118 protein-coding genes and 2 pseudogenes (1 of these 120 running past the window's edge) are annotated in these 110205 nt (G+C 63.9%); 83 read left to right on the plus strand and 37 right to left on the minus strand.

Annotated features, from left to right (window positions below):
* Window positions 1–7 precede the first annotated feature (7 nt).
* Complete coding sequence (locus D0Y60_RS24845; protein WP_199564133.1) at window positions 8–184, minus strand: hypothetical protein; 177 nt, start codon at window positions 182–184, stop codon at window positions 8–10.
* Window positions 185–234: 50 nt separating this feature from the next.
* Here D0Y60_RS24845 and D0Y60_RS09020 point away from each other — a divergent pair, with 50 nt between their 5' ends.
* A complete protein-coding gene (locus D0Y60_RS09020) occupies window positions 235–1860 on the plus strand; it encodes a cisplatin damage response ATP-dependent DNA ligase (protein WP_117368965.1) in 1626 nt (541 codons plus the stop codon).
* A gap of 3 nt (window positions 1861–1863) precedes the next feature.
* Here D0Y60_RS09020 and D0Y60_RS09025 read toward each other — a convergent pair whose 3' ends face one another.
* The 3 genes from D0Y60_RS09025 to D0Y60_RS09035 all read right to left on the minus strand — a co-directional run bounded on the left by D0Y60_RS09025 (window position 1864) and on the right by D0Y60_RS09035 (window position 3529).
* Window positions 1864–2109: a hypothetical protein gene (locus tag D0Y60_RS09025; protein WP_117368967.1), complete on the minus strand. Its 246-nt coding sequence runs from the start codon at window positions 2107–2109 to the stop codon at window positions 1864–1866.
* 90 nt (window positions 2110–2199) lie between these two features.
* Complete coding sequence (locus tag D0Y60_RS09030) at window positions 2200–2568, minus strand: hypothetical protein (RefSeq protein WP_117368969.1); 369 nt, start codon at window positions 2566–2568, stop codon at window positions 2200–2202.
* Window position 2569: 1 nt separating this feature from the next.
* The gene (locus D0Y60_RS09035) at window positions 2570–3529 is read right to left on the minus strand and encodes a glutathione S-transferase family protein (RefSeq protein ID WP_117368971.1); all 960 of its coding nucleotides are present in this window, start codon (window positions 3527–3529) and stop codon (window positions 2570–2572) included.
* Between the two features lie 280 nt (window positions 3530–3809).
* Between D0Y60_RS09035 and D0Y60_RS09040 the strand changes: the two genes are divergently transcribed.
* From D0Y60_RS09040 to D0Y60_RS09050, 3 genes and pseudogenes are all read left to right on the plus strand, one after another.
* Window positions 3810–4589 (plus strand): L,D-transpeptidase, encoded by a 780-nt coding sequence (locus D0Y60_RS09040; protein ID WP_117368973.1) that lies wholly within the window; start codon window positions 3810–3812, stop codon window positions 4587–4589.
* Between the two features lie 239 nt (window positions 4590–4828).
* Window positions 4829–5284 (plus strand): annotated as a pseudogene (locus D0Y60_RS09045) (MCP four helix bundle domain-containing protein); the annotation flags it as partial.
* A 156-nt stretch (window positions 5285–5440) separates the two neighbouring features.
* Window positions 5441–6712: pseudogene (locus D0Y60_RS09050) on the plus strand (methyl-accepting chemotaxis protein); the annotation flags it as partial.
* Window positions 6713–6781: 69 nt separating this feature from the next.
* Here the strand turns inward: D0Y60_RS09050 and D0Y60_RS09055 are convergent.
* Entirely contained in the window at window positions 6782–7204 is a 423-nt protein-coding gene (locus D0Y60_RS09055; RefSeq protein WP_117368979.1) for an organic hydroperoxide resistance protein, read from the minus strand.
* Window positions 7205–7317: 113 nt separating this feature from the next.
* Between D0Y60_RS09055 and D0Y60_RS09060 the strand changes: the two genes are divergently transcribed.
* The 5 genes from D0Y60_RS09060 (at window position 7318) to D0Y60_RS09080 (ending at window position 11372) form a co-directional block, all read left to right on the plus strand.
* Complete coding sequence (locus tag D0Y60_RS09060) at window positions 7318–7806, plus strand: MarR family transcriptional regulator (RefSeq protein WP_117368981.1); 489 nt, start codon at window positions 7318–7320, stop codon at window positions 7804–7806.
* A gap of 105 nt (window positions 7807–7911) precedes the next feature.
* Complete coding sequence (locus D0Y60_RS09065) at window positions 7912–9831, plus strand: PAS domain-containing sensor histidine kinase (protein ID WP_147324513.1); 1920 nt, start codon at window positions 7912–7914, stop codon at window positions 9829–9831.
* Window position 9832: 1 nt separating this feature from the next.
* Window positions 9833–10222, plus strand: a complete 390-nt coding sequence (locus D0Y60_RS09070; protein ID WP_117368988.1) for a response regulator — start codon at window positions 9833–9835, stop codon at window positions 10220–10222.
* 54 nt (window positions 10223–10276) lie between these two features.
* Complete coding sequence (locus tag D0Y60_RS09075; protein ID WP_117368991.1) at window positions 10277–10654, plus strand: MbcA/ParS/Xre antitoxin family protein; 378 nt, start codon at window positions 10277–10279, stop codon at window positions 10652–10654.
* Window positions 10614–11372, plus strand: coding sequence for an RES family NAD+ phosphorylase (locus D0Y60_RS09080; RefSeq protein WP_117368993.1), 759 nt, complete (start codon window positions 10614–10616; stop codon window positions 11370–11372). Before D0Y60_RS09075 ends, D0Y60_RS09080 begins: the two co-directional genes overlap by 41 nt.
* On the opposite strand, the gene D0Y60_RS09085 is transcribed toward D0Y60_RS09080, so the two are convergent.
* On the minus strand, window positions 11361–12881 hold the full coding sequence (locus tag D0Y60_RS09085) for an ABC-F family ATP-binding cassette domain-containing protein (RefSeq protein WP_117368995.1): 1521 nt from the start codon (window positions 12879–12881) through the stop codon (window positions 11361–11363). The genes D0Y60_RS09080 and D0Y60_RS09085 overlap by 12 nt on opposite strands.
* 289 nt (window positions 12882–13170) lie before the next feature.
* A complete protein-coding gene (locus D0Y60_RS09090; RefSeq protein WP_117369002.1) occupies window positions 13171–14064 on the minus strand; it encodes a LysR family transcriptional regulator in 894 nt (297 codons plus the stop codon).
* A 134-nt stretch (window positions 14065–14198) separates the two neighbouring features.
* Between D0Y60_RS09090 and D0Y60_RS09095 the strand changes: the two genes are divergently transcribed.
* The 3 genes from D0Y60_RS09095 to D0Y60_RS09105 all read left to right on the plus strand — a co-directional run bounded on the left by D0Y60_RS09095 (window position 14199) and on the right by D0Y60_RS09105 (window position 17525).
* Window positions 14199–15386, plus strand: coding sequence for an MFS transporter (locus D0Y60_RS09095; RefSeq protein ID WP_117369006.1), 1188 nt, complete (start codon window positions 14199–14201; stop codon window positions 15384–15386).
* Window positions 15387–15414: 28 nt separating this feature from the next.
* Complete coding sequence (locus tag D0Y60_RS09100; RefSeq protein ID WP_117369008.1) at window positions 15415–16248, plus strand: aldo/keto reductase; 834 nt, start codon at window positions 15415–15417, stop codon at window positions 16246–16248.
* Window positions 16249–16370: 122 nt separating this feature from the next.
* Window positions 16371–17525, plus strand: coding sequence for an MFS transporter (locus D0Y60_RS09105; protein WP_117369010.1), 1155 nt, complete (start codon window positions 16371–16373; stop codon window positions 17523–17525).
* A 176-nt stretch (window positions 17526–17701) separates the two neighbouring features.
* Here D0Y60_RS09105 and D0Y60_RS09115 read toward each other — a convergent pair whose 3' ends face one another.
* Window positions 17702–18094, minus strand: a complete 393-nt coding sequence (locus D0Y60_RS09115) for a hypothetical protein (RefSeq protein WP_117369012.1) — start codon at window positions 18092–18094, stop codon at window positions 17702–17704.
* Between the two features lie 232 nt (window positions 18095–18326).
* On the opposite strand from D0Y60_RS09115, the gene D0Y60_RS09120 reads away from it, so the two are divergent.
* A complete protein-coding gene (locus tag D0Y60_RS09120; protein ID WP_117369699.1) occupies window positions 18327–19886 on the plus strand; it encodes a helicase HerA-like C-terminal domain-containing protein in 1560 nt (519 codons plus the stop codon).
* A gap of 63 nt (window positions 19887–19949) precedes the next feature.
* Here the strand turns inward: D0Y60_RS09120 and tam are convergent, their stop codons facing one another.
* Complete coding sequence (gene tam / locus D0Y60_RS09125; RefSeq protein WP_117369014.1) at window positions 19950–20723, minus strand: trans-aconitate 2-methyltransferase; 774 nt, start codon at window positions 20721–20723, stop codon at window positions 19950–19952.
* A 1-nt stretch (window position 20724) separates the two neighbouring features.
* Window positions 20725–21375, minus strand: a complete 651-nt coding sequence (locus tag D0Y60_RS09130; RefSeq protein WP_117369016.1) for a haloacid dehalogenase type II — start codon at window positions 21373–21375, stop codon at window positions 20725–20727.
* Between the two features lie 129 nt (window positions 21376–21504).
* Between D0Y60_RS09130 and D0Y60_RS24605 the strand changes: the two genes are divergently transcribed.
* Together D0Y60_RS24605 and D0Y60_RS09140 are read left to right on the plus strand one after the other, a co-directional pair.
* Window positions 21505–22374 (plus strand): DUF5343 domain-containing protein, encoded by an 870-nt coding sequence (locus D0Y60_RS24605; RefSeq protein WP_147324514.1) that lies wholly within the window; start codon window positions 21505–21507, stop codon window positions 22372–22374.
* Window positions 22367–22951 carry a Swt1 family HEPN domain-containing protein gene (locus D0Y60_RS09140; RefSeq protein ID WP_117369018.1) on the plus strand — a complete coding sequence of 195 codons (585 nt, stop codon included), beginning with the start codon at window positions 22367–22369 and terminating at the stop codon, window positions 22949–22951. Before D0Y60_RS24605 ends, D0Y60_RS09140 begins: the two co-directional genes overlap by 8 nt.
* 300 nt (window positions 22952–23251) lie before the next feature.
* On the opposite strand, the gene D0Y60_RS09145 is transcribed toward D0Y60_RS09140, so the two are convergent.
* A complete protein-coding gene (locus tag D0Y60_RS09145; RefSeq protein WP_117369020.1) occupies window positions 23252–24292 on the minus strand; it encodes a zinc-dependent alcohol dehydrogenase family protein in 1041 nt (346 codons plus the stop codon).
* Between the two features lie 185 nt (window positions 24293–24477).
* Here D0Y60_RS09145 and D0Y60_RS09150 point away from each other — a divergent pair, with 185 nt between their 5' ends.
* Window positions 24478–25362, plus strand: a complete 885-nt coding sequence (locus D0Y60_RS09150) for a branched-chain amino acid aminotransferase (RefSeq protein WP_117369021.1) — start codon at window positions 24478–24480, stop codon at window positions 25360–25362.
* 59 nt (window positions 25363–25421) lie between these two features.
* On the opposite strand, the gene D0Y60_RS09155 is transcribed toward D0Y60_RS09150, so the two are convergent.
* A complete protein-coding gene (locus tag D0Y60_RS09155) occupies window positions 25422–25814 on the minus strand; it encodes a hypothetical protein (RefSeq protein WP_117369023.1) in 393 nt (130 codons plus the stop codon).
* Between the two features lie 206 nt (window positions 25815–26020).
* Between D0Y60_RS09155 and D0Y60_RS09160 the strand changes: the two genes are divergently transcribed.
* From D0Y60_RS09160 to D0Y60_RS09170, 3 genes are read left to right on the plus strand one after another with little or no spacing between them, the layout of a single operon-like run.
* A complete protein-coding gene (locus D0Y60_RS09160) occupies window positions 26021–26623 on the plus strand; it encodes a superoxide dismutase (protein WP_117369024.1) in 603 nt (200 codons plus the stop codon).
* A 55-nt stretch (window positions 26624–26678) separates the two neighbouring features.
* Entirely contained in the window at window positions 26679–27002 is a 324-nt protein-coding gene (locus D0Y60_RS09165) for a DUF6516 family protein (protein ID WP_245409134.1), read from the plus strand.
* Window positions 26999–27367 (plus strand): transcriptional regulator, encoded by a 369-nt coding sequence (locus tag D0Y60_RS09170; protein WP_117369025.1) that lies wholly within the window; start codon window positions 26999–27001, stop codon window positions 27365–27367. The genes D0Y60_RS09165 and D0Y60_RS09170 overlap by 4 nt, the downstream gene beginning before the upstream one ends.
* Here D0Y60_RS09170 and D0Y60_RS09175 read toward each other — a convergent pair.
* Window positions 27364–28053 carry a YafY family protein gene (locus D0Y60_RS09175; RefSeq protein WP_117369027.1) on the minus strand — a complete coding sequence of 230 codons (690 nt, stop codon included), beginning with the start codon at window positions 28051–28053 and terminating at the stop codon, window positions 27364–27366. The genes D0Y60_RS09170 and D0Y60_RS09175 overlap by 4 nt on opposite strands.
* A 121-nt stretch (window positions 28054–28174) precedes the next feature.
* Between D0Y60_RS09175 and D0Y60_RS09180 the strand changes: the two genes are divergently transcribed.
* The 4 genes from D0Y60_RS09180 to D0Y60_RS09195 all read left to right on the plus strand — a co-directional run bounded on the left by D0Y60_RS09180 (window position 28175) and on the right by D0Y60_RS09195 (window position 30991).
* The gene (locus D0Y60_RS09180) at window positions 28175–28810 is read left to right on the plus strand and encodes a LysE family translocator (protein ID WP_117369029.1); all 636 of its coding nucleotides are present in this window, start codon (window positions 28175–28177) and stop codon (window positions 28808–28810) included.
* 123 nt (window positions 28811–28933) lie between these two features.
* A complete protein-coding gene (locus D0Y60_RS09185; protein WP_117369701.1) occupies window positions 28934–29377 on the plus strand; it encodes a cytochrome c in 444 nt (147 codons plus the stop codon).
* A gap of 121 nt (window positions 29378–29498) precedes the next feature.
* Window positions 29499–30407, plus strand: a complete 909-nt coding sequence (locus tag D0Y60_RS09190) for a cytochrome c (protein ID WP_117369031.1) — start codon at window positions 29499–29501, stop codon at window positions 30405–30407.
* Between the two features lie 110 nt (window positions 30408–30517).
* Window positions 30518–30991 (plus strand): VOC family protein, encoded by a 474-nt coding sequence (locus D0Y60_RS09195; protein ID WP_117369033.1) that lies wholly within the window; start codon window positions 30518–30520, stop codon window positions 30989–30991.
* A gap of 80 nt (window positions 30992–31071) precedes the next feature.
* Here the strand turns inward: D0Y60_RS09195 and D0Y60_RS09200 are convergent, their stop codons facing one another.
* The 6 genes from D0Y60_RS09200 to D0Y60_RS09225 form a co-directional block, all read right to left on the minus strand.
* On the minus strand, window positions 31072–31656 hold the full coding sequence (locus tag D0Y60_RS09200; protein ID WP_117369035.1) for a DJ-1/PfpI family protein: 585 nt from the start codon (window positions 31654–31656) through the stop codon (window positions 31072–31074).
* Between the two features lie 26 nt (window positions 31657–31682).
* On the minus strand, window positions 31683–32183 hold the full coding sequence (locus tag D0Y60_RS09205; protein ID WP_117369037.1) for a GNAT family N-acetyltransferase: 501 nt from the start codon (window positions 32181–32183) through the stop codon (window positions 31683–31685).
* Between the two features lie 227 nt (window positions 32184–32410).
* Window positions 32411–32857 (minus strand): hypothetical protein, encoded by a 447-nt coding sequence (locus tag D0Y60_RS09210; RefSeq protein ID WP_117369039.1) that lies wholly within the window; start codon window positions 32855–32857, stop codon window positions 32411–32413.
* 70 nt (window positions 32858–32927) lie between these two features.
* Window positions 32928–35261: a glucose/quinate/shikimate family membrane-bound PQQ-dependent dehydrogenase gene (locus tag D0Y60_RS09215; protein ID WP_117369703.1), complete on the minus strand. Its 2334-nt coding sequence runs from the start codon at window positions 35259–35261 to the stop codon at window positions 32928–32930.
* A 147-nt stretch (window positions 35262–35408) separates the two neighbouring features.
* Window positions 35409–36890, minus strand: coding sequence for a protein adenylyltransferase SelO (locus D0Y60_RS09220; protein ID WP_117369041.1), 1482 nt, complete (start codon window positions 36888–36890; stop codon window positions 35409–35411).
* A 93-nt stretch (window positions 36891–36983) separates the two neighbouring features.
* On the minus strand, window positions 36984–38126 hold the full coding sequence (locus D0Y60_RS09225; RefSeq protein WP_117369043.1) for a GNAT family N-acetyltransferase: 1143 nt from the start codon (window positions 38124–38126) through the stop codon (window positions 36984–36986).
* Window positions 38127–38370: 244 nt separating this feature from the next.
* Here D0Y60_RS09225 and D0Y60_RS09230 point away from each other — a divergent pair, with 244 nt between their 5' ends.
* Entirely contained in the window at window positions 38371–40410 is a 2040-nt protein-coding gene (locus D0Y60_RS09230) for a caspase family protein (protein ID WP_158565438.1), read from the plus strand.
* Window positions 40411–40502: 92 nt separating this feature from the next.
* Here D0Y60_RS09230 and betI read toward each other — a convergent pair whose 3' ends face one another.
* The gene (betI, locus tag D0Y60_RS09235) at window positions 40503–41099 is read right to left on the minus strand and encodes a transcriptional regulator BetI (RefSeq protein ID WP_117369048.1); all 597 of its coding nucleotides are present in this window, start codon (window positions 41097–41099) and stop codon (window positions 40503–40505) included.
* 112 nt (window positions 41100–41211) lie between these two features.
* Between betI and choX the strand changes: the two genes are divergently transcribed.
* Both choX and D0Y60_RS09245 read left to right on the plus strand, forming a co-directional pair.
* Window positions 41212–42141, plus strand: a complete 930-nt coding sequence (gene choX, locus D0Y60_RS09240) for a choline ABC transporter substrate-binding protein (protein ID WP_117369050.1) — start codon at window positions 41212–41214, stop codon at window positions 42139–42141.
* Complete coding sequence (locus tag D0Y60_RS09245) at window positions 42138–42959, plus strand: alpha/beta hydrolase (RefSeq protein ID WP_117369052.1); 822 nt, start codon at window positions 42138–42140, stop codon at window positions 42957–42959. The genes choX and D0Y60_RS09245 overlap by 4 nt, the downstream gene beginning before the upstream one ends.
* 13 nt (window positions 42960–42972) lie before the next feature.
* On the opposite strand, the gene D0Y60_RS09250 is transcribed toward D0Y60_RS09245, so the two are convergent.
* The 5 genes from D0Y60_RS09250 to D0Y60_RS09270 all read right to left on the minus strand — a co-directional run bounded on the left by D0Y60_RS09250 (window position 42973) and on the right by D0Y60_RS09270 (window position 47500).
* Entirely contained in the window at window positions 42973–45066 is a 2094-nt protein-coding gene (locus D0Y60_RS09250; RefSeq protein ID WP_117369705.1) for a S9 family peptidase, read from the minus strand.
* A gap of 60 nt (window positions 45067–45126) precedes the next feature.
* Window positions 45127–45582, minus strand: coding sequence for a DUF6691 family protein (locus D0Y60_RS09255; protein ID WP_117369054.1), 456 nt, complete (start codon window positions 45580–45582; stop codon window positions 45127–45129).
* Window positions 45579–45986, minus strand: a complete 408-nt coding sequence (locus D0Y60_RS09260) for a YeeE/YedE family protein (protein WP_117369055.1) — start codon at window positions 45984–45986, stop codon at window positions 45579–45581. The genes D0Y60_RS09255 and D0Y60_RS09260 overlap by 4 nt, the downstream gene beginning before the upstream one ends.
* Window positions 45983–46276, minus strand: coding sequence for a sulfite-sensing transcriptional repressor BigR (gene bigR / locus D0Y60_RS09265; protein WP_245409148.1), 294 nt, complete (start codon window positions 46274–46276; stop codon window positions 45983–45985). The genes D0Y60_RS09260 and bigR overlap by 4 nt, the downstream gene beginning before the upstream one ends.
* A gap of 96 nt (window positions 46277–46372) precedes the next feature.
* The gene (locus tag D0Y60_RS09270; RefSeq protein ID WP_158565440.1) at window positions 46373–47500 is read right to left on the minus strand and encodes an AI-2E family transporter; all 1128 of its coding nucleotides are present in this window, start codon (window positions 47498–47500) and stop codon (window positions 46373–46375) included.
* A gap of 139 nt (window positions 47501–47639) precedes the next feature.
* Between D0Y60_RS09270 and D0Y60_RS09275 the strand changes: the two genes are divergently transcribed.
* Window positions 47640–48065, plus strand: coding sequence for a DUF930 domain-containing protein (locus D0Y60_RS09275; protein ID WP_117369061.1), 426 nt, complete (start codon window positions 47640–47642; stop codon window positions 48063–48065).
* A 182-nt stretch (window positions 48066–48247) separates the two neighbouring features.
* Here D0Y60_RS09275 and D0Y60_RS09280 read toward each other — a convergent pair whose 3' ends face one another.
* Both D0Y60_RS09280 and D0Y60_RS09285 read right to left on the minus strand, forming a co-directional pair.
* Window positions 48248–48532, minus strand: coding sequence for a GIY-YIG nuclease family protein (locus tag D0Y60_RS09280; RefSeq protein WP_117369063.1), 285 nt, complete (start codon window positions 48530–48532; stop codon window positions 48248–48250).
* Between the two features lie 129 nt (window positions 48533–48661).
* Window positions 48662–49528: a VOC family protein gene (locus D0Y60_RS09285; RefSeq protein ID WP_245409149.1), complete on the minus strand. Its 867-nt coding sequence runs from the start codon at window positions 49526–49528 to the stop codon at window positions 48662–48664.
* Window positions 49529–49822: 294 nt separating this feature from the next.
* Here D0Y60_RS09285 and D0Y60_RS09290 point away from each other — a divergent pair, with 294 nt between their 5' ends.
* Both D0Y60_RS09290 and D0Y60_RS09295 read left to right on the plus strand, forming a co-directional pair.
* Window positions 49823–50155, plus strand: a complete 333-nt coding sequence (locus D0Y60_RS09290; RefSeq protein ID WP_117369709.1) for a TraR/DksA C4-type zinc finger protein — start codon at window positions 49823–49825, stop codon at window positions 50153–50155.
* 101 nt (window positions 50156–50256) lie between these two features.
* On the plus strand, window positions 50257–50922 hold the full coding sequence (locus D0Y60_RS09295; protein ID WP_117369065.1) for a hemolysin III family protein: 666 nt from the start codon (window positions 50257–50259) through the stop codon (window positions 50920–50922).
* A 4-nt stretch (window positions 50923–50926) separates the two neighbouring features.
* Here D0Y60_RS09295 and D0Y60_RS09300 read toward each other — a convergent pair whose 3' ends face one another.
* A complete protein-coding gene (locus D0Y60_RS09300) occupies window positions 50927–51427 on the minus strand; it encodes a hypothetical protein (protein ID WP_147324515.1) in 501 nt (166 codons plus the stop codon).
* A 130-nt stretch (window positions 51428–51557) separates the two neighbouring features.
* Between D0Y60_RS09300 and D0Y60_RS09305 the strand changes: the two genes are divergently transcribed.
* A complete protein-coding gene (locus D0Y60_RS09305) occupies window positions 51558–52058 on the plus strand; it encodes a GNAT family N-acetyltransferase (RefSeq protein ID WP_117369068.1) in 501 nt (166 codons plus the stop codon).
* A 12-nt stretch (window positions 52059–52070) separates the two neighbouring features.
* Here the strand turns inward: D0Y60_RS09305 and msrB are convergent, their stop codons facing one another.
* Window positions 52071–52478 carry a peptide-methionine (R)-S-oxide reductase MsrB gene (gene msrB, locus D0Y60_RS09310; protein WP_117369070.1) on the minus strand — a complete coding sequence of 136 codons (408 nt, stop codon included), beginning with the start codon at window positions 52476–52478 and terminating at the stop codon, window positions 52071–52073.
* Between the two features lie 120 nt (window positions 52479–52598).
* On the opposite strand from msrB, the gene D0Y60_RS09315 reads away from it, so the two are divergent.
* From D0Y60_RS09315 to D0Y60_RS09380, 14 genes are all read left to right on the plus strand, one after another.
* Window positions 52599–52850, plus strand: coding sequence for a type II toxin-antitoxin system VapB family antitoxin (locus D0Y60_RS09315; RefSeq protein WP_117369711.1), 252 nt, complete (start codon window positions 52599–52601; stop codon window positions 52848–52850).
* Window positions 52847–53242, plus strand: a complete 396-nt coding sequence (locus D0Y60_RS09320; protein WP_245409135.1) for a type II toxin-antitoxin system VapC family toxin — start codon at window positions 52847–52849, stop codon at window positions 53240–53242. The genes D0Y60_RS09315 and D0Y60_RS09320 overlap by 4 nt, the downstream gene beginning before the upstream one ends.
* 48 nt (window positions 53243–53290) lie before the next feature.
* Window positions 53291–55621, plus strand: a complete 2331-nt coding sequence (locus D0Y60_RS09325) for a putative monovalent cation/H+ antiporter subunit A (RefSeq protein ID WP_199564134.1) — start codon at window positions 53291–53293, stop codon at window positions 55619–55621.
* A complete protein-coding gene (locus D0Y60_RS09330) occupies window positions 55618–56037 on the plus strand; it encodes a Na(+)/H(+) antiporter subunit B (protein ID WP_117369071.1) in 420 nt (139 codons plus the stop codon). The genes D0Y60_RS09325 and D0Y60_RS09330 overlap by 4 nt, the downstream gene beginning before the upstream one ends.
* Window positions 56037–56414: a Na+/H+ antiporter subunit C gene (locus D0Y60_RS09335; RefSeq protein ID WP_117369073.1), complete on the plus strand. Its 378-nt coding sequence runs from the start codon at window positions 56037–56039 to the stop codon at window positions 56412–56414. The genes D0Y60_RS09330 and D0Y60_RS09335 overlap by 1 nt, the downstream gene beginning before the upstream one ends.
* A gap of 17 nt (window positions 56415–56431) precedes the next feature.
* Complete coding sequence (locus D0Y60_RS09340; RefSeq protein ID WP_117369074.1) at window positions 56432–57973, plus strand: Na+/H+ antiporter subunit D; 1542 nt, start codon at window positions 56432–56434, stop codon at window positions 57971–57973.
* A gap of 1 nt (window position 57974) precedes the next feature.
* Window positions 57975–58448, plus strand: a complete 474-nt coding sequence (locus D0Y60_RS09345; protein WP_117369076.1) for a Na+/H+ antiporter subunit E — start codon at window positions 57975–57977, stop codon at window positions 58446–58448.
* Window positions 58448–58810 (plus strand): cation:proton antiporter, encoded by a 363-nt coding sequence (locus D0Y60_RS09350; protein WP_117369077.1) that lies wholly within the window; start codon window positions 58448–58450, stop codon window positions 58808–58810. The genes D0Y60_RS09345 and D0Y60_RS09350 overlap by 1 nt, the downstream gene beginning before the upstream one ends.
* Window positions 58810–59166 (plus strand): monovalent cation/H(+) antiporter subunit G, encoded by a 357-nt coding sequence (gene mnhG, locus D0Y60_RS09355; protein ID WP_117369079.1) that lies wholly within the window; start codon window positions 58810–58812, stop codon window positions 59164–59166. The genes D0Y60_RS09350 and mnhG overlap by 1 nt, the downstream gene beginning before the upstream one ends.
* Window positions 59167–59590: 424 nt before the next feature.
* Window positions 59591–60025, plus strand: coding sequence for a MucR family transcriptional regulator (locus D0Y60_RS09360; protein ID WP_117369080.1), 435 nt, complete (start codon window positions 59591–59593; stop codon window positions 60023–60025).
* A 256-nt stretch (window positions 60026–60281) separates the two neighbouring features.
* Complete coding sequence (locus tag D0Y60_RS25020; RefSeq protein WP_245409136.1) at window positions 60282–60743, plus strand: helix-turn-helix domain-containing protein; 462 nt, start codon at window positions 60282–60284, stop codon at window positions 60741–60743.
* Window positions 60736–61524: a DUF6456 domain-containing protein gene (locus tag D0Y60_RS09370; RefSeq protein ID WP_117369082.1), complete on the plus strand. Its 789-nt coding sequence runs from the start codon at window positions 60736–60738 to the stop codon at window positions 61522–61524. The genes D0Y60_RS25020 and D0Y60_RS09370 overlap by 8 nt, the downstream gene beginning before the upstream one ends.
* A 154-nt stretch (window positions 61525–61678) precedes the next feature.
* Window positions 61679–62815, plus strand: a complete 1137-nt coding sequence (locus D0Y60_RS09375) for a cache domain-containing protein (RefSeq protein WP_117369083.1) — start codon at window positions 61679–61681, stop codon at window positions 62813–62815.
* 1 nt (window position 62816) lies between these two features.
* Window positions 62817–63899 (plus strand): hypothetical protein, encoded by a 1083-nt coding sequence (locus D0Y60_RS09380; RefSeq protein ID WP_158565442.1) that lies wholly within the window; start codon window positions 62817–62819, stop codon window positions 63897–63899.
* On the opposite strand, the gene D0Y60_RS09385 is transcribed toward D0Y60_RS09380, so the two are convergent.
* Both D0Y60_RS09385 and D0Y60_RS09390 read right to left on the minus strand, forming a co-directional pair.
* The gene (locus D0Y60_RS09385; protein ID WP_117369087.1) at window positions 63896–64315 is read right to left on the minus strand and encodes a SufE family protein; all 420 of its coding nucleotides are present in this window, start codon (window positions 64313–64315) and stop codon (window positions 63896–63898) included. The two genes, D0Y60_RS09380 and D0Y60_RS09385, sit on opposite strands and share 4 nt — an antisense overlap.
* A 132-nt stretch (window positions 64316–64447) precedes the next feature.
* Entirely contained in the window at window positions 64448–64876 is a 429-nt protein-coding gene (locus tag D0Y60_RS09390; protein WP_117369089.1) for a DUF5330 domain-containing protein, read from the minus strand.
* A gap of 543 nt (window positions 64877–65419) precedes the next feature.
* Here D0Y60_RS09390 and D0Y60_RS09395 point away from each other — a divergent pair.
* From D0Y60_RS09395 to D0Y60_RS25215, 5 genes are all read left to right on the plus strand, one after another.
* Complete coding sequence (locus tag D0Y60_RS09395) at window positions 65420–66907, plus strand: HAMP domain-containing sensor histidine kinase (protein WP_245409150.1); 1488 nt, start codon at window positions 65420–65422, stop codon at window positions 66905–66907.
* The gene (locus D0Y60_RS09400) at window positions 66879–67610 is read left to right on the plus strand and encodes a peptidoglycan-binding domain-containing protein (protein WP_117369091.1); all 732 of its coding nucleotides are present in this window, start codon (window positions 66879–66881) and stop codon (window positions 67608–67610) included. The genes D0Y60_RS09395 and D0Y60_RS09400 overlap by 29 nt, the downstream gene beginning before the upstream one ends.
* A 115-nt stretch (window positions 67611–67725) precedes the next feature.
* Complete coding sequence (locus D0Y60_RS09405) at window positions 67726–68100, plus strand: DUF1491 family protein (protein WP_117369093.1); 375 nt, start codon at window positions 67726–67728, stop codon at window positions 68098–68100.
* 99 nt (window positions 68101–68199) lie between these two features.
* Entirely contained in the window at window positions 68200–69852 is a 1653-nt protein-coding gene (locus D0Y60_RS09410; RefSeq protein WP_117369095.1) for a calcium-binding protein, read from the plus strand.
* A 90-nt stretch (window positions 69853–69942) separates the two neighbouring features.
* Window positions 69943–70074, plus strand: a complete 132-nt coding sequence (locus tag D0Y60_RS25215; protein ID WP_281048136.1) for a hypothetical protein — start codon at window positions 69943–69945, stop codon at window positions 70072–70074.
* Between the two features lie 53 nt (window positions 70075–70127).
* Here the strand turns inward: D0Y60_RS25215 and D0Y60_RS09415 are convergent, their stop codons facing one another.
* Together D0Y60_RS09415 and D0Y60_RS09420 are read right to left on the minus strand one after the other, a co-directional pair.
* Window positions 70128–71105: a hypothetical protein gene (locus tag D0Y60_RS09415; RefSeq protein WP_147324516.1), complete on the minus strand. Its 978-nt coding sequence runs from the start codon at window positions 71103–71105 to the stop codon at window positions 70128–70130.
* Window positions 71106–71317: 212 nt separating this feature from the next.
* Window positions 71318–72130, minus strand: coding sequence for a hypothetical protein (locus D0Y60_RS09420; RefSeq protein ID WP_117369099.1), 813 nt, complete (start codon window positions 72128–72130; stop codon window positions 71318–71320).
* A 477-nt stretch (window positions 72131–72607) separates the two neighbouring features.
* Here D0Y60_RS09420 and D0Y60_RS09425 point away from each other — a divergent pair, with 477 nt between their 5' ends.
* From D0Y60_RS09425 to D0Y60_RS09435, 3 genes are all read left to right on the plus strand, one after another.
* A complete protein-coding gene (locus D0Y60_RS09425; RefSeq protein ID WP_117369101.1) occupies window positions 72608–72796 on the plus strand; it encodes a hypothetical protein in 189 nt (62 codons plus the stop codon).
* A gap of 161 nt (window positions 72797–72957) precedes the next feature.
* Complete coding sequence (locus D0Y60_RS09430; RefSeq protein ID WP_117369103.1) at window positions 72958–75894, plus strand: calcium-binding protein; 2937 nt, start codon at window positions 72958–72960, stop codon at window positions 75892–75894.
* Between the two features lie 490 nt (window positions 75895–76384).
* Window positions 76385–78889, plus strand: coding sequence for a calcium-binding protein (locus D0Y60_RS09435; protein WP_158565444.1), 2505 nt, complete (start codon window positions 76385–76387; stop codon window positions 78887–78889).
* A gap of 46 nt (window positions 78890–78935) precedes the next feature.
* Here the strand turns inward: D0Y60_RS09435 and D0Y60_RS09440 are convergent, their stop codons facing one another.
* The 3 genes from D0Y60_RS09440 to D0Y60_RS09450 all read right to left on the minus strand — a co-directional run bounded on the left by D0Y60_RS09440 (window position 78936) and on the right by D0Y60_RS09450 (window position 82439).
* The gene (locus D0Y60_RS09440) at window positions 78936–79484 is read right to left on the minus strand and encodes a DUF1254 domain-containing protein (protein WP_117369107.1); all 549 of its coding nucleotides are present in this window, start codon (window positions 79482–79484) and stop codon (window positions 78936–78938) included.
* On the minus strand, window positions 79477–80070 hold the full coding sequence (locus D0Y60_RS09445; protein WP_117369109.1) for a DUF1214 domain-containing protein: 594 nt from the start codon (window positions 80068–80070) through the stop codon (window positions 79477–79479). Before D0Y60_RS09445 ends, D0Y60_RS09440 begins: the two co-directional genes overlap by 8 nt.
* Before the next feature lie 194 nt (window positions 80071–80264).
* Window positions 80265–82439 (minus strand): transglycosylase domain-containing protein, encoded by a 2175-nt coding sequence (locus tag D0Y60_RS09450; protein ID WP_245409137.1) that lies wholly within the window; start codon window positions 82437–82439, stop codon window positions 80265–80267.
* 177 nt (window positions 82440–82616) lie between these two features.
* On the opposite strand from D0Y60_RS09450, the gene D0Y60_RS09455 reads away from it, so the two are divergent.
* Window positions 82617–83102, plus strand: a complete 486-nt coding sequence (locus D0Y60_RS09455) for a YcgN family cysteine cluster protein (protein ID WP_117369113.1) — start codon at window positions 82617–82619, stop codon at window positions 83100–83102.
* Window position 83103: 1 nt separating this feature from the next.
* Here the strand turns inward: D0Y60_RS09455 and D0Y60_RS09460 are convergent, their stop codons facing one another.
* Complete coding sequence (locus tag D0Y60_RS09460) at window positions 83104–83436, minus strand: MmcQ/YjbR family DNA-binding protein (RefSeq protein WP_117369115.1); 333 nt, start codon at window positions 83434–83436, stop codon at window positions 83104–83106.
* Between the two features lie 243 nt (window positions 83437–83679).
* Here D0Y60_RS09460 and D0Y60_RS09465 point away from each other — a divergent pair, with 243 nt between their 5' ends.
* The 30 genes from D0Y60_RS09465 to D0Y60_RS09610 form a co-directional block, all read left to right on the plus strand.
* Complete coding sequence (locus D0Y60_RS09465) at window positions 83680–84225, plus strand: hypothetical protein (RefSeq protein WP_117369117.1); 546 nt, start codon at window positions 83680–83682, stop codon at window positions 84223–84225.
* A gap of 370 nt (window positions 84226–84595) precedes the next feature.
* A complete protein-coding gene (locus D0Y60_RS09470; protein ID WP_348627854.1) occupies window positions 84596–85798 on the plus strand; it encodes a terminase family protein in 1203 nt (400 codons plus the stop codon).
* 2 nt (window positions 85799–85800) lie between these two features.
* Window positions 85801–86412: a glycoside hydrolase family 19 protein gene (locus D0Y60_RS09475; protein ID WP_117369119.1), complete on the plus strand. Its 612-nt coding sequence runs from the start codon at window positions 85801–85803 to the stop codon at window positions 86410–86412.
* 209 nt (window positions 86413–86621) lie between these two features.
* Window positions 86622–87761 carry a phage portal protein gene (locus D0Y60_RS09480; RefSeq protein ID WP_117369121.1) on the plus strand — a complete coding sequence of 380 codons (1140 nt, stop codon included), beginning with the start codon at window positions 86622–86624 and terminating at the stop codon, window positions 87759–87761.
* A gap of 381 nt (window positions 87762–88142) precedes the next feature.
* Window positions 88143–88451 carry a DUF6107 family protein gene (locus D0Y60_RS09485; RefSeq protein WP_117369123.1) on the plus strand — a complete coding sequence of 103 codons (309 nt, stop codon included), beginning with the start codon at window positions 88143–88145 and terminating at the stop codon, window positions 88449–88451.
* An 88-nt stretch (window positions 88452–88539) separates the two neighbouring features.
* A complete protein-coding gene (locus tag D0Y60_RS09490) occupies window positions 88540–89100 on the plus strand; it encodes an HK97 family phage prohead protease (RefSeq protein WP_117369127.1) in 561 nt (186 codons plus the stop codon).
* 14 nt (window positions 89101–89114) lie between these two features.
* On the plus strand, window positions 89115–90365 hold the full coding sequence (locus tag D0Y60_RS09495; RefSeq protein ID WP_117369129.1) for a phage major capsid protein: 1251 nt from the start codon (window positions 89115–89117) through the stop codon (window positions 90363–90365).
* A gap of 110 nt (window positions 90366–90475) precedes the next feature.
* Window positions 90476–91045 carry a head-tail connector protein gene (locus D0Y60_RS09500; protein WP_117369131.1) on the plus strand — a complete coding sequence of 190 codons (570 nt, stop codon included), beginning with the start codon at window positions 90476–90478 and terminating at the stop codon, window positions 91043–91045.
* Entirely contained in the window at window positions 91045–91383 is a 339-nt protein-coding gene (locus tag D0Y60_RS09505) for a phage head closure protein (RefSeq protein WP_117369133.1), read from the plus strand. Before D0Y60_RS09500 ends, D0Y60_RS09505 begins: the two co-directional genes overlap by 1 nt.
* Window positions 91380–91781: a DUF3168 domain-containing protein gene (locus D0Y60_RS09510; RefSeq protein ID WP_117369136.1), complete on the plus strand. Its 402-nt coding sequence runs from the start codon at window positions 91380–91382 to the stop codon at window positions 91779–91781. The genes D0Y60_RS09505 and D0Y60_RS09510 overlap by 4 nt, the downstream gene beginning before the upstream one ends.
* Window positions 91782–91806: 25 nt before the next feature.
* Window positions 91807–92214: a phage major tail protein, TP901-1 family gene (locus tag D0Y60_RS09515; protein WP_117369138.1), complete on the plus strand. Its 408-nt coding sequence runs from the start codon at window positions 91807–91809 to the stop codon at window positions 92212–92214.
* Window positions 92214–92570, plus strand: a complete 357-nt coding sequence (locus D0Y60_RS09520) for a gene transfer agent family protein (protein ID WP_117369140.1) — start codon at window positions 92214–92216, stop codon at window positions 92568–92570. The genes D0Y60_RS09515 and D0Y60_RS09520 overlap by 1 nt, the downstream gene beginning before the upstream one ends.
* Complete coding sequence (locus D0Y60_RS09525) at window positions 92567–92770, plus strand: rcc01693 family protein (protein WP_281048137.1); 204 nt, start codon at window positions 92567–92569, stop codon at window positions 92768–92770. Before D0Y60_RS09520 ends, D0Y60_RS09525 begins: the two co-directional genes overlap by 4 nt.
* Before the next feature lie 3 nt (window positions 92771–92773).
* Window positions 92774–93322 carry a phage tail tape measure protein gene (locus tag D0Y60_RS09530; RefSeq protein WP_117369144.1) on the plus strand — a complete coding sequence of 183 codons (549 nt, stop codon included), beginning with the start codon at window positions 92774–92776 and terminating at the stop codon, window positions 93320–93322.
* Window positions 93323–93349: 27 nt separating this feature from the next.
* A complete protein-coding gene (locus D0Y60_RS09535) occupies window positions 93350–93985 on the plus strand; it encodes a DUF2460 domain-containing protein (RefSeq protein ID WP_117369146.1) in 636 nt (211 codons plus the stop codon).
* Window positions 93982–94872, plus strand: coding sequence for a DUF2163 domain-containing protein (locus tag D0Y60_RS09540; RefSeq protein WP_117369148.1), 891 nt, complete (start codon window positions 93982–93984; stop codon window positions 94870–94872). Before D0Y60_RS09535 ends, D0Y60_RS09540 begins: the two co-directional genes overlap by 4 nt.
* Window positions 94865–95308, plus strand: a complete 444-nt coding sequence (locus tag D0Y60_RS09545) for an NlpC/P60 family protein (protein ID WP_117369150.1) — start codon at window positions 94865–94867, stop codon at window positions 95306–95308. Before D0Y60_RS09540 ends, D0Y60_RS09545 begins: the two co-directional genes overlap by 8 nt.
* Before the next feature lie 3 nt (window positions 95309–95311).
* Window positions 95312–99148, plus strand: coding sequence for a glycoside hydrolase/phage tail family protein (locus tag D0Y60_RS09550; RefSeq protein WP_117369152.1), 3837 nt, complete (start codon window positions 95312–95314; stop codon window positions 99146–99148).
* Between the two features lie 15 nt (window positions 99149–99163).
* Window positions 99164–99373: a hypothetical protein gene (locus D0Y60_RS09555; protein WP_117369154.1), complete on the plus strand. Its 210-nt coding sequence runs from the start codon at window positions 99164–99166 to the stop codon at window positions 99371–99373.
* A 93-nt stretch (window positions 99374–99466) separates the two neighbouring features.
* Window positions 99467–99718, plus strand: coding sequence for a hypothetical protein (locus D0Y60_RS09560; protein ID WP_117369723.1), 252 nt, complete (start codon window positions 99467–99469; stop codon window positions 99716–99718).
* 54 nt (window positions 99719–99772) lie between these two features.
* A complete protein-coding gene (locus D0Y60_RS09565; RefSeq protein WP_117369156.1) occupies window positions 99773–100444 on the plus strand; it encodes a response regulator transcription factor in 672 nt (223 codons plus the stop codon).
* A complete protein-coding gene (locus D0Y60_RS09570; RefSeq protein ID WP_117369158.1) occupies window positions 100434–101852 on the plus strand; it encodes a HAMP domain-containing sensor histidine kinase in 1419 nt (472 codons plus the stop codon). Before D0Y60_RS09565 ends, D0Y60_RS09570 begins: the two co-directional genes overlap by 11 nt.
* A 106-nt stretch (window positions 101853–101958) precedes the next feature.
* Entirely contained in the window at window positions 101959–102387 is a 429-nt protein-coding gene (locus tag D0Y60_RS09575; protein WP_117369161.1) for a hypothetical protein, read from the plus strand.
* Window positions 102388–102489: 102 nt separating this feature from the next.
* A complete protein-coding gene (gene ccmI / locus D0Y60_RS09580) occupies window positions 102490–103617 on the plus strand; it encodes a c-type cytochrome biogenesis protein CcmI (RefSeq protein WP_117369163.1) in 1128 nt (375 codons plus the stop codon).
* Window positions 103614–104063 carry a cytochrome c maturation protein CcmE gene (gene ccmE, locus D0Y60_RS09585; protein WP_117369165.1) on the plus strand — a complete coding sequence of 150 codons (450 nt, stop codon included), beginning with the start codon at window positions 103614–103616 and terminating at the stop codon, window positions 104061–104063. The genes ccmI and ccmE overlap by 4 nt, the downstream gene beginning before the upstream one ends.
* Window positions 104060–106045, plus strand: a complete 1986-nt coding sequence (locus D0Y60_RS09590) for a heme lyase CcmF/NrfE family subunit (RefSeq protein ID WP_117369166.1) — start codon at window positions 104060–104062, stop codon at window positions 106043–106045. The genes ccmE and D0Y60_RS09590 overlap by 4 nt, the downstream gene beginning before the upstream one ends.
* On the plus strand, window positions 106042–106500 hold the full coding sequence (locus tag D0Y60_RS09595; RefSeq protein ID WP_117369168.1) for a cytochrome c-type biogenesis protein: 459 nt from the start codon (window positions 106042–106044) through the stop codon (window positions 106498–106500). The genes D0Y60_RS09590 and D0Y60_RS09595 overlap by 4 nt, the downstream gene beginning before the upstream one ends.
* Before the next feature lie 133 nt (window positions 106501–106633).
* Window positions 106634–108211: a Do family serine endopeptidase gene (locus D0Y60_RS09600; RefSeq protein WP_117369170.1), complete on the plus strand. Its 1578-nt coding sequence runs from the start codon at window positions 106634–106636 to the stop codon at window positions 108209–108211.
* 116 nt (window positions 108212–108327) lie between these two features.
* Window positions 108328–109011 carry a response regulator transcription factor gene (locus D0Y60_RS09605; RefSeq protein WP_117369172.1) on the plus strand — a complete coding sequence of 228 codons (684 nt, stop codon included), beginning with the start codon at window positions 108328–108330 and terminating at the stop codon, window positions 109009–109011.
* 4 nt (window positions 109012–109015) lie between these two features.
* On the plus strand, window positions 109016–110205 hold the 5' portion of the coding sequence (locus D0Y60_RS09610) for an ATP-binding protein (RefSeq protein ID WP_117369174.1). It continues 235 nt past the right edge of the window; the window shows 1190 of its 1425 coding nt (coding positions 1–1190); its start codon is at window positions 109016–109018; the stop codon falls past the right edge of the window.

Raw genomic sequence — 110205 nt, forward strand, 5'->3', positions numbered from 1 at the left:
CCCGACATCAGGGGAACGTCAGGAGCCTGATATGCAGCATGCCGATGGTGAGGCCGGCGAATGCGCCCATGGGAGCAAAGGTGATTGCGCCGAGGATCCCCGCAATGTCGTAGCCGCCCCAAAGGCCAACAAAGAGACCCACCGTGCTGAGAATGGTGGTGATGGCATTGTGTATTTTTCCCATGAAGGGGCACGTGGGGGGCCGCGCTCGAAACCGCAAGAAGTCGCCTCCCCATGAGAGCCTTCGCCACCCTCCTGGACCGCCTCGTCCTTACCCCCTCGCGCAATGGCAAGCTGAAACTGCTCGCCGACTATTTTCGTGACACGCCCGATCCTGATCGTGGCTACGGTCTTGCCGCCATCGCCGGCACCCTGGACCTGAAGAGCGTCAAGCCCGCGCTGCTGCGCGAATTGGTGCTGGAGCGCATGGACGAGGTGCTGTTTCGTTATTCCTACGACTATGTCGGCGATCTCGCCGAAACCATCGCGCTCGTCTGGGATCAGGAACGCAAGGAGCGCGTGCCGGATGAGGCCCAGCCGCGGCTCGGCGCCGTCGTTGCCCGCATGAATGCACTCGGCCGCACGGAGGTGCGCGGCGCGGTCCGCGATCTGCTCGACCGGCTCGATCCCTCCGCTCGCTTCGCCTTCCTGAAACTCGCGACCGGCGGCCTGCGCATCGGCGTTTCGGCGCGGCTCGCCAAGCAGGCGCTCGCCGAATTCTCCGGCATGGACGTGACGGAGATCGAGACCCTGTGGCACGGCCTGCAGCCGCCCTATGAATCGCTCTTCGCCTGGCTGGAGGGTACCGCCGACCGGCCGGTCCTGGCCACGCCTGCCATCTTCCACTCCGTCATGCTCGCCAATCCAGTGGGCGAGGGCGATCTCGACAATCTCGACCCCGCCGATTTCGCCGCCGAATGGAAATGGGACGGCATTCGCGTGCAGATGTCGTCGTCGGGCACGACGCGAAAACTCTATTCCCGCTCCGGCGATGATATTTCCGCCGCCTTTCCGGATGTGCTCGACGCCATGAATTTCGAGGGTGTGGTGGATGGCGAGCTTCTGGTCGGCGGCACGGCGCGCACCAACAGCCCGACCCGCACCTTCTCCGATCTCCAGCAGCGGCTGAACCGCAAGACGGTCAATACAAAAATGCTGGAGGATTTCCCGGCCTTCGTGCGCGCCTATGATCTGCTCTTCGAAGGGGAGGTGGATGTGCGCCCCGCCGCCTTCACCGAGCGCCGCGAGCGCTTGGCCCACCTCATCGAAAAGGCCCCGCACGACCGCTTCGACCTCTCGCCGCTCGTGCCCTTCGAAAGCTGGGAGGCACTCGAAAAGATCCGCCGTGACCCGCCCGATCCGGTCATCGAGGGCGTGATGATCAAGCGGCTCGACAGCGCCTACCAGGCCGGTCGCATGAAGGGGCCGTGGTTCAAGTGGAAGCGCGATCCGTTCAATGTCGATGCCGTGATGATGTATGCCCAGCGCGGCCACGGCAAACGTTCGAGCTACTATTCCGATTTCACCTTCGGCGTCTGGACGGAAGGCCCTGACGGCGACGTGCTGGTGCCCGTTGGAAAAGCCTATTTCGGCTTCACCGATGCCGAACTCGAAGTGCTCGACCGCTTCGTGCGCAACAACACGACAGACCGTTTCGGCCCCGTCCGCGCGGTGCGCGCCGAGCCCGCCTTCGGCTTCGTGCTGGAGGTCGCCTTCGAAGGTATCAACCGCTCCACCCGCCACAAATCCGGCGTCGCCATGCGCTTCCCCCGCATCGCGCGCCTCAGGCAGGACAAATTACCCGCCGATGCCGACCGGCTGGAGACGCTGATGGCGATGGTGGAAGCGAAGGAGGCGTGAGCATCAACGGGCGCGAAACCACACGATGAGCCGCCATATGGCGACTGCTGCCGAGGCCGCGAGCACGACAAGAGACGTAACGGTGGCGATCAGCAGCATGTCGCCATACCCGGCAAAGGGACTATTGCACTGGAAGCCGCCGAAGCCGAAGGCGCAATGGCGCTCGGTGATGCCGCTGGACAGGGTAAGAATTGCTGCCGACGTTACCGTCAGAGCGATGCTTGCAATGGGAAATGGCCGTGTGTTCATCGATGCCGACCATTCCGCGTCAGATCTTCTCGGTCAAGGTTTTGTGGAATGCGCTGCACCCGAGAAGTGGCGGAGGTGAGGGTAGGGAGGCTAGCTGCCATACGCCGCGGCGCTTGTGCCGTATCCGAAGAGCATCGAAACCCAGAAAGAGAATGTGCACGCCAGCACGATGCCGCCCCCGACGACGCCGGCGGAAACATTATATTTTCGTGCGAGAATGACGGTGACGGCTACCGGAGCCACCACAATCATCACGCCGTGCCAAGCATGGAAATAGGGAGGAACAGGTGACGTCTGGTCGTTCACCGTCGCGGCGAATATCCAGGCCGCGACGATAGCCGAGAGCACTGGCCAGATCAGTCCGGCCAGTAGAATTCCATGGCGGCGATAGAGCCGCCGCGCTTCGGGAAATGTGGCCAGAAGGCCGGTCACCAGTCCGGTGAGCGCTACAATCGGCATATCACAGCCCCAGCGGCGACAGATCCGGGCCGAGCGGCACGATGCGGTTCGGGTTGAGCGACTTGATCGAATAGTAGCCGTGCTTGATGTGGTCGATATTGACCGTTTCGCGCACGCCCGGAAGATCCAGCACCCGCTTCGTGTAGGCCGAGAGCGCCGTATAGTCGGCGAGGCGCTGGCGGTTGCATTTGAAGAGGCCGAAATAGGCGGCGTCGAAGCGGATGAGGGTGACGAAGAGGCGGATGTCGGCTTCGGTGAAGCTGTTGCCCGTCAGGAAGGGGCGGCCGTCGGACAGGCGGGTTTCCAGCTCGTCCAGCATGGCGAAGACGCCCTGATAGGCTTCCTCATAGGCGACCTGTGTGGTGGCGAAGCCGGTGCGGTAGACGCCGTTGTTGAGCGCGGGATAGATGCGCTCGTTGAGGGCATCGATTTCGCCGCGAAGGGCTTCCGGGTAGAGATCGACGCTCTCATCCGCCAGCGCGCCGAAACCGCTGTTCAGCATGCGCACGATATCGGCGGATTCGTTGTTGACGATGGTCTTCTTCTCCTTGTCCCACAGCACGGGCACGGTGGCGCGGCCGGTGAAGGTCGGGGCCGCCCGCGTGTAGAGCTCGTGCATATAGGTCGCGCCGTTCAGGTCGTCGCGGTTGGAGCCCGGGAAGGTGCCGAATTGCCAGCCCTGGTCGGAAAGCGCGGGCTCGACGACGGAAACGGAGATCGCGTCGTCCAGCTTCTTCAGCTTGCGGGTGATCAGCGTGCGCGAGGCCCAGGGGCAGATGAGCGCGACGTAGAGGTGGTAGCGGCCTTTCGCGGCGGCAAAGCCACCTTCGCCGGTCGGGCCGGCGCTGCCATCGGGCGTCACCCAGTTACGGAAGCTCGAAACCTGGCGCACGAAGCCGCCCTTGGCGTCCGTCGCCTGCACCGGCTGCCAGTCTTCCGTCCACTTGCCGTTGACGAGCATCGCATCACCTCATGTCGTTGATTGTGGCTCCGAAGTACCGCCCGCGCGGGAAAACGGCAATTCGCGCGGCGATTGACACAGCGTTCACAAACCTGTGCCGGATGTCGAACGCAGCGTGGACATGGTGCCACAGTCGCGCGGAAACGCCATGCGTAAGCCTCGGGCCAGCCGCAATTGCCACAATTAGGGCAGGGTTATGGACCTAGTTTGCGCTTGTTAGCTAGTGATTCAGCCTCCTCGTTCATTCTGCCTTTCCGTCAAACGGATATTGATCCCTTCCATGACCGATACCGCGCTTTCCCGCCGCCGCTTTCTCCAGTTTTCCGGCCTCGCCATGGCGACCGGCCTGGCGGGCTGCACCTCGTCGATGAACACGGACCGTTTCCGCGAGGAGACGCGCCCCTATTTCCGCAATCCCGCGCTGGAAGGCCGGCCCGAGATCATTGCTGACGGGCGCGGCCCCATCAGCATCTACGGCCAGACGCCGCCCTCGGGCCTGCTGCCCGAATCGTCAGCCTATGCTGCCATGTACGGCCCAGTGAACGATGGTGGCTTTCAGGTGCCGGCGATCCCTTACCAGCAGATCGACGCGCGCTTCTATCGCCATGAGGTCGACAGCCCGTTTGCCGAGCAGCCGGGCACGATCATCGTCGATACCGGCAACCGCTTCCTCTATCTGATCCTGCCGAACGGCCGGGCCATGCGCTACGGCGTGGGCATTGGCCGGCAGGGTTTCGCCTGGTCGGGCCGCGGCGTGATCCAATGGAAGCAGGCCTGGCCGAAATGGACCCCGCCGGACGAGATGGTCAAGCGCCAACCGGAACTGACGAAATACTCCGGCGCCAATGGCGGCATGCCCGGCGGCCTTAACAACCCGCTCGGCGCCCGCGCGCTCTATATCTTCCAGAATGGCCAGGACACGCTCTACCGCCTGCACGGCTCGCCGGAATGGAAATCGATCGGCAAGGCCGTCTCGTCGGGCTGCGTGCGCATGCTCAACCAGGACGTCATCGATCTCTACGATCGCGTCAAGGGCAAGGCGCCGATCCTCGTTATTTGACGCTATTTTTCCGAATACCAAAGGCCCGGATGTCACACATCCGGGCTTTTTGCGTTTCGGCGCGCTATCGTTCCGTGAGGCGGGGGAGTGGCCGAATAGGCGAAGAGCCTTGATATTACAGTTTTTGCGCGAGATTGGTATCGCTACTCAATCTTCAGGTATTGCTAATTTTAAGCATTGCTAAATGAACTTTGTTTACCATTAGGGCAACCAAAACTCCCGAACGGCAAGGCATTCCCATGCAGATCTCGACCAAACTCGGTGCGGTAACGCTCTTCCTGACGCTGCTGCTCGCCGGCGCCATTTTTTCCACCTATCTCGTCCTCAATACCATGTCGGCCAAGATGGGCACCATCGTCGTCGACCGGCTGGTTCCCGCCGCCAGCCTCAAGAAGGTCGGCGACCTCTATGCCGTCAATATCGTCGATACCGCTCACAAGGTGCGCAGCGGCGCGCTCTCGTGGGAGGAGGGGCACCGTCTGAATACCCAGGCCGTCGCCGAGATCCAGACGATCTGGGATGCCTATGCCGCGACATACCTCACCGACGAGGAGCGCGGTCTCGCCAAGCAGATGACCGAGGAGATGCACAAGCAGGCCGGCAGCATCAACGACCTGCTTGCCATCATGCAGTCGAAGGATCAGGCGGCGCTCGATACCTATGTGACGACCCGGCTTTATCCGACCATCGATCCGATCGGCACCTATGTGGCCGCGCTGATCGATCTGCAGATCCGGGTCGGCCAGGAGGAGTTCAGCGCCGCCAATGAGACGAAGCACCTGAACCTCATCCTGCTCGCTTTGTTCGGCGCCGTTGCGCTCACCGTGGCCGGCCTGTCCTTCTGGATCATCGTCGCCGGTGTTTCGCGCCCGCTGCGCACCATCACCAAGGTGATGTAGACGCTGGCGCAGGGTGTGACGGATTTCGAAGTGCCGTTCCGCAGCCGCAAGGACGAGATCGGCCAGATTTCGGGCGCGGTTGAAGTTTTCCGCCAGTCTGAGATCGCCAAAGTCCGCTTGCAGGCGGAGGCGGAAGCCGCGCGCCTCCAGGCCGAGCAGGACCGCGTGCGCTTGCAGGAGGAAGCCGAGGCGGCCGCGCAGAAGCGTCTGCAGCAGGCAACATCAGGCCTTGCCGCCGGCCTGCGCCGTCTTGCCAGTGGCGATCTCAGCTTCCAGCTCGACGAACCTTTCGCGTCCGATTTCGAGCAGCTGCGCAGCGACCTCAATTCCGCCGTGGCGGAGCTCGGCGAAACGCTGCGCGCCGTCTCGCAGGCCGTCGACGAGATGGACACCGGCACCCGTGAAATCAGCACCGGTGCGGATTCGCTCTCCAAGCGCACGGAGCAGCAGGCTGCCTCGCTGGAGGAGACTGCCGCGGCACTCGACGAGATCACCGCCAACGTCACCAATTCGACGCGCCGGGCCGAGGAAGCGCGCGCTGTTGCCGCCGAGGCGAATGGTAATGCCGCCCGGTCGGGTAACGTGGTCGCCAATGCCGTCAACGCCATGCAGCGCATCGAGCAGTCGTCGGGTCAGATCTCGTCGATTATCGGCGTCATCGACGAGATCGCCTTCCAGACCAACCTTCTTGCGCTGAATGCCGGTGTTGAAGCGGCGCGGGCCGGTGAAGCCGGCAAGGGTTTTGCGGTCGTCGCGCAGGAGGTGCGGGAACTGGCGCAGCGTTCGGCACAGGCGGCCCGCGAGATCAAGGACCTCATCCGAAATTCCGAAGCCGAGGTGAAGAACGGCGTCAAGCTGGTCAGCGAGACCGGCGAGGCCTTGCAGGCGATCGGCGGCAATGTCGCGACCATCAACCAGCACATGGAGGCAATTGCCGTCTCCGCCCGCGAACAATCCGTCGGCCTTTCTGAAATCAACACCGCCGTCAACCAGATGGACCAGACGACGCAGCAGAACGCCGCGATGGTGGAGGAAACCAACGCCGCATCTGCGACGCTCGTCACCCAGGCCGACCGCCTGCGCACCCTGATCGAGCGCTTCTCGCTCGGCCAGCCGGCACGCCAGCCGCAAGCCGCGCACGCGACGCCGCAGCGCACAGTCCCGTCCCGTCCGCGCGCTTCCGGCAACACCGCCCTGAAGGCGGAAAGCTGGGAAGAATTCTGATCTCCAGAATTCATCGACAAAAAAGCCGCCCGGATCGCTCCGGGCGGCTTTTCATTTGGGACGGGCCAATCAGGCGACGGTCGTTTTGACGTCCAGATTGCCGCGCGTGGCGTGGCTATAGGGGCAGACGACGTGGGCCTTCTTGATGAGGTCCTCGAGAACGGCCTTGTCGACGCCGGGCGCGGACACTTCGAGCGAGGCTTCGATGCCGAAACCGCCGCCATCCTCACGCGGGCCGATGCCGACCGTTGCGGTGACCTTGGCGTCTTCGCCGATCTTGACCTTCTCCTTGCCGGCGACGAACTTCAGCGCGCCGAGGAAGCAGGCCGAATAGCCGACCGCGAAGAGTTTTTCCGGGTTGGCGCCCGTTGCGCCGTCGCCGCCAAGTTCCTTGGGAACAGTCAGCGTGACGTCGACGGTGCCGTCTTCGGTTGCGCCATGCCCGGCGCGGCCACCGGTTGCGGAAGCCTTGGTCCTGTAGAGAATGGGCATGAGTGTCTCCTTCCTTGCTGTCGTTGTTGATGACAATTGAATAGCGCAAAATTAAATTGCGCGCAATATGATTTTGCAAATTGCAATTTTAGCCCTTTGTGCGACAATGAAGCATGATCGAGAAACGTGACGAAGCTGAGACGGACACCATCCCCGAAGGCGTGCTGGCGCTCGACCAGCAGCTCTGCTTTGCCGTCTATTCCGCCGCGCACGCGCTCAACCGCACCTACAAGCCGCTGCTCGATCCCTACGGCCTGACCTATCCGCAATATATCGCGCTGATGACGCTCTGGCAGCAGGACGGCCGCACGGTGAAGGCGCTGGGCGCCACGCTCGGGCTCGATTCCGGCACGCTCTCTCCGCTCCTGAAGCGGCTGGAGGCATCGGGATATATCACGCGCGCCCGCGACAAGGCGGACGAGCGTCAGGTCCTCGTTACGCTCACCGAAAAGGGCAGGGCGATGCAGCGTGATGCGGTGGCCATTCGCATGGAGATCGGCAAAGCCACGGGCTGCACGCTGGAGGCACTTCAGGCGCTGACCCGAGACCTCCAGGCCATGACCGAGCGACTTGAAAGCGGCGTGCACCACGACGCCGCCTGAAAAGTACGATTTTACCGTAAAGCCGGCCCTGCCGCACCTGTTCGCGATTCAACCTTCGCGCTAGACTGCGCGTGAAGACGAAGAAACCGTCGATTGGGGGCGCGGTTGACTTTCACATGGTCCTGGGAGAGGGCGAACGTCGCGGCGAGCCTGTGGTGCATCGCCGTGGGTCTCGTCATGTTGGCGCTTTGGCTGGCGGAACCGGCGGCCCTGGCTGCTGCGCATCCCGGCCTGTTCAACATGAAGTTCAATGCGGCGCTCACCTTCGTCGTGCTCGGCGTGTCGCTCTGGCTTGTCGCCGCCGGCCGCAGAAAGCTGCCGGCACTGATGATGGTTCCCGTCTTCATCTACGGCGCGCTTGCGCTTGCCCAGCATGTCCTGACCATCGATGCCGGCATCGATACGCTGCTCAACACACCCTTCGTCGATATCGGCACCAGTCAGCCCGGGCGCATAGCGCCGAACACGGCGCTCTGTTTCATTCTGATGAGCATCGCCATCGCCCGCCGCGCGCTCCGTGGCAAAAACGATATCGTGCAGGTGGCGCTCGGCTTTGCGACCTTCATCATCGCCGCGGCCGCCCTTGTCGGCTACGCGATCTCGCTCGACTTCGCGCATGACTGGATTCGCTTCACGCGCATGTCGGTTCAAAGTGCCAGCTGCTTCGTGGCGCTTGCCGTCGCCATCGTCTTCGTCGGCACAGAGAAGACCGGCTACAACCGGCTGACCATAGCCGCCATTCTGGGCCTGCTGACCTATCTCATCCTGCTGGCGATGGCCTATTACGAACTGGCGCGCTACGAGAATACGTTCGGGATCACCTTTACCATTAACGGCATCAATGCACGCAGCACGCTCTCTTCACTCGTCCTGATTTCGGGCGCGCTTTATGGCGCACTCATCGTTCATCTCTATTTCTCCTCCCGCCAAGCCCGCGCCATGGCGGCGGATCTTGCCGAGAGCCGGGGGCGCCTTGCCGCCATTATCGACAACGCGGTTGACGGCATCATCACCATCGACCAACACGGCATCATCCAGTCCGTCAACGACGCCTGCACGCGCATCTTCGGTTACGAACCGGAGGAAATGATCGGCTGCAACGTCAAGATGCTGATGCCGGAGCCTTATCACAGCGCCCATGACGGCTATCTCGGTAATTACCATCGCACCAGCGAAGCCAAGATAATCGGCATCGGCCGCGAGGTGGAGGGACGGCGCAAGGACGGCGTGATCTTCCCGCTCGACCTTGCGGTGGCGAAAGTGGAACTGAACGGCGCCACCATCTATAGCGGCATCGTGCGTGATATTTCCGAGCGCAAGGCGAACGAGCGGGCGCTGATCGAGGCGAATGCCGAGCTGGAGGAATTCGCCTACCGCACCTCGCACGATCTGCGCTCGCCGATCGCCTCCTCGCTGGGTTTGCTCGGTATTTCCAAGGACATGCTGGCGGAGGGGAATACGCCGGCGCTCGGCCAGATGCTGCAACGCATGGAGGTGAATTTCCGCCGGCTCGATCATCTCATCCAAAACATCATCACGGTGACGCGTACGCGGCTGATGGAGGAGGACGAAGGACCGATCAAGCTGCGCGTGCTTGTCGCCGAGGCAATCGATGCGCTCTCGCATCTCGATGATTTCAAGCGGATCCGCATCGAAAATCATGTGCCTGCAGAATTGACAATTGTCAGCAAGCCATCGAAATTCCAGGTCATCGTCGGCAACATGCTGTCCAACGCGGTCAAGTATCACGATCCCAAGGAGGCCGAGCCGGCGATCGATGTGCGCGCTTTCCGCTACGGCGGCCGGCTCAGGCTGTCGGTGGAGGACAACGGCCTGGGCGTTCCGCCCGCAAGCCGTCATTTGTTGTTCAAAATGTTCAAACGGCTGCACCCCAACCGATCCTTCGGCAGTGGGCTCGGCCTCTACATATTGAGAAAGAGCGCCGAAGCCCTGGGCGGCACGGCGCTCTATGAAGCAAGAGATAAGGGCAGTCGCTTTATGATCGACCTGCCCGACGGGGACTGACATGAAGATCCATTCGATCCTGGTCGTCGACGACGACGAGAACGACCAGTTCATTTGTGAATATACGATCCGCAAGTTCGATCCGTCGATTCGCATCCTCAAGGCGTTCGACGGCACCGAGGCGCTCGATATCCTGCGACAGGAAGAAACACCCGACGCCATCATCCTCGATATCAACATGCCCGTGATGAACGGTTTCGAATTCCTCGACCGCTATGCCGAGGAGTTTGAACAGCACGCCCCCGTCGTTGCCATGCTGACCAGTTCGCATCTCGGCAAGGATCGCGAGCGGGCGATGCAATACAGCTTCGTGAAGAGCTATTTCGAGAAGCCGCTGCAGTCCGATCACCTGCATATCATGGCCGAACTTCTCGGCCACAAAGGGCCGTAAACTTGTCTTTGGAAAAATAGATGCTATATTCTTTCCAAGGAAAGGATTAAGCCCATGCAGCGGAAACCCATACAACAGGCCAATGCGGAAGGCGTCGTGCTCACCAAGGCGGCCGTCAATGCGGCGGACCGGCTGGGATTGACGGCGCGCATCCTCTCGGCGGTCATCGGCGTGTCGGAGGCGACGGTGTCGCGGCTGAAGCGGCAGGACGTGCTGCTGGAGCGCGGCACGAAGCCCTTCGAGCTCGCCGTGCTGCTCGTGCGGCTGTTCCGCTCGCTCGACGCCATCGTTGGCGGCGACGAGAGTGTTGCGCGCAACTGGATGACGGCCGAAAACACCGCGCTCGGCGCCCGCCCCGTCGATTGTATCGTCTCCGTTACCGGCCTTGTCGATGTCCTTGCCTATCTGGACGCCCGCCGCGCTCTCGTCTGAGGCGCGGCCCTTCGTGGGCAGCGTCTGGCGGTTCGTCGAGGCGCAGCATCGCGTCTCGACGCTGAAGCTCGTCGATACCTTGGACGAGCAGGCCTTGCTGGAAGACATTCTCGAAGAGAGCAAGCCGGTGCTGCCGCCTGAATGCGCCGGCCTCGATTATCTGCTCGCCACACCCTTCCGCTACGGCGCGATCTATCCGCACGGCTCGCGCTTCCGCCGGGCAGGGCGCACGCTCGGCGTCTACTACGCGGCGCTGACGGTGGAGACGGCGCTGGCCGAGATGGCCTTCTACCGTCTTCTGTTCTTCGCGGAATCGCCTGCCACGCCGCTGCCGGCGAATGCGGCCGACTACACCGCCTTTTCTGCCGCCGTTGCGACCGGCGAGGCCATCGACCTCACCGTGCCGCCGCTCGACCGGGATGCGGCCTTATGGACGCACCCGACCGACTACGCCGCCTGCCAGTCGCTTGCCGACGGCGCGCGGGAAGGCGGGCTTGCCGCCATCCTCTATCGCTCGGTGCGCGATCCCGCTGCCGGCATGAACCTCGCACTCCTCACGGCAAAAGCCTTCGCCGCGCCAAAACCGGTGGAGCGCCAGACCTGGCGCATCCGGTTGTCAGGGCTCGGCGTGCAGGCCTTGTGCGACCACCCGCCGCGGCGCATCGGCTTTTCCCGCGAGGATTTTTCCGCCGATCCGCGCATCGCCTCACGCCGATAGGGCGGCCTCCTCGAAGAAATCCTCCGGGCTATCCACCTCGATCAGCCGCCGCTTCTCGATCAGCCAGAACCGGTTGGCCACCGCGCGTACGAAGGCGCGGTCATGCGAGACGAAGAGGCAGCTCGCCTGCTGCGCTGTGAGCTCTCGTTCCAGCGCTTCCTGCCCCTCGATGTCGAGATGGTTGGTCGGTTCGTCGAGCAGGTAGAAGTTCGGATTGGTCAGCCTGAGCACCAGCATGCCGAGCCGCGCCTTCTGCCCGCCCGAAAGCAGACCGACCGGCCGTCCCTGCATCTCCACGGAAAAGCCGGCACCGGCAAGCAGGCTGCGCGCCCGCTGGTCGCCGACATCGAAGCGGTGGATGATCGTGCCATGCGGCGTCTCCGTGTCGGAAAGATCCGACAGCGCCTGGTCGCCATAGCCGAGCACCAGCGATGGCGTCGGCTTGATGCCCTCCCGTGCCGTGCCCTCGATTGCTTCGCGCAGCCGCAGCACGAACCGCGTCTTGCCGGTGCCGTTCAACCCGAGCAGCACGATGCGGTCGCCCTGGCAGATGAATTTCTGGCCGGTGCGGAAGAGGAGGGTGCCATCGGGCGTCTCGACCGGGCAATCCTCCAGAGTCACCAGAACCTTGGCATGGGTGCCGCGATTGGCGAGCCGGATGGCGCCGGCGGAATTCTCCTGATGGGCGGGGCGCGCCGCATCCTCGATGCGCTCGGCGCGGGCTTTCAGCTGCTTGGTCTTTACCACCAGCAGATCGCTGCCCGAATTGATGCCGATATTGTTGAGCTTCGCCGCCTGCTGACGCAATTGCGCGGCCGCCTTCATGTCCTTCTCGAAGCGCCGCTCCTCGGCCGCATCCGCCTCGTCCAATGCCGCGCGGGCGCGAGAATAGGGCAGCGCAAAGAGCTGCGAGCGCTCGGGCCTCAAGAACAGCGTGCGGTTCGTCACCGCGTCTAGGAAGGCGCGGTCGTGGCTGGAGAGGACGACCGGCATGTCGCGCGGCAACGTGCCGAGCCAGCTTTCCAGCCGGGCGATCTTCTCGAGGTCGAGATGGTTGGTCGGCTCGTCGAGCAGCAGCACATCGGGTTCCGCGACACGCACGCGGGCAATCAGCGCGATGCGCTGCCAGCCACCGCTCAATGCACCCAGCGGCCGCTCGCGCAGCGCCTCGGGCACCTCGAGCTCTTCGAGCGTCACATCCGCCCGCCAGCTTTCGCTCTCCTGCTGTTCGGGCGAAAGCGCACTCAGCACTGCCTGACGAAACGTCAGTTTTTCCAGCCCCGGGGCAAGGTTCTGTTCCATATGGCCGACGGTGAGGCCACGGGCGCGGGTGATCTCGCCGCTGGTCGGCTCGAAATCACCGGTGATGCAGCGCAGCAGGGTGGATTTGCCGCGCCCGTTGGCGGCGACGAGACCGATGCGGTCGCCGCTCGCGATGGCGAGGTTGAGATTGGCGAAGAGGGGAGCGGAAAGCGTGACGCCGAGCGCACGGATATTGATGAGCGACATGAAAAATCTCTGGTCTTCAAGGCCCCGCGGCGCGGCATCAGCCGTCGATCACGCGAAAAGGCACAAGGAAATTGGATGCGGGGGAACCGCATCGCCGGACAGGCGGACCAGAAGAGAAGTGTGTTCGTTCCGATCAGCCCTGCAAACGCATCTGCAGGGCAAGATTGGGACCATGCGTGCGGTGTGGCAGAAATTCGTATTTCACGCGCAGTCCTCTCTTACGTGTTGCGAACGGGCAAGCGATACCATCGGCGAGTGGGCTTGGCAACCGGGAGCGGGGAAGCGCGGCTCAGATCTTCTCCGCGAGAAAGTCGATAAAGGCTCGGATGCGGGCCGCCAGATGCTCGTGGCCGACATAGACCGCATGGACCTGTTCCGGCTGCTCCGGATTGTAGTCCGCAAGCACCTCGACCAAGATACCCGCCGCAATGTCGCCTTCGACATGGAACTTGCCGATGCGCGCGATGCCGAGGCCCTGAAGGCAGAGCAGCCGCGCGACGGAGCCGCTGGCGGCCATCAGGTTGCCGGCGGCCGGCGCCGGATAGACCGTGCTTTCGCCGGGATCGCGGAACGGCCATTCGCCCGGTGTGCGGCCGAAGGTGAAGGTGATGCAATTGTGCGCGGCGAGATCCGCCGGTGTGCGCGGCGTGCCGCGCCGGGCGAGATAGCCGGGCGTGGCGACGGTCACGCGATGGCTGACGAGCAGCTTTCGCGCCTTGAGCGCGGAATCGGCCATCGGCGCGGTGCGAAAGGCGATGTCAGTGCGCTCCTCGACGAGATCGATCAAGCCGTCGCTCAGCGAAAGTTCCAGCTTCACATCCGGATAGAGCGCGAGGAACTCGCCGACGAGCGGGATGATGTAGCACTCGCCGAAGCCGATCGTGGCGTTGATGCGCAGCAGGCCGCGCGGTTTCGCCTGCGCGCCGCGCGCGACCAGCCGCTCCATCTCGTCGATTTCCGCCAGCACGCGCCGCGCCCGCGCCAGATAGGTCTCGCCTTCCGGCGTCAGCAGGAGCGAGCGGGTGGTGCGCACCAGCAGGCGCGTGCCCAGGCGATCCTCGATACGGGTCACCAGCTTGCTCACCGCCGAGGGCGTCAGCTTCAGCAACCGGGCGGCGGCGGAAAAGCTTCCGGTCTCGGCGGCAGCGACGAAGACATCCATTTCACCGGTGCGATTGTCCATGGCTCTTCCTGTGAATTTGTTTCACAGTCCTTTATCCATTGCGCATTCTTATCATTCAAGTGGCTGCACCGCATATTCCCGCCATCACTCCCGCACGGCGTCCGCGAGGCGCCGCCCAAGCCTTTAGGTGCTCCATGCCACTTGCTCTCTTTGCGCTTACCGTCGCGGCCTACGCGATCGGCACCACGGAATTCGTGATCGTCGGCCTGTTGCCGACCGTCGCCTCCGATCTTCACATCACCCTGCCGCTCGCCGGTCTCATCGTCTCCGTCTATGCGCTCGGCGTCACCTTTGGCGCACCGGTGCTCACGGCGCTCACAGGAAAACTCGGCCGCAAGCCGTTGCTGCTCGGGCTGATGGCGCTGTTCATCGCCGGCAATGCGATTGCTGCCCTCTCGCCAAGCTATGAAATGCTGCTGGTCGGCCGCGTGCTCTCGGCCTTCGCGCATGGCGTCTTCTTCTCCGTCGGCGCCACCATCGCAGCCGATCTCGTGGCACCCGATCGCCGCGCCTCGGCCATCGCCATGATGTTCATGGGCCTGACCGTCGCCATCGTCACCGGTGTGCCGCTCGGCACATTCATCGGCCAGACGCTCGGCTGGCGCGCCACCTTCTGGGCCGTCGCCGGCCTCGGACTCGTCGCCTTCGCGGCCATTGCGCTTTTGCTGCCGAACAATCTCAAGCGCGAAAAGCCGGCAGGCCTGATGGACCAGGTGCGCGTGCTCGGCTCCGGCCGCCTGCTCATCGTCTTCGCCATGACGGCGCTCGGCTATGGCGGCACCTTCGTGACCTTCACCTTCCTCTCGCCGCTGCTTCAGGAGATCACCGGCTTCTCCGCCAACACGGTGAGCCTCGTTCTGGTCCTCTATGGCGCGGCCATCGCGCTCGGAAATCTCTTCGGCGGCAAGGTGGCGGACAAGGATCCCGTGAAGGCGCTCGTCGTGCTCTTCGCCCTGCAAGCCGTCGTCCTTGTCGTGCTCACCTTCACCGCTCCGTCGCCGGTCTTCGCGCTGATTACCCTCGCCGCGCTCGGCTTCCTGTCCTTCGCCAATGTACCCGGCCTCCAGCTCTATGTCGTCGACATGGCCAAGCGCCATCGCCCGGCCGGTGTCGACGTCGCCTCGGCCCTCAATATCGCCGCCTTCAATCTCGGCATCGCGGCCGGCGCCTGGATCGGCGGACTGGTCGTCGCCTCGCCGCTCGGACTGGGTGCCACGCCCTGGGTCGGTGCCATCCTCGTCGCCGGTGCCCTCGGCCTGACGCTCGTCAGCGGTGCGCTCGACCGCCGCGAGCGCAGCCAGCCCATCTGTCAGCCCGCCTGAACCCTTTAAAGCCCATCAGGAAAATCCCATGAAAACCATCAACGCCAATGACGCCCGCATTCCCCAGCTCGGTTTCGGCACCTTCCGCATGCCGGAAGCCGATGTCCTCTCCATCCTGCCGAAGGCGCTCCAGCGCGGCTTCACCCATGTCGATACCGCCCAGATCTACGGGAACGAGGCGGCCGTCGGCGACGCCATCCAAAACTCCGGCGTGGCGCGTGAAAACATCTTCCTGACCACAAAGGTCTGGGTCGCGAATTACGCGAAGGATGCCTTCGCATCGTCCGTTGAAGAGAGCCTGCGCAAGCTGAAGACCGACCATGTCGATCTTCTCCTGCTGCATTGGCCGAACAAGGCGGTGCCGCTTGATGTGCAGATCGCGGAACTCAACGCCGTGCGTGAAAAGGGTTTTGCGAAACATATCGGCGTCAGCAATTTCAACACGGCGCTGATGGCCGAGGCCGTGCGCCTGAGTGCAGCACCGCTCGCCACCAACCAGGTCGAATACCATCCCTTCCTCGACCAGACGGCGGTGCGGGACGCGGCCAAGCGCCACGGCATGGCGCTCACCGCCTATTTCGCCATGGCCGATGGCAAGGTGCCGGCCGATCCTCATCTCCAGGAGATCGCCGCCGCGCACGGCAAATCCGCCGCGCAGGTCGCGCTGCGCTGGCTGATCCAGCAGCCGGATGTGGTGGCTCTGACCAAGACGGTGACGGAAGCGCGGCTTGCCGAGAACCTCGCGATCTTCGACTTCGCGCTGACGCCGGACGAGATGGCGCGCATCCATGCGCTCGCCCGTCCCGACGGTCGCATCGTCAGCCCGGATGGCCTGGCACCCGTCTGGGACCGCGCGGCCTGATAAATTTTGGCGGGGCTGGTCGTGCCCCGCCGATTACGCCCCAGGGCGAGGCCGGCTTCCCAAAAGGGCGCCGGACCTGTATGGGAGTGACGCGCCGCCCCGTATGCGGCAGGGAGCCCCTCATGCAGTCCTCGTCTTCAACGGTCCTTTCACCGGACTGGCCGGCCATTATCGCCGTCGTGCTTGGCGCGACCGCGTTTTCCGTGGCGCAGGGGCTCACCTATCCGCTCGTCTCGCTGACGCTGGAAGCGCGCGGCTACTCGTCCTCGATGATCGGCGTCAACGCCATCGCCTATGCTGCCGGCATGGGCGCCTCGACGCTGCTCGTCGGCAGCCTCACCGCGCGCTGGCGGCCGGACCGGCTGATCATCTTCAGCCTCGTCATCTGCTCGCTGTGCCTTGCCACCTTTGCGGCCACGTCGTCCTTCGTCGTCTGGGGCCTTGCCCGCTTCCTGCTCGGCTTCTTCGCCAGCATGATCTTCATGCTCGGGGAAGCCTGGCTGAATGCCGCCTGTCCGGATCGCCTGCGCGGACGCGTCTCCGGCCTCTACGGCATGGGCATCTGCGGCGGCTTTGCCGCCGGACCGCTGGCCATTCCGCTGTTCGGCAGCGCAGGCGGCCTCGGTTTTGCGCTGACGGCCGTCTATCTGGCCATCGTCGCCTTCGCGACCGCCATGCTGATGTTCTCGACCAAAACGGCGCCCGCGCCGTCGTCCACGGTTGATGTCTTCCGCTTCTTCAAGGCCGCGCCCATTCTCGTCGGCATGGTCTATGTCTTCGGCTTTGCCGATATCGCGGCGATATCCGCCATGCCGGTCTATTTCGTGAAGACGGGCTACAGCGAGGCTTTCGCCGCCGTCACGGTGACGGTGATGGCCTTGCCAACAGCCCTTGCACAGCCCTTCATCGGCATGCTGCTCGACAAGCTGCCGCGCGAACGCGTGGCGCTCGCCACCGTTATCGTCGCCGCCGCGAGCTATCTCGTCCTGCCGCTGGTGACGTCGGAGATCGGGATCCTGGCGCTTCTGGCCACAATGGGTACGGCGATTTTTTCGCTCTATACCTGTGCGCTCACCATGCTCGGCGAACGCTATAGCGGCTCCATGCTGGTTGCCGGTTCAGCTGCCTTCGCGCTCGTCTACGCAGCGGGCAGCGCCACGGGTTCGGGGCTAACCGGCGCGATCATGGAAGCCGGCGGCCCACAGGCCGGCCCGCTCTCGGTCGGCCTCGGCCTCACCGCCTTCACCGCGCTGCTGGTCCTGACCCGGAAGCGCTAAACTCGGAAAGTTTTCTAGGAAAATTCTACGGCGACCATGCGGATATCCGGCCGGATGATCCGGTTCAACACGTCGTCACCCTATGCCAATGCGCGCGGTCGGTGCGCAAATGGCTGAAGTACAAGCCGGCGTATAAACGGGCCATCCCGCGCTGGCACGGGATGGCAAAGGTTGCATCAAGCGAACTGGCTGAGGCCCGGCACGGAGGCGACGACTTCGTCGACCACGTCGCTGCCGGCATGTTCGCGGGCGACCGCGATGGTTTCCTTGGCGAGGCCGGAGATTTCGCCCATGCCGAGGCCCTGGCTCATCAGCTGCTGGCCGAGACCCATGATGCCGCCGCCGCCGATCGCGCTCATCAGGCCGCCGAGCAGACCGCCGCCGCCGGTGCCTTCGCCATTGTATTGGGCGACCAGCTCGGAGGCGCCGGGAATGGCTTCGATCATCCTGGCGACCGGGCCGTCGGCTGCTTCGCGCTGCAGGAAGCCCAGCATCATGCCGATAGCCTTTTCGGCGACGGCCGGTTCGATGCCGACGGCATCGGCAACGCGGGTGACGAGATCGTTCATGGAAAATCCTCCGAAGGAATTGACGTTAACGTCAAGGTAAATGAACTCTCCGGCAAATTCAAGCCGGCTTCGTATTCCGGGGCGGGGGCACGAAGGCCTTGAAATCGTGTTGTTCCCGTGCCGGACTATCCTTATAACTTGCCTGAGACGATTCAATGAAAACCGTTTTGACGCGGCAGTCCGCTTCTGACGGGAAACCGGCAGTCAGGGAGTTTTCAGCGTGACGGATTCCATTCTTCAGGACGGCAAGCTTTATATCGGCACCAGCCGCAAGCCTGACGACACCAACAACAAGCCGGAATATCTGGAGCTGAAATTCGGCAACCGCCACGGCCTCGTGACGGGCGCGACCGGCACCGGCAAGACCGTGACGCTGCAGATCCTCGCCGAGGGTTTTTCCAATGCCGGCGTGCCGGTGTTCTGCGCCGACGTGAAGGGCGACCTTTCCGGCATCGGCGCGATGGGCGAGCCGAAGGATTTTCTCCAGAAGCGCGCCGACCAGATCGGGCTCACGCCCTACGATTTCCAGGAATTCCCGGTCATTTTCTGGGATCTCTACGGCGAAAAAGGCCACCGCGTCCGCACCACCATGTCGGAAATGGGCCCGCTCTTGCTCTCGCGCCTGATGAACGCGACGGATGCGCAGGAAGGCGTCATCAACATTGCCTTCAAGATCGCCGATCAGGGCGGCCTGCCGCTGCTCGATCTCAAGGATTTCCAGGCGCTGCTCAATTATATGGGCGAGAACGCCACGGCGCTGTCCAACCAGTTCGGCTTTATTTCCAAGGCCTCCGTCGGCTCGATTCAGCGCGAATTGCTGATCCTCGAGCAGCAGGGGGCCGAGCAGTTCTTCGGCGAGCCGGCGCTGAAGATTTCCGACATCATGCGCACCACCAATGACGGCCGCGGCGCGATCTCGGTGCTCGCCGCCGACAAGCTGATGATGAACCCGCGCCTTTACGGCACCTTCCTGCTCTGGATGCTCTCCGAGCTGTTCGAGGTGCTGCCGGAAGTCGGCGATCCGGAAAAGCCGAAGCTGGTCTTCTTCTTCGACGAGGCGCATCTTCTCTTCAACGATGCGCCGAAAGTGCTGCTGGAGCGCATCGAGCAGGTCGTGCGCCTCATCCGCTCTAAGGGCGTGGGCGTCTATTTCGTCACGCAGAACCCGCTCGACGTGCCGGAAACGGTGCTCGCCCAGCTTGGCAACCGCGTGCAGCATGCGCTGCGCGCCTATACGCCGCGCGAGCAGAAGGCGGTGAAGACGGCGGCCGATACGTTCCGCCCGAACCCGGATTTCGACTGCGCCACCGTCATCACCAATCTTGGCACCGGCGAGGCGCTGGTCTCGACGCTGGAAGGCAAGGGCGCGCCCTCCATGGTGGAGCGCACGCTGATCCGCCCGCCCGCCTCGCGGCTCGGGCCGATCACCGAGGCCGAACGCAAGCAGATCATGGGCGTCAGCCCGGTCGCCGGCCTCTATGACGAGGATTTCGACCGCGAATCCGCCTACGAGATCCTCATGGCGCGCGCCAAGAAGGCAGCCGATGCCGCCGCCGCGCAGGAACAGGCCGAACAGCCCGCCGAGCAACCCTCCGGCGGCAGCCGCTGGACCTTGCCCGGCTTCGGCGACGACGAGCAGGCGGCACCTTCCGCGCCCAAGCAGGCAAAACCCCGCGCCGGCTATCAGCGCGAGACGGTAGCGGAAGCCGCGATGAAATCGGTGGCGCGCACCGTTGCGTCCTCGCTCGGCCGCGCGCTGGTACGCGGCATTCTGGGCAGTCTGCGGCGCTAAAACGGCGCAGGCTCTGAACGGGAAAAACCGAGGCGAGGGGACATCATTCCCTCGCCTTTTTCGTCAGCCCTTCACCGCCACGATGAACAACCGGGGAAACCGCAACAGCCGTCTTCCATCCGCCATCGGCGTATAGGCCTTGGCGATCCGGCTCTCGTAATCGGCGAGGAAGCCGTCGCGCTGTTCGGCCGGAACGCGGTCCAGATAGGGCCTCAGCCCCGTGCCCTTCACCCATTCGACGATCGCGGCGGCATCCGCCATCGGATGATTGTAGGCGGTGTGCCAGACATCCACCCGCGCCGCTTTCGGCCCGAGCGCATCCATATAGGCGGCGGGCGCGGGCAGGGGCTTACGGCGCGGCGTGCCGCTCTCGAAGGCGCTCTGCCACGGGCCGGCCAGCGCGCTTTCCTCCATCACCAGGTGCGAGGGTTCGGAAAGATTGTCCGGCATCTGCACGGCAAGCACGCCGCCGCGGCGAAGCCCGTCCATCAGGTTGGCCAACAGCGTCATGTGATCCGGTAGCCACTGGAAGACGGCGTTGGCATAAAGCAGTGCCGCGGGCTCCGGCGGGCGCCATTTTGCCAGATCGCATTCGACGAAATCGACGCCGGGCAGGCGCTGACGCGCGGCCTTCAGCATGTCGCTGGCATTATCGACGCCCTTGACGCCGCGGCCGGGGAAACGGTCGACCAGCAGCTCCGTGGAATTGCCCGGCCCGCAGCCGAGATCATAGACCGTGCCGGCCACGAGATCAGCCGGTACTTGGGCGAGCAGGTCGCGGGCCGGGCGCGTGCGTTCGTCCTCGAACTTCAGATACTGGGCGGCGGACCAAGCCATGTCAAAGGCTTTCAAGCGAGGGCAGGATCAGTGAGGGGCCGAGATCGAAATATTCGTCCGGCATGTTGGCGCGGTTGATCCAGACGGTGCGGAAGCCGAATTTCGTGGCGCCGGCAATATCCCAGCGGTTGGAAGACTGGAAGGAGACGACATTGGGATAGAGCCGGTAATGCGTCGTCACGAGATCGTAGACGCTGGGTGCGGTCTTGTAGGTCTTCAGCGCATCGACGGAAAAAATGTCGTCGATGACGGTGTCGAGTGCGGCATTCTTCACCGCCGAAGCGAGCATGGAGGGCGAGCCGTTCGACAGGATGGCGATATGCGCCCCGCGGCTCCTTAGCGCCTTGAGCACGGCAGGCACTTCCGGATAGCAGTCGAGCTTCCAATAGGCATCGAGCAGTTTTTGCCGGAGCGCCGGATCGACGCCGCCCACGCGCTTGAACGTATAGTCGAGCGCCTGTTCGGTCAGCTGCCAGAAATCGGCATAAGCGCCCATCAAGGCCCGCGTCCAGGAGTATTCGAGCTGCTTGGCGCGCCACATTTCCGAAAATGCCTGATAATTCGGCCCCACATCCCCCGCATGCCGCCGCACCGCCGCATGCACATCGAACAGCGTGCCATAGGCATCGAACACATAGGCGGCATGGGACATGAACGGCGATTCCTCCAGCATTTATGGGGGATTGGGTGATATCGGAGGGGGAATGTCAATTGTGGAGTTGAGGGGGGGCGGTTCTCGGCGCTGTTGGTGTTTTATCCGTAAGAGCAGAGAAGTTTGCGCATGTCGCTTCTGTTGAACGCCGCACCTCAACGAAGGTTCAATAACTGGCAGCAGATGTCGCAACAGCGGCTATCGGCCCGCAGAAGACAAAGAGGGGTTCGGTGGTGGATGACCGCTTTGCGCGGCCGCTCAGACTGGAATAAGCGGGAATCAAGTAGCGACAGCATTCGTAAAACTATTGAGTTTGCACTGGACGACTCTGTCTACTCGGCACTAATCTATACAAGCGAGGGTAGAGAGGGACGACGCATGGCACCGCCTTTCATAAATTCGACAGGTCTAATTGGAAAGATTTTTGAGAAGATACAACAGGCAAAGGTACCGCCTCGTTATACACAAGATTTCCAAGCAACCGTTCTAGGTTATGGCTCCGGCAGCGCTAAGCCATTCATTCCGTTCTTGAAGCGACTTGGCTTTATAAATAGCGATGGAACACCAACGGAAATCTACACTCGTTTTCGTAACGCTGATAGCAGCGGCGCGGCAATGGCCGAGGCCATGCGGCATGGTTTTTCCGACATATTTCAGAAAAATGAGTTCGCGCATGCACTGACGGACGACAAACTAAAAAACCTAGTCGTTGAAGTCACTGGCAAAGAACCTAGCGACGGAACCGTTGGCGCAATCGTAGGAAGCTTCAAAGCGTGTAAACAGCTTGCCGATTTTGAGGCTGCGGATGAACCCTCGAAAGAAAAAGTAGCGCCCATAGACGTCTCCCGATCATTAGTGAGGCATGAAGCAAAATCGACATCGCGGACTGAGCTGCGTCTTGCGTATACTATTAATGTCAATTTGCCCGAGACCACGGATGTAAACGTCTATAACGCCATTTTTTCAGCCATCAGAGCGAACCTTCTGACCGATGAGTAGCCAATCTGACCGTATTCGCCTATTCGCTTTGAATAATTTAGCAATTGAGGCTGCAATTCAACGCGTTGAGCGTGACTATGAGGTAGACTTGGGGCATGTGCCGCCAACGGAAGAAAAGATCGATGAAACGTACTACCCGCAATTTGAAGAAAAGATTCGCCGCGAAGCAGCTGACATGAGTGCGCACTACCGCGTCTTCTATTGCTTGGAAAATTCGATTCGCTCGCTGGTTATTGATGTTCTGTTCGAAAAATACGGCGAACAATGGTGGGATTTGACAGTCCCCGAAAATGTGAGAAATCATGTCGCTTCAACGCGGAAGAAGGAAAAGGAATTCGGCGTTTCTGTTCGATCTCAGGAGGCTATCGACTACACGACTTTTGGCGAACTGTCGGAAATAATAAAATCAAACTGGGGCGACTTCAGTGATATATTTCAGGATGTTAAGGCCCTTGAAAGAGTGACCGCAACATTAAACGTGCTTCGCGGCCCGATAGCACATTGCAAACCGCTCGCTGAGGACGAGGTAGTCCGTTTGCATCTCTCTATCCGGGATTGGTTTCGAGCGATGGGATAAGTTTCGTGTCCCGAACAAATCTGCCAAACTTGAGAAGGAACACTGACTAGCCGGAGCGTTAGCAAAAGATGTTGGGAAGCAATGAGGCGTACTGCAGTCACTCATAACGAGAAAGGTGCAGTTTGCTGCTGGACGGGCATACCATCACGCCGCCAGATTCGGACGTCTGCTATTTGGCGCAAAGCGGCCGTCACAGCCCGCATTTTCTTTTGAGCAAACCGAATTAATCCTCTGCGAAATTTCCTTGATTGCGGGAATATCCGGCTAAACAGAGATGCGCCCCGAAGCCAACCCGCCCCCTCAAAACCGCGTAATCACGCTGATCCCCAGATCGGTCGCCTTGTCCATCGCCATCAGCGCCGGCACGGCCTCTTCCAGGCTGATATGCCGCCCGATCAGCTTTTGCGGCGCGAGCTTGCCGCTTTCGATCATCGCCAGCATGGCGTCGTAGCGCCAGGCCTGCATGCCGTGGCTGCCGTAGATTTCCAGTTCGTGGCCGATGACCTGGGCCATGGGGATCTGCGGCGCCGCATGGTCGGCGAGCATCAGGCCGACCTGCACGTGCCGGCCACGGCGGCGCAGGTTCTTGATGGAGTTGAAGCAGGTGACGGGCGAGCCGAGCGCGTCGACCGAAGCATGTGCGCCGCCGCCGGTGAGGTCTCGTACGGCCTCAGCAACGTCGGCGACCGCGCGGGCATCGATGGTGGCGACGGCGCCCATCTTGCGGGCGAAATCCAGTTTCTCGGCGGAGATGTCGATGGCGATGGGATTGGCGCCGAGCGCTGCCGCAATCATGATGGCGGAGAGGCCCACACCGCCGCAGCCGTGCACGGCTACCCATTCGCCGCCCGTCACGCGGGCCTGATCGACCACCGCGCGGAAGGAGGTGGCGAAGCGGCAGCCGAGGCTTGCGGCGGTGGCGTAGTCCACGGTTTCCGGCAGATGCACGAGATTGTGGTCGGCGTAGTCGATCGCGACATATTCGGCAAACGAGCCCCAATGGGTGAAGCCCGGCTGGAACTGCTCTTCGCAAACCTGCTGGTTGCCCGAGCGGCACTCGCCGCAATGGCCGCAGCCGGAGACGAAGGGCACCGTCACGCGCTGGCCCTCGCGGAACCGGCGCACGCCCTTGCCGACCGCGACGACCTTGCCCGCCAGCTCGTGGCCGGGCACATGCGGCAGCTTGATATCGGCGTCGTGGCCCATCCAGCCGTGCCAGTCGCTGCGGCAAAGCCCCGTCGCCTCCACCTGGATCACCACGCCGCCCTCGGTCGATGTCGGATCGGGCAGGGTGCGGATTTCGGGCGTGGTCTCGAAGGCCTCGTAATACATCGCGCGCATGGCTTTTCTCCCTTTGCTTCCTGTATTGCATGGGTCCCGAGGGGCCTCAATCGCAGCATCCATGATAAGACCTGATACACCCATTCAACATCTTGAATGGACAAGCGGCGTGCGCTGTCGGAAGGCAAGTGCAGCTTGACCGGCCCTGCCGGCCGGGCGTTTGATGGGCGAAAAGGAGTAGAAAAATGCCAGTCGATACATCACCACGCTCGACGACCTGGACCTTCGTGGATGGCGAATGGATTTCGGGCAACCCGCCGCTGATCGGCCCCACCTCGCATGCCATGTGGCTCGGCTCGACCGTATTCGACGGTGGCCGCTGGTTCGATGGCATCGCGCCGGACCTCGACCTGCACTGCCAGCGCGTCAACCGCTCGGCCGAGGCGCTCGGCATGACGGCGACCGTTGCGGCCGAGGAGATTGAGGCGCTCGCCTGGGAAGGCGTGAAGAAATTCGACGGCAGGACGGCCATCTATATCAAGCCGATGTACTGGGCCGAACACGGCTCGCCGATGAGCGTCGTGGCGCCCGATCCGGACTCGACCCGCTTTGCGCTCTGCCTCTTCGAAGCCTCGATGGGCGACCCGAAGGCCGCCTCGTCGCTCACCGTCTCGCCCTTCCGCCGCCCGACTGTGGAATGCATGCCGACGGATGCCAAAGCCGGCTGCCTCTACCCCAACAATGCCCGCATGCTGGTGGAAGCGCGCAAGCGCGGCTTCGACAATGCGCTGGTGCGCGACATGCTCGGCAATGTCGCCGAAACCGCGTCCTCCAATATCTTCATGGTGCGTGACGGCGTCGTCTTCACGCCTGCCGCCAACCGCACCTTCCTCGCCGGCATTACGCGCACCCGCGTCATCGGCCTCTTGCGGGAAGCCGGCTTCGAGGTGGTCGAGACCACCTTGAGCGTTGCCGATTTCGAGGCCGCGGACGAGATCTTCACCTCAGGCAACTACTCCAAGGTGGTGCCGGTAACGCGTCTCGACGGCCGCGACCTGCAACCCGGCCCGATCACCGCCAAGGCCCGCGACCTCTATTTCGACTGGGCGCATTCAAACGGGGATGCGTGAATGACGAGAGCCGGTCGAAGGGCCGGCTCTCATGCTTTCAAAGGCTCGTTTTGCAGCACCTATTCCTGCCCCGCCGCATCCTCGGTCTTGTTGTCGCCGGTCGCGGCCTTCTTTTCCGCCACCGCCGCGCGCTCGCTTTCGCGCACCACATGCAGGAAATCGGCGGCGATTGGCGGCGAAACCTCTACCGTCTTCTTCTGCTTGTCGTAGATGCAGACATAGGTGATCTGGCTCTTGGCCTCGGGCGAAAGCCCCTCCACGGCGGCGATGCCGAAGGACTCCGTGCCGGTCGGCTCCACGAAAACGGTCGGTGTTCCCAACGCCTCGGGCAGGCTTGCCAGGCAGCTCTTTTCCACGTCGGCGCGGAATTCTTCCCAAGCTTCGGATGAGGAGGCGTGGGCCAGCGGGGCAGCAAGCGAAAGGGTGAGGACAGCAAGGGGGATGGCGCGCATGGAAAACTCCGGTTGGCGGGAACGGACAAAATGTTTCGAATCGCTATTCGTTCCAATTCGTCCTTGATCTCTCACGCAAAACGGCAAGGATTTTGTCCAAGGGTCGGAAAAATTGGAATGCTGGCGGTTGCCTCTTCCGGTTGCCGCTCCTATGTTCCGGTCACGGATTTCCTTGAAAAATTCCGTCGCCAAGAGGAGACACCATAATGGCTTTCGAACTTCCGCCGCTTCCCTATGATTACGATGCACTCGCGCCCTTCATGTCGCGCGAAACGCTCGAATATCACCACGACAAGCACCACAAGGCCTATGTCGACAACGGTAACAAGCTGGCGGAAGAAGCCGGTCTCGCCAACCTCTCGCTCGAAGAGATCGTCAAGAAGTCCTACGGCACCAACCAGGGCCTCTTCAACAATGCCGGCCAGCACTACAACCACATCCATTTCTGGAAGTGGCTGAAGAAGGACGGCGGCGGCAAGAGCCTGCCGGGCGCTCTGCAGAAGGCCATCGACAGCGACCTCGGCGGCTACGACAAGTTCAAGGCCGATTTTATCGCTGCCGGCACCACGCAGTTTGGCTCGGGCTGGGCCTGGCTCTCCGTCAAGGACGGCAAGCTCGCCATCTCCAAGACCCCGAATGGCGAAAACCCGCTGGTTCACGGCGCAGAGCCGATCCTCGGCGTCGACGTCTGGGAACACTCCTACTACATCGACTACCGCAACGCCCGCCCGAAGTACCTCGAAGCCTTCGTCGACAGCCTGATCAACTGGGACTACGTCCTGGAACGCTACGAAGCCGCCACGAAGTAATTTTCGCGCGCAGTGGCATTTCGCAAACCCCGGTCGGAAACGGCCGGGGTTTTGTTTGTCGACATTTCTCTCTATTGATGGCATAAATGCCAACATGGATGCGGTGCTGCTCGAGCGTTCGAAGACGGTCCTGCCGGATGGTTCGATCGTCGAGATCGTGCTGTGGCAGGTTCCCGAACCCGTTGCGGGAAGCGAGCATTGCTACAAGTACCGCCTGTTTTACGGGCGGGATGGCCGGCGCATCGTCGGCTTCGACAATGAGCGCGGCAAGGGCGATCATTGCCATCTCGACGGGCGGAATTCCGCTATGCTTTCACGACCGTCGCGGCCCTGCTCGATGATTTTCGAGCCGAAATTGCCAAAAGGAGGCCCTGAATGAGACGCGCACGCATCCAGATCCGCAGCGACGCCGAAGATGCACTGGCCGAGAGCCTGGCCCGCGCAACCGAGGCCGCGCGCACGGGAAAACCCTCCGATCCGGTCGCGACCTTCACCTTCAGCTCGCCCGCACAGCTCTTTTCGGTAATCAGCCCGAAACGCTGGGAGTTGATCGAGCATCTGCAAAAAATCGGCCCGAGCAGCATCCGGGCGCTCGCCCGCTCGCTAGGTCGGGACGTGAAGCGGGTGCACGAGGATGTCGTCGCTCTGGCGGATTGGGGCATTGTTGATCGGACGGAGGAGGGGAAGGTCGAAGTGCCGTTCGATGTCATCCACGCCGATTTCGATTTGCGGGCGGTCGCCTAACGCTGGTTCTCCACCCAGCCGGCAATCCACAGCTGCCTCAGCCCATCCCCTTCGCCGCGAAAATGCGCCTCCGTCCTCTCGCAGGCCTCCACCCGGTCGGCGCGGAAGTTGCGGATGGCCTGGCGCAGCTCGCACCAGGCGACAATGTTGGCCGTCTCCGAATAGTAGATGAGGGCGATGGGGCGGATGGTGCGTTCGGTGGCGCGGGCATATTCGTCGCGGTAGTCGATCAGCAATTTCTCTTCGTCGCGGATGGCGCGCCGCACGGTGGCGAGGTCGATGCCTTCGGGCTGGCGCGGCATGCTGCCCCAGGCGTGCAGCGCGCGGGCCGACAGCGTCTGGCGCAGTGGCGGCGGCACGGCACCGGCAATCTTTTCCGCGACGCGGCCAGCGGCGGCTTTCAGTTCGGTGTCGCCGGTGCGCTCCAGCAGCGCCAGCGCCAGAACGATCGCCTCCGTCTCCTCGATGGAAAACATCAGCGGCGGCAGGTCGAAACCGGGGCGCAGGATATAGCCGATGCCGCGCTCGCCCTCGACGGGCACGCGCATCGCCTGAAGGGCCGCGATATCGCGATAGATCGAGCGCACCGTCACCTCCAGCCGCGCGGCGATCTCGGCCGCGGTAACGGGCAAGCGGGCCAGCCGCAATATCTGGATGATCTCGAACAGCCGCGAGGCCTTGCGCATCGGTTTCTCCATCACAACTGACACATCCCTGTCAGTTGGCCTCGGTTATAGCACGCACCAAGCGCTTGAAACAAAAGGCAGCATAGGGCGGCCGCGCAGAAAACGGCAATGGACAACTGACATGACCTACAGCGAAAACCTCTGGCTCTTCTTCCTGCTCGTGTCCGGCATCATCATCGTGCCGGGCATGGACATGGTCTTCGTCATGGCGAGCTCCCTCTCAGGCGGGCGCAAGGCCGGGCTGTCGGCCACCTTCGGCATCATGGCGGGCGGGCTGGTGCACACGCTCTACGCCGCGCTCGGCGTCGGCGTGCTGCTGCATTTCGCGCCGCAGCTCTTCAATATCCTGCTGGTCGCCGGCGCGCTCTATGTCGCCTGGATCGGCTGGCAGCTGTTTCGAAGCTCCATCGTCATCGATTCCGTCGATGGCATCGACCGGCGCGGTCTCGTCACCCGCTTCCGCCAGGGCGCGCTGACGAGCCTGATGAACCCGAAAGCCTATCTCTTCATGCTCGCCGTCTTCCCGCAGTTCCTGCGCCCGGAATTCGGCCCCGTCTGGCGGCAGGCGACGATCATGCTGCTGGTGATCTGGGTGACGCAGCTTGCCGTTTATGGCGGGCTTGCGCTGGCGGCGGCCCGCAGCCGCGATGCGTTGACCGGCAACCCGGCGGTCACGCGCTTCATCGGCCGGGCGGCGGGCGTGCTCCTGGTCGTCATCGCCATCGTTACGCTGTGGCGGGGATGGGGCAGCGTCTGATCCAAAAGGATTTCGGCCGTCAAAAAGATTTTACTTTCATCGAGTTCCCAAAATGCAATCATGGCGACGCATCGTCAAACCGGCGGCGCGGAGACAACCGCCCGCCAGAATCGGGAGCAATCGATGAAGTTCAAAACCTTGGCGGCTGCGGCCGCGCTTGCCGTCATCGGCGCAGGCGCCGTCGTGGCGGCGGATGAACCCCAGGTCGTCCGCCAGGAGATGATGAAGAAGGTCGGCGGCGCCATGGGCGCGCTCGCCGGCATCGCCAAAGGCGAAAAGCCCTATGACGCAGAGATCGTCAAGGCATCGCTGACCACGATGGGCGAAGTTGCCAAGGCTTTCCCGGAACAGTTCCCGCCCGGCTCCGAAACGGGCCACGAGACGGAAGCAAGCCCCAAGATCTGGGAGCAGATGGACGACTTCAAGGCCCATGCCGCCAAGCTCGGCACGGATGCCGAAGCGGTGCTGGCAAGCCTGCCGGCCGACCAGGCGGGCGTGGCGGCCGCGCTCGGCACGATCGGCAAGAATTGCGGCGGCTGTCATGAGGTCTACCGCGTCAAGAAATAAGCGGTAGACCGGACCATCCCTCACCAAGACGCACACTGTCCCGACGCCGGCCGCCGGGGCGGTGTCTTTCCGTTCCGGCGCTGCCGGAGCCGGATTTCGGATCAGCGAGAGGAAACGGCGCATGGCTCTCAAGAAACTCATCGGCGGCATCGTCGTGCTGGGCGCGATCGGCGCCGGCGCGTTCCTGTTCATCACCAAGCCTGAGCGCCTGCCGGCGGAAACCTGGCTTGCTGCCGGCGAACCGGATCTGGCGAATGGCGAGCGCATCTTCCATGCCGGCGGCTGTTCCAGCTGTCACGCCGCACCGGGCGCGGCCGACGACCAGAAAACCGTGCTGACCGGCGGCCTGGCGCTGAAGAGCCCCTTCGGCACCTTCTACGCTCCCAATATCTCTCCCGACGAGACCGCCGGCATCGGCGCCTGGACGCTCGCCCAATTCGGCGACGCCATGAAGCGCGGCACGGGTAAAAACGGCGAGCATCTCTACCCGTCCTTTCCCTACGCCTCCTATGCGCGCATGACGGTGAAGGATGTCGGCGATCTCTACGGTTACCTGAAGACCCTGCCGAAGAGCGCGAATGTCGCACCCGAACACGACCTGCCGTTCCCCTTCAACATCCGGCTGTCGCTCGGCGGTTGGAAGTTCCTCTATCTCAACGACGCCCCGCGCGTGACGCTCGCCAGTGCCGATGAGGTGGTCAGACATGGCCAGTATCTCGTCGAAGGTCCCGGCCATTGCGGCGAATGCCACACGCCGCGTGACGTGCTGGGCGGCCTGAAGGTCGACCAATGGCTCGCCGGCGGGCCGAACCCGGAAGGCGAGGGGCGCATCCCCAACATCACGCCGGCCGAGGGCGGCTTCGGCGGCTGGAGTGCGGGCGATATCGTCAACTATCTCGAGACCGGCTTCACCCCCGATTTCGACAGCGTCGGCGGCGCGATGGTCTCGGTGCAGAAGAACATGGCCCAGCTGCCCAAGGAGGACCGTGAGGCGATCGCGGCCTATCTGAAGGCCATTCCCGCGCATTGACCGCACGCGCAGAATTTTTTCGACCTGATGTCGGATCGGCGTCGGCGCCTGCGTCTTCAAGGCACGGGATCGTCGCCGACGATCTGAAACCGGAACGAAAGGATGTTGCAATGGCCAAGAACACGATTTGCCTGTGGTTCGACAAGGATGCCGAGGAGGCCGCCCGCTTTTATGCCAAAACCTTTCCGGACAGTGCTATTGGCGCCATCGTGCGCGCCCCCGGCGATTACCCTGATGGTAAGCAGGGCGAGGTCCTCGTCGTCGAATTCACGGTCGCCGGCGTTGCCTGCGTCGGCCTGAACGGCGGCCCGATGTTCAAGCACAACGAATCGTTCTCCTTCCAGATCTCGACCGAAGACCAGGCCGAGACCGATCGCTATTGGGATGCGATCGTCGGCAATGGCGGCCAGGAAAGCGAATGCGGCTGGTGCAAGGACAAGTGGGGCCTCTCCTGGCAGATCACCCCGCGCGTCCTCATGGACGCCATGAAGGCCGGCGGCGGCGAGGCCAAGCGCGCTTTCGACGCCATGATGAAGATGAAGAAGATCGACGTCGCCGCAATCGAGGCCGCGCGCCGCGGCTGAGCGGGCTTGATCCGTGCCGCCGGCTCCGCCCTGCCTTGGGGGCGGAGATGCCGGGTCTTAAATACTGCTTGCGGGGTGCCTCAGCCAGTCGCCCCGCGATGCTCGTCGCCATACATGCCGAGATAGTCGAAAAGTTCTGCCGAGCCGAGCCCGATGGCATCGAGGATTTCCCGCGCGAATGTCACCGGTGCGGCACCCGAAGCGGTGATGACACCACCGTCGCGCACGGCCTGCGGCTGATCGCGGTAGAGGGCGGCGCCCCGATACGCCGGCACGACGTCCTTGAGCTGGCTGGCATAGTTGCCGGTATGGGCGCGTGTATCGAGCAGGCCGAGGCGGCCGAGTGCCAGTGTGGCGTCGCAGATGCCGGCAACGGGTTTGCCCGCCGCGATGAAGCGCCCGACCGGAGCCGAGAGGTCGGGCACGTCATCACTCTGCCAGATCGTGCCGCCGCACAAAACCAGCACGTCAAAGAGGGCGGGATCGGCATCCTCCGCCGCACCGGCAGATTTGACCTGTACGCCGCCGAGCGAGGTGACGTCCCTGCCGCCGGGGGTGAGGATGACCGTTTCGGCGCCGCATTCGTTGCGCGCAGTCGCCATCAGGAGCCCGCATTCCCAGTCGGCATACCCCGCGGTCAGCACGATAGCCAGTCGCTTCGTCATGTCGGTATCCTCCTCGCGTGCCGCCTTTAACCCAAGGCCTGTACGTAACGCATGCCGGTGACGGGACCGGCGCGGAAATTCATTTGCTCGTAGAAACGGTGCGCGCCGAAATTGCCCGTGGCGGCGCTGACGGTGAGATAGCCGCAGCCGGCGATGCGGGCATGTTCGCGGGCGCGGGACACGAGATGGCGGCCGATGCCGTGGCCGCGATGGTCCTTGCGCACGAAGAGCTGGTGCAGCTCCATGCCGCGCATGCCCTCGGCGGCGCGGTACATCGGCACAAGCAGCGCATAGCCGATCAGCCGGCCGCCGGCTTCAGCCACGAGCGCAGTGATCCAGGGATTGGCGCCGAACAGGTCGCGGTCCAGATCGACGGCGGAAACTTTTGCGGTGTTGCCATGGCATTCGGCGTGCAGCGCGATCATGTCGAGGATCTGCTGGAGATCGCCTTGACGCGCCGCGCGGATGGTCAGCATCGGTGGCCGGTCGAGGGCGGCGGGTTCAAGCTTGATGGCTGTATTGTGCATTTCGGGCTCCTTGGTTTTCTGCCATCAGGTGCCCTTAAAACAACAAAGCCGCCTGATGGCGGCTTGTTGACATGATCAAACAGCCGCTCCTATCGGAACAGCCAAAAATACGTTGCGGCGATGTGCGAGCTCTCGATCATGGTCGCGATATTCTCCGTTTCGCGGCGATTGTCAATCGGTTTAATCGCGACCGCAGAAATGAGGAGGGGAGATGAAGCGGAGGGCGGTCAGACCTCCGCTTCCTCCGGTCCGGCGGTGGCTTGCCCTTCCACGGCGCCGGCATGTTGGGTTTCGTCGATGCCGAGCTGTTCCTTGATGGCGCGGCGGATATCCTCCTCGATCGCCTCGCGCTGCTCGTCGGGCAAGGCGGCGAGGCTCGTTTCGTCGAGGCCCATGCGGTCGAGGATTTCCTTCCGCAGGCGCTCGGCCGGCGTCATCTTGGACAGTTCCATGAATTCGGCGATCAGGCTGTCGCTCTCCTCCTGCGCTTTGTCGAGCTTGGCATTGGTGAGCCACAGCGCATTGGCGAGGCCGGACGGCATGGTGCCGGCGGCGCTGACGGTCGGGATGTTGCGGGAGGCCGCGCCGGCTTCCGCGCCAGCATAGGCTCCGCTGTCGCTGGTCGTGCGCTTGGTCGTCGCGTAGGCTGAAATAAGGCTGCCATCGATCTTCATGGAAAAGGTCTCCCTGAAAAATGTTCAGGGAGACCTTTAGCGGTTGCAGCTTTTGCGAGACTTGTCGTCGCTACGGCAGCGTATAGGCGATCACGTAGTCGCCGGGCTTGGTACCGACGGAGCCATGGCCCCCGGCGACGATCAGCACATACTGCTTGTCGCCGGCCGTGTAAGTCATCGGGGTGGCCTGTCCGCCGGCGGGAAGGCGGCCTTCCCAAAGCTGGCGGCCGGTCGTCACGTCATAGGCGCGGATATAGTTATCCACGGCAGCTCCCAGGAAAGCGACGCCGCCCTTGGTGAGCATCGGGCCGCCGATGCCGGGCACGCCGACCTTGAAGGGCAACGGCAGTGGCGTCATGTCCATGACCGTGCCGTTCTTGTGCTTCCAGGCGGTCTTGCCGGTGGCGAGATCGGCACCTGCGACATAGCCCCATGGCGGCGCCTGACAGGGAATGCCGAGCGGGCCGAGGAACGGACCCATGAAGACGCCATAGGGCGCGCCGTCATTGCGGTTGAGGCCCTGTTCGGAACCCTTCTCGTCCTGACCCTTCGGCGGCACCTGATCGCGCGGCACCAGCCGCGAGGTGAAGGCGAGATAGGTCGGCATGCCGAACATGATCTGCCGTTCCGGATCGACCGCCACGGAACCCCAGTTGAAGGTGCCGAAATTGCCGGGATAGACGATCGTGCCTTCCAGCGACGGCGGCGTATAGCGGCCCTCGTATTTCATCGACAGGAAATCGATGCGGCAGGCGAGCTGATCGAACATGGTGACGCCCCACATGTTCTTTTCCGTCAGCGGCGGCGGCGAGAAGGTGAGGTCGGAGATCGGCTGGGTGGGCGCGGTGAAGTCTTCCGGGATTGCCCCGGTCGGTGCCGGTATCTCCTTGACGGGGATGATCGGCTCGCCGGTGCGCCGGTCGAGCACGTAGATATCACCTTGCTTGGTCGGCCCGACGAGAGCCGGAATGGTCGTGCCATCCTTCGTGATGTCGATCAAGGCTGGCTGGGCCGGCACGTCCATGTCCCAGAGGTCATGGTGCACGGTCTGACGCACCCAGCGCAGGGCGCCGGTCTTGATGTCGAGCGCGACGATCGAGGAGGAGAACTTCTCGACATGCTCGCTGCGGCCCATGCCGAGCTGGTCCGGCACCTGGTTGCCGAGCGGGATGAAGACCAGGCCAAGCGCTTCGTCATAGCTGAAGACCGACCAGGAATTCGGCGAGTTGACAGTATAGACCTGGCCTTCCGGCAGCGGCGTGGTGCTGTCCGGATTGCCGGAATCCCAGTTCCAGATCAGCTGGCCGGAATTGACGTCGAAGGCGCGGATGACGCCGGACTGCTCCTGCGTCGAATAGTTGTCGTTGACCGCGCCGCCGATGATGATCTTTCCGTCGGTGATGACGGGCGGCGAGGTGGAGTAATAGTAGCCTGCCGGATTGTAGGGCATGCCCTTTTCCAGATGCAGCACGCCGTTTTCGGCGAAGGTCGTGCAGACGTCGCCGGTGGCGGCGTCGAGCGCGATCAGCCGGGCATCGGAGGTCGGCAGGTAGAGGCGGGCGGCGCAGGCCGTGCCGGCAGCGGCAGCCGGGTCGGCGTAATAGGTCACGCCGCGGCAGGTCTGGTGCTGGCGATCCGGGTTCATGCCGGAGTTGGAATCGTATTTCCATTTCTCCTTGCCGGTCGCCGCATCGAGCGCGATGGCCCAATTGTGCGGCGTGCACATGTAGAGTGTGTCGCCCACCTTGAGCGGCGTCACCTGATAGGTGGTTTCGCCGACATCGTCGGGCTTCTTCACGTCGCCGGTCTGGTATTGCCAGGCGACCTTCAGGGTAGAAACGTTGTCCGTGTTGATCTGGTCGAGCGGCGAATAGCGCTGGCCGTATTGCGTGCGGCCGTACTGGTGCCATTCGCCAGCCGGCACGTTGCCGCCGAGCACGGGCGTGGCGTTTACGACATCCGTCGGCAGCGCGCCGGAGAGGTCGTGCGGGTCTTGCGTCATCGAGTAACCGGCGACGACGATCGCGACGAGCGAGGCGACCGCGAGCGGCAGGGCCGATGCCGGGTAGCGCGTGCCGGTGGGGCTGGCAAAGCCGAGCGGCCGGCGAATGGCCGGCAGCATCAGCCACAGGCCGATGAGCACAATGACGCCGCCGCGCGGGCCGAGCTGCCACCAGTCGAAGCCGACTTCCCAGACCGCCCAGCCGAGCGAACCGAGCACGATGAGGGCATAAAGCCAGAGCGCCGCGCTGGAGCGGCGGAACAGCAGGATGGCCGTGACCAGGAAGGCAAGGCCCGTAACGAGATAATAAGGGCTGCCGCCGAGCGACAACAGCCATCCGCCCCCGCCCGTCAGCACCAGACCGATAAGGGCGACGAGCGTGGCAGTGAGTGAAAGTAACATGATGGTCTCCGTGGCAATGTCGGCGCGGAGAGGGGCCGACATGACGTCCGGCTCAAGGAGGGACGAAGGAGAAATTAGGGCGGAACCGTGACGCTTCAATGCGCGGAGCTCCGCGATTTTGCATGGCTGCGATGCTATGAATGCGTTTCAGGTGCCGCAGAATGTGGCCGTGATTTCCTCGCCGGGTTTGGGCGGTTCGGCATAGGCGGCAAAGGCCGGCTGGTCCTCGTAAGGCCTTGAAAGCACGTCGTTCAGCGCCGCAAAAAGCGAGAAATCACCATCGTCGATCGCCGCCCCCAGCGCTTCCTCGACCTTGTGGTTGCGCGGAATGAAGGCGGGATTGACCCTGCGCATCGCCGCCGCGCGGGCCTGAGGCGTCGCCGTATCCTGCGACAGCCTTTCGCGCCACGCCGCAAGCCAAGGGCCGAGCGCTGTCGGGTCTTCCAGCAAGGCACCGAGCGCGGCATCTGCGCTCTCATCCTCGGTTGCATCGGCAAGCCGGCGGAAGGCTAGCGTATAGTCGGCCTTCTGTTCGTAAAGCGTGACGAGCAGGTCGCGGATCAGGTCCTGATCGCTGTCGCGCTCCGCATCAGCAAGGCCCAGCTTGGCGCGGATCACGGTCTTCCAATGCGCCTGGAAGCGATCCATGAAGCGACCGACGGCCGCATTCGCCGCTTCCAGCGCCTTGTCCTCGTCGTCATCGAGGATCGGCAGCAGCGCCTCGGCGAGGCGCGCAATGTTCCACTGCCCGATGCCGGGCTGGTTGCCGAAGGCATAGCGTCCGTGCTGGTCGATGGAGGAAAAGACGGTGCGCGGGTCGTAGCGGTCCATGAAGGCGCAGGGGCCGAAATCGATCGTCTCGCCAGAGATCGTCATATTGTCGGTGTTCATCACGCCATGGATGAAGCCGACGCCGAGCCAGCGTGCGATCAGCGACGCCTGCCGGTCCGCCACGGCGTCGAGCAGCGCGAGATAAGGCCGTTCGGCGCCCTTCAGTTCCGGATAGTGACGCTCGATGACATGGTCGGCGAGGATGCTTAGGTTCTCGACTTCACCGCGGGCGGCAAAGAACTGGAAGGTGCCGACGCGGATGTGACTGGCGGCGACGCGCGTGAAGACGGCGCCCGGCAGCACGCGGTCGCGATAGACCGGCTGGCCGGTGGTAACGGCGGCCAGCGCCCGCGTCGTCGGAATGCCGAGCGCATGCATCGCCTCGCTGATGATATATTCGCGCAGCACCGGCCCGAGTGCGGCGCGCCCATCGCCGCGGCGCGAATAGGGCGTCGGCCCCGCACCTTTCAGCTGGATGTCGCGGCGTTTGCCGGCGCGGTCGACGACCTCGCCGATCAGGATCGCCCGCCCGTCGCCGAGCCGCGGCACGAACTGGCCGAACTGGTGGCCGGCATAGGCCATGGCGAGCGGCAGCGAGCCGGGCAGCGCCACATTGCCGGAGAAATAGCCGGCGCCATGCCGTTCAAGCATTTCCGCATCGAGGCCAAGCTGCTCGGCCAGCACCCGGTTGAACGCGATCAGCTGAGGCGCCTCCACGGGCGTTGGGTCGACCGGAGCAAAGAAGGCGTCCGGCAGGCGCGCATAGCTGTTGTCGAAAGGTATCGTCGCGGCGCTCATGATCGTCGGCTCCTGCTGGTGTGCCCCTAGAGATAGGGTCTTGCCGGCCGAAACGAAAGGCTCGTCACGCGATCATAAGGAACGGCCGAGGCTTTAGCCGGCCTTGGCGAGCCGGCGCAGCCGGAAGGGCAGGCCGTAATAGAGCCGCTTGAGACCGGGGCGCAGCCGCGCGGTCCAGAGGCCGGCATAGGCCCGTCCGGCAAGGCTGGCGGGCAGGGCGTAGGTCTGGAGGCCGAGCGTGCGGTTGCTCCAGTTTTCCTTGTAATCTGCGGGGTTGCCGAGCAGGTCGTAGGTTTTCACGCCGTTTTCGATCAGCCAGCAGACCGTCATGTCCATCTGCACCTTGCCGGGCGACGCTTCGCGCAGCGCCCAGTCGAAGGCGCCGAGATAGGCGTGGTAGTGGCCATGGTGCAGGAAGCCGATTTCACCGGCGATCAGCCGGTCGCCGGCCTTCAGAATGGAAAGACAGGCACCGGACAGTGTTTTGCGATCGCCGGAAAGCGAGGCGAGGAAGCGGTCGAAGCCTTCAAAAGCAAGCCCGGTGCCGCGCCGGCCGGTCTCGTGCAGCCATTGGCGCTTGTGCGCCAGGCAGGTCGCGACACCCTCGGCAAAACCGGCATCGTCGGGAAACAACATGACGAAGGAAAGCGCGCCTTCGCGGGCAAGCGCGTTGCGCCGCCGGTTTCGGTTGCGGCGCTGCGTCTTGCTGAGTTCGGCGGCATAGGCCTCCGGCGTGGCGAAGGCCGAGAGATCCAGCATGGCGGCGCTGTTGGCAAGCGAGGGCAGCGGCGGCGTTTCGCCAAGCAGTGCAGCGAGCGCGGAACCATCCGGCACGCCGTCGAGCACCATCAGGTCGTGACCGGCAAGACCGGCGAGCAGCCAGCGCGTCGCGGTCTCGCCATGGACCGGATCGACCAGCAGATTGGCATATTGGCCGTGCGGCGCGCCGAGCGGCTCCAGCCGCTTGATGAGACCGCCGGAGAGCATCAGCGGCCAGACGGCGACGAGCCGCCCGTCCTGCCAGAACGTGTGCACCTGCGGCCGGCATTTCGGGCTGCCAAAGACCGCGATCCATTTCAGACACCAGTCGGCACTCTGGAAATAGGTGAGGGGATCGCCGGTGCGGGCCTCAAGATCGCGCCAGGCCGCCGCCGCACCGGCCATGGCGGTGCTGTCGCGGAGCACGCGGTGCTCAATGCCGGCCTCGCGGGGCTCGGGGCGCGTCAGAAGGGTCATGGCGCTTCCATTCGGTTCTGCGCGCGACGCTATCAGCGCCGCCTCAACAAAACCTTTCCCGGCACAGCCTTCCCGCTTTTGTCCTCGCACCTGGCCTTGCCCGTCGGCGAAAGATGGAATTTCATGAAGCGCTCAATAAGCAGCTGAATAAGCGGGCGGTTTCGTCCGTTCCCTTCTTCAGCATGCCATGCGTGTGTCCGGTCGGCAGGGCTGGATATGGGTCGTTTCCCGGAGGGAGGATAACGTGCAGCGCAGTGTTTATCGCATGATTTCGGCGCTCGCCGGCTGTCTTCTTCTCCTCGCTGCCCCGGCAGCCTTCGCCGCAGAGCGCTATGCGCTCCTCATCGGCAATGCCGAATATGAGGACGCCGAGCCGCTGGAAAACCCGCTGAACGATATCGACCTCGTCGGCGAGGCGCTGGAGCGGGCGGATTTCGACGTCACCCGCGTCACCGATGCCGACAACCTCGCCATGCTCTCGGCGCTGAACAATTTCACGCGCCGGGCCGAAAAGGCCGAGGATCCGGTGCTCTTCGTCTATTTCTCCGGCTATGCGGTGCAGCTCGACGGTGACAATTTCCTGCTGCCGACCGATGCCTCCGGCCGCACCCTGACGGGGCTTCGGAACCGCTCGCTGCCCGTCTCGCAGGTCAGCGATGCGCTTCGCGAGATCGGCAAGGGCCTGAAGGTCGTGCTGTTCGACGCCGCCCATGAAAACCCGTTCCTGACGCTGCGCGACATCCCCGACGGCCTTGCCGAGCCGAAGGGCGGCACCGGCATCCACTATGCCTATGCGTCGGCCCCCGGCACGAGCTACGACTACGAGGGCACGCCGATCAGCCCTTTCGCCTCGGCCTTCGTCGATGCGATCAGCATTCCCGGCATCGCGCTGGAGGATGCCTTCCGCAAGGTCGGCGAGATCGTCAAGGAGCGCAGCAAGGGCAAGCAGGAAATCTGGCAGAGCGATGCCGATTACGGCAAGTTCGCGCTGAGCCCCAAGGACGAGAAAGTCGACGAGGCCGAGATCGCCTTCTACGAATTCGCCTCGCTTTCCGACAGCCGCGAGGCCTATGACCGCTATCTCAGCCGCTATCCGCAGGGCATTTTCTCTTATATCGCCCAGCGCAAGATCGACCTGCTGGGAAAACGCTTCGAGAACACGCACGAGGACACGGGCAATCTGCCCTACCTGACCTTCTCCAACGATCAGCATGATCCCTGCGGCCGCTTCTCTTTCAACGACAGCGACCGGCGGCTCGGCGATCTCTATAAGGACGGCCAGCTCCTTCTCGTCGATTTCCGCTTCTGGGCACCGCCGGAAAGCTGCGAGTACATCTCCTATTTCACGACGGTCTATTCGCATGAGCGGTTGCGCAACATCATCACCTCGGCGAGCATTCCCGAGCGCCGGATCCATGTCGCGACGCAGGATGACCTGAGCCCGAGTGAGGAGCGGTCGATCTACGATTATTTCGATGAGGATCGCCACGGTTACGCGCAATCGCTGATGTTCCGCGCGATCAACGACGAGCGCCGCCACGGCTTCGGCGTGGCGGTGAAAACACCCGACGACAATGCCCGCGAATATGTCGACGAGATCGATTGCGGCGACGGCTGCCTGCGCTTCCGCGGCCTCGTGCGCTTCCGCGACAACAGCGTGCGCTCGCTGGAGGATTACGAGCTGGAATTTGTCGACGTGCGCCGCCTCGGCTATTACGACCGCTACCGCGACCTGCTGCGCGATTTCCCGGTCGACGAACATGCGTCGAACGATCATTCGAGCAGCCAGGCGAGCCACGAGACCAAGACCGACGCCTATGCCGACAACGGCAACGGCACGAGCCACGACGACGGTTATGGTTCGGATGCCGATCCGTACCGCGCCTCGCGCTCGGTCGGCGGCTGGGACATCGTCGCCGATTTCGGCAGCGACCGCCGCTTCCTGAACTGCCGCGCCATCCGCCGCGGCGATGGCGACCGCACGGCCGCCTTCCGCTGGTACGACGACGGCCACGTGACCTTCGGCTTCCAGGACGCGGCCTACGACTATGCCGACAGCTATGCGAGCGATGCGAAATACTGGATCGACGACGGCAAGGGCTACGATGTCAGGGGCAAGGCCTATGGCCGCCAGGAGATCGCCTACGATCTCGGCAGCGACCGCTCCGTCATCGAGGCCTTGAAACACGGCAGCCGCCTGCGCATCGGCGACATCAGCACCAGCCTGAAGGGCTCCACCGCCATGCTGAACGACCTGCAGGCCTGCGCCGGGGCCTTCCGCTGATCCCGGTCAGAAACGACCCCTGATCGGAAACTCGAAGGCCGGCGCGAACGTGGCGCCGGCCTTTCTTTATCCACGGGCGGTTATGTCTGGAGTCAGCCACCCGTCTCGGCCGGTAGGCGCCGGTCGATGAAATCGCGCATCAGGGCAAGTGCCTCGTCGCGCAGGATGCCGCCGGAATGCAGACCGAGGCGCAGCCACAGGCCGTCGATCAGCGCGCTGATCAGATGGGCCGTCTGTCGGGCCTCTTCATCCGATAGCATCGGCTTGAGGGCGGACAGAAGGTTGGAGTGCATACGGGCGTGGATGACGGCCTGGATGCGGGCAAGCTGCGGCTCGCGCGGCACCTCGCCGCACAGCGATAGCCAGGCATGGGCGATGGATGGCTGGTAGAAACGTTCGTCGAAGTTCCCCTCGATGATGGCGGCGAGCCGCTCGCGCGGCGTCTTCGCCTGGCGCAGCCGCTCTGCGACGGCGTCGCGCAGATTGGCGTTCGCCTCGCGCATCGCCTGCTCGAACAGCTCCTGCTTGTTTCGGAAATAGTGCAGCACGATGCCCTTGGAGGCGCCGGCATGAGTCGCGACCTTTTCCAGCGTCGCACCGGCCATGCCCTCGCGTTGCAGCACTTCGAAGGCTGCCTGCCGCAATTCCTTGCGCCTGATATCGACCAGCTTGGTGAGCTTTCCCGCCATGATGATTCCCGTTGGTGTTTCGGGAGATTGACATTTTTCCCGACAAGTTCAAGAATTGTCCCATTGGTCAATTTACAAACTGAATGGACAAGGTTCAAAAAGGGGAACGTCGATGAAACGCGCCATTGCCTGCGCCACAGCCTGTTTTCTGATGATCGGGGCCGCCGAGGCGGCGGAACAGGAGAGCTGCCGCAAGGTTCGGCTCGCCGAGCCGGGCTGGAACGATCTCGCCTTCACCACGGGCGTGGCGCAATCGCTGCTGCATGCGCTCGGCTACGAGACGCAGAGCGACCTGCTCGGCATCGACGTCATCTATCTCAGCCTCAAGAACAAGGATCTCGACGTCTTCCTCGGTTACTGGGACCCGGCGATGAAGACCTATTTTGCGCCCTATGAGACGGACGGCTCCGTCGAGACGGTGAAGCAGAACCTGGCGGGTGCGAAATACACCTTCGCGGTTCCCGCCTATGTCTGGGAGGCCGGGGTCAAGGACTTTGCCGATCTCAAGAGCCATGCCGACCAATTCGAGAAGAAGATGTACGGTATCGAACCCGGCTCCAACCAACTCATGCTGGACGCCATCGCCGATGCCTCGCTCGGTCTCGACGGCTGGGAGGTCGTGGAATCGAGCGAGCAGGGCATGCTGGCCGAACTGGCGCGCCATATAGACATGAAAACCTTCTTCGTCTTCCAGGGCTGGGCGCCGCACCCGATGAATACGGCCTTCGACATCCGCTACCTGACGGGGGGCGACAAGTTCTACGGGCCGGATTTCGGCGCCGCGACCGTCTCCACGCAGGTTCGCAAGGGTTATCTCGAGGAATGCCCGAATGTCGGTCAGCTGCTGAAGAACCTCGCCTTCGACATTGACTTCGAGAACAAGGGCATGGGCTACCTGATGAACGATGGCCTGGCACCCGAGGATGCCGGCCGCAAGGCCATCGGCGAGGATCCGAAGCGGCTCGACGCCTGGCTGGCCGGCGTGACGACCGTCGATGGCGAACCGGGGCTTGCGGCCGTCCGCAAGGCGCTTGGCCTGTGACGGAAAGGGTTGATCAGAACGGCTGGAACGGTCGGAAGCGCTTCCTGACGACCGGTGACAGCCGGCGCCTTGCCTATATCGACAATGGCGAGGGGAGGATGCCGCTGTTCCTGCTGCACGGTTATACCGACAGCAGCCGGAGCTGGTCGCTGATCGAGCCATTCCTTGCGGGGCACCGGCTGGTAATGCCGGACCTGCCGGGGCACGGCCTTTCCACTGCCTTGCCGCGGGCCACGCTCGAAGCGTTCGTCGACGACATCATCCGGCTGGTGGATGCTTTGGGCATCGAGCGCTTCGCCGTCATCGGCCATTCGATGGGGGCCATGACGGCGCTCGTGCTGGCGGCCCGGCACGGCGCGCGCGTCACCGCGTTCGCCAGCCTTTGCGGCAGTCTTCAATCGGGTCTGCTCGCGGCAACGACGCTCGGTGCGGAGATCCGGGCGCTTGTCGATCCCATCGACCCGCAGAGCCCGTTCCTGCGCGAGTGGCACCAATGCGCGCAGCCGGTCGATGCGGGCTTCATGGCGTGGATCGCTCAGGAGGCGGCGGCCATTCCGGCCGCCGTCTGGCAGGCGCTCTACGCGATGATCGAAATCGCCGATTTGCGGCAGGCGGCAGAGCGGGTCGATGCGCCGGTCCTGCTTCTGGCGGGTGATGAGGACGCACTTTTTGACGAGCCGCACCGGGCAGCCCTGCGGGCGGCTTTCCCCAAGGCCGCGACGGAAATCCTCGCCGGCCACAGCCACAATCCGCATTGGGAGGCGCCCGCCCGTGTGGCGGACGCCTTGCTCGCTTTTCTAAAGAAGAGCGCCGGCTAAAGGCCGGCCTCGCTTACATCTTCCCCGCCACCTTGATCGCGAAGGCGTATTCGAAGGCGATTTCCTCGAGGCGCTGGAAGCGGCCGGAGGCGCCGCCGTGGCCGGCGCCCATATTGGTCTTGAGGAGGATCGGCTCGGTGCTCGTGGTCTTCTCGCGCAGCTTGGCCACCCACTTGGTCGGTTCCCAATAGGTGACGCGCGGGTCGGTCAGGCCCGACAGCGCAAGGATGGCGGGATAGGGTTTTGCCTCGACATTGTCATAGGGCGAGTAGCTCGCCATCAGCTGATAAAAATCCTTGCTGTCGATGGGGTTGCCCCATTCCGGCCATTCCGGCGGCGTCAGCGGCAGCGTGTCGTCGAGCATGGTGTTCAGCACATCGACGAAGGGCACGGCGGCGATGATGCCGCCGAACTTTTCCGGCGCCATATTGGCGATCGCCCCCATCAGCATGCCGCCGGCTGAGCCGCCCTCGGCTACGATGTTCGCGTAGGACGTGAACTTTTCTTGATTCAGATAATCGGCCGCGGCGATGAAGTCCTTGAAGGTGTTGGTCTTCTTTTCCATCTTGCCGTTTTCGTACCAGGCGAAACCCTTGTCCTTGCCGCCGCGGATATGGGCGATGGCATAGACGAAGCCGCGGTCGACCAGCGACAGGCAATTGGTGTTGAAGGACGCCGGGATGGTGATGCCATAGGCACCGTAGCCGTAGAGCAGGCAGGGCGCGGAGCCGTCGAGCGGCGTGTCTTTGCGATAGAGCAGGGTGACGGGTACCTTTTCGCCATCCCAGGCCGGCGCGAAGACGCGGCGGGTGACGTAGTCGTCGGGGTTATGGCCCGAGGGCACTTCCTGCGTCTTCAGGAGGGTGCGCTCGCGCGTCGCCATGTTGTAGTCGAAGAGCTGCGAGGGCGTCGTCATTGAGGAATAGGAGAAGCGGATGACGTCGGTGTCGTATTCCGCAGCCCCCGACAGGCCGAGCGAATAGGCCTCCTCGGCAAAGGCGATGGCGTGTTCCTCGCCGCTCTCGCGGTCGCGTACGATGATGCGCGGCAGGCCCTCGTGACGCTCCAGCCAGACGAGATGGCGGGCAAAGGCCATGTGGTTGAGGATGAGGGTGCCGGCGCGGTGCAGCACGACATCCACCCAGTTCTCGCGGCCCGGCGCCGTGACCGGCGTCTGCATGATCTTGAAGTCCTTGGCGCCGTCGGCATTGGTCAGGATGTAGAAGACGTCGCCGCCCTCCGTCATCGAATATTCGAGGCCCGTCTGGCGCGGTGCGACGAGGATTGGATTGGCCAAAAGATCCTTGGTCGAGAGCAGGCGGTATTCGCTCGTCTCGTGGTCATGGATGTCGATGTAGATGAAGTCGTCGATCAGCGAGCCGCCGACCGACATGAAGAAACCCGCATCCTTCTCCTCATAGACCAGCCGGTCGTTTTCCTGCCGCTCGCCGAGGATGTGGTGAAAAATCTTCGAGGGTCGGTGGTTCTCGTCGAGCGCGGTATAGAAGAAGCTCTTTGCATCCGGCGCCCAGACGCCGTCGCCGCCCGTGTTGACGAGCGTGTCGTGGCGGTCCTCGCCGGTAGCGAGATCACGCACCTTCAATGTGAAATATTCGGAACCCTTGTCGTCATAGCCCCAGATGCCGACGGAATGATCGGTGGAATGGTCGATGCCGGCGAGGCGGAAATAGTCCTTGCCTGCCGCTTCCTTGTCGCCGTCGAGCAGGACGACGCGCTCGCCGCCGTCGCGCGGCTCGCGGAAATAGCGCGGCTGCTCGCCGCCGGTGACATAGGCTGTGCCGTAAGCGTACGCGCCGTCCTTGACAGGCACGGAGCTGTCATCCTCCTTGATGCGGCCACGCATCTCGGCAAACAACGTCTTCTGCAAGGCCTCCGTATCGGCCATCGCCGCGCTCATATAGGCGTTTTCCGCCTCCAGATGCGTGCGGATTTCCGGCTGGAGGATCGAGGGATCCTTGAACATCGCCTGCCAGTTCTCGTCGCGGAACCAGGCATAGTCGTCGGTGCGGGTGATGCCGTGACGGGTGTCTTCCACCGGCTTCTTGGCGGCGACGGGGGCGGCGGGCAGGTTCTTGAAGACGGGCAACATGTCACTCCGGGAAATCGCTAGGCGGGATAGCAGAGATAGAGAGCCCGGCCGTCCGCATCAAGCCGTAAGGTTGTCTCCTCTGCCGGCGCGGCGAAGGAAGACCTGGTCATGCAGGATCATACCGGCGAGCATGAAGACGACGAAGAGCAGCGGTTCGATGCGGCCGAGCGACAGGCCGGCAATGCCCGGACCGGGGCAGAAGCCGCCGATGCCCCAGCCGATGCCGAAAAGCGCCGAGCCGAGCACCAGCCGCCGGTCGATCACGCGGTTATCCGGCAGATGGAACCTGTCGTCGAAAGCCGGGCGTTTGAAGCGGGCGATCAGCCGCAGTCCGAGAAACATCACGCCGACAGCGCCGCCGAGCACGAAGGCAAGGCTCGGATCCCACGCGCCCGTGATGTCCAGAAAGCCTTGCACGCGGGCGGGATCGAGCATGCCGGAGAGGGCAAGGCCGAGGCCGAAGACGGCGCCGGAGACCAACGCGGCGAGCATTTGCGGGGCGGAACGGGTCACAGGCCGAAACCTCTCAAAATGGTCACGACGAGAATGCCGGCGATGAGAAAACTCGCGACGGCGGCGAAGGCGCGGGGCGACAGCCGGGCGAGGCCGACGACGCCGTGGCCGCTGGTACAGCCCGAGCCCATGCGCGTGCCAAAGCCCACGAGCAGGCCGGCAACGGCGATGAGCGGCAACGGCGTGGTAACGATCATCGCCGGCCAGCCACCGGCAAACAGGCGATAGAGCAGGGGGCCGGCGAGCAGGCCGGCGACGAAGCTTGCATTGATCGCGATATTCGCGCCCTGCGCCAGGCGGCCGACGATGCCGCTGATTCCGGCGACGCGGCCGTTGAGGGCGAGCAGCAGAAAGGCAGAGAGGCCTATCAACATGCCGCCGATGAGTGAGGGAAGATAGGTCATGCCGTGGCAGGCTCCGCGCAGAAAATGCCATGCAGGGCGGCAACGAGCTGGGCGGCCTTCTCCCCGGTCAGGCGGTAAAAGATCTGTTTGCCGTCACGCCGCGTCTCCACGATGCGGGCTTCGCGCAGCACGTTGAGCTGCTGCGACAGGCTGGGCTGGCGCAGGCCGAGCGCCGCCTCCAGCGCGCCGACGGAATGTTCCCCTTCGATGAGCGTGCAGACCAGCATGAGCCGGGCCGGATGAGCGAGCGTCTTCAAAAGGCCCGCGACCTCGGCCGCCTGAGCGGCCATCGCTTCCGCGGTTCCGGATTGAGGAGAGGTCAAGATCGGCTCCGGTATGAACATTATACATTTTCATAGAATGTATAATGTTCACATGCAAGCCGTTTAGCCTGGCAAGGTGCGCTTCGCCTTGCGCTTGGCGGGCCGCAGTTCGTCGGCGATGGTCATGCCGATGATCGTGAGCGGAAGCGCCAGCATGGCGCCGGCGGCCCCCCACATCCAGGTCCAGAAGATGATGGCGGTGAAGATGATGAAGGCATTGACCTCCATCCGTTTGCCCATCACGGCCGGCATGACGAGGTTTTCCATGGCGAGGTGCACCACGAAGAAGGCAAGCGCCGGCAACAGGCCCATCATGATCGTTTCGTGCGTGAGCAGGCCGGCGGTGGCGAGCGCGATCGTCATCAGCGTCACGCCGAGGAAGGGCACGAAGCTGGAGATAAAGGCAAACAGCCCCCACAGCGCCGGCATGGCGAGCCCGCCGCCCCAGGTGATGAGCGTGGTGACGACGCCGAGACCGCAATAGACCAGGGCTGCGGTCGCGAAATAATAGCCGAGCGCGCTGTCGATAGCGTTCATGATGCGGATGGTGGTGAGGCGCTGGCTGCGGCGCGGAAAACCCATGATGATCATCTGTCGCAGCTTCAGCCGCGCGGACAGGAAAAGCACGAGTGCGGCAAAGAAGATCATGCCCTGCAGCAGCGCCGGCGTCAGGCTTGCCGAGACGATGCTCAGGATGCTGCCGGTATTTTCCAGCACCTTGTCCATGGACATTTGGCCGGACTGGAAAGTTTCGGGGCGGATGCTGAGCCAGCCGAGGCGCGAGAATATCGGCGTGATACGGTCATAGGCACCGCGCACCAAGTCCGGCGCATTGGAGGCGAGCTGGGTGATGGGATCGGCCAAGACGCCCGCGACAAGGAAGAGGCCTGTGCCGAAGGCCCCGGCCAGAAGCAGGGCGGTGGGTAGGGGCGGAATACCGAACTCGTTCAACTTCTCTGCAGCGACGCCGAAGATAAGGCCGGTAACGACGGCGAGACACAATGGAATGAGGATCGGCGCCATCAGATAGACGACGCCCATGGCCATGATGAAGAAGATGCCGATGACCGCCCAACTGCTCGCCAGATCGAGCCCACGACGGCGTGGCGCGTCTTCCACAAGATCCTTTTCGAGGTCGAGGCCAGCGCGCAGGAGACGCCGTTCGGCCGGCTTTGCCGACATGTCATGCATGGTGTGTTCCCCAATTCCCAGCATGAACGCGCGGAAAGTTATGAAGTTCCATCAGCATCTGCCGTTGAAACCGCAGGTGGGTTGCGGGGTGTCTTCAAATCGACATATTGCGCGTTAACCCCGAATTAAGACGTCGCAAATGACGGCACGAAGAGGAGCCACACCTTTGAAACGGCAGCTAACCGGGCTTTTGACCGCCTTCTGCGCCTTGACGCTGGCAACACCCGCCTTCTCCATCGACGCCCGTATCCGCGGCCAGCTGGAGAAACTGGCCCCGGACGAGCGGCTGGAGCAGCGCTGCGACATGGAGGCGATGGACAAGATCGGCGCAGCCAGGGATGGCTTCCGCCCCGACAAGGTGATCGCCTACGCCTTCGGCGATCCGAAGCTCGACGGCACCACCTTCAAGACCAAGGGCGCCGTCTTCCGCAGCAAGGGCGAATGGTACCGCCTGTCCTACAAATGCGAAGCCAGCCCCGACCGCCTGGAGGTCAACGCCTTCAAATACAAGATCGGCGACCAGGTGCCGCACGAGGACTGGGCGGCGCATTATTTGTATGATTGAGCGTGATTTGTGCGACTGAGCGAATGGGCGCAGTGCGCCGGTAGATGGAGCGTTCTAAGCTCCCGCCTCTTGTCAGCCTCAGCCTTCTGTGAGCCTCTGCTATAGACGGATGGCCGTGCGCGCCTCCCTTTCCTTCGTCATCCTCGGGCTTGACCCGAGGATCCACGCGACACGGCACACCCTCACCAAAGCTCCGGATACAGGTCCCGCCACTCGGGATTGATCGTCTCGATGAGATCGATCTTCCACTGCCGATACCAGCGCTTCAACGACTTCTCCCGCTGGATGGCGGTGCCAATGCTGTCGTGCTCCTCGTACCAGACGAGGCGCGTGCAGCCATAGGCCGAGGTAAAGCCCTTCGTCACGCCTTCCCGATGCTCGTAGATACGCCGCTCCAGATCGGAGGTTACCCCGATGTAGAGCGTGCCGTGCTTTTGGTTGGTGACGATATAGACGTATCCCGCCATGCGCGCAGAGTGCGTGGCGTGGATCCTCGGGTCAAGCCCGAGGATGACGGAGGAGGGGTGGGTGCCTCAGCTTGCGGAAACACCATCGCCAAATAAAAACGGCGCGTCTTCACGCGCCGTTTCTGAACGTCACGCCGAAAGCTTCAGCCCGATCCCCCAGGGATCGACCAGCGAGACCGTGTCGCCCGAGCGGGTGGTGGGCAGCGCAAGCTCGTCCAGCTTGGCGACGGCTGCGTCCAGCTTGGCCTTGTCGTTGAAGCGGATCGTGTAGTCGGCAAGGCCGGTCATGCCGGTCTGGCGCTTCGGCTGGCCGCGAGAATTCCAGACATTGGCCGCGACGTGGTGGTGATACTTGCCGGTGGCGAAGAAGCTGGCGCCCGGATAGGTCGTCATGATGTCCAGGCCCAGCACGCCGTTGAAGAAGGCGTTGGCTTCCGGAATGTCGGAGACCTGCAGGTGGATATGGCCGATGACCGTGCCGTTTTCCTGATGCGTCCAGCCGTCCTTCGGGGCCTCGTCGTAAAGCGCCTGCAAATCGAGCCGGTTAGTCGCCATCTTCACGGTGCCGTCGGGCACATAGGTCCATTCGGACCGGTCGCGGTCACGGTAGATCTCGATGCCGTTGCCCTCGGGGTCGTCGAGATAGATCGCCTCGCTGACGAGGTGATCGGACGCGCCGGTGAGCTGGACATTGTTGTGTGCGGCATGCGCCAGCCAGCGGCCGAGTTCCTTACGATTGGGCACGAGGAAGGCGGTGTGGAAGAGGCCGGGCGCATTGCGCGGCGCGCGGGCGGCATTGCTGCCCGTCGTCAGCGTCAGGAGCGGCCGGCCGGCGACGCCGAGCGTCTCGCCGGAGGCGGAGGTGTCGAGCACGCTGAGACCCATGACCTTCTGGTAGAAGGCCGAGGTCATGGGCAGGTCGACGACCGTGAGGTGCGAGTGATCGACGAAAGCCGGCATGTCGACGGCGTGGGTCTTGGTGGTTGCATCAGTCATGGGGGCGGTCTCCGCGTGCGTGGGGCCGGCCTTGGCGACGGCGATGCCGGCGGCGGCTGCGCCGAGGAACGTGCGTCTGTCGAGGTCCGTCATGATATCCATCCTGTGATCGGTTTCCCTCGGAAACCGCTGTGTTGGGGTGAATATGGCGGAAGCACAGCGTTCACGAAAGACGACGTTTCGGCGATTTACTGTCAATGTAGTGTTGACGATGCGCGCCGGCAAGCTTGATTCCGATCAATGCCGTTTGACAATGCCGGTGCCATTTTCGTCTCAGGCTTTCCAACAAGGGAGATGGCAATCGTGACGGATCTGGCTGGCTACAAGGACATTCTTCTCACCCGCAAGCGCGAGCTCTACCGTCGCCTGAACAGGATCGAGACCGATCTCGACACGCTGAAGAGTGGTGACAGCGCCGACCGGGCCATCGAGCGCGAGAATGACGAGGTGCTGGAGGAGTTCGGCTCGACCGGTCTCAAGGAGTTGAAGGCCATCGAGGCGGCTCTGGATCGTGTCGCGGCCGGCACCTTCGGCACCTGCGCCAAGTGCGGCAACCCCATCGCGCCGGCGCGTCTCGCCGCTGTGCCGCATGCCGCCCTGTGCGAGGACTGCATCGCGCAGGCGTAAGAAACGGCAACCTTTCGTGATCCGCCGATGGCACCGAAGGCCTTGTTTCAGAATGGCAAACGCGCCACCTTAGCCTGACGGACAAAACAGGGCAGGCCAACGTGGAAATCAAGGGCGTCAAGTGGACCTATGACCGGTCGGAAGTGATCGCCGATGGCATCGTGCACGGTGTCGGCGTGGTCTTCGCGCTGATCGGCGTCACGGCGCTGATCTTCTACGCGACGGTCTGGGCGACGAGCGGGCAGTTGGCGGCCGCGTGGGTCTATGGCGTCGGCCTCGTCGTGGCGCTCGCCACGTCCTTCGCCTACAATCTGTGGCCGGTGTCGCGGGTGAAGTGGCATCTGCGCCGCTTCGACCATTCGGCGATCTTCGTCCTGATCGCCGCCACCTACACGCCCTTCCTGCAACGGGGCATGGACGATCCGCTGCTCGCCGGCATGCTGGTCTTCATCTGGGTAATGGCGGCGGCGGGCGTGGCGCTGAAATTTCTGTTTCCCGGCCGTTATGACCGGCTGGCGATCCTCATCTATCTCGCCATGGGCTGGAGCGGCGTCTTTGCCGCCGGCCCGCTCGCCACGCATCTGCCGATCGCCACGCTGGTGCTGATCGTCGCCGGCGGCGTGCTCTATTCCGTCGGCGTTATCTTCCATGTCTGGGAAAAGCTGCGCTTCCAGAACGCCATCTGGCACGGCTTCGTCGTGGCCGCCGCCGCCGTTCATTATTCCGCCGTCGTCACCAGCGTGGTGATGGCCGGTCCTGGCGCCTGAACAATTATTGCGCGGCGGGGGCGGCGCCCTGCGCGGTCGTGCAGCCTTCCGCCGGATGCAGGGATTTTACCAGCTTGCCGACGAAAGGCGAGATTTCCGCTTTCATCGATACCGGATATTCCAGCACGAAGGACGCCACGGCATCGTCGCAGAGCCGGATGGTGCGGTGATAGAGGATGCGGTCGCCGCGCGTGCCGGACAGGCTCGCCCAGCCGGCCTTCTGCCGGTCGTAGCTCAAATCCCAGCCCTCCTGCTTGTAGGTCGCGCGCCGGTTGGCGACGTCGAGCTCGAAGGGGCCGGCCGCGAGATAGTGGCCCCAGACGGCCAGCGTCGCGCCACTATTCGCATAGGTGCGGCCATCGCCGTTGTCGGCCTCGCTGGACAGCGCAAAACCCGGCGGGATCTCTACGGCATAGCCGAAGCGGCCGTTGACATAGGGCTCCCAGCCGGCCGCGAAGGCGAGGGTCGGGAGGAGAAGGAAAAAGCAAAAAATCAAACGCTGCACGAAAAACCCCTTAAATGCCTGTGCTTTCATGACGGTCCAGCATCGCGGTTTCATCGGCCATGACAACACATGACTGGACAGGTTTCCCGCTCCTCCTGTAAGCGAAGGCAAACAAGTGGGGGGAACCACCATGGACATAACGATACGCGACGCCGTGGAAGCGGATCTCCCCGGCATTCTCGACATCTACAACGATGCCGTCGCCAACACCACGGCGATCTGGAACGAGGCGGTGGTCGATCTCGACAATCGCAAGGCCTGGTTTGCCGCCCGCCGCGAGCGCGGTTTTCCCATCCTCGTCGCGGTGCGCGGCAAGCAGGTGATCGGCTATGCCTCCTATGGCGACTGGCGCGCTTTCGACGGTTTTCGCCACACGGTGGAGCATTCCGTCTATGTGCGCGGTGACGTGCGCCGCACCGGAAGCGGCCGCAAGCTGATGAAGGCGCTTATCGAGCGCGCCACCTTCAACGGCGTTCATGTCATGGTCGGCTGTATCGAGGCGGAGAACGCCGCCTCGATCAAACTGCATGAGCAGATGGGCTTCCGCATGGTCGGCCGCTTCAGCGAGGTCGGCATCAAGTTCGGCCGCTGGCTGGATCTGGCCTGCATGGAGCTGAAGCTCTCCAAGTAACGAGCCGGACGGTCAGTCCGGATCGAAGCTCAGCGCAACGCCGTTCATGCAATAGCGCAGGCCCGTCGGCGGCGGGCCATCGGGAAAGACGTGGCCGAGATGGGCATCGCAATCCGTACAGCGGATTTCAGTGCGCGTCATGCCGTAGGAATAATCCGAATGGTTCGTGACGGCATCCGGCGCTATGGGCTGGTAGAAACTCGGCCAGCCGGTCCCGGAATTGAACTTCGTCTCCGACCGATAAAGCGGCGCGTTGCAACAGATGCAACGGTAGGTGCCTTTTTTGGAAAGATCGAAATCCGGGCTGGAGAAAGCGCGCTCCGTGCCGTGTTCGCGCGTGATGCGGAACTGCTCCGGCGTCAGTATTGCCCGCCACTCTTCCTTGGTCTTGTTGACCTTCAACGTCGTCGTATCGCTCATGACGTCCTCCTGTTGGAACCATAAATAGGATGTGGGGCGGGGGAAGACAATCGGCTCTGCGTGGCTTGAAAGCGCCTCGGTTTCCTCCTATCCTCCATATTGATGCAGAAGGAGGAAGCCATGCCTTTGAACATCAAGGACAATGAAGCGCACATCCTTGCCCGCAAGCTCGCGGAGGCGACGGGCGAGAGCCTGACCCAGGCCGTCAAGGTCTCCCTTGAAGAGCGGCTGGCGCGCATTCAGGTTGCCAATGCGCCACGCCTTGCCGACCTGCTGGACCGGATCGCCCTCGACTGCGCGAGTCTGCCCGTACTCGATCCGCGCTCGCCGGAAGACATCATCGGCTATGACGAAAACGGCTTGCCGCGATGATCGCGCTGGACACGTCGGCGCTCGTCGCCATCCTCACGGACGAACCGGAGCGGCGTGCCTTCAATGAAGCCATCGAAAGCACCGCCGAACGGATCATGAGCGCGGCGAGCTTGCTGGAAACCAAGATGGTGCTGTTCGCCCGTTACGGCAGCGGCGGCGTGAACGCGCTCGATGCTTTTCTGCTGCGGGCAAATATCCGGATCGAGGCTGTTACGGCGGCGCAGGTTGAGATCGCCTTCGATGCTTTCCGCCGTTTCGGGCGTGGCACCGGTCATGCCGCACATTTGAACTATGGTGATTGCTTTTCCTATGCATTGGCGCGTGAAAACGCCGCGCCCTTGCTGTTCAAGGGTGGTGATTTCGGTTTGACCGACGTAGAAAAGGCGCTCTGATTTCTTTTAAGACAACGACGGGCGAAGCCCGCGCATGAGGGGAGGGGCATGACAGCGGACACGATGGGCCTGACCTTCCTCGCCTTCTGCCTGCCGTTCCTCGGCGCGCTGATCGCGCCCGCGCTGACGCGGCTTCTCGGCCATCGCGCCGCCTGGCCGCTGGCGCTCGTCCCCTTCGCCGTCTTCCTGCATTTCCTCGGCTTCAACGGAAAAATCGCCGGCGGCGAGATCGTCACCGGCGGTTATGTCTGGGTTCCCTCCTACAATGTCAGCTTCTCCTGGCTGATCGATGGCCTGTCGCTCGCCTTCCTGCTGCTGATCTCCGGCATCGGCACGCTGATCGTGCTTTATGCCGGCGGCTATCTGAAGGGGCATGTTCATCAGGGGCGGTTCTTCTCCTTCATCCTGATGTTCATGGGCTCGATGCTCGGCCTTGTCGCATCCGACAGCTTTTTGATGCTCTTCGTCTTCTGGGAGCTGACCTCGATCACCTCCTTCCTGCTGATCGGCTTCGACCATGCGCGCGAGGCCTCGCGTCGCGCCGCGCTGCAAGCGCTGATCGTCACAGGCGGCGGCGGGCTGTTCCTGCTGGCGGGCCTGCTTCTGCTGTGGGATGTCACCGATGTCACCCAGTTCTCGCTCCTGATGTCCTTCGGGCCGGAACTGCGCACGAGCCCCTATTATCTCGCCATCCTCTTCCTCGTGCTCGGCGGCGCTTTCACCAAGTCTGCGCAATTCCCGTTCCATTTCTGGCTGCCGAACGCCATGGAGGCGCCGACACCGGTCTCGGCCTATCTTCATTCCGCGACCATGGTGAAGGCCGGCGTCTATTTGCTGATGCGGCTCAATCCCGTGATGGGCGAGACGCCCGCCTGGGAAACCATTCTGCCGGCTGTCGGCGGGCTGACGCTGCTCGTCGGCGCCGTGCTCGCCATCCGCCAGACCGATCTCAAGCTGATGCTCGCTTACACGACGGTGGCGTCGCTCGGCCTGCTCGTCATGCTGACGGGCTTCGGCTCGGAGCATGCGCTGGCCGCCGCCGCGCTCTATCTCGTCGCCCATTCGCTGTTCAAGGGCGCACTCTTCATGGTCGCTGGCCTGATCGATCACGAGACAGGCACGCGCGACATCACGAAGCTCGGCGGCCTCCGGCGGGCCATGCCCGTCACCTTCCTCGCCGCCCTTCTCGCAGCACTCTCGATGGGGGGCCTGCCGCCGTTCTTCGGCTTCCTCGCCAAGGAGGAGGTCTATACAGCTCTGGCGGGCGGGAGCCTGCGCCAGATCGCCTTCACGGCCGCCGCCGTCATCGGCAACGGCCTGATGTTTGCGGTCGCCTTCGCCGTGGCGCTGAAACCCTTCCTCGGCGCGCCCGTGCAGACGCCGAAACACGCTCATGAAGGTCCCGCTCTTCTCTGGATCGGTCCGACGCTGCTGGCGGTGAAGGGCCTCGTCATCGGCCTGTTCTCCGCCGTGACCCATGCCATGCTGACCTCGCCGCTCGCCTCCGCCATCTCCGGCGCACCGCAGACCATTACGATTTCCGCCATGCCGCATCTCAGCCTCGCCTTCGGCCTGTCGATCGCGACGGTCGCCTTCGGCATCGGCGTCTTCCTGATGCTGGACCGCGCGCGGGAGGCGGCGAACCGGCTGATCGAGGATATCGGCTGGGGGCCGGATCGCGGCTTCGATCAGGCGATGACCGGCCTTGTGCGCGCCGCCTCCGCCATCAGCCGGCTCCTCCAGCCCGGCCGCATGGAAATCTACATGACCGCCACCTTCGCGGTGATCGCGCTGGCGCTGCTGGTGCCGCCGGTGATTTATGGCGAATGGCCGCGCCTGCCGGTCTGGCCGGCCGGCATGCCGTTCCATGAACTGGCGGTGATGCTGCTCGCCGTGCTCGGCATCGGCGCGGTGCTGACCGCCAGCAACCGCCTGACGGCCATCGTCGCGCTCGGCATCCAGGGTTTCTGCGTCGCCTTGCTTTTCCTGCTGTTCGGCGCGCCGGATCTCGCCTTCACCCAGTTCATGATCGAGACGCTCTCCGTCGTCATCCTCGCTCTGGTGATGACACGCCTGGAACTCACGCCGCGCGACCACCGGCCGCTGCGGGAAAAGATTCCCGATGCGGTGATCGCCATCGCCTGCGGCCTCGGCTTCGCGCTCTATCTCCTGAAGGTCACGCAGGGTCGCTTCGATACCGCGCTGACGGATTTCTTCAATCTCTATTCGAAGGCCATCGCGCATGGCGCCAATGTGGTGAACGTCATCATCGTCGATTTCCGCGGCACCGACACGCTCGGCGAAATCGCCGTGGTGATGGTCACGGGGCTCGCGATCCTCTCGATCATCCGCATCCGCAAGGGGAGGGTCGGCGCGTGAACACCCTCATCTTCCGCACCGTCGCGCCCTTCCTCACCGCCCTGATGGCGCTGTTTTCCATCTTCGTGCTGCTGCGCGGCCATAACGAGCCGGGCGGGGGCTTTATCGGCGGGCTGATCGCCGTCTCGGCGCTGGCGATCTTCGGCATAGCCAATGGCATTGCCGCCGTGCGCCGGGCGCTGTGGTTTCATCCGATGGCGATCTCGGCCTTCGGGTTGTTCATTGCTTGCCTTGCTGGCCTGCTCTCGGCGGCCTTCGGCGTGCCGTTCATGACGGGGCTATGGGTCTACCCTGTCGTTCTCGGCGTCGAGATCCCACTCTCCTCCGTGATGCTGTTCGATACCGGCGTTTATCTCGTCGTCGTCGGCGCGATCACCTCGATTGCGCTGGCACTGGAAGCGGGGGACGACGTCTGATGGAGTTTCCCTTCGTCCTGTTGATTGGCCTGTTCTTCGCCGCCGCTGTCTATCTGATGCTGTCGAAATTCCTGGTGCGCGTGCTGCTCGGCGTCGTGCTGCTCGGCAACGGCGTGAACCTCCTGCTCTTCACCAATGGCCGCATCCTGCGCGAGGTGCCGCCGATCATTCCCCAAGGCCATGACGTGCCGGCGACGCTGACGGCCAATCCGCTGCCGCAGGCGCTGATCCTCACCGCCATCGTCATTTCCTTCTCCTTCTTCGCCTTCCTGCTGGTGCTGGTCTACCGCGCCTATCAGGACCTCGGCACCGACAATGGCAACGAGATGCGTCTGGCGGAGCCGGAAGACGATCCGCTGCCGCCGACCGGCTACTGACAGGAACCGCCCCGCCAATGGCCGCAAATCCCGCCGACCTTTCCGCAGCCCTCGTCCTGACGCCGGTTCCCGCCGCCGACTGGCTGGTCGTGCTGCCGCCCGCCTGGTGCATCCTTGCCGGCGCGGTTCTGTTGATGCTGCGCAAATCGGTGCGGCTGCAGGCGCTGATCGCCATTCCAGCACTCGCCGGGCTCGTGGTGATCGATGCGCTGCTGCTCGCCCATGTCGCTGCAAACGGCCCGGTGACGATGGTGATGGGCCGCTGGCTGCCGCCCTTCGGCATTGCCTTCACGGCCGACCTGACGGGCGTGCTCTTCGCGCTGGCCGGCGCGGTCGTCGCCCTTGCCGGCGGCGTGCATGCGCTGGCCGATATCGATGCGAGCGGCCGGCGCTACGGCTTCTATCCGTTCCTGCTCCTGTTGATGGCCGGCGTCTCCGGCGCCTTCCTGACGGGCGACATTTTCAACCTCTATGTCTGGTTCGAGGTGCTGCTGATCGCGTCCTTCGGCCTGATCACGCTGGGCTCCGAGCCGCGCCAGATCGACGGCGCGATCAAATACGCCTTCCTCAACCTCATCGCGACGACGCTCTTCCTCGTCACGACCGGTTATCTCTACGGTATCTTCGGCACGCTCAACATGGCCGATATCGCGGCAAAGGCGGCGGCCGGCCGCGCCGAACTGCCGCTGATGACGCTGGCCACGCTGTATTTCGTGGCCTTCGGCATGAAGGCGGCGGCGTTCCCGGTGAATTTCTGGCTGCCGGCCTCCTATCACACGCCGCGCGTGGTCGTGTCGGCGCTGTTTGCCGGCCTGCTCACCAAGGTCGGCATCTATGCGCTGCTGCGCACGCTGGTCATGCTGTTTCCCGTCGAGCGGGAGGAGTTGAGCTTCCTCATCGTGCTGGTCGGCGTCGCCACCATGCTGCTCGGTGCGCTGGGCGCGCTCGGCCAGAGCGATATTCGCCGGCTCATCGGCTATGTCGTCATTTCCGGCATCGGCGTGATGCTGGCCGGCCTGTCGCTCGGCAGTCCCGGCGGCATCGGCGGGGCGATCTTCTACGCGCTGCATTCCATGGTGGTGATGACCGCGCTCTATATGGCGGCGGGACTGGCGGGGCGGCTTGCCGGCTCCTTCGATCTCAATTCCCTCGGCGGGCTCTATGGCCGCTCGGCGCTGTTTTCCGCGCTGTCGCTGGTGCTGTTCTTCGCCGCCGCCGGGCTGCCGCCGTTTTCCGGCTTCTGGCCGAAGGTCATGGTGGCCAAGGCGGCGATCGATATCGGCGCCTGGTGGCTGGCGGCGGCGGTGCTTGCCACCGGCTTCCTCACCACCATTGCGCTCGGCCGCGTCTTCGCGCTCGCCTATTGGCGCCCCGCACCGATGGCGCTGCCGGTGCAGACCATGCCCGCCGGCGCGCTGCTGCCGCTTGTCCTCCTGACTGCGCTGACGGTCGGTTTCGGCCTCTTTCCCGAGCGGCTGATGGCGCTTGTCCAGCATGCCGCACAAGGTCTTGCCGATCCGCGAGCCTATATCGGTTCCGTCTTTCCGGAGGGGAAGTGATATGCGGCCCGTCGTCATCATCGCCGTCTTCACGCTGATCTGGCTTGCCGTCTCCGGCAGTTTCACCGTTCCCAACCTGCTGCTCGGCATCGTGGCGAGCGCGCTGTCGCTCTTCCTCATCCGGGGGCATATCCAGCCGGACGGCCGGCGCTTCCGGCCGCTGAAGGCGCTGTCGCTGCTCCTTCTCTTTTTCAAGGAACTGGCGCTTTCGGCCTGGAAGGTCGCGGTTCTCGTGGCCAGCCCGAAAATGGTCCTGAAACCGGGTATCTTCGCCTTTCCGCTGACGGTCGACCGGGATTTCGAGATTACGCTGCTTGCCAATCTCATCACGCTGACGCCGGGCACGCTTTCGGTCGATGTCTCGGAGGATCGCAAGCTGCTCTATGTGCATGCCATCGATTGTTCCGATCCGGCCGGCACGCGGCGCGATATCGCCAACGGTTTCGAGAGGAAGATATTGGAGGCCTTCCGCTGATGGCTGCTGAAACGATCATCTCCGGCGCCTGCGCCATAGCGCTCTTCCTGATGTGCGCCGCCTTCTTCCTGACGGCCTGGCGGGTTATCAAGGGGCCGACCCTGCCGGACCGCATCGTCGCGCTCGACATGTTGACCGCCATCGCCATCGGCTTCATCGCCGTCGTCGCGATCCGGACGGGCTTCAACCTCTATATCGACATCGCCATCGCGCTCGGCCTTGTCGGTTTTCTCGCCACCGTCGCCTTCGCGCGTTTCGTGCTGAGCCGCGGTATGCAGCCGGGCGAGGAGGGCGCGCCGGACGAGGCACCGGCCGGCAACAGGACGCGCCGCAGCGGCGGCCATGCCCGGAGGCTGCACTGATGCCGGATCTTCTCCTCGCGCTCGTCGTCGCCATTATGCTGATAGGGGGTGGTGTCTTCACCTTCCTCGCTGCGCTCGGTATCGTGCGGCTGCCGGATGTCTATACCCGAATGCATGCGGCCTCGAAGGCCGGCACGGTCGGTTCGGGGCTCATGCTGCTGGCGGCCGGCATCCATTCGCTCGACGCGGCGATTTTCACCCGTGCGCTCGCCGGCTTCGTCTTCTTCGTGCTGACGGCGCCCGTGGCGGCGCATCTCGTCGCAAAAGCCGCACATGCAGCCGGTTATCGCCTGACGCGCCTGACTGTGATGGACGATATGCGTGAGCTGCGCGAACGCGCAGCCAAGAAGCGTTGAAAATTCGTTGAGACGCGTACCCTTAAAATTTGTAGTATCCTCGGCTTTCCCGTGGATCGTTTTCCTTGGTTGAAGCTCTCTGGTTTCTTTTCCAAAATATTTCTGGACTTTGATTTGCGGAATGATATTCCAAGTGAAGTAAAGCATTCGGGTTGATTTAGCTTGTATGCGATTTTCCTGTTTAAGTTGAGTTGGTAGCGTATTCGCGCTCACCCGGTATATAGCCGGGGTCTGGCTTAACTGGCGCGGCGGTCGCGATGCAGAAAAGTTATATTGACGCAAAAAGTCCGTATTTCGTGGCGAAGCGTGTCTGTTGATGTGATCTGCTCGCCCGATCTCCCGGAATCGTTGCTTTGCGCGAAATTTAATGCCCCGGCTGACGGAGAGAGACGTCAGCCCCCCGTTCGTCCGACAGGAGAGACATATGACTGAAACAAACCTTGGCACCAACTCCAATCTGCTTGTGGAGCTGACGGCCGACATCGTCGCCGCCTATGTTGGCAATCATGTCGTCCCGGTTGCCGAACTGCCGGGCCTGATCGCCGACGTGCATGCCGCGCTGAACAACACGACGCAGCCCTCGGCCGCCGTCGAAGCGCCCGTCGTTGCCGAAAAGCCGAAGCCGCCGGTTCCGGTCAAGAAGTCGGTCCAGAACGATTACATCATCTGCCTCGAGGACGGCCAGAAGTTCAAGTCGCTGAAGCGCCACCTGATGACCCACTATGGCATGACGCCGGAAGAATACCGCGAGAAGTGGGATCTGCCGGCAGATTACCCGATGGTCGCTCCGGCCTATGCCGAAGCCCGCTCGCGCCTCGCCAAGGAAATGGGCCTGGGCCAGCGCCGCAAGGGCAAATAAGCCTTCAAGGCGGAACATGCATGATTGAAGGCCGGAGCGGCGCCGCTCCGGCCTTTTTGCGTTGTGCTGCATGTCGCTGCGCTGACGACTCGGTGCTCCCTGCTTGATGTGGCTATAAGGAATATATGCCTAAATAGGGGATGTTTGCCCCAAAATTTTGAACGTATTCAATGGCTGATTGCGGATTGACGCTTCATTCGTCCCCGCTTGTCCTCTAAGGTGTATGAATAAATTCCTATCAATGGAGTGGCCAGTCATGCATCAGTTCATCGTATCCCAGAGGCGGGCATCCCGAAACAGCCGTCCGGCGGTGCTGGAAACCAAGGGCGAGGAGACCGGGACGGCGGGCCGCGGGTTGCGGCGGGTGATCACCGGCCTGGACACGCCGACCGTGGCGTCGGCCACCGCCTGCCGCATCGTGCGCCAGCTGGTGCTGGAAATGACGGCGCTTGCGAGCGAGCGGCCGCTCTGGCGCCGAGACAGTCGCCGTTCGACCTGCCACGTGCGCCAGATTTCCATGTATGTCTGCCATGTCGTGCTGCAGCTGTCCCTCTCGGATATTGGCGCGGCTTTCGGGCGGGACCGCACGACGGTCGGCCATGCCTGCAATGTCGTCGAGGACCGGCGCGACGATGCCGCCTTCGATGCCTTCGTCTCGGCGATCGAGCGCGTCGTGCTCTCGGTTTTCGGTCCCGCGGGGATCGGCAGCCATGGTTGACGCAAACGAGGATGCCGCGCTGGCAAAGCTTTTGCGTTTTCTGCTGACGGCCGGCGATGCGTCGCTCGACGGGGAGGGGCTTTTGGTCCTGAATGGCCGGAAGCAACCATTGTGCCGCGCGCTGCTTGAGGATGCCGTGCGGCGCGGCCTCGTCAGCCTCGCGGATGGCCGATTGCGGGCGACGACGGAGGCGAAGGCCCATCTCAGGCGCCGTTTGTGCGAGGCCGAAACGCCGTTCGCTGCACAGCATCGCGATCTGGCGCCCGTCGTCGTGGTTAGGGACGGCACCCGGCGGACGGCGATGGCCAACCGGCTGGAATCGCCGCTCGCCGCGCTTGCTCGGCTGAAGGAAAAGACTGGGGAGGCTTGGCTGCCGGAAGACGCGCTTGCCGCAGGCGAGCGGCTGCATGCCGATTTTACCCGCGGTGGTCTGCAGCCGAGAATGACCATGTCCTGGGAGCCGCGCATCGCGACGCGCCAGAAGGGCGAGGCGGGGACTGCGCGAGACCTCACCGACACCGCGCTTGCCGCCCGCGCGAGGGTGGCGAAGGCCATCGAGGCGATAGGGCCGGAATTGTCTGGCATCGCGCTCGATGTCTGCTGCTTCCTCAAGGGGCTGGAGACGGTGGAGCGCGAGCGGCAATGGCCCGCCCGCTCGGCAAAGCTCATGTTGCGCGCCGCCCTGATGGCGCTCGCCCGCCATTATGCGCCGCCTGCCGCGTCACCGCGCCGGACCCATGCCTGGGGCGGCGAGGGGTATCGCCCGGACCTGCCGCGCTGACGGCCGTCATTCGGGCGAGGGCCCGGTGCGAACCGGGGCTGTCGCCCGGGTCGGCAGTCAAAAATGGTCGTCGAAAATGCCGCTATCCCTTGTTTAGAAAATGCTGTTAACTTTGCACTAACCATACCGGTTTCTCCAATATCGCAGGCCTTTCATGATCTTCCGGCGCAGCGCTCCCGTTGCACTCATCCTGGCTGTCGTCATTGTCGTGTCCGGCGCCGCTCTGGTAACGAGCCGCCTGTTTTCCGGCATGACCGATGCCGTCGAAAGCAGCCAGTTCCAGACCATGCAGGCGATCGTCGAAACGGCGATCCGCGATTCGGAAAACAAGGCTCTGGCCCGCGCCGAACTCGTCGCCGAATTGCCGACCGTGCGCCGCCTCTTCGCCGCCGGTGACCGAGCTGGGCTGAATGCGGAGCTTTCGGCGATGTTTGCTGGCCAGAAGGCCCGACACGGCGTCGATCAGGCGCAGTTCCACACGGCGGACGCCGTCTCGTTCCTGCGCCTGCATGACCCAGATAAATTCGGCGACGACCTCAGTCGCACCCGTCCGCTCGTTGTGGCGGCCAATAGGGAACGGGTGCCGATGAAGGGCGCGGCGGTTGCGCGCAACGGGCCGGGCATCTTCGGCGTCTCGCCGGTGCTGGACCCGGCCGGAAACCATATCGGCACCTTCGAGTTCGGCATCGATTACGGGAGCGTGCTCGCCAACCTCAAGACCGCCTACGGCCTCGATCTCGCGCTGTTCATCGACGAAAGCATCCTGAAGGAGTATGGCCAGGGCGTCGATCCCGAGCGCATGGGCGAGCAGGCCCGCGTCGGCAAATATATCCGCATCGAGGCGACCAACGCGCAGCTGATGGCCGAGCTTGCCGGTCCCGGCGACATCGCCGTTGTCAACGAGCCATCGCATTATGTGCGCGAGGCCCAGGGCCTTGCCCGCGGCGTCGTGCTTTTGCCGGTCACCAGCGGCTCCGGCACGCCGCTCGGCGTCGTTGCCGCCACACAGGATTTCAGCGCGTCGCGCGCTGCCGTCAGTCGGTTGCTGATCTGGCAGGGGGTCGTCACCCTCATCGCCATCGTGCTGCTCGCCGCCTTCATCCTCATCGTGCTGCGCGGCTTCCTGTTGCGTCCGCTGGTCGTGCTCGGCGAGCGGTTCGATGCGGTGGGCAATGGCGGAACGCTGACGCCCATCGAGGGAGCGGAAACCTTCCCGGCGGAAATGCAGCCCATGCTGCGGCTCTATGAGCGCATCCGCAGCCGCCGCGCCGAGCCGGAAAAGGCATCGTGACATGGCGCGCTTCCCTTTCGTGTCCGCCGGCCTTGCGGCGCTGATGACGCTCCTCGCCGCCTTCTCAGCCCCGGCACTCGCCGATCCCACCCTGCCGCGTGACAAGGGCCTGCCGATTGCCGTGCAGGCGGCGGCGACGGTGCTGTCGATTGCGAGTTTCGACGAGAATGCGGGGAAATTCCGCGCCACGGTGGACCTGCGCCTGCGCTGGGCCGATTCGCGCCTCGCGAGCAGTCAGGATGGCAGCGGCACGCCGGAAACGCTGCGGGGTAGCGCCGCCGAGGCGCGCATGAAGGAGATCTGGACCCCGCCGGTGCGCATCGCCAATCAGGTCGGCGCGGCGGAGCGTTCGGAATACGGCCTGAAGGTCTACCCGACCGGCCAGGCGGAACTGCTGCATCGGGTGACGGCCGACTTCACCGTCGATGTCAATGTCGAACGGTTTCCCTTCGACCGCCAGAAGCTCGCCATAGAGATCGCAGCCGATGGCCTGACGACGGCGGAGATGATCCTACGCTTCGACCAGTCCGACATCGATTTCAGCCGCCCCTCGGTCCATGCGGAACTCGGCGGCTGGACCATCGGCCTCATCGACCTGAAGAGCGCGCCGCAGCCGGGCTGGTACAATGGCACCCACGCGCAGGTCGTCGCCTCGCTCGATATCGAGCGCAAGCTCGGCCTCGTCGTCGCCTCGATCTTCATTCCGCTGCTCGCGTCGCTGCTCATCCCGCAGCTGGCGATCTGGCTCAACACCATGGAGGACGGCGTGTTTCAGGTGGATACCTATGAGATGGTCAACATCATCATCGGCGGGCTCTTCGCCATCATCGCGCTGAATTTCACGGTCTACAGCAGCTATACGGTGCTGTCGGTCGGCGACAACACGGTGAACCGGCTGTTTGCGCTGAATTACATCGGGCTTGCCTCGGCGCTCTTCGTGAACGTCGTCTTCTCGCGCTTCAACGTGGTGGCGCGGCTGTTCGGCCCCTATGCGCAGGAACAGGCCTATACGGCGATCATGTGGGCGATCCCGACGCTGATCTTCGTGCTGGCCGTATCGTTTCTCTTCGCCGCCTACGTTTAGGCGGCGACCTTGATCGCCGCTTCCTCGCGGATGCGCTTGATCATCGAGCGCAGGCCGTTGGCGCGTTGCGAGGAGAGGTGCTCGACGAGGCCGATCGTGTTGAACGTGTCGATGGCATCGAGCGCGGCGATCTCGGAGGCGCGCTTGCCGGAATAGATAGCGAGCACGATGGCGACGAGGCCGCGCACGATATGGGCATCCGAATCGCCCTCGAAGGTCATGACCGGATCAGCACCGTCGCCGGTATGGCTGACGAGCCAGACCTGGCTCGCGCAGCCCTGCACCTTGTTGGCCGCCGTGCGCTTGTCCTCGGGCAGATCGGGCAGCGCCTTGCCCAGTTCGATGACGAAGCGGTAGCGGTCCTCCCATTCTTCCAGGAAGGCGAAGTCGTCGATGATCTCTTGCAGCGTGGCCATGGCGGTCTCTCGAGGTTTGCCCTGATATAGGCGAGGCGCGCACAAAAAGAAACGCCGTAGGGACAGGGTCCATACGGCGGTTGCAGGGCAACGAGTCAGGCAGGCAGTAAACGTTGAAACTCGGATCCGGCGTTAGCCCTTGTGATCGGGGCGGCGGGTCGGGATGGCGATGGTGCCGGTGATCACCTCGGCGTCGGCATCGACATTGGCCGCCATCTTCGGCAGCGGCTGGTCGAGGGCTTCCCCTTCCGCCGGCTCGGCCCTGGCGACGGCGGCGTCGTCTTCGGCAAACTGGGTATCGAGGAACTTGTAGGCGATATGCGCGCCTTCCCGTGCCCGGTGGCCGAGCGCCACGAAGGTTTCGGTACCCTTCTGGCAGACGTCAGGCTTTTCCAGGCACATGGCCGTCACATAATTAAGCGCTTCGGTGGCGGCGCTGAACGTATCGCCGAGCTCGACGCTCGGACCCTTTTCCAGTTTCGCGGACGATGCCGGATCCAGGAAGGGCAGCAGCACCAGTACAAGTGAGAACCAGAACGTTCCCTTGATCAGAAACCACATCGCTTGCCATCCTCATTATATGCCTTGGCTCTTGACGGCCTTCGGCTCGATTGGTCCTTGGCGAACCGTTGATGCGAGAATAGGGGCCGGAAGGAAATTCCCCTTTGCAGGAATCAGTCAGGTTTTGCCCAGTTTTAAGTAAAATTCGAACGATCGGCAGCCTGACGGGCATTTGAGGCAGATTTTAGCGATCGCCGTTAAGGATGAAGGCGGCCCCGCTGACCCCGAGGTGCCGGAATGCCGGGAGACCGCTTTCTCCCTCCTTGCCCCAGAAGTTAATACGAACAGAAAAATGCCGCAAAATGAGGCGCTTACGCCCCGTTAACCACGCCGGACGAATGGCCGTTGGATTGCGCCGAAATGGGACTTTTGGGGCTTTTTGCCCCCCTTTCCGACCCCTCCTGTTTATCCTTTCCTAAGTCGCCGGTGCGATTTTGGGCTCACAGAAAAGAACATGAACGACAGGGTTTTGCGTTGCGCCAATTGACCATCATCGCTGACAGAATGGCGGCCCGCCTGGGCGCCGTTGCTGGCGTTGCTGGCATGGACGCCGACACGCGCCCGTCTGCTTCCCTTCGCGCGACGACGCTCGCACTTCTCGCTGCCGTTCCTGGCCTGCCGCTTGCCCTTTCCGCCGTTATGCCCGCCTCCGCCGCCCTTCCGGCCGGTGTGGCGCTCGCCGGCGCCGGTGCGCTTCTGGCCGCCGCCGTATCCTCCGTGCGCGCGCCGAAGCGCGCGCCGGTGAAGAGCTTTGCCGATGAGCTGGCCGCAACCGCGCCACCTGCGGTCTCTCCTTATGATCTCTTCGCCGGACTGGTGACGCTGCATGATGCGCGCGGTTTCGTCACCGCCGTGCACGGCCGCGACCGCGCCGACATGCTAACCTGGATGCGCGACCCGATGGGCCGCGGTTATCTAGACCAGATCCATGTGTCCGACCGCATCGGCTTCGTGGCGGCGATCGATCGCCTGCGCCAGGGCGGCGCGCGCGAGACCGTCGATATCCGCATCGACCGGCCGCGCATCGAGGCGCATGCCGAACAGTTCATGCATATGCGCGTGGAAATGACGGCGATGACGGCGCTGGACGGCTCGCTCGTCGCCGTCGTCGCCCAGTCGCGCGACATTTCCGAAGAGGCGCTGCTGCGCAGCGAGACGGCCCGCAAGGCGGCCGAAGCGGAATCGGCCAACGACGCCAAGACGCGGTTCCTGGCGGCCGTCAGCCATGAGCTGCGCACGCCGCTCAATGCCATTCTCGGCTTCTCCGACATCCTGTCGGGCGAATATTTCGGCAAGCTGGAAAACGACCGCCAGCGCGAATATGTAGCGCTGATCCACCAGTCGGGCTCGCACCTGCTGTCGGTGGTCAACACCATGCTGGACGTTTCGAAGATCGAGGCCGGCCGCTACGAACTGCTGACCGAGCCCTTCGCCATTGCCGACAGCATGCGCGCCTGCGAGCAGATGCTGGGTCTCCAGGCCCGCGACAAGGGCATCAAGCTGACGAGCCGCGTGCCGCGCGCGATCGGCGAGGTGGTGGCCGACCAGCGGGCGATCCAGCAGATCCTCATCAATCTTGTCGGCAATGCTATCAAGTTCACCGACCGTGGCGGCATCGTCACCATGGATGCGGCGCGCGAGGGGCGCGACCTGCTCTTGACCGTCAGCGATACCGGCATCGGCATTCCCGCCGAAAAGCTGGTGCTGATCGGCCAGCCCTTCATGCAGGTGCAGAACGAATATACCCGCAAGTATGAAGGCACCGGCCTTGGCCTGTCGCTGGTCAAGGGGCTCGTGGCGCTGCATGGCGGCTCGTTCATGATCCAGAGCAAGCCGGGCGAGGGCACCGTCATCACCGTCCGTGTGCCCGCCGATGGCGCAGGCATCGCGCACGAAAACGACTTGCATGCCGCCGGCGCATCCACCGTCGATTTCCCGCCGCGCCTTGCGCCTGATATGGAGACCGTTTACCAGCCTTCGCTCGATGGCAAGGACAGGAAAGATGAACGCGCACGTCAGAAAACAGCCTGAGCGGCGGCCGCAAGGCCAGGCCCGCAAGGGCCGTTCCAGCGCGCGTGCGCCCGCACCGCCGCCGCGCCGGACGAACATCGTCATCACCGGGCTTCTCGCGCTCGGCCGGCTTGCCGCGCGCAATCCCGCCCTGATCGGCGGCACCTGCGCCTTTATCGTCGTCTTCTCCTTCGTCGCAGCCAATGCGCTGTGGTATCAGCCGGGCGGCCATCCATCGCCCTTTCTGAAGACCCGCTCGGCCGACAATTCCCTCGGCTTCACCGCCACCAAGCCCGAGCCCCACGACGTGACGACCTTCGTCATCGAGCGGCAGGAAGAGGGTGAGGAACTGCCCGAGATCACCGACGTCACGCCGGGCGAGCGCCCGTTCGACGAGGTGGCAAAGGTCATCGAGCATAAGCCGGTGACGACGGCAAAGCCCGTCGCCGAGGAAGAGTCTGATCCGATCGCCGCGGCGATCATGGAGGCGGAAGCCGATCCTGCTGTTACCTCCGCCGTGGCCAAACCCGTGCCGAGCGACATGGTGATGAAGATCCAGAAGGGTCTGAGCAACATCGCCTATACGGATATTGCCGTCGACGGCCTGATCGGCGAGAAGACCCGCGTGGCAATCCGCCATTTCGAAAAGCACTATCGCCTGCCGGTGACGGGAGAACCCAACCCGCAGGTTCTCGCCAAGCTCAAGGATATTGGCGCGCTGTAACGCCGCCGTTTACTGCCTTTTTCGAGGCCGAAGCGATCCCGCTCGGGCTGCAATGCGCCCATGACCCCAGACCTCGCGATTGCCCTTGCGGCCTGCGCCGTGTAGGACGCCGGCCATGCGTCTTCGTACCGATATCTTCGTCTCCGCCCTGATGCGCCGCGTGTTCGCCCGCGGCGATTTCGCGGCCGTCGAGGCGAAGGGGGCGGAGGAGGCGGGTGCGGTCTTCGTGCGGCAGGTTTTTCGCGACGGGACGGAGAGCCTCTATGCCCCGGCGCCGCAGAGCTTCTTCGGCGAGAACGACAGCAATCGGCAGCGGCTGTTCGAGACCCGGCTCGAGCGCACAGAGACGACGGCGGTGGCTGAGGCAATTACGCGGGAGCGGCGTTTCGACAGCGATCTCTGGGTCGTGTCGATCGAGACGGATGATCTCGGCGACCTCTTGGAGTTTGCCGGGGCGGAACCGGAGGACGACGGCTTCTTCCGACGTTAACCTTGTAGCAAGGCTTTGCCGGTGTCGCCGCAATGGAAACGAATTCTTTGCCAATAAGGCGCTAGGACGTGGCTACGTCAATGATGGACGCCCGATAGAATGACCAAATATGTAATCAAGATCGACATGACGTCGACGCTTGTTGCCCGCAAGGCCAGCAGCCAGTGGATCCTCGATCCCGGCGTCAAGATCACCACAAAGGCAACAGCCGTGGATGCCGGCGGTGTCTACACCAGCCGCTCGCTGGCCATCGATGGCAGGATCACCTCCACCGCCGGCAATGGCATCGTCTTCGGCGATGCCGCGATCACCGCCAAGCCGGGCGATGTGACGATCAAGGCCGATGGCGTGGTTTCCGCCAAGCTGGTCGGGCTGACGGCGTCGGGAACCGGGCTCATCCTCACCAATCTCGGCACACTCTCGGGCGGCACGGCGGCGGGCATCTTTGCCGGCGCCAGCATCAATTTCACCAATCGTGGTTCGACGCTGTCCACCGCCGGCCTCGGCATCAAGGCAACGGGCGACAATGCGCTCGTCACCAATCACGGCACGATCAAGAGCGGCGGCGATGCCGTGACCGTTTCCGGCACCGCCGCGATCATCACCAATTACGGCATGATCAATTCGACCGCCGATGACGGTATCCGCAGCGCCGGCACGAAGGCGATCGTCACCAACAGCGGCACGGTCGACAGCAAGCTGGATGCTGTCCTCGTGACCGGCAAGAGCGCTGTTATCACCAACAACGGCAAGCTTTTGTCGCGCGGCGACGAGGGGCTTGTGGTGACCGGCGCCAGCGCCGTCATTTCCAACAACGGTACGATCAGCGCCGCCAAGGATGCGGTGCGGCTCGATGGAAGTTCGGTCAATTTCGCCAACCACAAGACGCTGACCTCGACCTCCGGCGAGGGCATCGATGTCGGCGGCGCGAGTGCTGAGGTTACCAACAACGGCACGATCAAGGGGGCCGCCGGCATCCTGATGGACGGCGCTTCCGCGACGCTGACCAACAATGGCACCGTGACGGCGACGAGCGGCATTGCCGTGGCGCTTCTCGGCAGCGGCAAGAACATCCTTTCCAACAATGGCTCGATCAACGCCACAGGCATCGCGCTCAAGGGCGGCAGCGGCGTCGAGATCATCACCAACAACGGCACGATACGCGGCAATGTCGATCTCGGCGCTGGCAACGACAGTTTTGACACGCGCGGGGGCAAGGTCGTCGGCACCGTGGCCGGTGGTGCTGGCAACGATACCTATCTCGTCGGCGATGCGGCGCTGAAGCTGATCGAGAAGGTCAATGGCGGCACGGACACGGTGCAATCCACGGTGAGCTATACGCTTGGCGCCAATATCGAAAAGCTCGTTCTGCTTGGCACGGCCGGCATGAGCGGGACGGGCAATGCGCTCGCCAACGTGCTGATCGGCAACAGCGGTGGCAACAAGCTGTCGGGCCTGGGCGGCAATGACATCATCGACGGGCGCGCGGGCAACGACACGCTGACCGGCGGCACCGGCGCCGATGTCTTCATCTTCTCCAAGGGCTCGGGCAAGGATACGGTGACGGATTTCGTGGCCGGCACTGACCGGATCGATTTCTCCAATCTCGCCGCCATTACGAGCTTTACGGATCTCATGAAGAACCATGCGGTGCAGAGCGGCGATGACGTGCTGATCAAGGCGGGCACCGATGTGCTGACGCTGAAGCATGTCGATCTCTCGGATCTGTCGAAGGCGGATTTCCTGTTCTGACCACCTGTTCCGGCGGGAACAGCGGTGAAAGCGGGCCCATGGGAAAAGGGAGGCACAGGCAACGGCCTGTGAACCCTTGGAGAAACGCCCATGTTTATCGTGCTGCCCGCCCTTGCACTGCTGATTTCGGGAATGTTCGTCGTGACCATGCTGGCCGCGCTCTCCGCCGAGCGCAACGAAGGTGTCGCACTTCGCGCGCCGGCCAAGCGCCCAGTCTTCTGAAAACAATTTGCGAAATCGATCGGTTCCGCCCGGCGGAACCTTGAGAAAGCCGATCAGCCGGCGGCGCGGTGCCGCCCGTCCCTGGAGGACCTGTCGTGGTGATCCTGCCCGTCCGCATTCGTGCTTTCACTGTTGGCCGCCTTCGGCAAGCCATCGCCGTTCGTGTAGCTATCCGCCCGTTGCCAGCTTTCGACCCGGAGGGTTGCTTCGGCCGGATCTAGCGACGCGATCAGCGCTTCGGCGCCACCCTCGGCCAGGTGCGGGTAGATTTTCCCCAGCACGAACAGGCAGTCTTCCGCCGGCACGGCCAGCGCCACCAGCGTTTCGGCCAGTTGCCGGCCGGAGACGTCGAGCAGGATACGCTCCGACAGCCATTGGCTTGAGGCGAGCGCGTCGGCGAGCGTGACAGCGATCATGCCGATCTCGCCGGCGCGCGCAAAACGCACGAACAGCGCCTGATGCACCTCGGTCGCGGCATCGAGCCTGACCGGTATCTCGGCGGCAGGCGTCGCCGCCCGCACCAGCGCGCGCAGTTCCGCCCGCATGTCCTCTTCTCGCTCCAGACGTGCGGCCTCGGCGAGCGCTGCCGCACGGTCCTCACCGGTGCGGCGGCTTGCATGATCCTGATGGCTGCCGACAAGCGCCTCGATAACGGCGGGCGAGAGATCGTCGCGCTTGCCGATGGCGCGGGCATGGTCCGGGCCGGCGGTGCGCAGGACGCGCATCAGCACACTATCGGCGATCGCTTTTGACCCCATAAGGAAGATGGCGGCAATTCCGATCGGCTGGTGGGCGATGAAGACGGCGACCTCATCGGGGATTTGCGGGCAGCGGGAAAGGGCGGCAACGGCTTGGCGGCGGGCTTCCTCGGTAGAGGCGGCGTAAAGCGGCGCGAAGAGTTCGCCGAACTGGCGCAGATCAGATTTCGAAGGAAAGCGCAGGCTCTCGAAGCTCGACACCGTGGCCATCAAGACGATGTCCTTCGGCCGCCCTGCCTGCGGTCTCTCCAGTTCGCGAAACCTGTCCGCCACGAAACACCCTATCCCCGAAACGGCAGCCCCTTGCCGCATCCATCTGTCCTTCGCGAAACCAGCGGAACCCGGAGCGGATCGCGGCGTGCCTGCCGTGTCTCCGTCATCAATCGGTTCTCGCTGATTGAGCGCCTGTCGCGCGGGGCGACCGTAAACACAATCCTAACGGCGTTATGATTAACATGCGGTAAAGGTACGCGCCGCCTGTGCCATTAGAAGATGAAGTGATCGGCGGTCAGATCGATCTTGCCGGTGAGGCGGATCATGATGTCGGCCTTGCCATCGCCGTCCGTGTCGCCGGTAATGTGGGTCTCCGCACCGACCTTCTCGTAGCGCAGCTCGCCGACGACCTTGGAGAATTTCTTGGTGCCGATGAATTTGAAATCCTGCACGCCGACAAGGGTGGAATTGCCATCGTAGCGGCTGAGATCGATGACGTCGAATTCGGCCGGCTTGAAGTCCTTGATGAGGTCGGCGGTGGCCGTCGTGCCGCCGGTATCGCCGGTGGCGAAGATGAAATGGTCGGCGCCCGTGCCGCCGGTCATCGTGTCGGCGCCGCGTTTGCCGAAGAAGAAGTCGTCGTATTTCGTGCCCTTGAGGATGTTGTCGGCGTTCGTGCCGTTGATGGCGTCGTACTGGAACTTCACCTTGATGAGCACATAGGTGTCGGTGTTGAAGGACGTGCCGCGCCAGTCGATCCGCAATTCGTTGTCATAGACGGTGATGTCGCTGGCCGTGAGACCCTTCATATTGGTCTGCAGGCTGAAGCCGATCATGCGGTTCAGCGTGTCGTTGTAATCGACGAAGGCCGGGCCGTTGCGCGAAGAGTTGGAGAAGACGCCGATATCCTGAAAGCGGATGGCGATCTCCCTGTCGGCGAAGTCGATCGAATAGATGCCGCTGGTATCGCCGAAATCGATCTCGGTGCCCTTGCCGATGGTGACGAGACCCCAGTCCCAGATGTGCTTCGGGTCGAACGCCCGGAAATCATATCGGGTGTCGATGGTCTTGCCCCAGAAGCTCATGGCCAAATCCTTGCGTAAACAAACGCATGCAGCTTACGCCAGCGATGCTTGTTCAGCCGTTAACGGAAGGTTTTTACGCCGTGCTGGCCTCGGCTTGTGCCGCGGGGAACAGTGCGATGCGATCGTCCACGTTAGGATTAACAACATGTTAACCCATTGGTCGTTAGTTTTAGGGGTATGGATCGGCTCGTTTCTTGTTTGAGACGTGTTATGATTCGAGCATGGGAACGGTGGTGCGTCGAAACGGCTTCCGCTCCTGTTGGGAAAGGTGCGATGTTCCGGATACCGGGCGGTCACCAGACACATTCCCGTGAATGGGAAACTTCTGGCCCCCTATCGCCGTTTTCCACCCGTATGCGACTGGGATGACAATGTGCGTCGCAGCCGGGTGACGGAACCGGATGCACCGGCCCGAAAGGGCAGGGTGAAATTAGTAGGAGTAGTTCATCCGTCTCGATTCTTCTTTTGGAGGCGAGAATGGCAGACGTTGTTAGATTGAAGGAATGGCTTGCGCGAACCCCGAAACGCGTTCCCCTTCCACATGCGGCTCCGGCCCAGGTTCTTCTTTTCACGGGCGTGCGCTACGAGCGCCTGACCCCCGCCATGCTTGCGGCCCGCGGCAAGGCGGCGAAGGCGAGCGCCCCGGACACGGCCCGCCGGCCCTGACCGCGGCTTATAGCGGTTACATCCAGTGCAACGCGCGCCCATTGTCGCGCAGGTTTGTTTCGCAAATATTGCTGAAATATTGCACGTAAAAAGATATTTTTTCTGAGAATAATGCCGAAGGTTGTGGCGTTTGCTCTCCAACATTGGATTGGAGAGAAGCAATGGCAATACAGATTTTCGGCACGAACAGCATTGGCACCGGCATCCGCGCGGACCTCGGTGCAACGGATAGCATCTTCGTCGCTTCCGGTGTCACCGTCGGCCGCACAGACATAGCCCCCGGTACTGCGGCGGCGATTATCGGCACGGGTAGCAAGCAAACAGCGGAAATCCACGGCAATGTCGTTTCGACCGGTGTGGGCGTCTCTCTCGGCGACGATCCGGCCGCAGACATACTCAACAGCCTCTATCTTGGTGAAGGCGGTATCATCCGCAGCTACTATTCGGCTGGCGCGGTTGTAGCCGGATGGATGTCTCATGTCGAAAATCGAGGCGAGATACGTGGCTATAGTAGCGGCCTGATCATCGGCGGCAGCAATGCGAATACCGAAAGCGTTGTCGACAACAGCGGCGAGATTGTCAGCTACGGCACCGCTATCACGCGCTATCCCGGCGCGACCGAAAAGCTTGTGATCAACAATTCCGGCGTGCTCCGCGGCTTTACCGCCTTTAGTGGCGGTGGGGCCGATGCTGTCGATATCATCAACAACACGGGCCTCATCGTCGGTGACATTGGCTTCGGTGGCGGAAACGACACCTATGACGGCCGCGACGGCAAAACCGAGGGGACCATCTTCGGTGGTGAAGGCAACGATACGCTTCTTGGAGGCGCAGACGAAGATAGATTCGATGGTGGTTCGGGTATCGACCAGATGGAGGGCGGCAAGGGCGATGATAGTTATATCGTCAGCGAGGCCGGCGATGTGATCGTTGAAAAGGCCGGCGAGGGGACCGATTTTGTCGACAGCTTTTCCAGTTATACACTTGCGGACAATATCGAGAACCTGCGGCTGCGGGTCAATGACACCACGGGTACCGGCAACGCGATCGCCAACAGTCTGACCGGCAACAGCGGCAAGAACACGCTGATAGGCCTCGACGGCAACGACACGCTCGATGGCGCAGGGGGCGTCGACACGCTCATCGGCGGTAAAGGCGACGACACCTATATCGTCGACAACGTGGACGACGTGGTCACTGAGCTCTCGGGCGAGGGCACGGATACGGTGAAGGCATCTGTGAGCACCACGCTCTCGGCCAATGTCGAAAATCTGACGCTGACCGGCAATACCGATATCGACGGCACGGGCAATGAACGCTCCAATATCCTCACGGGCAACGAGGGCAAGAACACGCTGAAGGGCATGGCCGGCAACGACATGCTCTACGGCGGCGGCGGTGGTGCCGACGTGCTCGAAGGTGGTGCCGGTGATGATACCTATATCATCGACGATGGCGACGGCACCGTTACCGAACTGGCGGGCGAGGGGACCGATACGGTCAAGGCGTCGGTCACCCATACGCTTTCCGCCAATGTCGAGACGCTGATCCTGACGGGCGCGGACGATATCGACGGCACGGGCAGCGATGATGCCAACACACTGACCGGCAATGCCGGCAGCAATCTGCTCAGGGGCCTCAAGGGCAACGACACGCTGGACGGCAGGGGCGGTGTGGACCAGATGGAAGGGGGCATCGGCAACGACATCTATGTCGTCGACAATTCCGGCGACACGATCGTCGAGCTTTCCGGCGAGGGCACCGATACGGTGAAGGCGTCGAAAAGCTACGCGCTTTCGGCCAATGTCGAGACGCTGATCCTGACAGGCACGGGCAATATCAACGGCACGGGCAGCGCGGATGCCAACACGCTGACGGGCAATGCCGGCAAGAACGTGCTGAAGGGCATGGACGGTAACGACCTGCTGAACGGCGGCGCGGGCCGCGACCGAATGGAAGGCGGCAAGGGCAACGATACCTTCGTCGTCGACAATGCCGGCGACGTGGTGGTGGAGGCCTCCGGTGCCGGCACGGGCACCGATACGGTCAAGGCTTCGGTGACCTTCGCCCTGGCGGACAATGTGGAAAACCTCGCCCTGACCGGCACCGGCGACATCGGCGGCACGGGCAATTCCGCCGCCAACATCCTGACGGGCAACAGCGGCAAGAACACGCTGATCGGCCTTGCCGGCAACGATACGCTGAATGGTGGCGCGGGAACCGACCACATGGAGGGCGGCACCGGCAACGACACCTATATGGTCGACAGCGGCGGTGACGGGATCGTGGAATTCGCCGACGAGGGCACGGATACGGTGATGGCCTCGGTGAGCCATACGCTGGCTACCAATGTCGAGAAGCTGGTGCTGACCGGCACGGGCAACCTCAACGGCACGGGCAACGAACTCGCCAATACGCTGACGGGCAATGCGGGCGCCAACATCCTGAACGGCCTTGCCGGCAACGACGTGCTGGACGGTGGCGCAGGTGCCGACCGTCTTGAAGGCGGCATCGGCAACGACACCCTCGTCATCGACAATGCCGGCGACAAGGTCGTCGAGCTTTCGGGCGAGGGCACCGACACGGTGAAGGCTTCGGTGAGCCACACGCTTGCCGCCAATGTCGAGAAGCTGGTGCTGACCGGCACGGGCAACCTCAACGGCACGGGCAACGAACTCGCCAACACGCTGACGGGCAATGCGGGCGCCAATATCCTGAAGGGCATGGCGGGCAATGATACGCTCGTCGGCGGTGCGGGAGCCGACCAGCTCTATGGCGGCGCGGGCAAGGACATGTTCGTCTTCAACTCTGTGGCCGACAGCAAGACGACGGCGATGGACAAGATCTTCGACTTCTCGCATGCCGAGGGCGACCGGATCGACCTGCACGCCATCGACGCCAATGGCGTTTTGGCGGGCGACCAGGCGTTCAGCTTCATCGGCACGAGCGCCTTCCACAACAAGGCGGGCGAGCTGCGCTTCGAGCAGAAGTCCGGCGACACCTTCATCCACGGCGACATCAACGGCGACGGCAAGGCGGACTTTTCCATCGCACTCGACACGCTCGTCACCCTGACGGCAAGCGACTTCCTGCTCTGATCGCCACGGCAATCGCGCCGGCCTCAGCGCAACTCCGGGTTTTTGCCCGGAGTTGTTTGCGTTTTTCCTATCGCGAAACATTCCGATTGTTTCAGCTGCAAGGCGATTGAGGCTGTGCGCCGCGCTGGAATGTCCGTTTCAGCGAATTGTTTCAGGCGCGTTTCAACTGGGTTTCAAGTATATTTCAGTATTTCTTCGAAGTAATTTCGTTTAAATTAAAAAAGTTGCGTTTTCTTTCGAATTTATCGAATAAATCTTCAAGTAGTTTCGTGTTGACGGTAATCAATACCGGACACTTTGCGGAGAGGCATTGTCGGAACAGCAGGAGTTGAAACGGAAGTCGCCAGGCGGCGGCCTCCGGCGGGATGACTCGTGTCCGATTTCGGCACCCCGGGCAGGGGAACCTTCGATGCGGCAGACCCGGCAATGATTTTTCCCGGATGCAGGCGGTGGTCGCCGGCGCGGGGTTCAAAGATGAGAGGGAATGACAATGGTACTCAAGGTTTTCTCGGCGGATTCGATCGGCGCGGGCGTACGGGCGGAGATGTCCTATGGTGACATGCTCTTCGTTGGCGAGGATGCAACGGTGGCACGGACGGATGCCATATCGAGCGGCGATGCTGCGGTCCGCGCCCTGGCCGGCAACAATACGCTGGACATCCGCGGCACGGTTCTCGGCGGCAAGACCACCATTCTGCTGGGTGACAATGCCAGCGCGGACAACAGCTACAAGGTGATGTTGTCCTCCACGGCACTCGTCAAGAGCTTCGACGGCGCGGCCATCGAGCTGAAGGGCACGTTCAGCGACATCACGAACGACGGCCAGATCGATGGCAGGATCGGCATCAGCTTTAACGGTGCGAGCACTGCAACAGGCAGCCTGATCACCAACAACGGCGGCATTGATGCGTCGAATTACGGATTCGTCCGCGGATCCGCTGCGACGGAATCCATGTGGTTCGCCAACAACGGCACGGTTTCCGGAAAACTCGGAGCGTACTATTCCCCCGACAGCATCAGCGCCATGGACACTGTGGTCAACAGCGGTGTGATGACCGGCAATATCGAGCTCGGTGGCGGTTCGGACGTGTATGACGGCAAACTCGGCACCGTGTCGGCCGGCAATGTCTATGGTGGAAGCGGCGGCGACACGCTTGTCGGCGGTGCCGGCGCGGATTCCCTCTACGGCGATAATGACGCCGACTATCTGGACGGCGGTGCGGGCGACGATGCGCTGAATGGCGGCAACGGTGACGACGTCCTCTTCGGCGGCATCGGCAACGACACGCTGGACGGCGGCGACGATGTCGACATGCTTCGCGGTGGCGCAGGCGACGATACGTATGTCGCCGATAATGTCGGCGATTCGATCACGGAGATTGCGGGTGAAGGCATCGATACCGTCAAAGCCGCCATTGATTATACGCTGACGGCGAATGTGGAAAACCTGACGCTGACCAGCGCCGACGATATCAGCGGCACGGGCAACGCGCTCGCCAACATCATCACCGGCGATGACGGGCACAACACGCTGAAGGGCATGGCCGGCAACGATATGCTGGACGGCGGCTTGAATTCGGACCTGCTCGAGGGCGGGATCGGCAACGACACCTATGTGGTGGACAATGCCGATGACACGATTGTGGAACTCAAGGACCAGGGCACGGACACGGTCAAGGCCCTGGTGAGCTACACGCTGTCGGACAATGTCGAAAAGCTGATCCTGACAGGTCCTTCCGATAGCGACGGCACGGGCAATGCCGGCGCCAACACGCTGACGGGCAATGACGGCAAGAACACGCTGAAAGGGATGGACGGCAACGATACGCTGGACGGCAAGGGTGGCCTCGACACGCTCGTCGGCGGCAAGGGCAACGATACCTATATCGTCGGCGACAGCGGTGACATCATCACGGAAGTTGCCGGCGAAGGCACGGACACGGTGAAAGCGTCGAAGAGCTATACGCTTTCGGCCAATGTCGAAAAACTGATCCTGACGGGCACGGCCAATCTGAACGGCACGGGCAGCGTCGACGCGAATACCCTGACGGGCAACACCGGCGCCAACACCCTGAAGGGCATGGACGGTAACGACGTGCTCGATGGCGGTGCGGGTGCGGACCGGATGGAGGGTGGCCTTGGCAACGACACGTTCGTCGTCGACAATGCCGGCGATAAGATCGTCGAACTCTCCGGCGAGGGTACGGACACGGTGAGGGCCTCGGTCAGCCATACGCTTGCGGCCAATGTCGAGAAGCTGGTGCTGACCGGCACGGGCAACCTCAACGGCACGGGCAACGAACTCGCCAATACGCTGACGGGCAATGCGGGCAAGAACATCCTGAAGGGTATGGCGGGCAACGACCTGCTGGACGGCGGCGCTGGCGCCGACCGTCTGGAAGGCGGCCTCGGCAAGGACACCTATGTGGTCGACAATGCCGGCGACAAGGTCGTCGAGCTTTCGGGCGAGGGCACCGACACGGTGAAGGCTTCGGTGAGCCACACGCTTGCCGCCAATGTCGAGAAGCTGGTGCTGACCGGCACGGGCAATCTCAACGGCACGGGCAACGAGCTTGCCAACACGCTGACGGGCAATGCCGGCGTCAACATCCTGAAGGGCATGGCGGGCAACGATACGCTCGTCGGCGGTGCGGGAGCCGACCAGCTCTATGGCGGTGCGGGCAAGGACATGTTCGTCTTCAACTCTGCCTCCGACTCGAAGACGACGGCGATGGACAAGATCTTCGACTTCTCGCATGCCGAGGGCGACCGGATCGACCTTCATGCCATCGACGCCAATGGCGTTTTGGCGGGCGACCAGGCGTTCAGCTTCATCGGCACGAGCGCCTTCCACAACAAGGTGGGCGAGCTGCGCTTCGAGCAGAAGTCGGGCGACACGCTCATCCATGGCGATATCAACGGCGACGGCAAGGCGGATTTCACCATCGCAGTCGATCCGCTCGTGACCTTCACCGCGAGCGACTTCCTGCTTTGAGCGCGTATTTCTCAGCAAAGGGGCGGCAACGCCCCTTTTTGTGCGATCAGTTCGGCACGAAGGTCTCGCAGCTGGCGTCGGCGAGGAAGCCGACGGCGGCGGGTTGGCGGCTGGCGGTGGGCACGAAGGTGCGCAGAACGGCGTAGCCTTCGGTGCCGCGCATTTCCACGAGGATCGACTGTTCCAGTTCCGGCGGCACGGCCTTGCGGATGCCGATGAGCTGGATGGGCGTGGCGATCAGCGTGTCGAGCGCGCCGGAGACGGATGTGCGATCGTTCATGCTGAACACCTCGTTGGAGGCATCGTCATAGACGGCGAGTGACCAGAAGGGCACCTCGCTATCGGCGAAAAGGCGGACCGGGCCGTTTTCGACGGAGAAAGTGCAGACGGCGGTCTTCATCGCCGGGTCGTCGTTGAGCGGTGCCAGCGTATCGCCGACGCTGGCGAGCGGGAAGAAGCGGTTGTTCTCGCCGAAGGTCTGGACGCGCGTATAGGCGTCGCGGCCGGTAAAGCTCGGCAGCGAGAGGATGATGACGATATGCAGCAGGGCCGCGCCGACAAGGCCGATGGCGATGGCATAGAGGACGCTACGCATCGGTGCAGTCCAGCCTTGATATGCCGGGCATGGCAAGGTCGATGACGCCGGAACTGCCGGCGGTCGGCGTGTCGAGCAGCGTCATGACGAGCAGGAACGGCGCCCTTCCTTCTGGCACCGCAAGCCAGTTGCCGGAGGTCGCCGTCGAGGCGATGCGGATCGAGAAGCTGCTGTCGGCATTGCGCAGCACCGACCAGGCGTTCACCCCATCCGGCAGGCCCGGGCGTGTGCCCAGCAGCGGATTGCCGTTGCGGTCGGCGGCGTGCAGCGTCCAGAGGCGGGCGGGCGGCGTGATGCCCTTGATCTCGTAACGGCAGTTTTCCGAAAGGCTGCGATTGTCGCTGTCGGTGGCGGCGGTGAAGGTCAGGCCCTCGGCGCCGCCGAGCAGAAGCTTGCCGTCACGGGCGCGGTGCGCCTTGGCATAGGGATCGGCGTCGATCGTCTGTGCGCTCGGGAAGGCGGTCCAGGGGCCGAGCGCGATGGCGCCGAAGCCGACGGTCGCCCTGAGCGCATAGATCGAGCTCAGGATGCCGAGCCCGAAGGCGACGGCGAGCGCGGTGGCGATGACGAGGGGGGTTCGGAACAAGGCAATCGACCGTTTGAATCAGCGAGAGCATTTCCAGCCGAAGCAAGTTTGCTTCGGCGTCGGACAATGCGGCAAAAACAGAATCCTAAAGCAATTCCACCAAAAGTGTGAAGCGGTTTTGCGTCCGGAATCGCATTGAAAAGAAGAGATAGAGCGGTTTTGCGATTCGGAGAAACGCGCAAACGCTCTATCGGTTACTCTGTCCGGTTGACCGGAGCCGCGTCAAGCGCGGCCACCCGGCCATCGGCCTTGAGCGGCTTGGCCTCGTTCAACTGGCGGGCAACATCCTTCAGGAGTTTGGTGACATCGGTGGAGAGCGAACGGGGACGCACCAGCGCGGGCAGGGGATTGGCCTCGTCCGTCGTCGTCGCCGCGACCTCCGTCGCCTTGGTGCCGTCGGGCAGCGGGTTCTCGATGCCGGGAATGGGACGAAGCTCGATGCCCTGATGGGCATAGTCCATCAGACGCTTGAAGGTCATGGCGGGCAGCGAGCCGCCGGTCATGTTGTTGGTCGAGGTATAGTCGTCGTTGCCGAACCAGACGGCGGCCGTGTAATTGCCGGTGAAGCCGACGTACCAGGCGTCGCGGTAGGCTTGGGTCGTGCCCGTCTTGCCGCCCGAGACGATGCCGCGGTCGAGCGCGCCACGGCGTGCCGTGCCGTTGACCGGGATGGTCACAAAGATGCGGTTCATCGATGAATCCGCCTCTTCCGACAGGATGCGCTTGGCCGGCGGTTCGTCGCGCGAAAAATCGTAGAGGATATCGCCGTCGTAATTGAGGATCTGGCTGATGCCGTGGCGGCGCGACTGCACGCCGCCGGCCGGGAAGACGGCATAGGCGGTGGCCTGATCCATGACAGTGACTTCCGATGTGCCGAGCGGCATGGTTTTGTCGGTGCGGATGGGCGTCTCAACGCCCATCTCCTTGGCGAGCTGCGCGATGCGCTTGGTGCCGAGCTTTTCCTTGGCAAGCCGCACCGGCACCGAGTTGATCGATTTCGCCATCGCCGTCATCAGCGTCATGCGGCCGGCGAAGCTGCGGCCGTAATTTTGCGGCGACCAGCCGCCCCAGCTGATCGGGGCATCGACGATGGTCGTCTCGGGCGTCATGCCGGATTCCATGGCGGCCGCATAGGTATAGGCCTTGAAGGACGAGCCTGGTTGGCGCAGCGCCCGGGTGGCGCGGTTGAACTGGCTCTCGCCGTAATCGCGCCCGCCGACCATGGCGCGCACGGCGCCGCCGTTCTCGATCATCACAAGCGCGCCCTGCTTGACCCGGTAGCTCTCGCCATACTGGCGCAGGCCGCTTTCCACCGACTCCTCGGCGGCGGCCTGCAGGCCCATGTCGATGGTGGTGCGCACGACGAGGGAATGCTGGGCGAAGGGTTTTGCGATGCGCTGCACCTCGTCGAAGGCCCAGTCGAGGAAGAAATCGGGTGCGGCCTTCTCGTTGCGGTCGATGACGCTCGCGGGATTGCGCCGTGCGGCGATCACCTGGCCCTCGGTCATCAGCCCGCCCTGCACGAGATTGGTCAGCACTTCGTTGGCGCGGGCGCGCGCGGCGGGCAGGTTGACGTGGGGCGCATAGCGGGCCGGGGCCTTGAACAGGCCGGCGAGCATGGCGGATTCGGCCAGATTCACATCCGTGACGTTCTTGCCGAAATAGAACTGCGCCGCCGCAGCCGCGCCGAAGGTGCCGCCGCCCATATAGGCGCGGTCGAGATAGAGGCGCAGGATTTCCTTCTTGGAGAGGTTCGCCTCGAGCCAGAGCGCGAGGAAGGCTTCCTTGATCTTGCGCTCGAAGGTCCGCTCGTTGGAGAGGAAGAGGTTCTTGGCCAGCTGCTGGGTGAGCGTGGAGCCGCCCTGCACGACGCCACCGGCGCGCGCATTCTCGTTCATGGCGCGGGCAAGCCCGAGGAAATCGATGCCGAAATGGCTGAAGAAGCGGCGGTCCTCTGTGGCGAGCACCGCCTTGATCAGGTGATCGGGCAGCTCGTCGATCGGCACGGAATCCTCGTGGATGATGCCGCGGTGGCCGATCTCGTTACCGTAGCGGTCGAGGAAGGTGACGGCGAAGTCGCTCTGCGCGCGCCAGTCGCCCTTGGTCTCCTCGAAGGCGGGCAGAGCCAGCGCGAGCAGCAGGACGAAGCCGGCGGTGCCGAGATTCATGCCTTCGCCGACGATCTCGAAGACAGCCTTCTTCCAGCCCTTTACCTGGAAGCGGCGGAAGAAGATGGTGATCTCCTCCCAGATTTCGGCCGCGCGAAAACCGGCATTCCAGACCGTGGAATCGATCCAGGAATCGAGGCGCAGGAAAATGTGCCGCTTGCGGCGGCGCGGTTTTTGCGGCTTGGGGCTTTCGTCTTCCACGCTCAATAACCTTATCTAGGGACAGGCCGCAGCCTGCCCGCGTCCGGTTAACGTCTTCTGATCCTGTCCTATTCAGGGACGATAGCAGTCTTTTGAAGGCAGCAGAACGGATTTTGCCGGGTACGGTTACCGGGGGTGAGGGTTGACCTTTCACGGCAAGAGGTTCAGGGGTCTCGCATGACGACAAACACCTTGCAGGACCCCGCCGACCTTCCTTTCTGGAAGACGAAGACGATCGCCGAGATGACGGATGGCGAATGGGAAAGCCTGTGTGACGGCTGCGGGCTCTGTTGTCTCAACAAGCTGGAAGACTGGGATACCGGCGAGATCGCCTGGACCTCCATCCGCTGCGTGCTGCTCGACGGCGAGAGCTGTCGCTGCAAGGACTACGAGAACCGGCAGGCCACGGTGCCCGACTGTATCCGCCTGACGGTGGAAAGCGTGGAAAAGATCTCCTGGCTGCCGCCGACCTGCGGCTATCGCCTCATCCGCGACGGGCATGACCTCTACTGGTGGCATCCGCTGGTCTCGGGCGACCCCGACACGGTGCATCAGGCCGGCATTTCGGCGCGCGGGCGCACGATCAGCGAAGAGGGCATCGATATCGAGGATTACGAGGACTATCTCGTGACCTGGCCGATGGAAGTGGGCGGAGAGAAGTAGCTCAGTTCATCGTCGCGGTGACCAGGGCCTTCGGTGCGACATTGCGCCAGGCGGTGCCGATGAGATCGCGCACCCGCTCGTCGTCGGCGCTGTCGAAATAAAGCGATGTCCAGCCCTTGGCACCCCAGCCGCCCGGCACGGGCGCGCATAGCCCCGGATCGGTTTCCACAACCATGGCCTGCTGGCCGGGCGTCAGCTTCAGCACCGCGCGGCCGGCCTGCGGCAGGGACATGAAAATCTTCTCGCCCACCCGGAAGTCGCGCTTCCCGAAATGGGCACTTTCCCGCGTCCCCGGCATGCCGAGCGCGATCGCGATGAGATCGTCCGAGGTCATGGCGAAAGAGTAGCACTCTTCGCGGCTCCGCAAAAGATTTTGCTAAATAGGAAAATAGTCCTTGACGGTGTGACGGTCGTTTGCTAGGATTAAGGCACAGTCGGAAAGGTGCGGGCGGCGAGATCGCCTGATTTTCCAGGCGACCCTTCGGATCGGTGGTTTCTGCCGGGTTCGGATTTTTTGGGAATATATTGACAGGCGCCGGGTTCTTTGAACCGGGCGCCTTTTTGTTTGGGGTTTGCGATGGACGCGGCGATCGATCTTCAGCTATTCGGCCTCTCGCCGGAGCCGGCGGTGTATGACGGGCTTGGCGGGCGGCGGGTGGATTTCGCGGGCGCGGCGGCGCTGGTGCTCGATACCAAGGCGGATGGGCCGCTCGATCCCTTTCTCGACATGCAGGCGATGCTTCTGGAGATGACGAAGGAGCTGCGCGAGCGGTTCCAGCGCTTCCAGAGCCAGAAGGTTCTGGCCGAGCAGGATGCTGCCGGTGCCGAAGACGAGGCCTCGCGAAAGCTCGCGCAGAGCGACGCCAAGGCGGCCATCGAGGCGGTGTCGCTGATCGTGCGCACGCTGGAAAAGATCGACAGCCTGCAACGCACGCTGATTTCGGAACGCTCAGAGGTGGAAGCCGCCCGTGGCGAGCCGGAAGACGAGGCGGCGCTGGTGGCGAAATTCGACCAGCTGGTCGAGACGCGCGTGAAGGAACGGTTGGATGCGGCGAGGGAAGGCTGGCGGCGAGAAGCCGGGATTGGCGGGGATGCTGCCGCGCGAATGGAAAACGGACCGTAGGGCGCGGCGGGCCTGCGCGGCGGTCGGCAAGACATTCGACAAGCAGATGCACGGGATGGCCGCAGGTTTCAGGATGATCAAGCAGGCCCGAGGGCACGAATTGCTGCGGATCGCGGATGAGTTGGCCGCGCAGATTGAGAACGGCAAGGCGGATGGGGGGCGGGGTGGTGCGAAGACCCCTCCCCAACCCCTCCCCACAGGGGGAAGGGGCTTAACCTTTGGCACTGTTGGAGAGGGAACACAGGCGACGGGTGTCCCTCAACCTATCTCCCCCTTTGTGGGGGAGATCGGCAAGAGGCTTGGGCCTTCTGCCAACGGCCTGGCGGGTGGCCTCAAGTCCGCGGATGTGAGACCTCGCCATCGTCGGCAATTGAACCGCTGGCATTTCACCGGCCGGCTCGCGCAGATGCCGCCGCCCGGTGATTGGCGGGTGTGGCTGCTGATGGGCGGGCGCGGCTCGGGCAAGACGCGGGCGGGAGCGGAATGGGTGCAGGCGCTCGCGCTTTCCGCACCGGATCTGCGCATCGCGCTGGTGGCGGAAACGCTGGGCGACGGGCGCGAGGTGATGATCGACGGCGTCTCGGGCATCTGCCGGATCGCCGGGCGCGCCCGGCCGGAATTCGAAGCCTCGCGCCGGCGGTTGGTCTGGCCGAACGGCTCGATTGCCCAGATTTTTTCCTCCGAGGATCCGGAGAGTTTGCGCGGGCCGCAGTTTCATTTCGCCTGGTGCGACGAAATCGGCAAATGGAAACATGCGCAGGAGACCTGGGACATGCTGCAATTCGGCCTGCGTCTCGGGGCGATGCCCCGCGTGCTGGTGACGACGACGCCGCGGCCGGTGCCGCTGCTTCGGGCGCTGGCGGCCGATCCCAGGACGGCGGTGCGGTGCATCCGAACCGATGACAATGCGCAAAACCTCTCGCCCGGCTTCATCGCCGCCATGGCCGACCGCTATGGCGGCACGCGGCTCGGGCGGCAGGAGCTCGACGGCGAGCTGATCGCCGACCGCGAGGATGCGCTGTGGAGCCGGGCGCGGCTGGAGGCGATCCGCGTGCGCCATGCCGGGCCGCTGTCGCGAATCGTTGTGGCGGTCGATCCGCCGGCAACGGCGTCGGCGGCTTCGGTCTGCGGCATCGTGGTGGCGGGGCTGGATGGTACTGGATGCGCGGTGGTGCTGGCAGACTGTTCCGTGACGGGCGCGAGCCCGGCCGGCTGGGCGGGTGCGGTGGTGCGCGCCTTCCGGCGGTTCGATGCGGACCGGGTGGTGGCGGAAATCAACCAGGGCGGCGACATGGTGACGGCCATGCTGAAGAGCGTGGAAGCCGACCTGCCGGTCAGCACGGTGCGGGCGACGCGCGGCAAGTTTCTGCGCGCCGAGCCGGTGGCGGCGCTCTACGAACAGGGGCGCGTGGCGCATGCCGGCGCCTTTGCCGAGCTGGAAGACCAGATGTGCGATTTCGGCCCGGACGGGCTTTCCGCGGGCCGCTCGCCGGACCGGCTCGACGCGCTGGTCTGGGCGCTGACGGCGTTGGTGCTCGACCGGCAGGGTGAACCGAGGGTGCGGGGGATTTGACGATGGCAATCGATCGCAAGGTCTTTTTCGATGGCGTGCGCGGCGCGCTTTATGGCGGGCGCTTGGCGGAAACGCAGGTCGCCGGGCTGACGGCCTTGCTCGACCGCTTCGAGGCGGGCAGCGAGACAAAAGACCGGCGCTTCCTCGCCTATATGCTGGCGACGGCGCATCACGAGACCGGCGGGCGTCTGCAGCCGGTGCGCGAAACCTTTGCCGCAACGGACGAGGTCGCGATCGGCCGGCTCGACCGGGCGTTTGCGACCGGGAAACTGCCGCAGGTTTCCGAACCCTATTGGCGGCGCGATGCGGCAGGACACAGCTGGCTCGGGCGCGGGCTGGTGCAGATCACGCATCGGCGCAATTACGACCGGCTTTCGGCGCTGACGGGCATCGACCTCGTCGCGCGGCCGGAGCGGGCGATGGAGATGGCGGTTTCGGTGGAGATCCTCTTCGTCGGCATGCTGCGCGGGGCCTTCACGGGGCGGCGGCTGGCGGATCATTTTTCGGCGGGCCGGGCGGATTGGGTGGGCGCGCGGCGTATCATCAATGGGCCGGATAGGGCCGAGCGCGTGGCGGGGTACGGGCGGGCGTTTTTCGCGGCGCTGGGCGGGTAGCGCGGTGGACGTGGTGTGGATCCTCGGCTCAAGGCCGAGGATGACGAAAGAAGAGACGTCCGCGCATCACTGCGACGTCTCCTGTGCCGATCTGCTCAAGAAGCCGGAAGGCCAAGCTTCCCCACTGTCATCCTCGGCCTTGAGCCGAGGATCCACGCCACGGGTGCTGCGCCCACGGTGTTTTTCACATCCGACAAACCGAGGACATCATGAAACTCCCATCTTTCCTCTCCCGGCGGCGTCCAGTGCCTGCGGAAACCAAGGCGTCGGGCTTTTTCGCGCTGACGGCCGAGGGCCGGGCGCACTGGTCGAGCCGTTCCTATGCCTCCCTGTCGCGCGAGGGCTTCATGAAGAACCCGGTGGCGCACCGGGCGGTGCGCATGATCGCGGAGGCGGCCGCTTCCGTGCCCTGGCTTGCCTATGACGGTGAGGCGGAGCGGCCGGACGCGACTGCGCTCGCGCTGCTGCGGCGGCCGAACGGGCGCATGGCGGGCACGGATTTCTTCGAGATGCTCTATGGGCATCTGCTGCTTTCCGGGAATGCCTTCGTCGAGGGCGTGCAGGTGGGAGAGGAGTTGCGCGAGCTGCATCTCCTGAGACCCGACCGGGTGCGCATCGTCGAGGGGCGGGACGGCTGGCCGGAGGCTTATGAATACCGCACGGGCAACCACGTCCGCCGGCATGCTGCGGGCGAAGGGCAGGCGATCCTGCATCTCAGGCTGTTTCATCCGCTCGACGACCAGCTGGGGTTCGCGCCGCTCGAGGCGGCCTCGATGGCGCTCGATCTCTCCAATGCGGCAGCGATCTGGAACAAGGCGCTGCTCGACAATTCGGCGCGGCCGTCAGGCGCGCTCGTCTATCAGCCGAAGGAGGGCGGCAACCTGACGCCCGACCAATACGACCGGCTGAAAAGCGAGCTGGAGGAGGGCTATTCCGGCCCGGCGCGGGCGGGCCGGCCGATGCTGCTGGAAGGCGGGCTCGACTGGAAGGCGATGGGGCTTTCGCCGCGCGAGATGGATTTCGTCGAGGCGAAGAACGGTGCAGCGCGTGACATCGCGCTTGCCTTCGGCGTGCCACCCATGCTGATCGGCATTCCCGGCGATGCGACCTATGCCAATTATCAGGAGGCCAATCGTGCCTTCTGGCGGTTGACCGTTCTGCCGCTGGTGAGCCGCACGGCGGCGGCCTTCGCGGGATGGCTCGATGAGGACAGCGACAGCGCGCTGCGGCTGGTGCCGGATCTCGACCAGGTGAGCGGGCTTGCAGCGGAGCGCTCGGAGCTCTGGGCGCGGGTGGGGGCGGCGACGTTCCTCAGCGAGGACGAGAAGCGCAGCGCCGTCGGATACTGACTTACAGTGCACAAGGGGCGCAGTCCGAGCCGAAGCGACAACGGACTGCTGGCCGCCATCATGGCGGTTGTAGGAAACTATTTTTGCACCTGAGGGCACGTCAACCGGCTAGTTTTGGGGGTGGGCGCGTGTGGTACCGCCAGCTGGACGCCCTTTGTCGAAAAGCGGCTGGAAAACAATGGGTTGTCCATTCAGCTTGAATCATTCCGGTCATAAGCGGAATCGCCTTTTGAAGGCGTTGAATCTCTTTGCGAGCCATCGGGCGTAAAGAATTCAAAAGACTCAAGGAATGGCGAGGTCTGACTCGGGGTGAAACAGGGCCTGTGCCGCCGCCTGTGGCCTGTATGTCTCGATTTCCATAATAAACGGAAAGGCTTAACAATGGCTGACTTCGGAAACGACGGCGGGCTTTGGACGGCCCGGCTGGTCGGCGCGTCGGCGGGCGCTGCCGTGTCTCTCATCTATCTTCTGCCGAAAAGCCGCCGCGAGGCGGGATGCCGGTTCTTGACCGGGCTTGCCTGCGGTCTTGTCTTCGGCGGGCCGGCGGGGCTTTGGATCGCGGTCCGGTTCGGCATTGCCGGCTATCTCGGGCCGGCGGAAATGCTGCTGACGGGATCGGCGGCCGCAAGCCTTTCCGCCTGGTGGGGGCTCGGCGTGCTGGCGCGCATGGCCGAGCGGATGCGGCAGTAGCAGCCGCGCCACAAGCAAGTCGCGAAGGAGGGGCGGCGCCGGCTGGCGCCGTCCATCCGTTCGCCCAATCCAGACATCGGAGATATCTATGACAACCACCGACCTGCCGGTCTGGCGGACGAAAAAGTATGCCGATCTGACGCTTGCGGGCGTCTCCGGCGACGGCGTGTTTTCCGGCTATGCCAGCCTCTTCGGCGAGGTGGACCTCGGCAAGGATGCGATCGCGCCCGGCGCTTTCGGGCGCTCGCTGGAAAAACGCGGACCCGCAGGCGTGCGCATGCTCTTCCAGCACGATCCGGCCGAGCCCATCGGGCGCTGGCGCACCATCCGCGAGGATGCGCGCGGGCTCTATGTCGAGGGCGTGCTGTCGCCCGGTGTGGCACGGGCTCGCGAGGTGCTGAACCTCATGAAATCGGGCGCGCTCGACGGGCTCTCTATCGGCTTCCAGACGGTGCGCTCGCGCACCGACCGGGTGAGCGGCGTGCGCCGCATCCTCGAAGCCGATCTCTGGGAAATCTCGATCGTCACCTTTCCGATGCTGCCTTCGGCGCGGGTGTCGAACGTGAAGAATGCGCGGTGGTTCCGCGACAAGGAAACGGAGCTCGTGCGCACCATGCGCCGGGCGGCCCGGATGATGATGAAACGCTAACGGAGACGACACGCATGACGGATACCAGCAAAACCGCGCCGGAAATCAAGGCCGTGCCGGAAACGATGACCGCCGCTTTCGACGACTTCATGCAGGCCTTCGAGGCCTTCAAGGAGACCAACGATATCAGGCTCGGCGAGATCGAGCAGAAACTGACCGCCGACGTGGTGACGCGCGAGAAGGTCGACCGCATCAACCGCGCCATGGACGACCACAAGCGTGTGCTTGACCAGCTGGCGTTGAAGAAGGCGCGCCCGGCGCTCGGCGGCAGCGGGGCGGTCAATCTGGAGGCGGCCGAGCACAAGGCGGCCTTTTCCGCCTATATGCGCCGCGGCGACGAAAGCGCGCTGCGGGCGCTGGAAGAGAAGGCGATGTCCGTCGGCTCGGCCGCCGATGGCGGCTACCTCGTGCCGCCGGAAACGGATACCGATATCGGCCGTCGGCTTTCCACGGTCTCGCCGATCCGGGCACTTGCGACGGTGCGGCAGGTTTCGGGCACGGTGCTTAAGAAGCCCTTTACGACCTCGGGCATGGCCGCCGGCTGGGTGGCGGAGACGGCATCGCGGCCGCAGACCAGCAATGCGCAGCTCGCCGAACTCTCCTTCCCGACCATGGAACTCTACGCCATGCCGGCGGCGACCTCGGCGCTGCTCGACGATGCGGCGGTGGATGTCGAAAGCTGGATCGCTTCGGAAGTCGACATCGTCTTCGCCGAGCAGGAGGGCACGGCCTTCATTACCGGCGACGGCACCAACAAGCCGAAGGGCTGCCTCTCCTATACCACCGTCGCCGATGCCGGTTGGACCTGGGGCAATATCGGCTACATCGCCTCGGGTGCGGCGGGCGCGTTCAAGGCGAGCAACCCCTCCGACACGCTGCTCGACACGATCTATGCGCTGAAGGCGGGCTATCGCCAGAACGCCAATTTCGTCATGAACCGCAAGACGCAGGCGCAGATCCGCAAGTTCAAGGATGCCGACGGCAACTATCTCTGGCGTCCGCCGGCAACGGCCGGCCAGGCGGCCTCGCTGCTGGGCTTCGGCATCGCGGAAGCCGAGGACATGCCGGATATCGCCGCCGACAGCTTCTCCGTCGCCTTCGGCGACTTCCGTGCCGGCTATCTCGTGGTCGACCGCACGGGCGTGCGCGTGCTGCGCGATCCCTATTCCGCCAAGCCCTATGTGCTGTTCTACACGACCAAGCGCGTCGGCGGCGGGGTGCAGAATTTCGAGGCGATCAAGCTGGTGAAGTTCGCGGTGAGCTGAGCTTTCCGCGATTCTTTCTCCTGCAACGGCAGCTTTCCCTGACGCCGGTGCCGCGGGCGCGGTTTTCCTCCCGGCCGCGCCCGCATCCTCCTCCCATCGGACAGGATCCCATGACCATTACCGAACTTTTGCCGCCCGACGTCGAGCCGGTCACGCTTGCGGAGGTGAAGGCGCATCTGCGCCTGGAGACGACCGAGGAGGACACGCTGCTGACGGCGCTGATCCACACGGCGCGCCTCCATCTCGAAAGCCAGACGGGGCTTTGCCTGATTTCCCGGCTGCTGCGCCTCTATCTCGACGACTGGCCGGAGGGGCGGGTGATTCAGATTGCCAGGGGGCCGGTGCAAACTATTGAGATCGTGACGGTTTACGATTCATCCGGCGCGCCGGTCGAACTCGATACGGCAGGCTATGTGCTGGACGGCGCGGCACGGCCGGCGCGGCTGGTTCTGCCGGAACGGCGGGCGACCGAGCGGGCGCTGAACGGCATCGAGATCGATTTTACCGCCGGCTTCGGCGAGAGCGGCGCGGATGTGCCGGACACGCTGAAACGGGCGCTCACGCTGCATGTCGCGGCGATGTTCGAGCTGCGCGGCGTGCTCTCGCTCGACGATCAGCCGGGCGCGGTGCCACAGGGCTACGAGCGGCTAATCGCGCCGCATTGCCAGCGGAGGCTGTGATGGCACGCGAGAGAACGATCGATCCCGGCGCGTTTTCGACCCGGCTCGTGCTGGAGCGGCCCGTCGAGGCGCCGGACGGGCAGGGTGGCGTCACGCAGAGCTTTTCGGCGCTGGCAACGCTCTGGGCGCGTATCGAGCCGGTCTCGGCGCGCGCGGAGGAGGCGGCCGGCACCCTGCCGGTGACGGTGACGCACCGCATCTGGCTGCGGCGGCGGACCGATCTGTCCGGCGGCATGCGGCTGCGCAAGGGCGTGCGCCTCTTTTCCATCCATAGTTTCCGCGATCCGGACGAGACCGGGCGCTATACGCTTTGCGACTGCGGGGAGATCAAGCCATGAGTGCGGCATCGGCTCTGCAGAAGGCGATCTTCGCGCGTCTCTCGGGCGACGTGGCGCTGACGGCGCTGATCGGCGGCAATGCGATCACCGACCGGCGGCTGACGACGCCAACCGCGCCGCTCATCGTGATCGCGGGCATCGACAGCGCGGACCATTCGACGGCGACGGAGCCGGGCGAGGAACACGTCGTCACGCTGGAGGTCTGGTCCGAGGCGGCCGGGAACCGGCAGGGCCAGACGATTGCCGCTGCCGTGCGCGCCGCGCTGCATGACGCGGCACTCAGTCTCGCAGGACATCGCCTTGTGCTGCTTTTCCATCGCGAGACGCGCCTGACCCGAGACGACCGCTTCCACCGCGCCGAAATGCAGTTTCGCGCGGTGACAGAACCGGAAACCTGAACATTTTCAAGGAAGGAACCTGATCATGGTGGCACAGAAGGGGCGCGATCTCCTGCTGAAGATCGAGAACGGGGCGGGCTTTGCGACCGCCGCCGGCCTTCGCTCGAAGCGGCTGGCTTTCAACGCGCAGATCGTCGACGTGACGGACGCGGATTCGGCGGGGCGCTGGCGCGAATTGCTCGGCGGCGCAGGCGTGCAGCGCGCGGCCGTCAGCGGCAGCGGCATCTTCAAGGATCAGGCATCGGACGCGCTGGTGCGCTCGGTGTTCTTCAACGGCACGATCTGCGACTGGCAGATCGTCATTCCGGATTTCGGCACGGTTTCCGGCCCGTTCCAGGTGGCGGCATTGGAATATTCCGGCGCGCATGACGGGGAAATCCTGTTCGAGATTGCGCTGGAATCGGCCGGCGCCCTGACCTTCGGGGCGCTGTGATGGGTGCGCGGGCAAACCGGAGGCGCGGCGAGATCGAGGCCTTTCTCGACGGCGAGCGGCGCGTGCTGTGCCTGACGCTGGGCGCGCTTGCCGAACTGGAGACGGCCTTTGCCGTCGACAGCATGGCGGGGCTCGCCGAGCGCTTCTCCTCCGGCCGGCTGAAGGCGGAGGACCTCATCCGCATCATCGGCGCGGGGCTGCGCGGCGCGGGCAATCTGTTCAGCGACGAGGATGTGGCGGGCATGGCCGTGGCCGAGGGGCTGGCGGGCTTTGCGCGCATCACGGCTGAACTGCTTCAGGCGACATTCGAGGCGGAGGGCGCGGCGGCAAACCCTCCGGTGCCGCATTCGACCTGAGCGCCGAGGCCACTGCTTTCCCCTGGGAGGCGGTGCTTCATGCCGGGCTTTGCCGGATGCGGCTTCCCGCGAAAGACTTTTGGGCCATGACACCGCGCGAACTGGCCCATGTGTTTGGCCTGCTGCGGCCGCTGCCGGCCGCCACGCGGCGCGAAGACCTGACGGCGCTGATGCAGGCTTTTCCCGACGAGAAGGAGTGAACCATGGCGCAAGCGGACAACCGGTCGCTTGATACCACGAAACAGACCGCCGAGCAGCTTTCAACGATCTTCGACGACCTGGAGGCGCGTTCGCGCTCCTTCGGCTCGGCGCTGACGGGCGCATTGAGAGGTGCGGTCGTCGACGGCAAGGGGCTGGAGGGCGTGCTGACCGGCCTTGCCCGACGGATGAGCGATATCGCGCTTTCAGCGGGACTGAAGCCGCTCGAGGGTGTCCTGTCGTCCGGCGTTTCGGCGTTGCTCGGCCGTGTGACGCCCTTTGCCAAGGGTGGTGTCGTGTCGGCGCCGACCTATTTCGGCGGCGGCAGCGGCGGCGGGCTGGGCCTGATGGGCGAGGCGGGAGCGGAGGCGATCCTGCCTTTGAAACGCGGGCCGGACGGCGCGCTTGGCCTGGCCACAGAAGGGGGGGCGGGCGCGGGCGCACGCATCGTCTTCAACGTGACGGCGCAGGATGCGGCGAGCTTCCGCAAATCCGAGGGGCAGATCGCGGCCATGCTGACACGCGCCGTGGGGCGCGGACAGCGCAGTCTGTGACGCCTCGCTTCATTGTGGGAGACTGAGATGGCAGGATTTCATGAGGTGCGGTTTCCGCTGCGGGTCGCGCTCGGCACCAGCGGCGGGCCGGTGCGGCGCACGGATATCGTCAGCCTGTCCAATGGGCGGGAAAACCGTAACCGGCGCTGGCAGGATGCCCGGCGGCGCTACGATGCGGGATCGGGCGTGCGCTCGATCGATGATCTCTATGCCGTGCTCGCCTTCTTCGAGGCGCGGGCGGGGCAGTTTTACGGGTTCCGGTTCCGCGACCCCGTCGATCACCGGTCCGGTGTGCCGGGGGCCTCCCCGGCGGCGGATGATCAGCAGATCGGCACGGGGGATGGCGTAACGGCGGCGTTCCAGCTGGTCAAGCGCTATGCGGATGCGGGTGGCGCGACGGTGCGGGTAATCGAAAAGCCGGTAGCGGGTTCGTTGGTGGTTTCGGTGGCGGGAAGTGCGGTGCCGGCGGCCGACTACACGGTGGATACGGCGACGGGGATCGTGACCTTCAAGCCGGGCAAGGTTCCGGCGTCGGGTGCCATTCGCGCGGGGTTCGAATTCGACGTACCGGTGCGCTTCGATACCGACCGCATCGATATCGATCTGGCGCAGTTCAATGCCGGGCGCATTCCCTCCATTCCGCTTGTGGAGATCAAGCCATGAGGACGATCCAGGCGGGGCTTCAGGCCCATCTCGACGGCGAGGTGACGACGCTCTGCCATGCCTGGCGCGTGACACGGCGCGACGGCGTGGTGCTGGGCTTTACCGACCATGACCATAATCTTTCCTTCGACGGTACGGACTATCTGGCAGCGAGCGGCTTCGAGGCGAGCGAGGCGGAGGACGGCAACGGGCTTGCCGCCGAGAGCGGCGAGTTATCCGGCGGCTTTTCCGCCGAGGCGATCCGCGAGGCAGACCTTGCGGCCGGGCGGTATGACGGGGCGAAGGTCGAGGTTTTCACGGTCAACTGGCAGGATACGTCCGAACGCCTGCTGTTGCGCACGGCGGAGCTGGGCGAGGTCAGGCGCGAGGGCGGGCTGTTCCGCGCCGAATTGCGGCGGCTGACGCATGGGCTCGACCAGGTGCGCGGGCGTATCTACGGGCACCGCTGCGATGCGGTTTTCGGGGATAGCAGCTGCGGTATCGATGCCTCGGCGCCGGCCTATCGGGCCACGGCGACGGTGCTGGCCGTGCTCGACGAGATGCGGGTGAAGGTCGGCGGCCTCTCGGGATTTGCCGAACGGTTCTTTCGCTACGGTGTGCTGACGGTGGCAAGCGGGGCTGCGGTGGGGCTTTCGGCCGATATCGAGGACCACCGCAAGGCGGATGGGGCGGACGAACTTGTGCTCTGGTTGCCGGCGCCGGCGGGGCTTGCCGCAGGCGATGCGCTGCAGGTGACGGCAGGCTGCGACAAACGCTTTTCGACCTGCAAGGCGAAGTTTGCCAACGAGCTGAATTTCCGCGGCTTTCCGCACATGCCGGGCAGCGATTTCACCTATGGCTATGCCGATGGCGACACCGTGCATGACGGGAGGCCACTCTATGAATGAGACGGCAATGGGCGAGCGGGTCGTTGCCGTCGCGCGCGGGTTCATCGGCACACCCTATCGGCATCAGGGGGCAGTGAAGGGCGTGGGGTGCGATTGTCTCGGGCTGATCCGCGGGGTCTGGCAGGAGCTTTACGGCGCCGAACCGGAGGTGCCGGCACCCTATGCGCCCGACTGGGCGGAGCGGGCGGGTGAGGAGCGACTGCTTCTGGCGGCCGCGCGGCATTGCGGACCGGCTTTGCCTGTCGCGGCGCTTCGGCCGGGGGATCTGCTGGTCTTTCGCTGGCGCACGGGCGTGGCGGCGAAACATGCCGGTATCGCGGCGCCGGAAAACCGATTCATCCATGCCTATGAGCAGGCGGCTGTGATCGAATCGCCCCTCGTGCCCTGCTGGCGCCGGCGCATTGCCGGCGTTTTTCGTTTCCCGGAGATGGTCTGACCCATGGCGACACTTCTTTTCCAGGCGGCCGGTGCGGCGCTCGGCAGCGTGTTCGGGCCGTTCGGCGCGATTCTCGGGCGCGCGGCGGGGGCGCTTGCCGGCTCGGTGGTCGATCGCTCGCTGCTGAACGGTGCCAGCAAGATTTCCGGTGCGCGGCTTGGCGACGGACGCATTCCGGGGGCGGATGAGGGCACGGCGATGAGCCGCGTCTATGGCACGGCGCGGCTCGGGGGCACGCTGATCTGGGCGACGCGGTTCGAGGAGGAAGTGTCCGTCGAGCGCGCGGGCGGCAAGGCGAGCGGGCCGCGTGTCGAGACGTTTCGCTACTTCGCGAATTTCGCGGTGGGCGTCTGCGAGGGACCGATTGCCGGCATCCGGCGTGTGTGGGCGGACGGGCGCGAGCTCGACCTGACCGGGGTGGCGATGCGGCTGCACCGGGGCACCTCGACGCAGATGCCCGATCCGCTGATCGAGGCAAAGCAGGGGGCGGGCAACACGCCGGCCTATCGAGGGCTCGCCTATGTCGTTTTCGAGCGGCTCCCGCTCGATACGTTCGGCAACCGCATTCCCGTACTGCAATTCGAGGTGCTGAAGCCGGTCGGGTCGCTTGAGGAAAAGGTCCGGGCGGTGACGATCATTCCCGGCTCCAGCGAGCACGGTTACGATCCGCGGCTGGTGACGGAGAAGCTCGGCAAGGGCAAGGGGCGCAACATCAACCGCAACACGCTCGTCGCGGCGACCGACTGGGAGGCGTCGATCGACGAGCTCTTGGCGCTTTGCCCTAACCTCGAGCGTGTCGGGCTGGTCGTCGCGTGGTTCGGCACGGATCTGCGGGCGGGACATTGCCGCATCGTGCCGGGTGTCGAGGTTTCGGCGCGCACGGATGAAAGCCGGCCGTGGAAGGTTTGCGGCATCGGGCGCGGCGCGGCACGTGTGATGAGCCAGAGCGGTGGTGGGCCGGCCTATGGGGGCACGCCTTCGGATGCCAGCGTGGTCGCCGCGATCAAGGACCTGAAGGCGCGCGGGATCGAGGTCTATCTCTATCCCTTCGTCCTGATGGATGTGCCGGCGGGCAACAGCCTGCCCGATCCCTATGGCGGCGCGGCGCAGGCACCCTATCCCTGGCGCGGGCGCATCACCTGTCATCCGCAATCGGCCAATGGCACGGCGGCGGCGGGCAGCCAGGTCGCGGCCTTTGTGGGGAGCGCGGCGGCAGGCGATTTTACGGTTTCGGGCGAGGCGGTTACGGGGCCGGCGAGCGATGAAGGCTTTCGTCGGCTGATCCTGCACTACGCGCATCTGGCGGAAGCGGCTGGCGGCGTTGATGGCTTCCTGATCGGTTCGGAGATGCGCGGGATGACCTGGCTGCGCGACGGGACGGGCGGATTTCCTTTTGTCTCGGCGCTCTGTGACCTCGCGGCGGATGTTCGCGCCGTGCTGCGGCCGGCGACGAAGATCACCTATGCGGCGGATTGGAGCGAGTATTTCGGGTTCCAGCCGGAGGGAAGCGGGGAAGTGCGCTACCATCTCGATCCGCTCTGGGCCTCCCCAGCAATCGATGCCGTGGGGATCGACAACTATATGCCGCTTTCCGACTGGCAGGATGGCGATGTGCTCTCGGGCAATCCGGATGCCTTTCGTCATGGTGAGGACACCGCAGCGATGCGGGGGCAGATCGCGGCGGGCGAGGGGTTCGACTGGTACTATGCGGGGGATGCGGCGCGACGGGGGCGGGTGCGTTCGCCGATCACCGACGGGGCGGCGGGCAAGCCGTGGGTGTTCCGTTACAAGGACATCGAGAGCTGGTGGACGAATTTTCATCGCGAGCGCGGGCCCGGCGGGGCCGAGCTTGCCGGTCATACGGCCTGGGTGCCGCGGTCGAAGCCGATCTGGTTTACGGAACTCGGGTGCCCGGTGGTCGACAAGGGGCCGAACCAGCCGAATGTCTTCGTCGATCCGAAAAGTGCGGAGAACGCCTTGCCCTATTTTTCCGGCGGGGCGCGCAGCGATGCGGTGCAGCGGCGGTTTCTCGATGCGCATCATGGCTGGTGGCAGGGCAGTGGGCCGGAGGCGGGCATGGTCGATCCCGGCCATATGTTCCTCTGGACCTGGGATGCACGGCCCTATCCGGCCTTTCCGGAGCAGACCCTGCTCTGGTCCGACGGCGGCAACTGGCAGCGCGGGCACTGGCTGAACGGCCGGCTGGGGGCCGGCACGCTCGCCGATGTGATCGCGGCCGTTCTCTCCGATCACGGGTTTTCGGCTTTCGATGTTTCGGGTGTCGCGGGCGACCTGCCGGGCTTCGTGCAGGCCGAACAGTCTTCGGCGCGGGCGTTGCTGGAGCCGTTGATGGGGGCGTTTCAGGTCGATGCACTGGAGGCGGACGGCAAGCTCATCTTCCGGTCGCGGCAGAAGTCGGCGTTGCCGCCGGTCGAGATCGACGTTCTGGCAGAGCGGCCGGACGAGGCGGCCTTCGAGGAAAGCCGGGGCCATGCCGGCGATTTTTCCGGCGAGGCGATCCTCGATCATTTCGATGCGGCGGCGGCCTATGGGCGCGCGACCGCGCGCTCGCGCCGCATGGCTGACGGCAGCGACCGGGTGTTGCGGCTGGCACTGCCGGCGGTGCTGCATGACGGCGCGGCGGCCTCGGCCGTCGAGGCGGCCTTGCGCGACCAGCGGGCGGGGCAGCGCCGCGTCACCTTCCGCCTGCCGCCGACGGCGCTTGGCGTGACACCGGGCGATGTGGTGCGCCTGGCCGATGGGCCTGAGGGCCGTTTCCTCGTGACCGGGGTGACGGACGGCCTGGTGCGCGAAGTCGAGGCGCGGGGGATTGCGGCAGGCGACAGCCCGGCCTTCGCACCGGCTGAAGGCGGGCGCTCTCCGACAGGTGGCGCGGGACCGGCGGATGCCTTCGCGCCCGAAGTCGTGTTTCTCGACCTGCCGATCTTCGAGACCGGCGCGGCGGAGGATTTTTCGCGGGTCGCGGCCTATGCGAAGCCGTGGCGGGCGATGGTCGTGTCGAGTTCCGACGGCAGCGAGGGGTTTCGCGCAAGGGCGCGACTGGAGCGGCCGGCGCGTTTGGGGTGGCTCGCGGCAGCACTTCCGGCCGGCGTGCTCGGGCGGTTCGATCCCAATCGCGAGATATTGCTCGATCTGGCGTCGGGCGGGCTTTCCGCCGTCGATCCGCTGACGATGCTGAACGGCGCGAACCGGCTGGCGGTACAGGCGCAGAATGGCGGCTGGGAGATCGTCGGCTTTACCGGCGCGAGTGAAGTCGCTCCGGGGCGCTGGCGGCTCACAATGCTGCTACGCGGCCTGTTCGGCACCGAGGATGCGATGGCGTCGGGGCATCTTGCCGGGGCGCTGGCGGTGATGTTCGACGAGGCCGTGGTGCCGCTGGGGCTGGATGGCGCGGAGGTGGGGCGTGTTTCGAACTGGCTGATCGAGGCGGTGGGGGCGGCCGGCGGGCAGGCGGGTCCCTTCGTCTTTGCCGGCGGGGAGCGGGCTCTGACGCCGCTCGCGCCGGTGCATCTTCGTGGCCGGCGCGGGGCCGATGGCGTGGTGCGATTCTCCTGGGTGCGGCGCGGGCGCGTCGACGCCGATACCTGGCTCTCCGCCGATATCCCGCTCGATGAGCCGTCGGAGGCGTATCGGCTGGAAATCCTTTCGGGCGCTGCGGTGGTGCGGCGCATCGAGACCGCAAGTCCCGATTACACCTATGCGGCCGCAAGCGAGCTTGCCGATTTCGGTTCGGTGCAGACGGCGATTCGCATTCGGGTGCGCCAGCTTGGCCGGGCGATCCCGCTCGGCGTGCCGGCGGAAGCCAATCTCACTGTCTGAACGAAAGGAACTGCGATGACCGACGAGACGAAACCCTGGTACATGTCGCGCACCGTCTGGGGCGCGCTGATTGCGATTGCCGCATCGCTTGCCAATGCCGCCGGCGTTGAAATAAAGGCGGCGGACGAGGGTGAACTGGCGGATCTTCTGGTGTCGGCGGCCGGCACGATCGGTGGGCTTATTGCCATATACGGGCGTATTTCTGCGCGTCGCCCGGTGCGCTGAACGCCTCCCAAAGTTCCGCACCCCATTCATTTGCCATTCAGCGAGGATCGGTTATTGCTTGCATCCTAGTGATCCGCACCTGAAAGTATGTTCATGGCCTCGCCACTTCTCATCACCGCCCTCGCGGCCAGCCTGACCCTGCCGGGTCCCGTCTTGACGGGTACCGGGAGCGATGTCGTGCAGGCTGCCGGCGATTGCAGCGCCGCGGCGGCGCAGGTGGTGTCCGAGACGGGCGGTGAGCTTCTTTCGGCGCAGCCGAAGGGCGATACCTGCGTGGTGACCGTGCTGGTGCCCGGCAAGGGCAATGCCCGGCCGCGCAAAGTGACGGTGCGCGTACCAATGTAAGGCCGCCGGGCATTCGGCCCGGCGATGGAAAAGCAGAACGAAGAAAGAGGCCGAATGCGCATCCTGGTGGTCGAGGACGACGTCAACCTGAGCCGGCAGCTCAGCGAAGCCCTGAAGGATGCCGGCTATGTGGTGGATCAGGCGTTCAACGGTGAAGAGGGGCATTATCTCGGCGATACCGAGCCCTATGACGCCATCATCCTTGATATCGGCCTGCCGGAAATGGACGGCATCACGGTTCTCGAAAAATGGCGCGCCGACGGCAAGGGCATGCCGGTCCTGCTTCTGACCGCCCGCGACCGCTGGAGCGACAAGGTGGCCGGCATCGATGCCGGCGCGGACGACTATGTGGCAAAGCCCTTCCATGTCGAGGAAGTACTTGCCCGAATCCGCGCGCTGATCCGCCGTGCGGCGGGCCATGCCAGCGCCGACATCGTCTGCGGTCCGGTCCGGCTCGACACGAAGGGCTCCAAGGCGACGGTCAATGGCGAGGCGCTGAAGCTCACCTCGCATGAATATCGTCTGCTCTCCTATCTCATGCATCACATGGGCGAGGTCGTCTCGCGCACCGAGTTGGTCGAGCACATGTACGACCAGGATTTCGACCGCGATTCCAACACGATCGAGGTTTTCGTCGGGCGCCTTCGCAAGAAGATCGGCGTCGACCTGATCGAGACCGTGCGCGGCCTCGGCTATCGGATGCAAGCGCCGGTCAATGGCAAATAACGCCAGGCGCTCCCGCTCGCTCACCTTCCGCGTTCTCTTCCTAGCCTCGTTGTGGGCGGCGCTTGCCCTCATCGCGATCGCCGTCGTCATCTCGACGCTCTACCGCCAGAGTGCGGAGAAGAGTTTTCGCGACCTTCTGCGTGCACAGCTCTATAACGTCATCAATTCCGTCTCGACGGACGAGGCGACGCGGCTTGCCGGCACGCCACAGCTCGGCGATCTCCGGTTCTTCCAGCCGAAATCCGGCTGGTACTGGATCGTCGAGCCGATCGGCGGGGCGCTGGCTACGGAGACGCTGACCTCGGCGTCGCTCGGCACGGGCAGCATTCCCATCCCCGATACGGACAGCATCCCCTTCGATACGCGCTACGAACGCTTCTACACGACCATCGATTCCTTCGGGAACGATGTGGAGGTGGGGGAGACGGAAGTGGTGCTGGACGACGAGGGACGCACGGCGCGCTTTCGCGTGGTCGGCAACCGCGATGTGCTGGAGAATGACATCGACGATTTCTCGGGCAGCCTCTATCTCGCGCTCGCCGGCTTCGGTGTGGGCAGTCTCATGCTCAATGCGGCGGCGATCCTCATCGGTCTTCGGCCGCTCGACCGGGCGCGCAAGGCGCTGGAAAAGATCCGGGCAGGCGAGAGCGAGCAGCTCGATGGCGATTTCCCAAGGGAAATCCTGCCTTTGGCCAGCGAAGTGAATGCGCTGATCGACAGCAACCGGCGCATCGTCGAGCGGGCCCGCATGCAGGTGGGAAACCTTGCCCATTCGCTGAAGACGCCGATCGCCGTGCTGCTCAACGAATCGCGGCTGATCTCAGCGCCGCAGGGCGATCTCGTAAAGACGCAGGCTGAGGCGATGCAGAGCCAGGTGCAATCCTATCTCAACCGCGCACGCATCGCTGCCCAACGCGAATCCGTGCTGGCGCGCACGGAGGCGCAGCCGGTTCTGGAGCGGCTGGTGCGCGTGATGCGCAGGCTCAATGCAGAGACTCAGTTTCCGCTGACGGTCGATCCGCCGGGACTGGTGCTCGCCATGGAGCAGCAGGACGTCGAGGAAACTGTCGGCAACCTCCTGGAAAACGCGGCGCGTTATGCCCGTACGGTGGTGACGCTGCGCGTCTTCGTGGCGCCAACGGACGTGCGCGGCAACGACGAGGGACGCAAGAACTGGGTCGTAATAGAGGTGGAAGACGATGGACCGGGTCTGGAGCCGGACCAGATCCGCGAGGCGATGAAGCGTGGCAAGCGGCTCGACGAGAGCAAGCCGGGCACGGGGCTTGGCCTCTCGATCGTCAGCGAGATCGCATCTGAATACCAGGGCACGTTCGGGCTTTCGCGCGGGGCCGGCGGAGGGCTTCTGGCGCGCCTGGTGCTGCCCGCCGTCACAAAGGATGTTGCCTGAGGCGGCGGACAATGCAACAAGAGACGTATTCGCGATGATAGGGATCGCGGGATGGACGAATTGCCGGCTGTCAGCCGGCCTTGCAGGAAGAGAGACGGTCGAGCGGATGAAGACGGGTTTGCGCGGCGCCTTTTTCCCCCTCCTTCTGGCAGCAGTGACAGCCTCGGGATGCACCACCACGTCGGGCGGCAAGGCTTCGGCCGGTGCTACCACGGTGGCGGCAGGCGCCGGCGTCTATCTCTCCGCGCTTCAGGGCGGGCTCGTCAGCCGCAACACCGCGACACAGCTTTCCAAGGCCGACATGCAGCGCGCGCTCGAAGCCGAGTACCGCGCGCTGGAAGCGGCACCCGGCGGCCAGCCGGTCGTCTGGCAGGGGCAGGGCGTGACCGGATCGGTGGTCGCGGCGGCGCCCTATCAGGTCGGTTCGCAGAACTGCCGGCAATACAGCCACACGCTGACGGTCAACGGCCGCGACACGGCGACGCGCGGTGCGGCCTGCCGCAACGCCCAGGGGGCTTGGGAGCCGCTCTCCTGACGGAATTCGCGGTCGTTTGACCTTGCGGCGAAACGCCTCAATTTTGCGTCATTGTTCCCAGGGGAATTGGAAACGTCGCAGCGTTCCAGTAATTGAACGAACATGCTTTTCTGGATTCTCGTCGCCATCCTGACGGCAGCCGTGGCCGCTGTCCTGCTCCTTCCTCTGCTGAGGCGCCCTTCGGCGTCCGCAAACGATGCCGGCCATGATGTCGAGGTCTATCGCGACCAGCTGGAAGAGCTGAAGCGCGACGAGGCGACCGGCCTGATCGGTGCCAACGAAGCCGAGCTTGCCCGCGCGGAAGTCGCGCGCCGGCTGATCGCCGCGAGCAAGGCCGAGGCGAAGGAAAAGGCGCGCACGAGCGGCCGCAACCGGCTGGCACAGGCCTTTGTCATTGTGGTGCTTCCTGCCATCGGGCTCTGTCTTTATTTGGCGACCGGCCGGCCGGATCTTCCGGCTCAGCCGCTCGCAGAGCGCCTCGCCAATCCGGGCAACGACATCAATATCCTGATCGCGCGGGCGGAAAACCACTTGGCGCGCAACCCCGACGATGGTGCGGGCTGGGATCTCTTGGCGCCGATCTACTATCGCAGCAGCCGCATGGAAGATTCGGCCAATGCCTATGCCCAGGCGATCCGTTTGCTCGGCGAAAGCCCGGAGCGGCTGGACGGCTATGCGGAGGCGCTGATCGCGCTCGCCGACGGCGTGGTGACGGCGGATGCGCGCAAGCCGCTGGAAGCCTCACTGAAGCTGAAGCCGGACAATCCGCGAACGCGCTACTATCTCGCCCTTGCTCTGGAGCAGGAAGGCAGAAAGCCGGAGGCGCGGGCGGCCTTCGAGGCGCTCGCCAAGGATTCCCCCGCTGATGCCGCGTGGCTGCCGCTGGTCAACAAGCATATCGCGGCGCTGGGCGAGGGGGGAGCGACCCCAACGCTCGGCAACCCGACGGTGGACGATGTGGCCGCGGCGCAGGACCTGTCGACGGGCGACCGCCAGCAGATGATCGCCGGCATGGTGGAGAGCCTCGCCGCAAAATTGCAGGAAAACCCGAATAATTTCGAAGGATGGATGCGCATCATCCGTTCCTATGTTGTGCTGGATCAAAGGCCGAAGGCCGAGGCGGCGCTACAGACGGCGCTGAAAACCTTCCCGGCCGACAGCGAAAACGGCAAACAGCTTCTGGCGCTGGCGCGGGACCTTTCGATCTCGGTTGAGGGCAACACACAATGACGCGCAAGCAGAAACGTCTGGCAGTGATCGGCGGCGGCGTCGCCTTCCTCGTGGCGGCGGTGCTGCTCGTCATGTTCGCCTTCAGCCAGTCCATCGCCTATTTCTATGTGCCGGGCGATCTCGCCAAGGCGAACCTTGCACCGGGCACGCGCATCCGCCTCGGCGGCCTTGTCGAGGCCGGCACGGTGAAGCGCGGTGAGGGCTCGACTGTCACGTTCACCGTCACCGATACGCTCTCAACGGTGCCGGTGACCTACACCGGCATTCTGCCCGACCTGTTTCGCGAAGGACAGGGCGTAGTGGCGGAAGGCGCCTTCGGAACGGACGGGCTGTTCGTTGCCGATACGGTGCTCGCCAAGCATGACGAGACCTATATGCCCAAGGATGTGGCGGACCGTCTGAAGGCACAGGGTGTGGAACTCTCCGGCAAGGAAACGATCAAATGATCATCGAGCTCGGTCACTATGCCCTGGTCCTTGCGCTCGCGACGGTCCTTATCCAGTCGGTGCTGCCGCTGATCGGCACGATCCGCAACGACCGCTCGCTGATGGCCGTGGCCCCCGCCGCGGCCCTTGCCGGTTTTCTGCTGGTGCTCTTCTCTTTCTCGGTCCTGACCTTCGCCTATGTCGTATCTGATTTTTCGGTAGCGAACGTCTGGGAGAATTCGCACTCGTTGAAGCCGATGATCTACAAGATTTCCGGCGTCTGGGGGAACCATGAGGGCTCGATGTTGCTCTGGCTCCTCATCCTCGTCTTCTTCAGCGCGCTGGTCTCGACCTTCGGTGCGAACCTGCCGGAGCGGCTGCGCGCCAATGTCTTGGCCATCCAGGGCCTCATCTCGACGGCCTTTGCGCTGTTCATCCTCCTGACCTCCAATCCGTTCATCCGCCTTTCGCCGGCGCCGGCCGAGGGGCGGGACCTCAATCCGGTGCTGCAGGATGTCGGCCTCGCGATCCATCCGCCGCTGCTTTATCTGGGTTATGTCGGCTTCTCCGTCTGTTTCTCCTTCGCCATCGCCGCACTGATCGAGGGGCGGATCGATGCGGCCTGGGCGCGCTGGGTACGGCCGTGGACGCTGGCGGCGTGGAGCTTCCTTACCGCCGGCATCGCTATGGGCTCCTACTGGGCCTATTACGAACTCGGCTGGGGCGGCTGGTGGTTCTGGGATCCGGTGGAAAACGCCTCCTTCATCCCCTGGCTTGCTGGCACTGCGCTGTTGCACTCCGCGCTCGTCATGGAAAAGCGCGAGGCGCTGAAGATCTGGACCGTGCTTCTGGCGATCCTCACCTTCTCCATGTCGCTGCTCGGCACCTTCCTCGTGCGCTCGGGCGTACTGACCTCGGTCCATGCCTTCGCGACCGACCCGACGCGCGGCGTCTTCATCCTCGCCATCCTCGTGTTCTTCATCGGCGGCGCGCTGTCGCTTTTCGCCTTCCGGGCCGCGACGCTCAAGGCCGGCGGCCTCTTCGCGCCGATTTCGCGTGAAGGCGCGCTGGTTCTCAACAACCTGATCCTGACGACGGCGGCGGCGACGGTGCTGACCGGCACGCTCTATCCGCTGGTGCTGGAGGCACTGACGGGCGAGAAGATTTCCGTCGGCCCGCCCTTTTTCAATCTCACCTTCGGCCTTTTGATGCTGCCGCTTCTCTTGGCCGTGCCGTTCGGGCCGCTGCTGGCCTGGAAGCGCGGTGACGTCTTCGCGGCCGGGCAGCGGCTCTTTGCGGCTGTTGCCGTTGGTCTCGTCGTTGCGGCTGGCGTCGTCTATGCGCATGGCGGCGGGCCGGTTCTGGCCTATTTCGGCATTGCCATCGGCTTCTACATGATCGCGGGCTCGCTCACGGATCTCTGGATGCGCGCGGGCATCGGCAAGGTGAAGGCCAATGTCGCCTTCCGTCGCTTCATCGGCCTGCCGGGCTCGGCCTTTGGTACGGCGCTTGCCCATATCGGTATCGGCGTAACCGTTATTGGCGTCATTGCGGTGACGGCTTTCGAGACGGAGCATGTCGTGGAGATGAAGCCTGGCATGCAGGTGGAGGCCGGCGGCTACATGTTGACCTTCGACGGCATGCGCCGCGGGCAGGGGCCGAACTATTCGGAAGAATCCGGTCACTTCACGGTGGCGCAAGGCGGCGTGACGGTCACGGATATCTGGTCCTCCAAGCGCCTCTATACGGCGCGCCGCATGCCGACGACCGAAGCGGGCATCCGCACCTTCGGCCTCAGCCAGCTTTATGTCTCGCTCGGCGATGCCATGGCCGATGGCGGCATCGTCGTGCGCGTCTGGTGGAAACCGATGATCCTCTGCATCTGGATCGGTGCGTTGATCATGATGGCGGGCGGCGCCGTTTCACTTTGCGACCGGCGCCTGCGCGTCGGTGCCCCGCAGAAGGCGCGCAAGATGAAACCCGTGCTGGAGGCGGCTGAGTGATGCGCCGCCTGCTCATCGCCTTCGCCTTCCTGCTGACGGCTTTCCCGGCCTTCGCCGTCAATCCCGATGAGGTGCTGGCCGATCCGGCGCTGGAGGCGCGAGCGCGAGCTTTGTCGTCGCAACTGCGCTGCATGGTCTGCCAGAACCAGTCGATCGACGATTCCAATGCCGAACTTGCGCGCGATCTGCGCCTTCTCGTGCGCGAGCGCCTGAAGAACGGCGACAGCGACCAGGCGGTGATCGACTATGTCGTCTCGCGCTACGGTGAATTCGTGCTGCTGAATCCGCGTTTGCGTGGCGAGACATTGCTGCTCTGGGGCGCGCCGATCGTACTGTTCCTCGCAGGCGCGACGGCGATGATCCTGTTCGTCCGCAAGCGCGGTGGGAAGCCGACGGGGACGCCGCTGTCCGACGTGGAAAAGGCGGAACTGGAGCGCGCCTTAAAGGGCGATTAAACGTTTCCGCCCGGATTTTTCCAACATTACCAAAAATTCATGCGGCGGATAGTGTGCCGTAATGTGCACCGTCCTATCTCTTCTCTCATCAGCCGCCGAATGCGGCCATGACATGAGAGAAAAGGTGCAAAGAATGTCCAAGATTTCAGCATTCCGTCCGGGCCTCAAGACCGTCCTGAAGACGACAACCGTCGCCGGGCTTGCGGCCGTGATGCTTGCGACCGGCATTCCCGCCACTGTCAGCCAGAGCTTTGCGGAAGCCGTTTCCGTGGAAGGCCCGAAGGTCGCGAGCTTTGCCGATGTCGTTTCGGCCGTTTCCCCGGCCGTCGTTTCCGTCCGCGTCCAGTCCGATATCAAGCCGGCCAATGACGAGAGCAACTTCTCGTTCAATTTCGGTGGCCGTGGCTTCGACGAACTGCCTGACGATCATCCGCTGAAGCGCTTCTTCCGCGAATTCGGCGGCCAGGACGACATGCATGGCGACCGCGGTCCCGGCCGCCAGTTCGGCGATCGCGGCGATGACCGCCGCGGCCCCGGTCGCAAGCCGCATCTGCGCCCGACGGCGCAGGGCTCCGGCTTCTTCATCTCGGAAGACGGCTATATCGTCACCAACAACCACGTCGTCAGCGACGGTTCGGCCTTCACGGTTGTCATGAACGACGGCACGGAGCTCGATGCCAAACTGGTCGGCAAGGACAGCCGCACCGACCTCGCGGTTCTCAAAGTCGAGGAAAAGGACAAGCGCAAGTTCACCTATGTGGACTTCGCCGATGACAGCCAGATCCGCGTCGGCGACTGGGTGGTTGCCGTCGGCAACCCGTTCGGTCTTGGCGGCACGGTAACGGCCGGCATCATCTCGGCGCGTGGCCGCGACATCGGCTCCGGCCCCTATGACGATTACTTGCAGGTGGACGCCGCCGTGAACCGCGGCAATTCGGGTGGCCCGACCTTCAACCTTTCCGGCCAGGTCGTCGGCATCAACACCGCGATTTTCTCGCCCTCGGGCGGCAATGTCGGCATCGCCTTCGCCATTCCGGCGTCCGTCGCCAAGGGCGTCGTCGCCAACCTGATGAAGGACGGCAAGGTGGATCGCGGCTGGCTCGGCGTGCAGATCCAGCCGGTGAGCCGTGACATCGCCGACTCGCTCGGTCTGGCGGATGCCGCCGGTGCGCTGGTTGTCGAGCCGCAGGCAGACTCGCCCGGCGCCAAGGCCGGCATCAAGAAGGGTGACGTGATCACCGCGCTCGATGGCGAGCCGATCAAAGACCCGCGCGATCTTGCCCGCCGTGTCGCGCAGATCGCGCCCGGCAAGAAGGTCGAGATTTCGGTCTGGCGTGACGGGAAGTCTCAGAACATCCCGGTCGAGATCGGCACGCTGGCCGGCGAGCAGATCCAGGCCGCGACGAGCACCGACGAGGCCGAGCCGGAAGCCGCGCCGAGCGAACAGGCTCTGGCCGACCTCGGCATCTCGGTCACCCCTGGCGATGACGGCCTGACGGTTTCCTCCGTCGACCCGGATTCGGATGCCAGCGACCGCGGCCTCAAGGAAGGCGACCGCATCACCTCAGTCAACAACCAGGTGGTCAAGTCAGCCGCCGACGTCGTGAAGGTTCTCGACGGCGCCCGCAAGGACGGCCGCTCCAAGGCGCTGTTCCAGGTCGAAACCAAGGATGGCAGCCGCTTCCTGGCGCTGCCGATCGACCAGGGCTGATCGGCTCCATAGCCCTTTCCAATGGCGCCGCGGAATCGCAAGGTTTCGCGGCGTTACCGTATCCAAGGCCTCGGCTTCTAGCCAAGGCGTGGCGAACATGCTGTAAGGTCCGTACGATGAAGATATTGATTGTGGAAGACGATCTGGAGGCGGCCGCCTATCTCTCGAAGGCCTTTCGCGAGGCGGGCATCGTGCTCGACCATGCAAGCGATGGCGAGAGTGGCCTCTTTCTGGCGACCGAAAACAGTTATGACGTGCTGGTCATCGACCGCATGCTGCCGCGCCGCGACGGCCTGTCGCTGATCTCGGAACTGCGCCGCCGCAACATCCACACGCCTGTGCTGATCCTCTCCGCACTAGGTCAGGTCGACGACCGCGTGACAGGCCTGCGTGCCGGCGGTGACGATTATCTTCCAAAACCTTACGCATTCAGCGAGCTGCTGGCCCGTGTCGAAGTTCTCGGCCGCCGTAAGGGCACGCCGGAGCAGGACATGGTCTATCGGGTCGGCGATCTCGAGCTCGACCGGCTGTCGCACACGGTCAAGCGTGCCGGCAAGGAAATCCTGCTCCAGCCGCGCGAGTTCCGTCTGCTCGAATATCTGATGAAGAACGCCGGTCAGGTGGTGACGCGCACCATGCTGCTGGAAAACGTCTGGGACTACCATTTCGACCCCCAGACCAATGTGATCGACGTCCATGTCTCGCGGCTGCGCTCGAAGATCGAGAAGGATTTCGACCAGCCGCTGCTGCGCACCGTGCGCGGCGCGGGATACATGATGAAGGACGAGACGGCGGGCTGACCTCATGAATGGACTGCTCGGCCGCCTGACCGTTCTCTACCGCACCACGGCGGTGCGACTTTCCGCCGTCTATCTGCTGCTGTTCGCCATTTGCGCCGCCTTCCTCGTCTTCTATGTCTCGACCATGTCCGAAGGCCTTCTGCGCCAGCAGATGCGCGATGCGGTGGCCCAGGAAGCACAGCAGATCGAAGCCATTTTCGAAAAGAGCGGCATGAATGGCCTGTTGCGCACGCTCGAGCGGCGCGCCCGCCAGCCGGGCGCCAATCTCTATATCATCGCAAGCCCCACCGGCGAGGTGCTGGCCGGCAACGTGGCCTCGCTACAACCCGGCGTGTTGGATACGGAAGGCTGGACCGAGACGCCGTTCCTCTACCAGCGCTATCAGGAGGAGGCGCGCGGCAGCAAGCGGCCGATGGCTTATGCGCAGGTCGTGGTGCTATCCAATGGGTTGCGCGTGCTGGTCGGCCGCGATCTCGGCGAGCCGGAGAATTTCCGCAAGCTGGTACGCCAGGCGCTCATGGTGGCGCTCGGCGTCATGGGCATCGGCGCGCTCGCCATCTGGTATCTCATCGGCCGCAACGCGCTGAAGCGCATGGACCGCATGTCCGGCGCCAGCCAGCGCATCATGGCCGGCGATCTCTCGCAGCGCCTGCCGACAAGCGGCTCCGGCGACGAATTCGACCGTCTCTCCGAATCGCTGAACACCATGCTCGGCCGCATCGAAAAGCTTGACGAGGGGCTGAAACAGGTTTCCGACAACATCGCCCATGATCTCAAGACACCCCTGACGCGCTTGCGCAACAAGGCGGAAGCCGCGCTTGCCGGCGACGAGAAGGCCGATTACCGCACGGCGCTCGAGGAGATGATCGGCGAATCCGACCAGCTGATCCGCACCTTCAATGCGCTGCTGATGATCTCGCGCGTCGAGGCGGGGCAGGCGCCGGCGGAGATGAGCGCCATCGATATCAGCGGCATTGCGCGTGACAGCGCGGAACTCTATGAGCCCGTCGCCGAGGACAGCGGCTTGCGTCTCGTCACCGAGATCGCCAAGGCTATCGAAATCAAGGGCAACCGGGAACTCGTCGGTCAGGCGCTCGGCAATCTCGTCGACAACGCGATCAAATATGCCGAGGGCGGCGAAGGCGAACCGGAAATCCGCATCTCGCTGTCGCGCCGCGCCGGAGACGTCGTGCT

It is taken from the genome of Shinella sp. WSJ-2, assembly GCF_003432075.1.
Classification (GTDB): Bacteria; Pseudomonadota; Alphaproteobacteria; order Rhizobiales; family Rhizobiaceae; genus Shinella.

What these genes read in the sequence shown, in the direction of transcription:
- D0Y60_RS09180 (WP_117369029.1), top strand. Translation starts at nt 28,175, where the DNA reads ATGACCTACAGCGAAAACCTCTGGCTCTTCTTCCTGCTCGTGTCCGGC.
- D0Y60_RS09210 (WP_117369039.1), bottom strand. Translation starts at nt 32,857, where the DNA reads ATGAAGATCGATGGCAGCCTTATTTCAGCCTACGCGACGACCAAGCGC.
- D0Y60_RS09150 (WP_117369021.1), top strand. Translation starts at nt 24,478, where the DNA reads ATGCCAGTCGATACATCACCACGCTCGACGACCTGGACCTTCGTGGAT.
- D0Y60_RS09280 (WP_117369063.1), bottom strand. Translation starts at nt 48,532, where the DNA reads ATGGCGGGATACGTCTATATCGTCACCAACCAAAAGCACGGCACGCTC.
- D0Y60_RS09320 (WP_245409135.1), top strand. Translation starts at nt 52,847, where the DNA reads ATGATCGCGCTGGACACGTCGGCGCTCGTCGCCATCCTCACGGACGAA.
- D0Y60_RS09340 (WP_117369074.1), top strand. Translation starts at nt 56,432, where the DNA reads ATGGCCGCAAATCCCGCCGACCTTTCCGCAGCCCTCGTCCTGACGCCG.
- D0Y60_RS09500 (WP_117369131.1), top strand. Translation starts at nt 90,476, where the DNA reads ATGACCATTACCGAACTTTTGCCGCCCGACGTCGAGCCGGTCACGCTT.
- D0Y60_RS09200 (WP_117369035.1), bottom strand. Translation starts at nt 31,656, where the DNA reads ATGACGAAGCGACTGGCTATCGTGCTGACCGCGGGGTATGCCGACTGG.
- D0Y60_RS09465 (WP_117369117.1), top strand. Translation starts at nt 83,680, where the DNA reads ATGGACGCGGCGATCGATCTTCAGCTATTCGGCCTCTCGCCGGAGCCG.
- D0Y60_RS09510 (WP_117369136.1), top strand. Translation starts at nt 91,380, where the DNA reads ATGAGTGCGGCATCGGCTCTGCAGAAGGCGATCTTCGCGCGTCTCTCG.
- D0Y60_RS09035 (WP_117368971.1), bottom strand. Translation starts at nt 3,529, where the DNA reads ATGCTCGTCAACGGCAAGTGGACGGAAGACTGGCAGCCGGTGCAGGCG.
- D0Y60_RS09540 (WP_117369148.1), top strand. Translation starts at nt 93,982, where the DNA reads ATGAGGACGATCCAGGCGGGGCTTCAGGCCCATCTCGACGGCGAGGTG.
- D0Y60_RS09575 (WP_117369161.1), top strand. Translation starts at nt 101,959, where the DNA reads ATGAAGACGGGTTTGCGCGGCGCCTTTTTCCCCCTCCTTCTGGCAGCA.
- D0Y60_RS09590 (WP_117369166.1), top strand. Translation starts at nt 104,060, where the DNA reads ATGATCATCGAGCTCGGTCACTATGCCCTGGTCCTTGCGCTCGCGACG.
- D0Y60_RS09475 (WP_117369119.1), top strand. Translation starts at nt 85,801, where the DNA reads ATGGCAATCGATCGCAAGGTCTTTTTCGATGGCGTGCGCGGCGCGCTT.
- D0Y60_RS09535 (WP_117369146.1), top strand. Translation starts at nt 93,350, where the DNA reads ATGGCAGGATTTCATGAGGTGCGGTTTCCGCTGCGGGTCGCGCTCGGC.
- D0Y60_RS09315 (WP_117369711.1), top strand. Translation starts at nt 52,599, where the DNA reads ATGCCTTTGAACATCAAGGACAATGAAGCGCACATCCTTGCCCGCAAG.
- D0Y60_RS09570 (WP_117369158.1), top strand. Translation starts at nt 100,434, where the DNA reads ATGGCAAATAACGCCAGGCGCTCCCGCTCGCTCACCTTCCGCGTTCTC.
- D0Y60_RS09225 (WP_117369043.1), bottom strand. Translation starts at nt 38,126, where the DNA reads ATGACCCTTCTGACGCGCCCCGAGCCCCGCGAGGCCGGCATTGAGCAC.
- D0Y60_RS09490 (WP_117369127.1), top strand. Translation starts at nt 88,540, where the DNA reads ATGACAACCACCGACCTGCCGGTCTGGCGGACGAAAAAGTATGCCGAT.
- D0Y60_RS09325 (WP_199564134.1), top strand. Translation starts at nt 53,291, where the DNA reads ATGACAGCGGACACGATGGGCCTGACCTTCCTCGCCTTCTGCCTGCCG.
- D0Y60_RS09070 (WP_117368988.1), top strand. Translation starts at nt 9,833, where the DNA reads ATGAAGATCCATTCGATCCTGGTCGTCGACGACGACGAGAACGACCAG.
- D0Y60_RS09455 (WP_117369113.1), top strand. Translation starts at nt 82,617, where the DNA reads ATGACGACAAACACCTTGCAGGACCCCGCCGACCTTCCTTTCTGGAAG.
- D0Y60_RS09095 (WP_117369006.1), top strand. Translation starts at nt 14,199, where the DNA reads ATGCCACTTGCTCTCTTTGCGCTTACCGTCGCGGCCTACGCGATCGGC.
- D0Y60_RS09460 (WP_117369115.1), bottom strand. Translation starts at nt 83,436, where the DNA reads ATGACCTCGGACGATCTCATCGCGATCGCGCTCGGCATGCCGGGGACG.
- D0Y60_RS09145 (WP_117369020.1), bottom strand. Translation starts at nt 24,292, where the DNA reads ATGCGCGCGATGTATTACGAGGCCTTCGAGACCACGCCCGAAATCCGC.
- D0Y60_RS09380 (WP_158565442.1), top strand. Translation starts at nt 62,817, where the DNA reads ATGGCGCGCTTCCCTTTCGTGTCCGCCGGCCTTGCGGCGCTGATGACG.
- D0Y60_RS09360 (WP_117369080.1), top strand. Translation starts at nt 59,591, where the DNA reads ATGACTGAAACAAACCTTGGCACCAACTCCAATCTGCTTGTGGAGCTG.
- D0Y60_RS09285 (WP_245409149.1), bottom strand. Translation starts at nt 49,528, where the DNA reads ATGACTGATGCAACCACCAAGACCCACGCCGTCGACATGCCGGCTTTC.
- D0Y60_RS24845 (WP_199564133.1), bottom strand. Translation starts at nt 184, where the DNA reads ATGGGAAAAATACACAATGCCATCACCACCATTCTCAGCACGGTGGGT.
- D0Y60_RS09155 (WP_117369023.1), bottom strand. Translation starts at nt 25,814, where the DNA reads ATGCGCGCCATCCCCCTTGCTGTCCTCACCCTTTCGCTTGCTGCCCCG.
- D0Y60_RS09410 (WP_117369095.1), top strand. Translation starts at nt 68,200, where the DNA reads ATGACCAAATATGTAATCAAGATCGACATGACGTCGACGCTTGTTGCC.
- D0Y60_RS09270 (WP_158565440.1), bottom strand. Translation starts at nt 47,500, where the DNA reads ATGCATGACATGTCGGCAAAGCCGGCCGAACGGCGTCTCCTGCGCGCT.
- D0Y60_RS09075 (WP_117368991.1), top strand. Translation starts at nt 10,277, where the DNA reads ATGCAGCGGAAACCCATACAACAGGCCAATGCGGAAGGCGTCGTGCTC.
- D0Y60_RS24605 (WP_147324514.1), top strand. Translation starts at nt 21,505, where the DNA reads ATGTCGCTTCTGTTGAACGCCGCACCTCAACGAAGGTTCAATAACTGG.
- D0Y60_RS09530 (WP_117369144.1), top strand. Translation starts at nt 92,774, where the DNA reads ATGGCGCAAGCGGACAACCGGTCGCTTGATACCACGAAACAGACCGCC.
- D0Y60_RS09420 (WP_117369099.1), bottom strand. Translation starts at nt 72,130, where the DNA reads ATGAGCTTCTGGGGCAAGACCATCGACACCCGATATGATTTCCGGGCG.
- D0Y60_RS09345 (WP_117369076.1), top strand. Translation starts at nt 57,975, where the DNA reads ATGCGGCCCGTCGTCATCATCGCCGTCTTCACGCTGATCTGGCTTGCC.
- D0Y60_RS09055 (WP_117368979.1), bottom strand. Translation starts at nt 7,204, where the DNA reads ATGCCCATTCTCTACAGGACCAAGGCTTCCGCAACCGGTGGCCGCGCC.
- D0Y60_RS09290 (WP_117369709.1), top strand. Translation starts at nt 49,823, where the DNA reads ATGGCAATCGTGACGGATCTGGCTGGCTACAAGGACATTCTTCTCACC.
- D0Y60_RS09040 (WP_117368973.1), top strand. Translation starts at nt 3,810, where the DNA reads ATGACCGATACCGCGCTTTCCCGCCGCCGCTTTCTCCAGTTTTCCGGC.
- D0Y60_RS09335 (WP_117369073.1), top strand. Translation starts at nt 56,037, where the DNA reads ATGGAGTTTCCCTTCGTCCTGTTGATTGGCCTGTTCTTCGCCGCCGCT.
- D0Y60_RS09515 (WP_117369138.1), top strand. Translation starts at nt 91,807, where the DNA reads ATGGTGGCACAGAAGGGGCGCGATCTCCTGCTGAAGATCGAGAACGGG.
- D0Y60_RS09160 (WP_117369024.1), top strand. Translation starts at nt 26,021, where the DNA reads ATGGCTTTCGAACTTCCGCCGCTTCCCTATGATTACGATGCACTCGCG.
- D0Y60_RS09205 (WP_117369037.1), bottom strand. Translation starts at nt 32,183, where the DNA reads ATGCACAATACAGCCATCAAGCTTGAACCCGCCGCCCTCGACCGGCCA.
- D0Y60_RS09370 (WP_117369082.1), top strand. Translation starts at nt 60,736, where the DNA reads ATGGTTGACGCAAACGAGGATGCCGCGCTGGCAAAGCTTTTGCGTTTT.
- D0Y60_RS09215 (WP_117369703.1), bottom strand. Translation starts at nt 35,261, where the DNA reads ATGTTACTTTCACTCACTGCCACGCTCGTCGCCCTTATCGGTCTGGTG.
- D0Y60_RS09130 (WP_117369016.1), bottom strand. Translation starts at nt 21,375, where the DNA reads ATGTCCCATGCCGCCTATGTGTTCGATGCCTATGGCACGCTGTTCGAT.
- D0Y60_RS09020 (WP_117368965.1), top strand. Translation starts at nt 235, where the DNA reads ATGAGAGCCTTCGCCACCCTCCTGGACCGCCTCGTCCTTACCCCCTCG.
- mnhG (WP_117369079.1), top strand. Translation starts at nt 58,810, where the DNA reads ATGCCGGATCTTCTCCTCGCGCTCGTCGTCGCCATTATGCTGATAGGG.
- D0Y60_RS09185 (WP_117369701.1), top strand. Translation starts at nt 28,934, where the DNA reads ATGAAGTTCAAAACCTTGGCGGCTGCGGCCGCGCTTGCCGTCATCGGC.
- D0Y60_RS09025 (WP_117368967.1), bottom strand. Translation starts at nt 2,109, where the DNA reads ATGAACACACGGCCATTTCCCATTGCAAGCATCGCTCTGACGGTAACG.
- D0Y60_RS09480 (WP_117369121.1), top strand. Translation starts at nt 86,622, where the DNA reads ATGAAACTCCCATCTTTCCTCTCCCGGCGGCGTCCAGTGCCTGCGGAA.
- D0Y60_RS09080 (WP_117368993.1), top strand. Translation starts at nt 10,614, where the DNA reads ATGTCCTTGCCTATCTGGACGCCCGCCGCGCTCTCGTCTGAGGCGCGG.
- D0Y60_RS09375 (WP_117369083.1), top strand. Translation starts at nt 61,679, where the DNA reads ATGATCTTCCGGCGCAGCGCTCCCGTTGCACTCATCCTGGCTGTCGTC.
- D0Y60_RS25215 (WP_281048136.1), top strand. Translation starts at nt 69,943, where the DNA reads ATGTTTATCGTGCTGCCCGCCCTTGCACTGCTGATTTCGGGAATGTTC.
- bigR (WP_245409148.1), bottom strand. Translation starts at nt 46,276, where the DNA reads ATGGCCGCTCAGGCGGCCGAGGTCGCGGGCCTTTTGAAGACGCTCGCT.
- D0Y60_RS09350 (WP_117369077.1), top strand. Translation starts at nt 58,448, where the DNA reads ATGGCTGCTGAAACGATCATCTCCGGCGCCTGCGCCATAGCGCTCTTC.
- betI (WP_117369048.1), bottom strand. Translation starts at nt 41,099, where the DNA reads ATGGCGGGAAAGCTCACCAAGCTGGTCGATATCAGGCGCAAGGAATTG.
- ccmE (WP_117369165.1), top strand. Translation starts at nt 103,614, where the DNA reads ATGACGCGCAAGCAGAAACGTCTGGCAGTGATCGGCGGCGGCGTCGCC.
- D0Y60_RS09190 (WP_117369031.1), top strand. Translation starts at nt 29,499, where the DNA reads ATGGCTCTCAAGAAACTCATCGGCGGCATCGTCGTGCTGGGCGCGATC.
- D0Y60_RS09395 (WP_245409150.1), top strand. Translation starts at nt 65,420, where the DNA reads ATGGACGCCGACACGCGCCCGTCTGCTTCCCTTCGCGCGACGACGCTC.
- D0Y60_RS09275 (WP_117369061.1), top strand. Translation starts at nt 47,640, where the DNA reads ATGACGGCACGAAGAGGAGCCACACCTTTGAAACGGCAGCTAACCGGG.
- D0Y60_RS09600 (WP_117369170.1), top strand. Translation starts at nt 106,634, where the DNA reads ATGTCCAAGATTTCAGCATTCCGTCCGGGCCTCAAGACCGTCCTGAAG.
- D0Y60_RS09485 (WP_117369123.1), top strand. Translation starts at nt 88,143, where the DNA reads ATGGCTGACTTCGGAAACGACGGCGGGCTTTGGACGGCCCGGCTGGTC.
- D0Y60_RS09260 (WP_117369055.1), bottom strand. Translation starts at nt 45,986, where the DNA reads ATGACCTATCTTCCCTCACTCATCGGCGGCATGTTGATAGGCCTCTCT.
- D0Y60_RS09440 (WP_117369107.1), bottom strand. Translation starts at nt 79,484, where the DNA reads ATGCGTAGCGTCCTCTATGCCATCGCCATCGGCCTTGTCGGCGCGGCC.
- D0Y60_RS09400 (WP_117369091.1), top strand. Translation starts at nt 66,879, where the DNA reads ATGAACGCGCACGTCAGAAAACAGCCTGAGCGGCGGCCGCAAGGCCAG.
- D0Y60_RS09505 (WP_117369133.1), top strand. Translation starts at nt 91,045, where the DNA reads ATGGCACGCGAGAGAACGATCGATCCCGGCGCGTTTTCGACCCGGCTC.
- D0Y60_RS09495 (WP_117369129.1), top strand. Translation starts at nt 89,115, where the DNA reads ATGACGGATACCAGCAAAACCGCGCCGGAAATCAAGGCCGTGCCGGAA.
- D0Y60_RS09435 (WP_158565444.1), top strand. Translation starts at nt 76,385, where the DNA reads ATGGTACTCAAGGTTTTCTCGGCGGATTCGATCGGCGCGGGCGTACGG.
- D0Y60_RS09220 (WP_117369041.1), bottom strand. Translation starts at nt 36,890, where the DNA reads ATGAGCGCCGCGACGATACCTTTCGACAACAGCTATGCGCGCCTGCCG.
- D0Y60_RS09085 (WP_117368995.1), bottom strand. Translation starts at nt 12,881, where the DNA reads ATGTCGCTCATCAATATCCGTGCGCTCGGCGTCACGCTTTCCGCTCCC.
- D0Y60_RS25020 (WP_245409136.1), top strand. Translation starts at nt 60,282, where the DNA reads ATGCATCAGTTCATCGTATCCCAGAGGCGGGCATCCCGAAACAGCCGT.
- D0Y60_RS09565 (WP_117369156.1), top strand. Translation starts at nt 99,773, where the DNA reads ATGCGCATCCTGGTGGTCGAGGACGACGTCAACCTGAGCCGGCAGCTC.
- D0Y60_RS09555 (WP_117369154.1), top strand. Translation starts at nt 99,164, where the DNA reads ATGACCGACGAGACGAAACCCTGGTACATGTCGCGCACCGTCTGGGGC.
- D0Y60_RS09305 (WP_117369068.1), top strand. Translation starts at nt 51,558, where the DNA reads ATGGACATAACGATACGCGACGCCGTGGAAGCGGATCTCCCCGGCATT.
- D0Y60_RS09605 (WP_117369172.1), top strand. Translation starts at nt 108,328, where the DNA reads ATGAAGATATTGATTGTGGAAGACGATCTGGAGGCGGCCGCCTATCTC.
- D0Y60_RS09175 (WP_117369027.1), bottom strand. Translation starts at nt 28,053, where the DNA reads ATGCGCAAGGCCTCGCGGCTGTTCGAGATCATCCAGATATTGCGGCTG.
- D0Y60_RS09545 (WP_117369150.1), top strand. Translation starts at nt 94,865, where the DNA reads ATGAATGAGACGGCAATGGGCGAGCGGGTCGTTGCCGTCGCGCGCGGG.
- D0Y60_RS09560 (WP_117369723.1), top strand. Translation starts at nt 99,467, where the DNA reads ATGGCCTCGCCACTTCTCATCACCGCCCTCGCGGCCAGCCTGACCCTG.
- D0Y60_RS09060 (WP_117368981.1), top strand. Translation starts at nt 7,318, where the DNA reads ATGATCGAGAAACGTGACGAAGCTGAGACGGACACCATCCCCGAAGGC.
- D0Y60_RS09090 (WP_117369002.1), bottom strand. Translation starts at nt 14,064, where the DNA reads ATGGACAATCGCACCGGTGAAATGGATGTCTTCGTCGCTGCCGCCGAG.
- D0Y60_RS09195 (WP_117369033.1), top strand. Translation starts at nt 30,518, where the DNA reads ATGGCCAAGAACACGATTTGCCTGTGGTTCGACAAGGATGCCGAGGAG.
- ccmI (WP_117369163.1), top strand. Translation starts at nt 102,490, where the DNA reads ATGCTTTTCTGGATTCTCGTCGCCATCCTGACGGCAGCCGTGGCCGCT.
- D0Y60_RS09520 (WP_117369140.1), top strand. Translation starts at nt 92,214, where the DNA reads ATGGGTGCGCGGGCAAACCGGAGGCGCGGCGAGATCGAGGCCTTTCTC.
- D0Y60_RS09430 (WP_117369103.1), top strand. Translation starts at nt 72,958, where the DNA reads ATGGCAATACAGATTTTCGGCACGAACAGCATTGGCACCGGCATCCGC.
- D0Y60_RS09115 (WP_117369012.1), bottom strand. Translation starts at nt 18,094, where the DNA reads ATGAACGATCTCGTCACCCGCGTTGCCGATGCCGTCGGCATCGAACCG.
- msrB (WP_117369070.1), bottom strand. Translation starts at nt 52,478, where the DNA reads ATGAGCGATACGACGACGTTGAAGGTCAACAAGACCAAGGAAGAGTGG.
- choX (WP_117369050.1), top strand. Translation starts at nt 41,212, where the DNA reads ATGAAACGCGCCATTGCCTGCGCCACAGCCTGTTTTCTGATGATCGGG.
- D0Y60_RS09170 (WP_117369025.1), top strand. Translation starts at nt 26,999, where the DNA reads ATGAGACGCGCACGCATCCAGATCCGCAGCGACGCCGAAGATGCACTG.
- D0Y60_RS09105 (WP_117369010.1), top strand. Translation starts at nt 16,371, where the DNA reads ATGCAGTCCTCGTCTTCAACGGTCCTTTCACCGGACTGGCCGGCCATT.
- D0Y60_RS09030 (WP_117368969.1), bottom strand. Translation starts at nt 2,568, where the DNA reads ATGCCGATTGTAGCGCTCACCGGACTGGTGACCGGCCTTCTGGCCACA.
- D0Y60_RS09100 (WP_117369008.1), top strand. Translation starts at nt 15,415, where the DNA reads ATGAAAACCATCAACGCCAATGACGCCCGCATTCCCCAGCTCGGTTTC.
- tam (WP_117369014.1), bottom strand. Translation starts at nt 20,723, where the DNA reads ATGGCTTGGTCCGCCGCCCAGTATCTGAAGTTCGAGGACGAACGCACG.
- D0Y60_RS09425 (WP_117369101.1), top strand. Translation starts at nt 72,608, where the DNA reads ATGGCAGACGTTGTTAGATTGAAGGAATGGCTTGCGCGAACCCCGAAA.
- D0Y60_RS09140 (WP_117369018.1), top strand. Translation starts at nt 22,367, where the DNA reads ATGAGTAGCCAATCTGACCGTATTCGCCTATTCGCTTTGAATAATTTA.
- D0Y60_RS09385 (WP_117369087.1), bottom strand. Translation starts at nt 64,315, where the DNA reads ATGGCCACGCTGCAAGAGATCATCGACGACTTCGCCTTCCTGGAAGAA.
- D0Y60_RS09405 (WP_117369093.1), top strand. Translation starts at nt 67,726, where the DNA reads ATGCGTCTTCGTACCGATATCTTCGTCTCCGCCCTGATGCGCCGCGTG.
- D0Y60_RS09390 (WP_117369089.1), bottom strand. Translation starts at nt 64,876, where the DNA reads ATGTGGTTTCTGATCAAGGGAACGTTCTGGTTCTCACTTGTACTGGTG.
- D0Y60_RS09550 (WP_117369152.1), top strand. Translation starts at nt 95,312, where the DNA reads ATGGCGACACTTCTTTTCCAGGCGGCCGGTGCGGCGCTCGGCAGCGTG.